The organism is Clostridium kluyveri DSM 555 (assembly GCF_000016505.1).
GTDB lineage: Bacteria > Bacillota > Clostridia > Clostridiales > Clostridiaceae > Clostridium_B > Clostridium_B kluyveri.
On record NC_009706.1, the window covers coordinates 1,383,921 to 1,499,263 of the forward strand.

The 115,343-nt window shown below is 31.1% G+C and carries 110 protein-coding genes (2 of these 110 cut by a window edge); 102 read left to right on the forward strand and 8 right to left on the reverse strand.

The features are described 5' to 3' along the window. The 33 genes from pnpS to CKL_RS20625 form a co-directional block, all read left to right on the forward strand. Nucleotides 1–1,407, forward strand: partial view of a two-component system histidine kinase PnpS gene (pnpS, locus tag CKL_RS06635; RefSeq protein WP_012101736.1) — the 3' portion only. It extends 321 nt beyond the left edge of the window; the window shows 1,407 of its 1,728 coding nt (coding positions 322–1,728); its start codon lies beyond the left edge, outside the window; the stop codon is at nt 1,405–1,407. Nucleotides 1,408–1,575: 168 nt separating this feature from the next. Next, complete coding sequence (locus CKL_RS06640) at nt 1,576–2,463, forward strand: phosphate ABC transporter substrate-binding protein (RefSeq protein ID WP_012101737.1); 888 nt, start codon at nt 1,576–1,578, stop codon at nt 2,461–2,463. Nucleotides 2,464–2,560: 97 nt separating this feature from the next. Beyond that, the gene (gene pstC, locus CKL_RS06645; protein ID WP_012101738.1) at nt 2,561–3,466 is read left to right on the forward strand and encodes a phosphate ABC transporter permease subunit PstC; all 906 of its coding nucleotides are present in this window, start codon (nt 2,561–2,563) and stop codon (nt 3,464–3,466) included. Further along, nucleotides 3,463–4,350: a phosphate ABC transporter permease PstA gene (gene pstA / locus CKL_RS06650; protein ID WP_012101739.1), complete on the forward strand. Its 888-nt coding sequence runs from the start codon at nt 3,463–3,465 to the stop codon at nt 4,348–4,350. The genes pstC and pstA overlap by 4 nt, the downstream gene beginning before the upstream one ends. A gap of 12 nt (nt 4,351–4,362) precedes the next feature. Next, entirely contained in the window at nt 4,363–5,112 is a 750-nt protein-coding gene (gene pstB, locus CKL_RS06655; protein WP_012101740.1) for a phosphate ABC transporter ATP-binding protein PstB, read from the forward strand. Between the two features lie 74 nt (nt 5,113–5,186). Next, complete coding sequence (gene phoU / locus CKL_RS06660; protein ID WP_012101741.1) at nt 5,187–5,843, forward strand: phosphate signaling complex protein PhoU; 657 nt, start codon at nt 5,187–5,189, stop codon at nt 5,841–5,843. Nucleotides 5,844–5,968: 125 nt separating this feature from the next. Beyond that, on the forward strand, nt 5,969–6,592 hold the full coding sequence (locus CKL_RS06665) for a DUF47 domain-containing protein (protein ID WP_012101742.1): 624 nt from the start codon (nt 5,969–5,971) through the stop codon (nt 6,590–6,592). Then, the gene (locus CKL_RS06670; protein WP_012101743.1) at nt 6,585–7,583 is read left to right on the forward strand and encodes an inorganic phosphate transporter; all 999 of its coding nucleotides are present in this window, start codon (nt 6,585–6,587) and stop codon (nt 7,581–7,583) included. The genes CKL_RS06665 and CKL_RS06670 overlap by 8 nt, the downstream gene beginning before the upstream one ends. Nucleotides 7,584–7,871: 288 nt before the next feature. Next, nucleotides 7,872–9,206, forward strand: a complete 1,335-nt coding sequence (locus tag CKL_RS06675; RefSeq protein WP_012101744.1) for a DUF512 domain-containing protein — start codon at nt 7,872–7,874, stop codon at nt 9,204–9,206. A gap of 3 nt (nt 9,207–9,209) precedes the next feature. Next, a complete protein-coding gene (gene der, locus CKL_RS06680) occupies nt 9,210–10,526 on the forward strand; it encodes a ribosome biogenesis GTPase Der (RefSeq protein WP_012101745.1) in 1,317 nt (438 codons plus the stop codon). A 3-nt stretch (nt 10,527–10,529) separates the two neighbouring features. Continuing rightward, nucleotides 10,530–11,528 (forward strand): NAD(P)H-dependent glycerol-3-phosphate dehydrogenase, encoded by a 999-nt coding sequence (locus CKL_RS06685; RefSeq protein ID WP_012101746.1) that lies wholly within the window; start codon nt 10,530–10,532, stop codon nt 11,526–11,528. Nucleotides 11,529–11,664: 136 nt separating this feature from the next. Then, nucleotides 11,665–13,899, forward strand: a complete 2,235-nt coding sequence (locus CKL_RS06690) for a glycosyltransferase family 39 protein (RefSeq protein ID WP_012101747.1) — start codon at nt 11,665–11,667, stop codon at nt 13,897–13,899. Nucleotides 13,900–14,094: 195 nt separating this feature from the next. After that, entirely contained in the window at nt 14,095–14,772 is a 678-nt protein-coding gene (locus CKL_RS06695) for a response regulator transcription factor (protein ID WP_012101748.1), read from the forward strand. Then, a complete protein-coding gene (locus CKL_RS06700) occupies nt 14,769–16,130 on the forward strand; it encodes a HAMP domain-containing sensor histidine kinase (RefSeq protein WP_012101749.1) in 1,362 nt (453 codons plus the stop codon). The genes CKL_RS06695 and CKL_RS06700 overlap by 4 nt, the downstream gene beginning before the upstream one ends. Nucleotides 16,131–16,241: 111 nt before the next feature. Then, the gene (locus CKL_RS06705; protein WP_012101750.1) at nt 16,242–17,216 is read left to right on the forward strand and encodes a glycosyltransferase family 2 protein; all 975 of its coding nucleotides are present in this window, start codon (nt 16,242–16,244) and stop codon (nt 17,214–17,216) included. Between the two features lie 123 nt (nt 17,217–17,339). Further along, nucleotides 17,340–18,818: a stage IV sporulation protein A gene (gene spoIVA, locus CKL_RS06710; RefSeq protein ID WP_012101751.1), complete on the forward strand. Its 1,479-nt coding sequence runs from the start codon at nt 17,340–17,342 to the stop codon at nt 18,816–18,818. A 348-nt stretch (nt 18,819–19,166) separates the two neighbouring features. Continuing rightward, nucleotides 19,167–20,045 carry a YicC/YloC family endoribonuclease gene (locus CKL_RS06715; protein WP_012101752.1) on the forward strand — a complete coding sequence of 293 codons (879 nt, stop codon included), beginning with the start codon at nt 19,167–19,169 and terminating at the stop codon, nt 20,043–20,045. A 15-nt stretch (nt 20,046–20,060) separates the two neighbouring features. Continuing rightward, nucleotides 20,061–20,339: an extracellular matrix/biofilm regulator RemA gene (gene remA / locus CKL_RS06720; protein ID WP_012101753.1), complete on the forward strand. Its 279-nt coding sequence runs from the start codon at nt 20,061–20,063 to the stop codon at nt 20,337–20,339. Then, nucleotides 20,336–21,001: a guanylate kinase gene (gmk, locus tag CKL_RS06725; RefSeq protein ID WP_012101754.1), complete on the forward strand. Its 666-nt coding sequence runs from the start codon at nt 20,336–20,338 to the stop codon at nt 20,999–21,001. The genes remA and gmk overlap by 4 nt, the downstream gene beginning before the upstream one ends. Next, the gene (gene rpoZ / locus CKL_RS06730) at nt 20,943–21,161 is read left to right on the forward strand and encodes a DNA-directed RNA polymerase subunit omega (protein ID WP_012101755.1); all 219 of its coding nucleotides are present in this window, start codon (nt 20,943–20,945) and stop codon (nt 21,159–21,161) included. Before gmk ends, rpoZ begins: the two co-directional genes overlap by 59 nt. Beyond that, the gene (gene coaBC / locus CKL_RS06735; RefSeq protein ID WP_012101756.1) at nt 21,158–22,351 is read left to right on the forward strand and encodes a bifunctional phosphopantothenoylcysteine decarboxylase/phosphopantothenate--cysteine ligase CoaBC; all 1,194 of its coding nucleotides are present in this window, start codon (nt 21,158–21,160) and stop codon (nt 22,349–22,351) included. Before rpoZ ends, coaBC begins: the two co-directional genes overlap by 4 nt. A 99-nt stretch (nt 22,352–22,450) precedes the next feature. Next, nucleotides 22,451–24,652, forward strand: coding sequence for a primosomal protein N' (gene priA / locus CKL_RS06740; RefSeq protein WP_012101757.1), 2,202 nt, complete (start codon nt 22,451–22,453; stop codon nt 24,650–24,652). A gap of 110 nt (nt 24,653–24,762) precedes the next feature. Then, complete coding sequence (gene def / locus CKL_RS06745) at nt 24,763–25,206, forward strand: peptide deformylase (RefSeq protein ID WP_012101758.1); 444 nt, start codon at nt 24,763–24,765, stop codon at nt 25,204–25,206. Between the two features lie 15 nt (nt 25,207–25,221). Further along, on the forward strand, nt 25,222–26,154 hold the full coding sequence (fmt, locus tag CKL_RS06750) for a methionyl-tRNA formyltransferase (protein ID WP_012101759.1): 933 nt from the start codon (nt 25,222–25,224) through the stop codon (nt 26,152–26,154). An 18-nt stretch (nt 26,155–26,172) separates the two neighbouring features. Next, nucleotides 26,173–26,853, forward strand: coding sequence for a zinc metallopeptidase (locus CKL_RS06755; RefSeq protein WP_012101760.1), 681 nt, complete (start codon nt 26,173–26,175; stop codon nt 26,851–26,853). A 71-nt stretch (nt 26,854–26,924) separates the two neighbouring features. After that, nucleotides 26,925–28,256, forward strand: a complete 1,332-nt coding sequence (gene rsmB, locus CKL_RS06760) for a 16S rRNA (cytosine(967)-C(5))-methyltransferase RsmB (protein ID WP_012101761.1) — start codon at nt 26,925–26,927, stop codon at nt 28,254–28,256. A 9-nt stretch (nt 28,257–28,265) separates the two neighbouring features. Next, entirely contained in the window at nt 28,266–29,345 is a 1,080-nt protein-coding gene (gene rlmN / locus CKL_RS06765) for a dual-specificity RNA methyltransferase RlmN (protein ID WP_012101762.1), read from the forward strand. Further along, a complete protein-coding gene (locus tag CKL_RS06770; RefSeq protein WP_012101763.1) occupies nt 29,317–30,057 on the forward strand; it encodes a Stp1/IreP family PP2C-type Ser/Thr phosphatase in 741 nt (246 codons plus the stop codon). Before rlmN ends, CKL_RS06770 begins: the two co-directional genes overlap by 29 nt. Further along, nucleotides 30,032–31,948: a Stk1 family PASTA domain-containing Ser/Thr kinase gene (pknB, locus tag CKL_RS06775; RefSeq protein ID WP_012101764.1), complete on the forward strand. Its 1,917-nt coding sequence runs from the start codon at nt 30,032–30,034 to the stop codon at nt 31,946–31,948. Before CKL_RS06770 ends, pknB begins: the two co-directional genes overlap by 26 nt. 28 nt (nt 31,949–31,976) lie before the next feature. Continuing rightward, entirely contained in the window at nt 31,977–32,840 is an 864-nt protein-coding gene (rsgA, locus tag CKL_RS06780; protein ID WP_012101765.1) for a ribosome small subunit-dependent GTPase A, read from the forward strand. Between the two features lie 38 nt (nt 32,841–32,878). After that, entirely contained in the window at nt 32,879–33,529 is a 651-nt protein-coding gene (gene rpe / locus CKL_RS06785; protein WP_012101766.1) for a ribulose-phosphate 3-epimerase, read from the forward strand. A gap of 1 nt (nt 33,530) precedes the next feature. Further along, nucleotides 33,531–34,166, forward strand: coding sequence for a thiamine diphosphokinase (locus CKL_RS06790; RefSeq protein WP_012101767.1), 636 nt, complete (start codon nt 33,531–33,533; stop codon nt 34,164–34,166). A gap of 97 nt (nt 34,167–34,263) precedes the next feature. Next, complete coding sequence (locus tag CKL_RS20625; RefSeq protein ID WP_012101768.1) at nt 34,264–34,419, forward strand: hypothetical protein; 156 nt, start codon at nt 34,264–34,266, stop codon at nt 34,417–34,419. A 138-nt stretch (nt 34,420–34,557) separates the two neighbouring features. Here CKL_RS20625 and rpmB read toward each other — a convergent pair whose 3' ends face one another. Further along, nucleotides 34,558–34,749 (reverse strand): 50S ribosomal protein L28, encoded by a 192-nt coding sequence (rpmB, locus tag CKL_RS06795; RefSeq protein WP_012101769.1) that lies wholly within the window; start codon nt 34,747–34,749, stop codon nt 34,558–34,560. Nucleotides 34,750–34,958: 209 nt separating this feature from the next. Between rpmB and CKL_RS06800 the strand changes: the two genes are divergently transcribed. The 7 genes from CKL_RS06800 to CKL_RS06830 all read left to right on the forward strand — a co-directional run bounded on the left by CKL_RS06800 (nt 34,959) and on the right by CKL_RS06830 (nt 41,962). Next, complete coding sequence (locus CKL_RS06800; RefSeq protein WP_012101770.1) at nt 34,959–35,906, forward strand: L-lactate dehydrogenase; 948 nt, start codon at nt 34,959–34,961, stop codon at nt 35,904–35,906. 144 nt (nt 35,907–36,050) lie between these two features. Beyond that, complete coding sequence (locus tag CKL_RS06805) at nt 36,051–36,401, forward strand: Asp23/Gls24 family envelope stress response protein (protein WP_012101771.1); 351 nt, start codon at nt 36,051–36,053, stop codon at nt 36,399–36,401. 17 nt (nt 36,402–36,418) lie between these two features. Continuing rightward, nucleotides 36,419–38,086: a DAK2 domain-containing protein gene (locus CKL_RS06810; RefSeq protein WP_012101772.1), complete on the forward strand. Its 1,668-nt coding sequence runs from the start codon at nt 36,419–36,421 to the stop codon at nt 38,084–38,086. A gap of 104 nt (nt 38,087–38,190) precedes the next feature. Continuing rightward, nucleotides 38,191–40,230: an ATP-dependent DNA helicase RecG gene (gene recG / locus CKL_RS06815; RefSeq protein ID WP_012101773.1), complete on the forward strand. Its 2,040-nt coding sequence runs from the start codon at nt 38,191–38,193 to the stop codon at nt 40,228–40,230. Between the two features lie 125 nt (nt 40,231–40,355). Further along, nucleotides 40,356–40,916, forward strand: a complete 561-nt coding sequence (gene rsmD, locus CKL_RS06820; RefSeq protein WP_012101774.1) for a 16S rRNA (guanine(966)-N(2))-methyltransferase RsmD — start codon at nt 40,356–40,358, stop codon at nt 40,914–40,916. A 5-nt stretch (nt 40,917–40,921) separates the two neighbouring features. Next, nucleotides 40,922–41,416, forward strand: coding sequence for a pantetheine-phosphate adenylyltransferase (gene coaD, locus CKL_RS06825; protein ID WP_012101775.1), 495 nt, complete (start codon nt 40,922–40,924; stop codon nt 41,414–41,416). Nucleotides 41,417–41,437: 21 nt separating this feature from the next. Beyond that, nucleotides 41,438–41,962, forward strand: coding sequence for a hypothetical protein (locus CKL_RS06830; RefSeq protein ID WP_012101776.1), 525 nt, complete (start codon nt 41,438–41,440; stop codon nt 41,960–41,962). Here the strand turns inward: CKL_RS06830 and ylbJ are convergent. Further along, on the reverse strand, nt 41,945–43,111 hold the full coding sequence (ylbJ, locus tag CKL_RS06835) for a sporulation integral membrane protein YlbJ (protein ID WP_012101777.1): 1,167 nt from the start codon (nt 43,109–43,111) through the stop codon (nt 41,945–41,947). The genes CKL_RS06830 and ylbJ overlap by 18 nt on opposite strands. A gap of 88 nt (nt 43,112–43,199) precedes the next feature. After that, on the reverse strand, nt 43,200–44,426 hold the full coding sequence (locus CKL_RS06840; RefSeq protein ID WP_012101778.1) for a nucleotidyltransferase: 1,227 nt from the start codon (nt 44,424–44,426) through the stop codon (nt 43,200–43,202). Between the two features lie 207 nt (nt 44,427–44,633). On the opposite strand from CKL_RS06840, the gene pta reads away from it, so the two are divergent. The 21 genes from pta (at nt 44,634) to CKL_RS06940 (ending at nt 63,378) form a co-directional block, all read left to right on the forward strand. Beyond that, a complete protein-coding gene (pta, locus tag CKL_RS06845) occupies nt 44,634–45,635 on the forward strand; it encodes a phosphate acetyltransferase (protein WP_012101779.1) in 1,002 nt (333 codons plus the stop codon). Between the two features lie 897 nt (nt 45,636–46,532). Next, nucleotides 46,533–47,750 carry an acetate kinase gene (locus CKL_RS06850; RefSeq protein WP_012101780.1) on the forward strand — a complete coding sequence of 406 codons (1,218 nt, stop codon included), beginning with the start codon at nt 46,533–46,535 and terminating at the stop codon, nt 47,748–47,750. Nucleotides 47,751–47,898: 148 nt separating this feature from the next. Further along, entirely contained in the window at nt 47,899–48,402 is a 504-nt protein-coding gene (locus CKL_RS06855) for a YceD family protein (protein WP_012101781.1), read from the forward strand. Between the two features lie 13 nt (nt 48,403–48,415). Further along, the gene (gene rpmF, locus CKL_RS06860) at nt 48,416–48,598 is read left to right on the forward strand and encodes a 50S ribosomal protein L32 (protein ID WP_012101782.1); all 183 of its coding nucleotides are present in this window, start codon (nt 48,416–48,418) and stop codon (nt 48,596–48,598) included. 216 nt (nt 48,599–48,814) lie between these two features. Continuing rightward, complete coding sequence (gene plsX / locus CKL_RS06865) at nt 48,815–49,819, forward strand: phosphate acyltransferase PlsX (protein ID WP_012101783.1); 1,005 nt, start codon at nt 48,815–48,817, stop codon at nt 49,817–49,819. A gap of 130 nt (nt 49,820–49,949) precedes the next feature. Then, nucleotides 49,950–50,183 (forward strand): acyl carrier protein, encoded by a 234-nt coding sequence (gene acpP, locus CKL_RS06870; RefSeq protein WP_012101784.1) that lies wholly within the window; start codon nt 49,950–49,952, stop codon nt 50,181–50,183. A gap of 168 nt (nt 50,184–50,351) precedes the next feature. Beyond that, the gene (gene rnc, locus CKL_RS06875; protein WP_012101785.1) at nt 50,352–51,086 is read left to right on the forward strand and encodes a ribonuclease III; all 735 of its coding nucleotides are present in this window, start codon (nt 50,352–50,354) and stop codon (nt 51,084–51,086) included. After that, a complete protein-coding gene (locus CKL_RS06880; RefSeq protein ID WP_012101786.1) occupies nt 51,076–52,149 on the forward strand; it encodes an elongator complex protein 3 in 1,074 nt (357 codons plus the stop codon). Before rnc ends, CKL_RS06880 begins: the two co-directional genes overlap by 11 nt. A gap of 15 nt (nt 52,150–52,164) precedes the next feature. Next, a complete protein-coding gene (locus CKL_RS20235) occupies nt 52,165–52,257 on the forward strand; it encodes a DUF4044 domain-containing protein (RefSeq protein WP_148204830.1) in 93 nt (30 codons plus the stop codon). Between the two features lie 21 nt (nt 52,258–52,278). Further along, nucleotides 52,279–55,830, forward strand: coding sequence for a chromosome segregation protein SMC (gene smc, locus CKL_RS06885; protein ID WP_012101787.1), 3,552 nt, complete (start codon nt 52,279–52,281; stop codon nt 55,828–55,830). A 23-nt stretch (nt 55,831–55,853) separates the two neighbouring features. Further along, nucleotides 55,854–56,765: a signal recognition particle-docking protein FtsY gene (ftsY, locus tag CKL_RS06890; RefSeq protein WP_012101788.1), complete on the forward strand. Its 912-nt coding sequence runs from the start codon at nt 55,854–55,856 to the stop codon at nt 56,763–56,765. Between the two features lie 93 nt (nt 56,766–56,858). Next, nucleotides 56,859–57,194, forward strand: a complete 336-nt coding sequence (locus tag CKL_RS06895) for a putative DNA-binding protein (protein ID WP_012101789.1) — start codon at nt 56,859–56,861, stop codon at nt 57,192–57,194. 16 nt (nt 57,195–57,210) lie between these two features. Beyond that, the gene (gene ffh / locus CKL_RS06900) at nt 57,211–58,560 is read left to right on the forward strand and encodes a signal recognition particle protein (protein ID WP_012101790.1); all 1,350 of its coding nucleotides are present in this window, start codon (nt 57,211–57,213) and stop codon (nt 58,558–58,560) included. 93 nt (nt 58,561–58,653) lie between these two features. Beyond that, complete coding sequence (rpsP, locus tag CKL_RS06905; protein WP_012101791.1) at nt 58,654–58,911, forward strand: 30S ribosomal protein S16; 258 nt, start codon at nt 58,654–58,656, stop codon at nt 58,909–58,911. Nucleotides 58,912–58,930: 19 nt separating this feature from the next. Then, nucleotides 58,931–59,158: a KH domain-containing protein gene (locus tag CKL_RS06910; protein WP_012101792.1), complete on the forward strand. Its 228-nt coding sequence runs from the start codon at nt 58,931–58,933 to the stop codon at nt 59,156–59,158. Between the two features lie 179 nt (nt 59,159–59,337). After that, the gene (gene rimM, locus CKL_RS06915; protein WP_012101793.1) at nt 59,338–59,826 is read left to right on the forward strand and encodes a ribosome maturation factor RimM; all 489 of its coding nucleotides are present in this window, start codon (nt 59,338–59,340) and stop codon (nt 59,824–59,826) included. Next, complete coding sequence (gene trmD / locus CKL_RS06920; protein ID WP_012101794.1) at nt 59,817–60,551, forward strand: tRNA (guanosine(37)-N1)-methyltransferase TrmD; 735 nt, start codon at nt 59,817–59,819, stop codon at nt 60,549–60,551. Before rimM ends, trmD begins: the two co-directional genes overlap by 10 nt. Before the next feature lie 161 nt (nt 60,552–60,712). Beyond that, on the forward strand, nt 60,713–61,060 hold the full coding sequence (gene rplS, locus CKL_RS06925) for a 50S ribosomal protein L19 (protein ID WP_012101795.1): 348 nt from the start codon (nt 60,713–60,715) through the stop codon (nt 61,058–61,060). 51 nt (nt 61,061–61,111) lie between these two features. Next, nucleotides 61,112–61,636, forward strand: coding sequence for a signal peptidase I (gene lepB / locus CKL_RS06930; protein WP_012101796.1), 525 nt, complete (start codon nt 61,112–61,114; stop codon nt 61,634–61,636). Nucleotides 61,637–61,649: 13 nt separating this feature from the next. Next, nucleotides 61,650–62,492: a ribosome biogenesis GTPase YlqF gene (ylqF, locus tag CKL_RS06935; protein WP_012101797.1), complete on the forward strand. Its 843-nt coding sequence runs from the start codon at nt 61,650–61,652 to the stop codon at nt 62,490–62,492. Between the two features lie 19 nt (nt 62,493–62,511). Next, nucleotides 62,512–63,378 (forward strand): ribonuclease HII, encoded by an 867-nt coding sequence (locus tag CKL_RS06940; RefSeq protein ID WP_012101798.1) that lies wholly within the window; start codon nt 62,512–62,514, stop codon nt 63,376–63,378. 16 nt (nt 63,379–63,394) lie between these two features. Here CKL_RS06940 and CKL_RS06945 read toward each other — a convergent pair whose 3' ends face one another. From CKL_RS06945 to CKL_RS06955, 3 genes are all read right to left on the reverse strand, one after another. After that, on the reverse strand, nt 63,395–63,763 hold the full coding sequence (locus CKL_RS06945; RefSeq protein ID WP_012101799.1) for a YraN family protein: 369 nt from the start codon (nt 63,761–63,763) through the stop codon (nt 63,395–63,397). Nucleotides 63,764–64,192: 429 nt separating this feature from the next. Then, the gene (locus CKL_RS06950) at nt 64,193–65,710 is read right to left on the reverse strand and encodes a YifB family Mg chelatase-like AAA ATPase (protein ID WP_012101800.1); all 1,518 of its coding nucleotides are present in this window, start codon (nt 65,708–65,710) and stop codon (nt 64,193–64,195) included. Nucleotides 65,711–65,779: 69 nt separating this feature from the next. Further along, entirely contained in the window at nt 65,780–66,598 is an 819-nt protein-coding gene (locus tag CKL_RS06955) for a TIM barrel protein (protein ID WP_012101801.1), read from the reverse strand. 157 nt (nt 66,599–66,755) lie between these two features. Between CKL_RS06955 and dprA the strand changes: the two genes are divergently transcribed. The 39 genes from dprA (at nt 66,756) to CKL_RS07150 (ending at nt 111,278) form a co-directional block, all read left to right on the forward strand. After that, the gene (gene dprA, locus CKL_RS06960; protein ID WP_012101803.1) at nt 66,756–67,856 is read left to right on the forward strand and encodes a DNA-processing protein DprA; all 1,101 of its coding nucleotides are present in this window, start codon (nt 66,756–66,758) and stop codon (nt 67,854–67,856) included. A gap of 266 nt (nt 67,857–68,122) precedes the next feature. Then, entirely contained in the window at nt 68,123–70,216 is a 2,094-nt protein-coding gene (gene topA, locus CKL_RS06965) for a type I DNA topoisomerase (protein WP_012101804.1), read from the forward strand. A gap of 327 nt (nt 70,217–70,543) precedes the next feature. Beyond that, nucleotides 70,544–71,320 (forward strand): GTP-sensing pleiotropic transcriptional regulator CodY, encoded by a 777-nt coding sequence (gene codY / locus CKL_RS06970; RefSeq protein WP_012101805.1) that lies wholly within the window; start codon nt 70,544–70,546, stop codon nt 71,318–71,320. 355 nt (nt 71,321–71,675) lie between these two features. Next, the gene (gene rpsB / locus CKL_RS06975) at nt 71,676–72,380 is read left to right on the forward strand and encodes a 30S ribosomal protein S2 (protein ID WP_012101806.1); all 705 of its coding nucleotides are present in this window, start codon (nt 71,676–71,678) and stop codon (nt 72,378–72,380) included. A 221-nt stretch (nt 72,381–72,601) separates the two neighbouring features. After that, a complete protein-coding gene (tsf, locus tag CKL_RS06980; protein WP_012101807.1) occupies nt 72,602–73,522 on the forward strand; it encodes a translation elongation factor Ts in 921 nt (306 codons plus the stop codon). 98 nt (nt 73,523–73,620) lie between these two features. Next, on the forward strand, nt 73,621–74,334 hold the full coding sequence (pyrH, locus tag CKL_RS06985; protein WP_012101808.1) for a UMP kinase: 714 nt from the start codon (nt 73,621–73,623) through the stop codon (nt 74,332–74,334). A 20-nt stretch (nt 74,335–74,354) separates the two neighbouring features. Further along, complete coding sequence (gene frr / locus CKL_RS06990; protein ID WP_012101809.1) at nt 74,355–74,912, forward strand: ribosome recycling factor; 558 nt, start codon at nt 74,355–74,357, stop codon at nt 74,910–74,912. 69 nt (nt 74,913–74,981) lie between these two features. Further along, the gene (locus CKL_RS06995) at nt 74,982–75,746 is read left to right on the forward strand and encodes an isoprenyl transferase (protein WP_012101810.1); all 765 of its coding nucleotides are present in this window, start codon (nt 74,982–74,984) and stop codon (nt 75,744–75,746) included. A gap of 215 nt (nt 75,747–75,961) precedes the next feature. Beyond that, nucleotides 75,962–76,768, forward strand: coding sequence for a phosphatidate cytidylyltransferase (locus CKL_RS07000; protein WP_012101811.1), 807 nt, complete (start codon nt 75,962–75,964; stop codon nt 76,766–76,768). Between the two features lie 221 nt (nt 76,769–76,989). Then, on the forward strand, nt 76,990–78,147 hold the full coding sequence (locus tag CKL_RS07005) for a 1-deoxy-D-xylulose-5-phosphate reductoisomerase (protein WP_012101812.1): 1,158 nt from the start codon (nt 76,990–76,992) through the stop codon (nt 78,145–78,147). A 27-nt stretch (nt 78,148–78,174) separates the two neighbouring features. Then, complete coding sequence (rseP, locus tag CKL_RS07010; RefSeq protein WP_012101813.1) at nt 78,175–79,185, forward strand: RIP metalloprotease RseP; 1,011 nt, start codon at nt 78,175–78,177, stop codon at nt 79,183–79,185. A gap of 39 nt (nt 79,186–79,224) precedes the next feature. Next, on the forward strand, nt 79,225–80,274 hold the full coding sequence (gene ispG, locus CKL_RS07015) for a flavodoxin-dependent (E)-4-hydroxy-3-methylbut-2-enyl-diphosphate synthase (protein ID WP_012101814.1): 1,050 nt from the start codon (nt 79,225–79,227) through the stop codon (nt 80,272–80,274). Between the two features lie 221 nt (nt 80,275–80,495). Further along, nucleotides 80,496–84,815 carry a PolC-type DNA polymerase III gene (locus tag CKL_RS07020; protein WP_012101815.1) on the forward strand — a complete coding sequence of 1,440 codons (4,320 nt, stop codon included), beginning with the start codon at nt 80,496–80,498 and terminating at the stop codon, nt 84,813–84,815. A 273-nt stretch (nt 84,816–85,088) separates the two neighbouring features. Next, the gene (gene rimP / locus CKL_RS07025; RefSeq protein ID WP_012101816.1) at nt 85,089–85,553 is read left to right on the forward strand and encodes a ribosome maturation factor RimP; all 465 of its coding nucleotides are present in this window, start codon (nt 85,089–85,091) and stop codon (nt 85,551–85,553) included. 18 nt (nt 85,554–85,571) lie between these two features. After that, a complete protein-coding gene (gene nusA, locus CKL_RS07030; protein ID WP_012101817.1) occupies nt 85,572–86,639 on the forward strand; it encodes a transcription termination factor NusA in 1,068 nt (355 codons plus the stop codon). Between the two features lie 12 nt (nt 86,640–86,651). Continuing rightward, nucleotides 86,652–86,921 (forward strand): RNase P modulator RnpM, encoded by a 270-nt coding sequence (gene rnpM / locus CKL_RS07035; RefSeq protein WP_012101818.1) that lies wholly within the window; start codon nt 86,652–86,654, stop codon nt 86,919–86,921. Then, the gene (locus CKL_RS07040) at nt 86,911–87,228 is read left to right on the forward strand and encodes a 50S ribosomal protein L7ae-like protein (protein ID WP_012101819.1); all 318 of its coding nucleotides are present in this window, start codon (nt 86,911–86,913) and stop codon (nt 87,226–87,228) included. Before rnpM ends, CKL_RS07040 begins: the two co-directional genes overlap by 11 nt. Before the next feature lie 17 nt (nt 87,229–87,245). Then, on the forward strand, nt 87,246–89,330 hold the full coding sequence (gene infB / locus CKL_RS07045) for a translation initiation factor IF-2 (protein WP_012101820.1): 2,085 nt from the start codon (nt 87,246–87,248) through the stop codon (nt 89,328–89,330). Nucleotides 89,331–89,348: 18 nt separating this feature from the next. Beyond that, a complete protein-coding gene (rbfA, locus tag CKL_RS07050) occupies nt 89,349–89,714 on the forward strand; it encodes a 30S ribosome-binding factor RbfA (protein ID WP_012101821.1) in 366 nt (121 codons plus the stop codon). Next, nucleotides 89,701–90,666: a DHH family phosphoesterase gene (locus CKL_RS07055; RefSeq protein WP_012101822.1), complete on the forward strand. Its 966-nt coding sequence runs from the start codon at nt 89,701–89,703 to the stop codon at nt 90,664–90,666. The genes rbfA and CKL_RS07055 overlap by 14 nt, the downstream gene beginning before the upstream one ends. Then, on the forward strand, nt 90,666–91,535 hold the full coding sequence (gene truB, locus CKL_RS07060; RefSeq protein ID WP_012101823.1) for a tRNA pseudouridine(55) synthase TruB: 870 nt from the start codon (nt 90,666–90,668) through the stop codon (nt 91,533–91,535). Before CKL_RS07055 ends, truB begins: the two co-directional genes overlap by 1 nt. Nucleotides 91,536–91,546: 11 nt before the next feature. Beyond that, nucleotides 91,547–92,485 carry a bifunctional riboflavin kinase/FAD synthetase gene (locus tag CKL_RS07065; protein ID WP_012101824.1) on the forward strand — a complete coding sequence of 313 codons (939 nt, stop codon included), beginning with the start codon at nt 91,547–91,549 and terminating at the stop codon, nt 92,483–92,485. A gap of 115 nt (nt 92,486–92,600) precedes the next feature. Continuing rightward, nucleotides 92,601–92,864 carry a 30S ribosomal protein S15 gene (rpsO, locus tag CKL_RS07070; protein WP_012101825.1) on the forward strand — a complete coding sequence of 88 codons (264 nt, stop codon included), beginning with the start codon at nt 92,601–92,603 and terminating at the stop codon, nt 92,862–92,864. A 70-nt stretch (nt 92,865–92,934) separates the two neighbouring features. After that, the gene (locus CKL_RS07075; protein ID WP_012101826.1) at nt 92,935–95,061 is read left to right on the forward strand and encodes a polyribonucleotide nucleotidyltransferase; all 2,127 of its coding nucleotides are present in this window, start codon (nt 92,935–92,937) and stop codon (nt 95,059–95,061) included. A 95-nt stretch (nt 95,062–95,156) separates the two neighbouring features. After that, nucleotides 95,157–96,455 carry a M16 family metallopeptidase gene (locus CKL_RS07080; protein ID WP_012101827.1) on the forward strand — a complete coding sequence of 433 codons (1,299 nt, stop codon included), beginning with the start codon at nt 95,157–95,159 and terminating at the stop codon, nt 96,453–96,455. A gap of 108 nt (nt 96,456–96,563) precedes the next feature. Beyond that, a complete protein-coding gene (locus tag CKL_RS07085; RefSeq protein ID WP_012101828.1) occupies nt 96,564–96,836 on the forward strand; it encodes a YlmC/YmxH family sporulation protein in 273 nt (90 codons plus the stop codon). A gap of 275 nt (nt 96,837–97,111) precedes the next feature. Further along, nucleotides 97,112–98,311 (forward strand): aspartate kinase, encoded by a 1,200-nt coding sequence (gene dapG, locus CKL_RS07090; RefSeq protein ID WP_012101829.1) that lies wholly within the window; start codon nt 97,112–97,114, stop codon nt 98,309–98,311. Between the two features lie 56 nt (nt 98,312–98,367). Continuing rightward, nucleotides 98,368–99,057, forward strand: a complete 690-nt coding sequence (locus CKL_RS07095; protein ID WP_012101830.1) for a ClpP family protease — start codon at nt 98,368–98,370, stop codon at nt 99,055–99,057. A gap of 167 nt (nt 99,058–99,224) precedes the next feature. Next, nucleotides 99,225–101,516: an FtsK/SpoIIIE family DNA translocase gene (locus CKL_RS07100; protein WP_012101831.1), complete on the forward strand. Its 2,292-nt coding sequence runs from the start codon at nt 99,225–99,227 to the stop codon at nt 101,514–101,516. Nucleotides 101,517–101,647: 131 nt separating this feature from the next. Beyond that, the gene (rimO, locus tag CKL_RS07105) at nt 101,648–102,988 is read left to right on the forward strand and encodes a 30S ribosomal protein S12 methylthiotransferase RimO (protein WP_012101832.1); all 1,341 of its coding nucleotides are present in this window, start codon (nt 101,648–101,650) and stop codon (nt 102,986–102,988) included. After that, nucleotides 102,972–103,559 (forward strand): CDP-diacylglycerol--glycerol-3-phosphate 3-phosphatidyltransferase, encoded by a 588-nt coding sequence (gene pgsA, locus CKL_RS07110; RefSeq protein WP_012101833.1) that lies wholly within the window; start codon nt 102,972–102,974, stop codon nt 103,557–103,559. Before rimO ends, pgsA begins: the two co-directional genes overlap by 17 nt. Nucleotides 103,560–103,737: 178 nt before the next feature. Then, nucleotides 103,738–104,784: a recombinase RecA gene (gene recA, locus CKL_RS07115; protein ID WP_049759159.1), complete on the forward strand. Its 1,047-nt coding sequence runs from the start codon at nt 103,738–103,740 to the stop codon at nt 104,782–104,784. A gap of 328 nt (nt 104,785–105,112) precedes the next feature. Next, nucleotides 105,113–106,657 (forward strand): ribonuclease Y, encoded by a 1,545-nt coding sequence (gene rny / locus CKL_RS07120; protein ID WP_012101835.1) that lies wholly within the window; start codon nt 105,113–105,115, stop codon nt 106,655–106,657. A 148-nt stretch (nt 106,658–106,805) separates the two neighbouring features. Continuing rightward, nucleotides 106,806–107,066 (forward strand): stage V sporulation protein SpoVS, encoded by a 261-nt coding sequence (gene spoVS, locus CKL_RS07125; protein ID WP_012101836.1) that lies wholly within the window; start codon nt 106,806–106,808, stop codon nt 107,064–107,066. Nucleotides 107,067–107,230: 164 nt separating this feature from the next. Beyond that, nucleotides 107,231–108,091, forward strand: coding sequence for a decaprenyl-phosphate phosphoribosyltransferase (locus CKL_RS07130; RefSeq protein WP_012101837.1), 861 nt, complete (start codon nt 107,231–107,233; stop codon nt 108,089–108,091). Between the two features lie 27 nt (nt 108,092–108,118). After that, on the forward strand, nt 108,119–109,393 hold the full coding sequence (locus tag CKL_RS07135; RefSeq protein ID WP_172634752.1) for a hypothetical protein: 1,275 nt from the start codon (nt 108,119–108,121) through the stop codon (nt 109,391–109,393). Between the two features lie 4 nt (nt 109,394–109,397). Continuing rightward, on the forward strand, nt 109,398–109,754 hold the full coding sequence (locus CKL_RS07140) for an SMR family transporter (RefSeq protein WP_012101839.1): 357 nt from the start codon (nt 109,398–109,400) through the stop codon (nt 109,752–109,754). Nucleotides 109,755–109,804: 50 nt separating this feature from the next. After that, on the forward strand, nt 109,805–110,998 hold the full coding sequence (locus tag CKL_RS07145; protein ID WP_012101841.1) for a pyridoxal phosphate-dependent aminotransferase: 1,194 nt from the start codon (nt 109,805–109,807) through the stop codon (nt 110,996–110,998). Between the two features lie 19 nt (nt 110,999–111,017). Continuing rightward, nucleotides 111,018–111,278 carry an HPr family phosphocarrier protein gene (locus tag CKL_RS07150; protein ID WP_012101844.1) on the forward strand — a complete coding sequence of 87 codons (261 nt, stop codon included), beginning with the start codon at nt 111,018–111,020 and terminating at the stop codon, nt 111,276–111,278. Nucleotides 111,279–111,347: 69 nt separating this feature from the next. On the opposite strand, the gene CKL_RS07155 is transcribed toward CKL_RS07150, so the two are convergent. Then, the gene (locus CKL_RS07155; protein WP_012101845.1) at nt 111,348–111,563 is read right to left on the reverse strand and encodes a DUF378 domain-containing protein; all 216 of its coding nucleotides are present in this window, start codon (nt 111,561–111,563) and stop codon (nt 111,348–111,350) included. 208 nt (nt 111,564–111,771) lie between these two features. Between CKL_RS07155 and purB the strand changes: the two genes are divergently transcribed. Both purB and CKL_RS07165 read left to right on the forward strand, forming a co-directional pair. Then, entirely contained in the window at nt 111,772–113,202 is a 1,431-nt protein-coding gene (gene purB, locus CKL_RS07160) for an adenylosuccinate lyase (RefSeq protein ID WP_012101846.1), read from the forward strand. A 112-nt stretch (nt 113,203–113,314) separates the two neighbouring features. Further along, nucleotides 113,315–114,397 carry a hypothetical protein gene (locus CKL_RS07165; protein ID WP_012101847.1) on the forward strand — a complete coding sequence of 361 codons (1,083 nt, stop codon included), beginning with the start codon at nt 113,315–113,317 and terminating at the stop codon, nt 114,395–114,397. 91 nt (nt 114,398–114,488) lie between these two features. Here the strand turns inward: CKL_RS07165 and gltX are convergent, their stop codons facing one another. Further along, nucleotides 114,489–115,343, reverse strand: the 3' portion of a protein-coding gene (gltX, locus tag CKL_RS07170) for a glutamate--tRNA ligase (RefSeq protein ID WP_012101848.1). 609 nt of this gene lie beyond the right edge of the window; only the last 855 of its 1,464 coding nucleotides appear in the window; its start codon lies beyond the right edge, outside the window — the gene reads right to left on this strand; its stop codon occupies nt 114,489–114,491.

Here is a 115,343-nt window from a genome sequence, read left to right on the forward strand (position 1 = left end):
AAGTATGGAACAGGATATGATATCAGAATAAGTGATACCACCCATAAAAAAACATTATATTTTGCTACTGTCTTTGAGAATGGATATGTAATACGAAGCTCATTAACTATGCAGACAATAAAAGGATTTGAGAATAATTATTTAAGATATTATATGTTTATAATGTCCTTTTCAATATTAATATCTTTAATCTTTGCTTCAAAACTTTCAAAATCAATAGTAAGACCTTTGAAAAAACTTCAATATACTACTTTTAGTATAGCTAGTGGCAACTTAAATAAAAGGGTTATAATTAATTCTAAAGATGAAATAGGAAGGCTTAGTAAAACTTTTAATCACATGGCGGATAAACTGGAAAATACCTTAAAGGACTCCATAGATAAAACAAATAAACTGGAAGCTATACTAAAAAGTATGGATAATGGAGTGATAGCAGTGGATACCAGTTATAAAATTATAATGATAAATCCCTATGCAAAAAAAATATTTGGAATTTCAAAAGATGTAATAGGGGAAAATTTAATGGACAGTATAAGAGATTTTGAATTGGAAGATATATTTAAAAGCGTAAAGAAGGAATATAAAGAGATTAGAATATTAAGACCTAAAGAAAGGGATTTAAGAATAAAGACAGATTATATTATAAATAGTAATGAAAAAATAGGTATAGTGGCGGTAGTTCAGGATATAACGGATATAAAAAGACTAGAAAATATGAGATCACAATTTGTAGCCAATGTTTCTCATGAACTAAAAACTCCCCTTACATCCATAAAGGGATTTGCAGAAACTCTAAAATATGTGGAAGATGTAGAAAATAGAAATAAATTTTTAAACATAATAGATGATGAAGCAGAGCGTCTTACACGGCTGATAAATGATATACTTACACTTTCTCATATAGAAAGTAATGAAATGGATAAAATAGAGTTTATAGATATAAATGGAATAATAGATGATGTATGTTATATGATGAAACCTTTTGCAGATAAAAAGCATATAAAAATCAAGAAAATAAGCTGTGAAATGCCTGATATATGGGGGGATGCAGACAGGTTTAAACAGATGGTTATAAACTTAGTGGACAATGCAATAAAATATACCAATAATGGAGGATGGGTTAAAGTTGGTACAGCATTTCAGGAGAATGACTGTTTAATATGGGTAGAAGATAATGGAGTAGGTATCTCTAAAGAGCATCAGGAAAGATTATTTGAGAGATTTTATAGAGTTGATAAAGCAAGATCCAGAAGTCAGGGAGGGACAGGGCTCGGCCTTGCTATAGTAAAACATATAACTTTAAAATTTAGTGGCACTATAGAATTAAACAGTGAGATTGGCAAGGGCAGTAAATTCACAGTTAGAATACCTATAGATATTAATAATAAGCATAGATATGATAATTGAATAATTATATAGATTAGGTTAACATCTGATATATTTAAAAATATTGGATGTTAATTTTAATTAACATAGCTATAATAAAGGATTAACTTTAGTGGAATATTATAAGTACTGTGGAAATTGAAGTTGTTTTTTTATATGAGGTTAAATCTTAAGGAGGTCTATATTATTATGAATATAAGAATACGAAGAGGTTTTTTAGCAACTATGGCTATTGTACTGACTATGGGAATATTCACAGGCTGTGGAGGAAATAATAGTACGGAAGAGGGAGATAAGAGCAGTAATCAGGAATTATCCGGTTCAATAACTTTGGCAGGTTCTACTGCGCTTCAGCCACTGGCAGAACAAATAGGTAAAACATTTTCAGAAAAAAATCCAAAGGTAACTGTTAATGTCCAGGGAGGAGGAAGCGGTACAGGATTAAATTTGGCACTGCAGGGTACGGCAAATATAGGAAATTCTGATGTAACTGCAGAATCCAAGCTGGATGCAGATCAAGCAAAGCAGCTGGTAGATCATAAAGTTTGTGCTATAGGCTTTGCAGTAGTAGTAAATCCTAATGTAGGAGTTGATTCTCTGACTAAAGAACAGATACAGAAGATATTTACAGGAGAAGTCACTAATTGGAAGGACTTAGGCGGAAGTGATATGAAAATAAATGTTATAAACAGGACTAAGTCATCAGGCACCAGAGCTACATTTAAAGATACTGTAATGGGTGGAAAAGAGGAAAAAGAAGGACTTGGAACAACACAAGACTCCAATGGAAATGTTGAAAATGCAATTAAGACCACAGAAGGATCTATAAGCTATTTAGCACTATCTTATTTAACAGATGCAGTTAAGGACAATGTTAAAGCTTTAAAAATAGAAGATGTTGAAGCTAGTTCAGAAAATATAATTTCAGGTAAATATCCATTTTGGTCTCATGAACATATGTATACAAAGAGAGAAGCTGAAGGTGTGACAAAAGCATATATAGATTATGTATTAAGTGATGAAAATAAAGAAACCATAAAGAAGCTTGGATATATCCCTATGAGTGATATGAAATAGAAATTATTTTTAGCTGGCTGTTTAAACAGCCAGTTATTTATAAAATAAAATTTTGAGGTCGGTAAATATGGAAAAAAAATCAGTTGGGTTATCAAAGATGACAAATATAGAAAAAAAGTCATTATGGTATAAACTAAAAACAGAATATATAGGCAGATTTTTTGCTACATTTTGTGGAGCTATGATTATAGTTCTTACTTTAAGTATAATATTTTTTATAACTTCAAAAGGTATGGCCACTTTTGTAAAAAGGGGATATCCTCTATGGGAATTTTTATTTAGTTCTAAATGGGCACCAGACGGCAATGCTCCAAAGCTTGGAGCACTTATATTTTTTGCAGGGTCTACCTTTGTTTCTTTAGGGGCGGTTATAATAAGTGCTCCCATAAGTATAGCCCTTGCTGTATTTATGCATTACATATCTCCTAGGATAGGTTCTAAAATATTGCAGCCTTCGCTGGAATTATTTGTAGGTATACCCTCTGTAGTATATGGATGGATAGGATTTAGCGTACTTATACCATTTTTAAAGAACAGTTTTCATGGAATTGGCTTTAGTTTAATAGCAGGTATATTGGTTCTAAGTATAATGATACTACCTACCATATCCAGTATATCTGCAGATGCAGTAAAAACTATTCCAAAAAGTTACATGGAGGCATCTTATGGATTAGGGGCAACCAGATGGCAGACCATAAGTAAAGTAATAGTTCCCTCTGCTAAAAATGGCATACTTACAGGAGTGGTATTAGGACTCGCTAGAGCTTTCGGAGAAGCTTTGGCAGTACAAATGGTAATAGGAAATACCATAAAATTTCCGAGTGGTCTTTTAAGTCCTACATCTACTATGACTAGTATTTTAACCATGGATATGGGAAATACAGTGTCTGGGACTGCATGGAATGATGCACTATGGTCTCTGGCATTGTTTCTTTTAATAATTTCTTTTGTATTTATTTTAATAATAAAGGCCATTGGAAAAAGGAGTGAGGTTAAAAGATGAATGCTAAAATGAGAGATAAGTTATGGACTGGAGTTTTTTATGGATTGACTGTTTTTATAGTACTCATTTTGGTACTTTTAATAGGATATATACTAGTTAAAGGCATGGGATTTTTAGAACCGTCTTTTTTATTTGGAGAAGCCAAATTTGGGGAATCAGGAGGTGGTATAGCCCCTCAGTTATTTAATTCTTTTTATATGTTAATAGTGGCACTGCTTATAAGTGTTCCTTTTGGCATAGGGGCGGGGATATATTTATCCCAATATGCAAAAGAAGGGATATTTTTAAATATAGTAAGATTATGTATAGAGACCATGGCATCATTACCTTCTATTGTAGTTGGATTGTTTGGCCTTTTAATATTTGTAAACATGACAAATTGGGGTTTTACTCTTTTATCAGGAGCCTTTGCCATATCTGTATTGAATTTACCTGCTTTAACCAGAGTAAGTGAAAATGCCATAACTGCAGCTGCTGCACCTGTAAGGGAAGCCAGTTTAGGTCTTGGAGCCACCAAATGGCAGACCATAAGCAAAGTGATTCTTCCATCGGCTATACCACAGATATCTACAGGCATAATACTTGCTGCAGGCAGAATATTTGGAGAAGCTGCGGCTCTTTTATACACGGCGGGTATGAGTGCACCTAAATTGAATTTTTCCTATATGAGTTTAATTGATAGGGGGTCTTCCTTTAGTATAATGAGACCTGCAGAAACTTTAGCGGTATATATATGGAAATTAAATTCTGAGGGAATGGTACCTGATGCGGCCCAGATAGCCAATAAGGCGTCTGCAGTTTTAGTAATTATGGTACTGCTTTTTAATCTTATAGCCAGGGTATTAGGTAGAAAAATATATGAATCATATACAGGTAAGAAATAAGGGGGAGAGTTGATGAATATAATACAGACAGAAGACCTTGATTTATATTATGGTTCCAATCAAGCTCTTAAAAAGATAAATCTAGGTGTGGAAAAAAATTCTGTTACAGCTTTAATAGGACCTTCAGGATGTGGAAAATCAACTTTTTTAAGAACTTTAAATAGGATGAATGATTTAATAGATTCGGTTAAAATTGAAGGGGAAGTATTTTTTGAAGGTAAAAATATATACAGAGATTATGACGTTATAGATTTAAGGAAAAGAGTTGGAATGGTATTTCAAAGTCCTAACCCATTTCCCATGTCTATATATGATAATGTAGCCTATGGGCCAAGAATACATGGTATGAAGAAAAAAAGCATATTAGACGAATTAGTAGAGAATAGCTTAAGAGATGCAGCCATTTGGGATGAGGTGAAAGATAGATTAGACAGAAATGCACTTGGCCTATCTGGAGGACAACAGCAAAGGTTGTGCATAGCAAGAACTCTTGCTGTACAGCCAGATGTACTTTTAATGGATGAACCTACTTCAGCACTGGATCCCATATCTACATTGAGAATAGAAGAACTTATGGATGTGTTAAAGAAGAAATATACCATAATAATAGTGACTCATAATATGCAGCAGGCAGGGAGAATATCCGATTATACTGCCTTTTTCTTAAATGGGGAAATTATTGAAGCCGAAAAAACAGAAGATATTTTTTATAAACCTAAAGATAAGAGAACAGAGGATTATATCACAGGAAGATTTGGCTAATTTTACTGAAAATACTTTTTAAATATTGTAATATATGTCATAATGTAATTAATAATTGAAAAGAGGTGGTTATTATGACCAGAAAGGCATTTGACTATGCATTGGAAGAAATGCATAATGATGTATTGAGAATGGGGAGTATGGTAGAAAAACAAATTCATCAGTGTATAGAGGCACTAGTTAAACAGGACGAGAATTTGGCAAAAGAGACCATAAAAAATGATGATTTAGTAGATGGTCTATATAGAGAGATAGAAGATAAATGTATAAAACTCACTGCAAAAGAACAGCCTCTGGCCATAGATCTAAGGACAATATTTACAACAGCTAGAATAATAACAGATCTTGAAAGGATGGCAGATCATGCCGTAGATATAGCCAAAATAACTATAAAGCTTAAAGGTGAAAAGTATGTAAAAAAGCTGATAGACATAGGTAAAATGTCTAAAATAGTTAATGATATGATAAAAAAGGCCCTGGATGCCTATGTAGATAGAGATGTTGATGAAACCTATGCTGCTTGTAAAATGGATGATGAAATAGATAGATTGTATAAGCATGTGTTTAAGGAATTAATAGAGATTATGAGTGAAGATCATGATAAAATAAACCAAGCTACTCAGCTTTTGTTCGTTTGTAAATATTTAGAGAGAATAGCGGATCATGTAACTAACATATGCGAGGGAACCATATATTTAGTTACAGGAGAGCAAAAAGATTTAAATGAATAGTTTATGTAGAGGTTAGGCTTTAAACTGAAGAGGGTTTAAAGTCTTTTTTTTATTTAATTTTTATTAAATTTATGGTATACTTTATAAGGTCGAAAATGTATACTTTCAATGCCAGGAGGGATATAATGTTTACTTTTACTCCAAAAGAGGACAAGTTTTATGAGTTCTTTGTGCAAACTGCAAATATTGCTTATAAAGCTTCAAAAATGTTATTAGATTTTTTGGACGATCTTGAAAATTCAGAAAAAAATTTAAAAAAATTAAAAGAGGTGGAACACCAAGGAGATAAAAAACAACATGAACTATTAGAACAGCTAAACAGCACATTTATTACTCCATTTGATAGAGAGGATATATATGTTATAGCAAAGGATACAGATGATATTATTGACCTTATAGAATCTACAGCTAGTAGATTTGTAATGTTCAATGTAAATGAATGTACTGATGAAGCCCGTAGTTTAAGTAAAATGATAGTTGATTGCTGCAAGGAACTGATTTCTATAATGGAAGAGTTAAAAAATATGAAAACAAGCAAACATCTAGCTAAGAGGATAATAGAAGTAAATAGAATAGAAGAACAAGGAGATATTCTTTCAAGAAAAGCTATTGGAGATATATTTAGGAAAGATATGAAAGTTATAGATGTTATAAAATGGAGAGAAATATATCAATATTTAGAAGATACACTGGATGCTTGTGAAGATTTAGCTAATGTTATCGAAGGGGTAGTAATGAAAAATGCTTAGCGGTACTTTAATTTTAACGGTAGTAATAGTAATAATTGCATTGGTATTTGATATAATAAATGGTTTCCATGATAGTGCGAATGCTATAGCTTGTTGTGTATCTACCAGGGTTCTGACACTTAAAGATGCGGTAGTAATGTCAGCTTTTTTTAATTTTATAGGAGCATTTATGAGTGTAAAGGTAGCACAAACAGTGGGAAAAGGTATAGTAAATCCCAATGATATTACTCAGAATGTAATTATAGCAGCACTTTTAGGGGCTATAATATGGAATTTAATAACCTGGTATTTTGGAATACCAAGCAGTTCTTCTCATGCATTAATAGGAGGGTTAGTCGGTTCTGCTATTGTATATAAAAGTTCTTTTCTCATAATCAATTGGGGAAGTCTTTTTTTTGAAGTTATACTTTGGCTTATACTATCACCTATAATGGGATTTATAATAGGATTTGTATTTATGACTATTATGAATATGATTTTAAAAAATACAAGACCCAGTACAGTAACCAAGATTTTTTCAAAAGCCCAGATATTTTCTGCTATGCTGATAGCTTTTAATCATGGAGGAAATGATGCGCAAAAGACCATGGGAATTATAACTATGACCCTGGTAAGTACAGGTTTTCTTCAGGTATTTGCTGTTCCGTTGTGGGTAAAAGTTTGCTGTGCACTGGCTATGGCTTTAGGTACAGGCCTTGGCGGAAAAAAGATAATAAAAACTATGGGATGTAAAATGGCTAAAATGGCACCTGTAAATGGCTTTTCAGCAGAAATGGGAGCCTCAGCAGTAATATTTACCGCCACTATGTTTAATGCACCAGTTAGTACAACTCATATAATAACTACAGCTATAATGGGAGTCGGTGCATCTAAGAGATTTTCGGCGGTAAGATGGGCTGTGGTAAAAGATATAGTTTTTGCATGGATAGTTACCATACCTGGCTGTGCACTTATTTCAGGGGTTTTAGTATTTTTAGTAGAATTAATTTAATTTTTAAAAATCTCTTCTATAAAATAATTTTTAGAGAGATTTTTTATTTTTTGGTGTATATGCCCAAAAACTTTAATAATTGACTAAATGGGTATATTAGAGTATATTCTAAGTGTGCAATCTGAACCTTATTAACAGTATTCTTAGTGTCTTTAGCACTTAGAATACGTTATCCTTTAGGGGAAGGACTTATCCGGGAATATAGCAATGCTTATCTCCCTTTGAAGAAGATGGGGGTATTAACTACTTTTAGCTTTTGAATAAAAATTTTAACTGGGAGTTGTATGCATGAAAAATAAAATTAAGGCAATTAAACCTGGAAGTATTGCCGAAGAAATGGAAATGGAAGTGGGAGATTATCTTATATCCATTAATAATACAAAAGTCAAAGATATTATAGATTATAAATTTCTTATAAGTGATGATTATGTAGAAGTGGAAATTCAAAAGAAAAGCGGAGAAATATGGACTTTAGAGATAGAAAAAGAATATGATGAAGATTTAGGGGTGGAATTTGAAGATGCAATTTTGGATAAACCTAAAAGTTGCCATAATAAGTGTATCTTTTGTTTTATAGATCAGATGCCAAAGGGAATGAGAAAAACTCTTTATTTTAAGGATGATGATTCAAGACTGGCATTCTTACAGGGCAATTTTGTTACTTTAACAAATATGCGCAAAGAGGATATAGATAGGATAATTAAATATAAAATAAGTCCTATAAATGTATCGGTACATACTACCAATCCCAAGTTAAGAGTAAAAATGATAAATAACAGATTTGCAGGAAATATCTATAAAGTACTGAAAAAGCTTACAAAAAATCATATAAAAATAAATTGTCAGATAGTATTGTGCCCTGGTATAAATGACGGCAGGGAACTTAAAAGAACTATAGAAGATCTTTATAAATTATATCCAGAAGTGGAAAATGTGGCAGTGGTACCTGTAGGAATTACAAAATATAGACAGGGACTTTTTAATTTAAAACAATATAATGAAAATTCTGCCAGAGAGCAGCTGGAAATTGCAGAAGAACTTCAGAAAAAATACATAAAAGAAATAGGAGTTCCCTTTGTAAGATTTTCAGATGAATTTTACATTATTTCAAATAAAGAAATCCCCTCCGCCAAATTTTATGAGAATTATAAGCAGTTGGAAGATGGAGTGGGAATGGTAAGGATTTTTAGAGACAATATAAAAAATGGACTCAAGGATTTAAATTTAAAGGCAAAGGGCTCATTTACCCTTATAACGGGGGATTTAGCATATGAGGAAATAAAAAATGCAGCTAAAAAAATAATGAAAACAAATCCTCATATAATAATCCATGTAAAAAAGATAATAAACAATTTCTTTGGTAACACTATAACTATAGCAGGACTTGTTACTTCAAAGGATATATTAGAACAATTAAAATGTGAAATTTTAGGCAATTATTTGATTATACCAGAATGTATGCTGCGAAAAGGATATGAACTTTCAGAGTCAAATAAAAGAGTATTTTTAGATGATGTAACTCTGGAAGAATTAGAAAATTCTTTAAATAGAAAAATACTGGTATGTGATTATACAGGAAAAGATTTAATACAGATCATAAATGAAAACAGTGAGGTGGAATGACTAATGGGAAAACCAATAGTGGCTATAGTAGGAAGGCCTAATGTAGGAAAGTCTACATTATTTAATAAGCTTGCAGGAAAAAGAATATCCATAGTAGAGGATACTCCGGGAGTTACCAGAGATAGGGTGTATGCTCAGGCGGAGTGGCTGAATTATAATTTTACCATAATTGATACGGGGGGAATCGAGCCTGAAAATAATGACGTAATAATTTCTAAAATGCGAAGGCAGGCACAGGTGGCTATAGAAACTGCAAATGTAATAATATTTATAGTAGATGGAAGAGAAGGGCTCACCGCAGCCGATAAAGAAGTGGCTCAAATGCTCAGAAAGAGTAAGAAGCCTATAGTGCTTGTGGTAAATAAAATAGATAATATGAAGCAGGAAAATTATATATACGAATTTTATAACTTGGGAATAGGAGAGCCCATATCCATTTCTGCATCTCAGGGATTAGGACTTGGAGATATGCTGGATAAGCTGGTGGAAAATTTTAAAAATGAAGGTAATGAAGATGAAGACAGCGAATATATAAAAATAGCATTTATAGGAAAACCTAATGTAGGAAAGTCTTCTCTTATAAATAAACTTTTAGGAGAAGAAAGGGTAATAGTGAGTGATATTCCAGGTACTACGAGAGATGCTATAGACAGTTATTTAGAAACAGATGAAGGAAAATTTTTATTAATAGATACTGCAGGAGTTAGAAGAAAAAGTAAGGTTAAAGAAGAAATAGAGAAATACAGTGTTATAAGGACATATACTGCGGTTGAGAGGGCAGATGTGTGCATATTGATGTTGGATGCCACCCATGATATAAGTGAACAGGATGAAAAAATAATAGGATATGCCCATGAATTAAATAAAGCTATAATGGTTGTAATTAATAAATGGGATTTGGTAGATAAAGATACAAAAACTGTAAATAAATACAAGACCAGCATAGGAAGTAGTCTCTCATTTATGTCATATGCACCTTATTTGTTTATTTCTGCTAAAACAGGTCAACGGGTAAATAGAATTTTTAAGATGGTAAGGGAATGCTATGATAATTATTGCAAACAGATAAAAACGGGAATTTTAAATGACATAATAGGTAAAATAGTAATGATGAAAGAGCCTCCTGTGGTAGGTAATAAAAGATTGAAGATCTACTATGTTACACAAATAGGTACAAAGCCGCCTACTTTTGTGTTTTTTGTAAATGATTCTAAGTGTATCCATTTTTCCTACAGAAGGTATATTGAAAATCAATTGAGGGACAGCTTTGATTTTACCGGAACCGGTATAAAATTAGAATTTAGGGAAAGGAAGGAATAACTTATGTGTTTATCTGTATCTTTTTTGGGTGGGGGAAGTTTTGGAACTGCCCTTTCAGTGATGCTTGGAAAAAAAGGCATAAAGGTAAATTTGTGGGATAGAAAATTGCACATAGTAGAAGATATAAATGTAAAAAGAGAAAATATACAGTATCTTCACGGCGTAGTAATTCCAGAAGGAGTGAAGGCTTCTAGTAATGCAGAAGAAGTTATAAAAGCGGGAAATGTTCTAGTTTTGTCAGTACCTTCTCAGGCTGTTAGGGAAGTTTGTAAAAATTTTAAAAAATTCATAAGAAAAGATCAAATAATTGTAAATATAGCAAAGGGAATAGAAGAGGAAAGTACAAAGAGACTTTCACAGGTCATTGAGGAAGAACTGCATGACAATAAAGTAGTAGTACTTTCAGGACCAAGTCATGCAGAAGAAGTGGCAAAGGATATACCAACTACAGTAGTGACATCTTCAAAATATATGGAATATGCAGAAAAAATTCAAGATTTATTTATGACAAAAAAATTTAGAGTTTATACAAATGAGGATATTGTGGGTGTAGAAATTGGGGGGGCAGTTAAAAATATAATTGCCCTGGCTGCCGGGATTTCTGATGGAATAGGATATGGAGACAACTCTAAAGCTGCACTTATGACAAGGGGTATTGCGGAAATAATGAGAGTTGGAGAAAAATTGGGGGGAAAAAGGGAAACCTTCACAGGGCTCACAGGTATAGGAGATCTTATAGTTACCTGTACGAGTATGCACAGTAGAAATAGAAGAGCAGGTATACTTATAGGGCAGGGAATGCCTGTAAAAGAAGCAGTGGAACAAATAGGCATGGTGGTAGAGGGTATAAAGGCATGTAATGCTTTTTATGGATTAAAAGAAAAATTACAAGTACAGATGCCTATAACAGATGCCCTTTATAAAATATTATTTCAGGAAAAAGATCCTAAATATATTGTATATGAATTAATGAGTAGAGATAAAAAAAGTGAAATATATTAATGTATAATCTCCTTAAATTATTTGCAATCACATAAATTTCACATAGATTTTTGATATTTACACAACAAACAAAGGTTATAATTTTTGCATAGTATAATCTTACATTGTGAATGTAGGTAAAAAGGGAGTGAATTTAATGAATAAAATAAAATTAGCAAATAAAATAAAATTTATAAAAGAAAATGTGGCACTAATATTAATTGTAGTACTCTCTTCTATATTAAATTTTGTGAATTTGAGTATAGAAGGTTATGGGAATTCTTATTATGCTGCAGCTGTAAAAAGTATGACTATGAGTTTTAAAAATTTCTTCTTTGTATCTTTTGATCCGGCAGGGTTTGTATCTATTGATAAACCACCTCTGGGTTTTTGGATTCAGGCTATATTTGCTAAAATATTTGGATTTAGCGGTGCTAGTATAATTTTGCCTCAGGCTCTGGCAGGAGTAATTTCCGTTATATTAATTTATTTTATTGTGAAGAGAGCCTTTGGCAGCATGGCAGGACTCATTTCTGCATTATGTCTTGCAGTAACCCCAGTATTTGTAGCTGCAAGCAGAAACAATACAATAGATAATGTGCTTGTGATGGTTTTATTATTTGCATGCCTTGCACTTTCCATAGCGGCGGAAAAGGAAAAATTTAAATACCTCATAATAAGTATGGCACTTGTAGGAGTAGGATTTAATGTAAAGATGCTTCAGGCCTATATGGTAGTTCCTGCATTATATATAACATACCTTCTTGCTACAAATGTTTCGGTTAAAAAGAGAATAATCCATCTTGTAGTAAGTACCTTTGTACTTGTGGCAGTATCATTGTCATGGGCATTAGTTGTGGACTCCATATCTGCTGCAAATAGACCTTATGTGGACAGCAGTACTAATAATACGGTTATGGAACTTATAGTAGGTCATAATGGAACGGAGAGATTATCCCTTAGTTCATCTAGTAAAGGTATGGGGGGAGGTGCACCAGGAGGAAAGGGACAAACTCCTCCGCAGTTTAAAGAAAACTCAAAAGCTGATGAAGGTAGATCATCGTATTCAAAAACATCCGATTATAATTCTACAGAGTTTTCAGGGCAATTCCCAGGGAATCCAGATGGTAATAGCAGCGGAAGTCCACCTAACTCTAATAATGGCAAAAATATGGAAGGTGGTGCAGGAGGACAAGGCCCTGGAGGTGGAAATACTCAAGGAGGAGTACAGTCCAGCACCTTTGGAGGTCAGGCTGCTCAGGGAATTATAAGACTATTTTCAAAAAATACACTTTCAGATCAGATATGCTGGTTTATACCTCTTGCCATATTTGGATTCATAGCTTCAGCCATTAAAGAAAAGTTGAGATTGAGATTAGATAATAATAGAAAACAAGGGTTAGCTTTATGGTTTATGTGGTTTTTACCTGTCTTTATATATTTCAGCTTCAATACAGGTACATTCCATTCCTATTATTTGACTATGCTTGCACCGCCAGTTGCGGCACTTGCAGGAATAGGAATTACTTCAATGTGGGAATTTTACAAAGAGAGAGGGTGGAAGAGCTGGCTTTTACCTGGGGCGTTATTAGTTAATGGAGGTATTCAATTATTGGTAGCCAGTTACTTTAACAGCTATTCAGGTATTGTTAAGGTATTGATGATATTAATAGCAGTTTTATGTATAATACCTTCAATAATATTGGGTGCACTAAATATTTTAAAAGGCAGAAAAACATATGAACAAAATAAAATACTCAGAATGAAAAAAATTCTGGTAGGAGTATCAATTATAGGACTTTTGATAACACCGCTTACAGGATCTTCACAGGTACTATTTAATAAGCTCAATGGTTCTTTTCCAGCAGCAGGATTGGAACTTCTATCTTCAAACCAACAATCAGGTCCTGGTCAGCAGGGAAACTCAGGCGGCAGTCCACAGGATAATATGAATAATAGCAATTCAAAACTTATAGAATTTTTGCTTGAAAATAAGACAAATGAAAAATATCTGCTTGTGGTTTCATCCTCTAATGAGGCTTCCGATATAATACTAAATACAGGAGAAGCTGTAATGTCTCTCGGAGGATTTATGGGAAACAATAAGGCAATTACCCTGAATGAGTTTAAAGAATTAGTAAAAAATGGAGAAGTTAGATATGTAATGGTAGGAGGTTCAGGCGGAGGCAATTCCAGTAGTGAAATTATGAACTGGGTTAAAGAGAATGGAAAAGTGGTTTCTTCAAGTGAATACAGTAATTCAAGTGAATCTACTACTGAGTCATCAAATAGTACACAAAATGACACAAGTTCAAAAAATCAACAGGGAATGGGAGGCAGAGATTCTCAAAAACAACTATATGATTTAAAAGAGTATAGAGATAGCTTGTAGGGAAAAGAATTTAAATCAAGTGATTCAGAGGTTCAAGGGAATGGGATTATGTATAATAATTTTCCCCTTGAATCTTTTTGTGTATTTTGTATTATTTGTTTAAAATACCCATACTTCATGGACAGCTTTTTAAAGATATGATAAAATAGGGACGTTAAAGTATTTCACTAGCTAATTTAAGTTGAGGTGGTAATATTGGCTAAAAGAATATATTTGGTAGAAGATGAACGAAATTTAAATGTTTTGCTTGAAAAGTATCTCAGAAATGAAGGGTATGATGTTACTACTTTTTTTGATGGCAGCTGTGCAAAGAAAAGAATAAAGGATATGCCGGATCTTTGGATACTGGATATAATGCTTCCAGATATAGATGGGTATGAACTAATTAAATATATAAAACAAAATAATAAAAATACTCCTGTTATATTTATGTCTGCCAGAAATGAAGAATTAGATAGGGTAGTGGGACTGGAGCTTGGTAGTGATGATTATTTATCCAAACCATTTTTGCCCAGGGAATTGGTTATAAGGACTAATAAGCTTATGGAAAGAATATATGGAAATGAACATAATACTAAAAATACAGATATAAATATTGGAGAATATTTAATTAGTAAAAATCAAAGGATGGTTTTTTTTAAGGGAGAAGAATTGCAGCTTACCAACAAGGAATTTGAATTGTTGAGTTATCTTACAGAAAACAAGAATAATTTAATATCAAGGGAACAAATTTTAATGAATGTATGGGGAAATGATTACTTTGGTTCAGACAGAGTAGTGGATGATACCATAAGAAGGCTGAGAAAAAAAGCAGATAAGTTAACCATAGAAACAGTATATGGCTATGGATATAAATTGGTTGTGAGAGTATGAAGAAACCTAAAATAAAGTCCTTAATGTTGAGAATATGGATGACATTTACAATTATGATTCTTATAATAATATGTTGTATTTCATTTTTATATATGTTTGTATTTAGGGCTTTTGATGAAAAAGCTAAAATTGAAGATTTAAAGGTAGCCCACAATATGTTATTAAAAAATGATAATTTTAATGAGCCCTTAAGATTTGATAAGCTGAGAAATTTGAGAGAAATACAAAATTTGGTTGTTACTATAGATAATAATGAAACCAAGGTAATGGATATAAATCAGCCTCCTAATCAACCTAGACCGGAGCAGAGTGATGAAAGAAATTGGATGATTAGCTTTACTAAATATGCAGAAAGCGGCCAAAAACAGTTTAAAGAATACTATGATAACAAGAAATTCTTTTTTATTATAAGTTCAATAAAAAATCAGCAGTCTGGAAAATCTTATCTTATTACCTATATGCCCTATTTTGCAGACAATAGTATATTATATAATGTGATTATTATAGGAATTATATTTATTATTATAGCCTTTTTTACTTCAAAACTTGTAGCTTCTTATATTTCAAGGCCACTTAAAGAACTAGAAAATTATACCAGAAGAATATCTAATAAACAATGGGGAGAACCCATTAAAGTTAAAAGTAATGATGAAATCGGGAGCTTGGCAGATTCTATGAATGTTATGCAAAAAAAATTAAAATATGCAGATGAGAATGAAAAGCTATTTCTCCAAAGCATATCCCATGATTTAAAAACACCGGTTATGGTTATTATGGGGCATGCCGAGGCGATTATAGATGGAATATATATAGATTCCGTGGAAAAAACTGCAGAGATAATAAGAGATGAAGCTTTAAACTTAGAAAAAAGAATTAAAGAAATACTATATTTTAATACTTTAGAATATATGTTGGAGAATAATGTGGAAAACGAAAGTGTTGATTTGGGGCAGGTTGTAAATAATATGATAGATAGATTTAATGTGCTTAAAAATGATATCCACTGGGAATTAGATATTCATAAAAGTCTGGTTTGGGGCGATATGGAAAAGATACAAGTTTCTATAGAAAATATATTAGACAATGCACTAAGGTATGCTAAAACTACCATAAAGATAAGTTTGAAGAATAAAAATGGCTTTTCCACACTTGAAATTTATAATGATGGAAATAGTATTAAGAATGAAGATATGGAGCGTATATTTGACAACATGTACAAAGATAAAACAGGTAATTTTGGAATGGGGCTTGCTATTTCAAAAAAAATAATAGATTTTTATGGTGGAGATATAAAAGCTGTAAATAGAGAAAAGGGCGTAAGTTTTATAATTAAGTACCCTATTAAAGGCAATCATTAATTAAATATGGTTGCTTTTTATGATCACATAAAATTCACACAACTATTACATATTGTAACTATAATTTTTATCTATAATCTTTATAAAGATGAAGTTAAGTGAGGTGTAAAGATGTTTAAAGATAAAGTTATCTATAGTGTTGTGGTACCTTTATATAATGAAGAGCTTGTAATATTTGAAAGTTATAAAAGACTTAAAGAAGTTATGGATTCTACAGGAGAAGAGTATGAAATCGTATTTGTAAATGATGGTAGTAAAGACGGTACAAAAACTAAAGTACAATTGATTTGTAAAAAGGATTTTAGAATAAAATTAGTTAATTTTTCAAGGAATTTTGGCCATCAGGCTGCAATAACCGCAGGAATGAATATAGCTATGGGAGAGGCTATTGTTGTAATTGATGCAGATCTGCAGGATCCACCGGAAGTTATTTTGAAGATGATAGAAAAATGGAAAGAGGGTTATGAAGTAGTTTATGGCAAGAGAGTTAAAAGAGAAGGGGAGACTTTCTTTAAAAAATTTACAGCCTCCATATATTATAAATTATTAAAATCTATGACTAGTGTGGATATACCTACGGATGTGGGAGATTTTAGACTTATTGATAGAAAAGTATGTGATGCATTGTCCTCGCTGCCAGAGAAAAATAGATATGTAAGGGGGCTGGTTAGCTGGGTAGGATTTAAACAGACCTATGTAGAGTTTATCAGGCAGAAAAGACTTGCAGGAGAAACAAAATACCCGTTAAGTAAAATGGTGAAGCTAGCTTTAGATGGCATAACTTCGCTATCTTACAGACCATTGTCTCTTATAAATTATGTGGGGGTTTTTCTATTAATAGCAAGCCTGCTTTCAGCAATCATTATAATTATTAAAAATATAGCTAATAGAGTTGATATTTTAAGTATGGGATTGGTACTCTCCATTAATTCATTTATGATAAGTCTACTCTTTATAAGTATGGGGATAATGGGACAGTACATTGGAAGAATATTTGATGAGGTAAAAGATAGACCAATATATATAGTGGATAATATTGTAAATTATGAAAAAATAGATTCGAATAATTTAAATATGAAAAGCTAGGGAGCTTGTTTTTCTCTAGCCTTTTATTTCAATTATCGATGCTTTCATAAAAGATCTAGTAATAAAATGTTACATATAAAAATATATATATACTGTTAATATTAGATTATTGGAGGGCATATTTTGGAAAATTTTGATATATACAAAGATATTGCTGAGAGAACTCAGGGGGATATATATGTAGGAGTAGTAGGGCCTGTTAGAACAGGAAAATCAACTTTTATAAAAAGATTCATGGAGATTATGGTATTGCCAAACATAAATAATGCCTATAAAAAGCAGCGGGCTAAAGATGAATTACCTCAAAGTTCTTCGGGAAAGTCTATCCATACTACAGAACCTAAATTTGTACCTAATGAAGCTATAGAGATAAATTTAGAGGGAGGTGCCAAATTTAAAATAAGAATGGTAGACTGTGTAGGATATATAGTTAAAAGTGCATCAGGATACATGGAAGGAGAAGAAGCGAAGATGGTGACTACTCCTTGGTATGATTATGAGATACCTTTTGAGGAAGCGGCGGAAATTGGGACAAAAAAGGTAATAAACGAGCATTCTACCATAGGACTTTTAATTACTACAGATGGCTCTATAACGGATATAAATAGGGAAGATTATGTGGAAGCAGAGGAAAGAGTAGTAAATGAATTGAAGTCCATAAATAAACCTTTTATAACGGTTCTAAATTCACAGCATCCTTATGACCCTGATACTGTAGCTTTAAAGAAAGAATTAGAAAACAAATATGATGTACCTGTGCAGACCATGGATGTATTAAATATGAAAGAAGAAGATGTAACAAGTGTATTCCAGAGAGTACTTAAAGAGTTCCCAGTTAAAGAAATAAATATTGATATGCCAGAATGGATAGAAAAAATGGATACTGTACATTGGCTAAAGGTAAACTTCATAAATTTGGTAAAAGAAATGTGCGATACTATATACAAAGTTAGAGATATAGATAGGTCACTTCAAGGAGTTCGTGACATAGAATTTATAGATGAACCTATAATAAAGGAAATTAATATGGGAGAAGGAACTGCAAGGATTAATTTAAAGCCTAAAAAAAGTCTTTATTATAGAGTACTTAGCGAAGTTTGTGAAGAAGAAATTCAAGGAGAAAGTGATTTAATTAGTATAGTTGAAAAGATGCATGAAGCTAAGGTTGAATATGATAAAATATCAGGAGCCTTGAAGGAAGTTAAAGAAACAGGATATGGTCTTGTGGCACCACAACTTTCTGAAATGAAGCTGGAAGAACCTGAAATAGTGAAGCAAGGAAATAGATTCGGAGTAAAATTAAAAGCCAGTGCCCCTTCCCTTCATTTTATAAGAGCAGATATTCAAACAGAGGTTTCTCCTATTATGGGTACAGAAAGGGAAAGCGAGGAGATGGTAAAGTCTCTGCTGGAGCAATTTGAAAGTGATCCTTCTAAAATATGGCAGAGTAATATGTTTGGAAAGTCCTTGGAAATTTTAGTAAAGGAAGGACTTCAAAATAAATTATATAAAATGCCGGAAGATATTCAAGTAAAAATACAAAAAACTCTCCAAAAAATTATAAATGAGGGTAATGGCGGCTTAATATGTATTATACTATAATTTTTTTAAAGTATTTACGATAACATATTCAAAAAATCAGTAGTTATATGTGTTCAATTGGGAACTTTAGATAGGTTTAAATTTAATTATCTGAAGTTCTAAATTTTTGATTTAAATGATATTTGTGTTCTAGCAGTCATCATGGAAAATAGAAATAAATTTTTAATTTATTCTTTTATTATGGGCATTTTATGTTATAATCGTTTTAAAGTTATAATTTATCTCATCTATACAGGAATTTAGAGGTTTTTAAATCTTCCACTATGAATTACCTTGAAATTATTATTAGTATTTATGTATAATTAATATGGATTCATAAGGTTATATATGTGGAAGGATGAAATTATAATGATTAGAAGTATGACTGGATTTGGAAGAGGTACTTTAGAAGATGAGAATCAAAGTTTTATAGTGGAAATGAAAAGTGTAAATCACAGATACTGTGATTTGAATGTTAAAATGCCTAAAAGTCTTATGCTTTTAGAAGATAAAATGAGAAAAGTCATATTACAAAGAATAAATAGGGGTAAGGTGGATATAATTGTAACTCAAAGGAGTTCCAGTAATTATGGTACAAAAGCCATATTGGATGAGGGTTTAGCGGACAGCTATGTGGAATGTTTTAATAGAATCAAGGAAAAATATGACATAAAAGAAAATATACCCCTAAGTCTTGTGGCTAAATTTCCAGAGGTGATAACATTAAAAAAGGAAGAAGAGGATGTGGAACATATCTGGAAGTATTTATCACAGGCTCTAAATGATGCACTTTCCATGCTTGTAGATATGAGAGAAAAAGAGGGAGAAAAGCTTGAAAAAGATTTATCTGAAAAATGTAATTACATTTTAAGTTTATTAATTGAAGTAGGAAATAATTCTCAAGAAGTGGTAAAAGATTATAGGAATAAACTTTCCCAAAGGCTAAGGAATTTATTAGAAGAATATCCGGTGGATGAAAGTAGAATTGAAATGGAAGTGGCCTTATTTGCAGATAAGTCTAGTATCGATGAAGAAATTGTAAGATTAAATAGTCATATAGTTCAATTTCAGAAGACTTTAACTGCAGATGAACCTGTAGGAAGGAAACTTGATTTTATATTACAGGAAATGAATAGGGAAGCAAATACTATTGCTTCAAAATCTACGAATTTAAATATAACTAAAAGCATATTAGAAATAAAAAACGAAATAGAAAAAATAAGAGAACAAATACAAAATGTGGAATGAACTAGGAGGAAATATATGGGTATAAAGTTAATAAATATAGGCTTTGGGAATATTGTCTCAGCTAATAGATTGATAGCTATAGTTAGTCCAGAATCTGCGCCTATAAAGAGAATAATTCAAGAGGCGCGAGATAGGGGCATGCTTATAGATGCTACTTATGGCAGAAGAACAAGAGCTGTTATAATAACAGATAGTGATCATGTAATACTATCAGCAGTTCAGCCTGAAACGGTAGCACATAGATTGTCCACTAAAGGTGAAGAAGATGAAATTAGTGAGGTTGAAGCACAATGAAAAAGGGGCTTTTAATTGTTATATCAGGGCCTTCTGGAACTGGCAAGGGGACAATATGCAAAGAATTAATCAGCAAAAATAATTTTTGGATGTCCATTTCAGCCACTACCAGATCCCCAAGAAAAGGGGAGGTGGATGGGATAAACTATTATTTTTTTACTGAAGAAATTTTTAAAGCCAAAGTGGAGAATAAAGATTTTTTAGAATATGCAAAAGTATATGGAAATTATTATGGAACTCCTAAATCTGAGGTTTTAAAGGCTATAGATGAAGGAAAAGATGTGGTGCTTGAAATAGATATTCAGGGGGCCTTAAAAGTAAAGGAAGCTTATCCTAAAGGAGTATTTATATTTATACTTCCACCTTCAATGGAAGAACTTAAAAATAGGATTATAAAAAGAGGCAGTGAAACGCCGGAGTCTCTTATGACCAGATTTAAATCAGCGTATAAGGAAATCAATTATGTATCAAAATACAATTATGCGGTTATAAACGATACTATTGAATGTGCAGTAAGAAATATAGAAAGCATAATTGCTGCTGAAAAGTGCAGAGTAGATAGAATTAAAGATGAAATATTAAGTTCCAAGGAGGGAGTTACTTATGAACAACTCGATGATAAATCCATCTATTGTGGATTTATTGAAAAAAGTGGAGAATAGATATACTCTAGTTACCATGACTGCTAAAAGGGCAAGACAATTAATTGAAGGTTCTGAAGCTCTAGTAGATATAGATTCAACTAAACCTGTAACCATAGCTATTAAAGAAATAAGTGATAGGGCAATTACTTATGAAACTGTAAAAGAAGGTATTAAATGATGAAAGGCGAGAAAAAAAACATAGTTATAGGTGTAACAGGTGGGATTGCAGTATATAAATCTCTGGATGTTATTAGCAAATTGAAGAAAAAGGATTTTCAGATAAAGGTAATAATGACAAAAGCTGCTGCAGAGTTTGTAACTCCCTTGAGTTTTCAAACTTTGAGTCAAAATATAGTAAATATTGATATGTTTTGTGAACCTGAAGCTTGGGATATTCAGCATATCTCTCTTGCTAAAGAAGCGGATTTGATGGCAATAATTCCAGCTACTGCAAATATAATAGGCAAAGTTTCAAATGGTATAGCAGATGATCTTTTGACTACAACTATTATGGCTACCAAAGCTCCTGTAGTTTTTGCTCCTGCAATGAATACCAATATGTATAATAATCCTATTGTACAGGACAATATAAACAGGCTTAGGAAATTAGGCTATGAATTTATAGAACCATCCACAGGAAAGCTTGCTTGCGGTGATGTGGGCACAGGCAAACTTGAAAATACAGATTCTATAGTACAAGTAATTGAAAGTATGCTCTATGATATAAAAGATCTAAAGGGAAAAAAGGTTGTGGTAACTGCAGGACCTACAAGAGAAGACCTAGATCCTGTAAGATATATAACTAATAAATCCTCTGGAAAAATGGGATATGCTGTAGCAGAGGAAGCCAGAGATAGAGGGGCAGAGGTAACTCTTATTTCAGGACCTACAAATATAAAAGTTCCTTTTGGAGTTAACTTTATAGGTGTAAGTACGAATGAAGAAATGTTAGATGCAGTGCTTAAGGATTTTGATAAACAGGATATAATAATAAAAGCTGCTGCGGTGTGTGATTATAAACCTAAAAGTTACTCGGATAAAAAGATAAAAAAGAATGAAAATGAATTTTTACTACCTTTAATTAAGGATATAGATATATTAAAAAGATTAGGCCAATTGAAAGATAAACAGATTTTGGTTGGATTTGCAGCTGAAAGCAATGATTTAATTGAAAATGCGGAGAAAAAATTAAAAGCTAAAAATTTAGATTATATAGTTGCCAATGACATAACAGGTTCTGATATTGGATTTTCTTCAGATGATAATAAAGTAACTATATTATTTAATAATGGAGATAAAGTCAGTTTAGATAAGATGAATAAAAGGCAAGTTGCCAGAAGAATATTTGATATAATAATGTCTAGATAATTTAATTTTTTAGGTATTTTAAAATATAAAGTTTATTGTTTGAGAGGGATTGGCATTTAACATACCTCTCTTATTTGATGTTTATTTAAGGGTGATTAAGTGTATATATATGCAGGTGTAATTGTAAATAACAATTTCATAAAATTAGATAAAATTTTTACCTATAAAGTACCAGAAAAATTAAAAAACAGAGTAGAGATAGGTTTTAGAATAAAGGTTCCTTTTGGTAAGGGAAATAAAAAATTGGATGGGTTTATAGTTAGACTCTATGATAAAGAGCAGGAACAAATAGAGATTAAAGAGATTATTGATATCTGTGATGATTTTTCACTTTTCACTAAAAAGGATCTAGAACTTATAGAAAATATGAGGGAAAAATATTTATGTACGTATCTTGAGTGTATAAAAGTATTTATACCACCAGGAATATTTAAAGGTATAAAAAATAAGAAGAAAACTTTAATTTTTATAGGGAGGAAACTAGAAGAAAAATTTAATAAAGAACCTTATAAGAGTATTTATGAATTAATAAAGAATAATAATGGTCTATATACTAAAAATTTTATAAGTAAAAATTACAATATATCAATGTCATCTCTAAATACTATGATAAAATATGGCTTTCTTTTATCAGATGAGAAAATTATAAATAGATATAATACAGTTCAATATGAAAATTATTCAAGGAAAAGACTAAATAAAGAACAACAAAATGCAGTAGATAAAATAATAAATTCCAATAAAAAGCTATTTTTAATTCATGGAGTTACAGGAAGTGGCAAAACTGAAATTTATATGCACATAGTTGAAAAAGCTTTGAAAGAGAATAAGGAATCCTTGGTATTGGTGCCTGAGATTGTACTCACCCCTCAAATGGTTGAAAGATTTAAAGGTAGATTCGGAAAAGATATTAGTGTGGTTCACAGCAAACTTTCAGAAGGTGAAAGATATGATGAATGGGTTAGAGTAAAACAGGGAAAGGTGAAGGTTGCCATAGGTGCAAGATCTGCAATTTTTCTTCCATTTAAGAATTTAGGCTTTATAATAATAGATGAGGAACATGAAGGAAGTTATAAATCAGACAGCAATCCCAAATATAATGTTAGAGAAATAGGGGAAATGAAGTGCAGTCAATATGATTGCAAAATGATACTAGGTTCAGCTACACCTTCCGTAGAAACTTATTATAGATGTAAAAGGGGAGAAATTGAACTTATAACTATAGAAAATAGAGTAAATGGAATAAAAATGCCTGAAGTGGAAATTGTGGATATGAGAGAGGAGCTTTTAAATAATAACAAGTCCATGTTTAGCAGAGCTTTGTATGAGGCTATTTGTGATAGACTAATAAAAAAGGAACAAATAATATTATTTTTAAATAGAAGAGGATATTCCACCTTTGTATCCTGTAGAAAATGTGGGTATGTTTTTAAATGTAATAATTGTGATATATCCTTTACCTATCACTATGATAAAAAAAAGCTCATGTGTCACTACTGTGGAAGTGTAACTGATATACCAAAGATGTGTCCTAAATGTTTTAGTAAATATGTAAAGTATTTTGGGCTTGGAACAGAGAAAGTAGAACAGGAAATAAAAAAATTGTTTCCAGAGGCTAATATACTTAGAATGGATTTTGATACCACAAGAAATAAAAATTCTTATGAGAATATTTATAACAGATTCAAAAATAAACAAGCAGATATATTAATAGGTACTCAAATGGTAGCCAAGGGTTTGGACTTTAAAGATGTGACTCTCGTAGGTGTTATAGCAGCAGATGTGTCCATTAATCTACCAGACTTTAGAGCAGCAGAAAGGACTTATGAGCTTATAACTCAAGTTTCAGGAAGAGCTGGAAGAGGAGAAAAGTCGGGAAAAGTAATTGTTCAAACTTATAATCCTGAAAATTACAGTATAAGATGTGCAGCTAGTAATGATTATAAGAGCTTTTATCAGGAAGAAATCAGCATAAGGCAAAATATGGAATACCCACCCTTTGTAGATTTGCTTCTTATAAATATGAGTAGTAAAAATGAGAATTTATTAATAAAAAATATACAAAATGTTGGCATATTTTTAAAAAATATGTGGGAAAAGAATGATAAAATTACACTACTAGGTCCTTGTCCCTGCCAAATATCAAAGATAAAGGAATTATACAGATGGCAGATAATATTAAAGGGACAAATAAGAAGAGATGATGCAAAAAATGTTAGAAAAACAGTTTATCATTTGTTGAAACATGTTTATAATGATATAAGAGTTAGTATAGATATGAATCCAAATAATATGTTGTAGGTATAGAGTTGTTAAATTTAGATGAATTTGTATAAAGAAGGGAGTTGAATAAACTGCACAATATTTGTAAAATTTTTAGATTTTGTAAATATTTTTATGCAGTAAAATATATGGCTTTGAGAAATGTTATAAAATATGGGGATGAGCTTCTCAGAAAAAAAAGCAGAAAAATAGATGTTATAAATGATAGAATACTTACACTGCTCGATGATATGGAAGAAACTTTGTATAAAGAATGTGGAGTAGGACTTGCAGCCCCACAGGTGGGGGTTTTGAAAAGAGCTGTAGTAATAGATATAGGTGAAGGTATATTTAAACTTATAAACCCTGAAATTATATATTCTGAAGGAAGTTATATAGATGTGGAGGGATGCTTGAGTATACCAGAAATCCAGGGAGAGGTAAAAAGGCCAAAGAAAGTAAAAGTAAAAGCTTTAAATGAAAAAGGAGAAGAAGTGATAATAGAAGGAGAAGATTTGCTAGCTAGGGCATTTTGTCATGAAATAGATCATTTAGATGGGATACTGTTTGTAGATAAAATGATAAAAAAATAGGGAGGAAATAAGTATATGGATATAGTTTTCATGGGCACTCCTGATTTTTCAGTACCCTCTTTAAGGAGATTAGTGGAAGAATTTCAGGTTAGAGCTGTAGTCACACAACCGGATAAACCAAAGGGTAGAGGCAGAAAAATGACCTTTTCCCCAGTTAAAGAAGAGGCTCTAAAATATAATATACCGGTGTATCAGCCCACAAAATTGAAAGATGATAGAGAGGTAATAGATGCCTTAAAAAAAATAAAACCAGAATTTATAGTTGTGATTGCCTATGGACAACTACTTACAAAAGAAATATTAGATATACCTAAAATAGGATGTATTAATTTACATGCATCCCTACTGCCTAAGTATAGAGGGGCAGCACCTATAAACTGGTGTATTATAGAGGGAGAAGAAAGAAGCGGGAATACTACTATGTTTATGGATACAGGATTGGATACAGGGGATGTTCTCCTGAGTAGTACTTTTGAAATTGAAGAAAATATGACTGCAGGCCAGCTTCACGATATACTGATGGAAAATGGGGCAGAACTTCTGGTAGACACATTGAAAGGATTAAAAGAAGGCACAGTTAAGAGAAAAAAGCAGGGAGAGTCTCCTACAGCATATGCAAAAATGCTTAGCAAAGATATGGCAAAAATAAATTGGAATTTGAGCAGTAAAAAAATAAAATGTTTTGTAAGAGGTTTAAATCCATGGCCTATTGCATATACTCCATATAAACAAAAAAATATGAAAGTATATGAAGTTGCAGTATTAGATGAAATATCAAAAAAAGAAGCTGGATATATATTAGATGTAGGTAAGGAAGGAATAAAAGTGGCCTGTGGAGAGGGAGTTATATTAATAAAAAAAATACAATTTCCCGGTGGAAAACCTATGGAAGTTAAGGAATATATAAAAGGTCATTCTATAGAAAAAGATATTGTACTAGAAAAATAATTATAGGAGGTGTAAGTTATGCTTTATTGGGATAGCAGTTTTATCATACTAATACCTGCACTTTTAGTAGCAGCTTGGGCTCAATATAGGGTATCCTCTACTTTTAACAAATATTCAAAATATAAAAGTCTTAATGGATATACAGGAGCACAAGTAGCTAGAATGTTATTAGATAGCAGTGGTCTTTATGATGTGCCTGTAGAGTTGATACAGGGAAAGCTAAGTGACCATTACGATCCAAGAAAGCGAGTTATGAGATTATCACAGGAAGTATATCATGGAAATTCTGTGGCATCAATAGGTGTGGCAGCTCATGAAACCGGCCATGCCATTCAACATAAAAATAGATATTTACCTCTTGTTATTAGAAATTCTATTGTACCGGCAGTTAATTTTGGTTCCAATGCTTCCTGGATATTACTTATAGCAGGATTTATTTTAGGAATTAGAAGTCTTGTTACAATAGGAATATTTTTATTTACATTAGTTGTTTTATTTCAGATAATAACCCTCCCAGTAGAATTGAATGCATCAAACAGAGCATTAAAGATATTGGAAGGAAAAGCTATACTTTATTCAGAGGAACTGAATGGGGCAAGATCTGTTTTAAGAGCTGCAGCTATGACATATGTAGCAGCAGTGTTAACTGCTGTAGCTAATTTACTTAGACTTATATATATAAGCAGAGATAGAAGTTGATAAAGATATCTTAAAGTTTTTGTGGAATTTATTTGATTAAATAAATATATATTTTTAAATAGAGGTAGAATATGAATAGTGCTAGAAGTGTAGCTGTGGAAGTTGTTAAAAAAGTACTTTATGATAATGCATATTCCAGTATAGTTTTAAATAAATATTTAAATAAATTTGATTTGAATAAAAAGGACAGGGCTTTAATTACAGAGTTGGTATATGGTACTTTAAAGTATAAATATACTATTGACTGTATATTAAAGAACTTTATAAAGAGCAATTTAGAGAAAATGAATAAAGATATATTAAATATGCTTAGGATTTCTATATGTCAGTTAAGATATCTGGATAAAATTCCTGAGTTTGCAGTGGTAAATGAAGCCGTAGAATTTTCGAAAAATATTTCTTTTAAGCTTTCTAAACTGGTAAATGGGGTACTTAGAAATTATTTGAGAAATAAGAGTAATTCATTTGGTGGAAATAAAGAGGATAAAATAGAGGGTATATGTTTTGAATATTCTTTTCCAAGATGGATGGCTGAACTTTTCATTAATCAGTATGGAGAGGATTTAGGAAAATTTATAATGGGTTCACTAAATGTTGTGCCAAAAGTTACAGTAAGGATAAATACTTTAAAGACTGACTATAAACATGCATGGAATGAATTGATTGTTAATGGATATGATGTAAAAAGGGGTAATGTATATAAGGAAGCTGTCATAATAAATAAAGGTAGTAATATAGAGTTAAATCCTCTTTTTGAAAAAGGGCATATTACAGTACAGGATGAAAGTGCAATGCTTGTATCTTATTTTATGGATGTTGAAGAAAATATGACAATTTTAGATTTGTGCAGTGCCCCGGGAGGAAAATCCTGTCACATAGGAGAGTTGATGAAAAACACGGGAAATGTACACTGCTATGATCTATATGAGAGCAAATTATCGCTTGTTAGGCATAATGCAGAAAGACTGGGTATTAAAAACATAACTTGCAAAAAGCTAGATGCTGCAAAGTATTTAGAAAAGCTTAAAGATACAGCGGATAGAGTTCTTATTGATGTTCCCTGTTCAGGGCTTGGAATAATAAGAAAAAAACCTGAAATTAAGTGGAATAAAAAAGAAGATTCATTGAAAGATTTAATAGAAATACAGAGAAAGATTATTTTAAATGCTGCAAGATATGTAAAGGTAGGCGGCAAACTTGTATATTCTACTTGCACTTTAAATAAGAAGGAAAATGAGGAGAATATAAACTGGTTTATTTCTCGAAATCCCCAGTATAAATTGGATAAATTATATTGTGGAGATTTTCATAATATAATTTATCATGAAGAGGGGTATATGACTATATTGCCTGATAACCATATGGATGGATTTTTTATTGCAAGATTGATAAAACAGAGGTAGGTGCAATATATGTATAACATTCTGAATTTTAATATAGAAGAATTAGAGAACTGGATGAAAGTAAATGATGAGAGTAAATTTAGAGCATCACAGATAATGGATTGGATATATAAAAAAAATCAATATGACTTTAATTATATGACTAATATTTCTAAAAATGTTATAGAAAAATTAAAAAAAAATTTTTATATTGGTATACCAGAATTAATAGAGAAGCAAAAATCAAAATCACAAGATACATTTAAATTTTTATATAAGTTTCAAGATAAAAATATTATAGAGACAGTAGTTATGAAGTATAGACATGGAAATTCAATATGTGTTTCTACTCAAGTAGGATGCAGGATGGGATGTAAATTTTGTGCGTCCACGGTAAATGGAATGGTAAGAAATTTAACCAGTGGAGAGATATTAGCACAAATCTTAAAATCCCAGACTGAAATAAATGAGAGAATTTCCAATATAGTTTTAATGGGCAGTGGAGAGCCGCTGGATAACTATGATAATGTTTTAAAATTTTTAAACATGGTAAATTCCAAATACAGTTTAAATATAGGACAGAGGCATATAACTCTTTCCACCTGTGGTATAGTACCCAAGATAATGGATTTAGCAAATGAAAATTTGCAGATAACACTTGCTATATCACTTCATTCCCCTGATAACTTTAGTAGAAGAGATATGATGCCTATTGCAAATAAATATTCCATAGAAGAAATAATATATGCCTGTAAATATTATATAAACAAAACAGGGAGAAGGGTTTCTTTTGAATATGCTCTGGTTAAAGGTGTAAATGACAGCCTGGAATTTGCTGAAAGATTAGTTCAATTATTAAAAGGACTGTTATGTCATGTTAACTTAATACCTGTAAATGAAGTTAAAGAAAATGATTTTAAAAAGTCTTCCGAAGATAATATAAAGAAGTTTTACAATAAATTAATTGAAAATAAAATAGAAACTACCATAAGGAGAGAGATGGGTTCAGACATAGATGCCGCTTGTGGACAATTAAGGAGAAGATATTTAGAATCAAAAAGTTATAGAAAGGGTGTAGAAAATGGTGGGGCTCTTGTCAGACGTGGGTAGAGTAAGAAAATTAAATGAAGATTTTGCAGATTTCTATAAGAATAAAGATTTAGGAGTATATGTAATAGCAGATGGAATGGGAGGTCATAATGCAGGAGAAGTGGCAAGTAAAATTGCGGTAGAAACAATTATCTCCTATATAAAGTCTAAAGAGGAGATACATAAGGAAGATGATTTGTTAAGAGCTATAAATCTAGCAAATGATAAAATTTATAAATTGTCTAGAACTAACAAAAAATTTGGTGGAATGGGGACAACTATCACAGCTTGCTTGGCTAAAAATGGTGAAATGGTAGTAGCTAATGTAGGTGACAGTGGATGTTATACGATAGGTTATAGTGGAATTACAAAAATAACTAAAGATCATTCCCTTGTACAACAGCTGGTAGATGAAGGTAGTATAACTGAAGAGGAAGCAGCTATACATCCCAATAAGAATATAATAACAAGGGCCATTGGAACTAATATATCTGTGGAAGTAGATACTTTTAAGGTGAATCTTCGTGAAGTAAGAAAAGTAATGCTGTGTACTGATGGGTTATCCAATGGGGTAAGCATGAATGAGATGTATGATATAATAGTAAAAAATGACAATAAAAATAGCTGTAGACAACTAATAGAGTTAAGTAATCTTAGAGGCGGGAGAGATAATATATCAGTTATTGTATTTGAAGGAGAGTGTAAAGATGATAGGGACTGTGCTGGGAAATAGATATGAACTATTGAAAAAAATAGGAGAAGGAGGCATGGCTGTTGTATATAAGGCTAAAGATAATCTTCTCAATAGAAATGTAGCAGTAAAAATTCTTAAGGAACAGTTTTCAACTGATGTAGAATTTGTGGAAAAATTTAAAAGAGAAGCTACAGCAGCTGCCAGTCTTTCAGATAATAATATAGTAAATATATACGATGTAGGCTCTCAAGGGGATATAAACTATATTGTTATGGAATGTGTTACGGGAAGAACTTTAAAGCAGATAATAAGAGAAGAAGGAAAAATACCTCAAGATAGGGCGGTGGAAATAGCTATTCAAATAACTAAAGCTTTAAAATGTGCCCATAAAAACAATATTATACATAGAGATATAAAGCCCCATAATATTCTTGTAACAGAAGATGGAATAGTAAAAGTAACTGATTTTGGAATTGCAAAAGCTTCAAATTCTGTTACAATAACTAATTCAAATAAAATAATGGGCTCTGCACATTATTTTTCTCCTGAGCAGGCAAAGGGAGGTTTCTTGGATTTTAGAACAGATATATATTCTCTTGGCATAGTTATGTATGAAATGGTTACAGGCCGAGTACCCTATGATGCAGAGAGTCCAGTATCTATAGCCTTAAAACACATACAGGAGCCTGTAGTTCCTCCTAATCAGTTAAATGAGAATATTCATGAAAGTTTAAATAAATTGATCTTGAAAGCTGTAGAGAAAGAGCCTATAAGAAGATATCAGACTATGGAAGATATGCTTTTGGATCTGCAGAAGATAGAAAATAATCAGAAATTGAGCTTATTAAATGATGATTTTAATAAGGATATGACTCGTATAATGGATCCCGTAGATATAGATGATGATTATAAAAATGAGGATGACTATTATAATGATGAAGAAGGATCAATAGATAGGTTCAAGAATAAAATAGCATTAGATCCCAAGAAAAAGAAAATTATACTTATGATAGCTTTATTTATGCTTGTAATAGTTATAGGTGGAGTTTCAGGATACTTTTATAATAAGATATCCAGCAGTTCAAGTGAAGTTACAGTACCAAATATAGTAGGTATGAAGCAGGATGAGGCTAAGAAAATTGTACAGAGTAAAAAGTTAACCTTTGTGGTAAGCGCAACTGAAAAAAGTGATAAAGCCCAAGGTACAGTAATTAGCTGTTTTCCTAAATCAGGAACAAAAGTAAAGGCAAATTCGGAGGTAAGGGTTGTTATAAGTGAAGGGCCTGCTACTTTAGTGGTTCCAAGTGTAATTGGATTAGATATTGATACAGCAAAGGATCTTATAACAAGCAGTGGACTTAGTGTGGGAAGTGTATCTTCTAAATATAGTAATACAGTAGCATGGAATCAAGTTATAAGTCAGGATCCTGAACCGGATTCCAAGGTGGAAAATAATACAAAGGTGAATATTGTAATAAGCAAAGGACCACAAGTTAAGTATGTAACAGTTCCAAGTGTTTATGGTAAAAGCATAGAAGATGCAGCATCTATAATGGCAAATGCAGGACTTAAAGTTGCAAGAAATCCTGTAGATACTTCAGATAAATCTCAAGATGGGATTGTAACTAGTCAAAGTGTAGGAGCATCGCAGCAAGTTAAAGAGGGTACTACGGTAACTTTAAATTATTATAAATATACTGAACCAAAAAATACTGAAGGCGAAGGTTCCAATGATGGTGAAGGCTCCAATAATGGCAGTGGCTCTAATAATGGCAGTGGTTCAAATAACGGAGATGGTTCAAATGATGGCAGTGGCTCAAATAATGGTGGAGGCTCAAATAACGGTGGAGGCTCAAATAACGGAGATGGTTCCAATAACGGTGGAGGTTCCAATAATGGCAGTGGCTCTGGCACACCACAAAAGGAATAGAATAATATATTAAATATTAGGAGGAATTATGCGGGGAACTATAATGAAAGGAATAGGAGGATTCTATTATGTAAACACTGATAGGGGCATAATTGAATGTAGGGCAAGGGGAAAATTCAGATATAATGGATTATTCCCTATGGTAGGAGATAAAGTAGAAATTAAACTGGAAAGGGATCAAGGAATTATTGATGAAATTTGTCCTAGAATAAGTCAGTTGAAAAGACCTGCTGTAGCCAATGTAACCCAGGCGCTGGTAGTATTTGCATTTAATCATCCAGAGATAAATGAGGATCTATTGAATAAATTTCTTATAAGCTGTGAATTCAATAATTTAAAACCTATAGTATGTTTTAATAAGTTGGATTTAGCTGATAAGGAAAAGAAATTGGACGTTATAGACATGATTAGAAACACAGGATATGAAGTAATATTTTTAAAGGCAAAAGAGGGATATGGAATTGATAAGGTAAGAGAAAAGTTAAAAGATAATATTACTGTTTTATGTGGACCCTCAGGAGTTGGAAAATCTACTATTTTAAATGCTATTTATGGAAAGGAACTTATGGAGACGGGGCAAATAAGTCATAAGCTAAATAGAGGAAAGCACACCACAAGGCATAGTGAGATAATAGAATTAGAAGATGGATTCATGGTGGATACACCAGGTTTTTCTTCACTAGATATAGGACATATAACTAAAGATAAACTTCAATATTGTTTCCCAGAATTTATAGAGTTTATAGGGATATGTAAATTTACAGGGTGCGTTCATCACAAAGAACCTGACTGTGCTGTTAAATCAGCTCTTTATGATGACAAAATAAATAAGAGAAGATATGATTTTTATGTTAAAACTTTGAATGAGATAAGTAGTAAAAAGAAATACTAGATTATTAAACATATTAGTATAAAAGGGAGAGGTTACCTATGATAAAAATAGCACCTTCAATATTATCTGCAGATTTTTCAAAATTAGGAGAAGAAATAAAATCCCTAGATAAATGTAAGGTGGATTTGGTACATATAGATGTAATGGATGGAAGTTTTGTACCAAATATAAGTTTTGGAATACCTATTATTAAGAGTATAAGACATCTTACCAAAATACCTTTTGATGTACATTTAATGATAGAAGAACCTGCAAGGTATGTAAAGGATTTTGTGGATGCAGGAGCAGATATTATAACGGTACATTTTGAAGCGGATAGACATTTAGACAGAACCGTAGATTATATAAAAAGCTTGGGAGTCAAAGCTTCCGTGGCATTGAATCCTGCTACTTTAGTGGACAATGTTAAGTATTTAATACCTAAATTGGATATGATACTTATTATGTCTGTAAATCCCGGTTTTGGGGGGCAAAAATATATAGAGTATTGTGACAGTAAAATTAAGTATGTTAAAGAACTGGCAGATAAGTATAATAAAGATTTAATGATAGAAGTAGATGGAGGCATTACCAAAGATAATATAGCTAGAGTGGTACGTAAGGGGGCCAATGTAATAGTTGCAGGTTCATCTGTATTTAGGGGAGAAACTATAGAAGATAATATAAGGATATTAAGAGAGGAATTTTAATATGAAAGTGCTTATAGTATCTGGAGGGACTGCACCCTCCAGAGAACTTATTCAGGAGCAAATTAAGGATAATCCACTGATAATTTGTGCAGATGGAGGAGGAAATTGTCTTTATAATTATAAAGTTATACCGGAATATCTTGTAGGAGATTTTGATTCTATAAAGGGAGAAGCATTGATGTTTTTTAAAAGCAATAATTGCAAAATAGAAAAATATCCTAGGGACAAAAATTTTACAGATACTGAAATTGCCTTAAATAAGGCCGTAGATTTAAGAGCAGATGAAATAATATTTACTGGGTGTACGGGAAATAGATTAGATCATGTTTTTGCTAATTTAGGACTTCTCTTAAAGTGTAATTATTTAAATATTAAAGGATACATAAAGGATGAAAATAACATCATTGAATTATTACAGGGTTCCAAGATAATAAAAGGACAAGAGGGGCAAATTTTTTCCCTTCATGCATATTGTGACTGTGTTAAAAATTTAAGCATAATAGGAGCAAGATATAAGCTGGATAATTATGATTTGTATATGGGAGATGGAAGGACAGTATCTAATGAATTTTTAGATAAGGATGTAAATATAGTATTTGATAATGGAAAATTACTTCTAATAAAGTCTAGAGATTAGTTTTAATTTAAATATAATAGCTTCTGTTTAAAAATATTGGTAACATATGAGGAGGAACAGCATATAATATTATAAAGCAATTTGTGGGGATAATAACATGAAGAAAAGAATTAAAAAGAAAGTGGGATTAGTAGCTGTATGTATAGGTGCTGGGTTTTTAATGACAGTTATTATCCCTATATGGGGCTGGATAATAGCTGCAGGAGCTGGATTAATTTATTGTGGATGGTACTTGATAGAATGTCATAAATAAGGAGGTAGTTTAATGAAAATTATTGCATTTAAGCTTCCCGGTGCTCTATCTGCAATTATAAAATTTTTTACTAAAAAAAAAAGTAATGTTAGGTAAAACAAAAATGCAATTGTTTATAACAACTGCATTTTTGTTTTTTTATATAGCACGCTGAACCTTTCCAGAACGAAGGCATCTTGCACAAACATGTATAGTTCTTGGTGTTCCCTTAACTATAGCTTTAATCTTTCTTATATTTGGAGACCAGGTTCTTTTAGATTGACGATGTGAATGGCTGTACTGTACACCAAATACAACGCCTTTTCCGCATATCTCGCATTTCTTGGACATTTGAAAACACCTCCTTAACAGTCTCTGAACTTAAACACAAATTATTTTACCACAGAATGTATAACATGTGCAAGCAAATATATAATTTTCTTCAATACAGGTATACTATTAAAAAGTAAAATTTTAATAGTCATACGTTAATAATTGTTATTATATGGTATATAATAACAATTATTAAGTAAATTAATGACTTGGAGGTGTAGTTTGTAATGAGAATAGGTAGTAATAAAATATCAATAGTTGGTGCTGGGTTTGTAGGTTCCAGCACAGCCTTTGCTATTATGATGTCTGGATTGGCATCTGAGATTGTAATTGTAGATATAAATAAAGCTAAAGCTGAAGGTGAAGTTATGGATTTAGTACAGGGCGAATCCTTTGTGGAGCCCTTATCTATAAAGGCCGGAGATTATAAAGACACTAAGGATTCTAATATAGTGATAATAACAGCGGGAGCCGCACAAAACCACGGACAAACTAGACTTGAACTAATTGATAAAAACTATATTATATTTAAGTCCATAATACCTGAGATTGTAAAATATAGTCCCAATTCTATACTTTTGATTGTATCGAACCCTGTAGATGTACTCGCCTATATGACGTATAAACTGTCAGGATTTCCTTCAGATAGAGTAATAGGCTCAGGAACGGTTCTGGATACCTCACGGTTAAAATATATAATAAGTAATGAGCTTCATGTGGATATTAGAGATGTCCATGGCTATGTAATGGGTGAACATGGAGATTCAGAAATAGCTGCATGGAGTTTAGCTTCAATTAATGGTATACCTTTAAAAGAGTATTACAAACTTAGCCATAAAGATTTTAGTAAAGAACATGAAGAAAAAATACTAAACTGTGTAAGGAATGCTGCCTATGAGGTAATAAATAGAAAAGGTTCTACTTATTATGCTATTGCACTTTCTATAAAGAGAATTGTAGAAGCTTTGTTTAAAAATGAAAACTCCATATTGACAACATCCACTCTATTAAATGGAGAATATGGAATTGAAGGAGTATTTATGGGAGTTCCATGTATTATTGGTTCTTCAGGAGTAAAGAGCATAATACAAGTTCCTTTAAATAAAAATGAATCTGAAGCTCTTGAAAATTCTGCAAGAGTATTAAAAAAGACCACAGCACATTTAAATATTTAATTGATCTCAGCCACTAATTAGAAGTATACTCTAATTAGTGGTTATTTTTCTAATATTTTACTTAAAACTATTGTAGGTTGAATAAATGCTTTGTTTAATATAAAATATGTTTATGGTATTATAGGAATGTAAGGAGGTTTTTGTATGATAGGTAGTATTGTTGGAGAAAATGGCTATATAGATTATTCTGAGGAAGTAGTTGCTAATATAGTTGGATTATCAACTATGGAATGCTATGGAGTAGTGGGTATGGCTTCCAAGAATGCAAAGGATGGTCTTTGGGAATTAATAAAGGGCGAAAATTTAAGCAGAGGAGTAAAAATTCGTTCTAAAAATAATGAATTAATGATAGAACTTTATATAATATTAGAATATGGAACAAAAATATCTGTAATTGCAAATAATATAATACAGAGGATAAAATATAATGTGGAAAACTACACAGGACTGAAGGTTTCAACCATTACTGTAAATGTTCAGGGTGTTAGAGTCTAGGGAGGTAATTCGTAAAAATGGAATACTTAAGTATAGATGGACAGCGTTTTTACAATATGATTGTAAATGCTAGTAACAAACTAGAAGAGCAGAAAGATTTTGTGAATTCCCTAAATGTATTTCCTGTACCGGATGGAGATACGGGAACTAATATGTCTTTGACCCTTAAAAGTGCGGTAGTAGAAATATCCAATGTAAAAGGTAAATCTATAGATAATGTATCTAAAGATTTAGCTAAAGGAGCCCTTATGGGTGCAAGAGGAAACTCAGGGGTAATACTTTCACAGATATTTAGAGGTATATCTAAGGGACTCCAGGGAAAAAACAAGGTGAATTCATCGGAATTTACACTAGCTTTAGAAGAAGGTGCAAAGGCTGCCTATAAGGCTGTTATGCGTCCAACAGAAGGTACCATACTGACTATTATAAAAGCTGCAGGAGAAGGTGCCGCAAAGTCTAAAAAGGAAAATATTACTGAACTTCTGCAGGAAGTATGTGATTATAGTAAAAGGATGTTGGATAAAACTCCTGACATGCTTCCTGTACTTAAAAAAGCAGGAGTAGTAGATGCAGGCGGCATGGGACTTTTAATTATATTTCAGGGAATGTATGAGGCATTAAAAGAAGGTATAGAAGAAGTATATTTAAAGAAAGCTGAAGATATAGTAACTAAATCTTCAGCTAAAAGTGTGGAATCAGAAGAAATAAAATATGGATATTGTACAGAATTTTTCATTCATCTTAAAAGCTCAGATATAAGTAGTTTTAAAGATAAGCTACAAGCTCTAGGAGATTCCATAGTAGTGGTAAAGGATGAAGACGTTCTAAAAGTTCATATTCATAGTAATGACCCAGGTGAAATATTGTCTGAGGCAATTAAACTTGGAGAGTTGTCAAAGATAAAAATTGATAATATGAGGCAGCAGCATAGAAGTATTTTAAATGCAGATGGTGGAAAAACTCCACTTGAGGATATAAATAATGATAGTGAAGGGGAAGGATATATTTCTCAAGAAAGTGTTCAGGATAAAGAATATGCTTTTATTACAGTAGCTGCAGGGAAAGGCATTAAAAGAATATTTCAGGATTTAGGGGTGGATTATGTAATAGAAGGCGGTCAGACTATGAATCCCAGTACAGAGGATATATTAAATTGTATAAACAAATTAAATGCAGAGAATATATTTGTACTGCCAAATAATAAGAATATAATTATGGCCGCCAATCAGGCTGCAGAACTTTCAGATAAAGTAGTAAAAGTAATACCTACTAAAACCATACCACAGGGTATAACTGCAATAACAGTTTTTAATCCTGGGGAGGGATTAGAAGAAAATATAAATACTATGGAAAAGGCTATAAGTACTGTAACCACAGGTTCTGTTACCTATGCAGTAAGAGATACTGAAATAGATGGAAAAGACGTAAAAACAGGAGACATACTAGGGATTATAGAAGGTAAAATAGAGAAAGTTGGGAAAGATATATTTGAAGTATGTGATAAAATTATAAGTTACATGGTAAAAGAACACAGTGAACTTATAAGTATATATTATGGTAAGGATTGCAATGAAGATGAAGTGAACTCTTTTTTAGAGAAGCTTGAAGATAAATATGATGATATAGATATACAGTGTTATAGTGGAGAGCAGCCCTTATATTATTTTATAGTTTCTGTTGAATAAAAAAAGCCAGCTAGGGCTTTTTTTATTCCTGCGAATTATTTTAGACTTTTAGTTGAAAAAGAAAAGAATTTTATTATAGAATATATTAAGGGTAGGTGATATATATGAATGTATATGATGATATTAAATCTATAAAAGGAGTGGGGGCTGTGACTGCTGGAACCCTAAATAGTTGTTGTATATTCAATATATTGGACCTGCTTTTATATTTTCCCAGGGATTATGAAATTATCTCTAACTGCAGCGATTTAAATAAAGTTGGAACTGGAAAGGTTATAATGGATTGTAGAGTAAAATCTATAGGAAAAGATATAAGAACTAAGAGTAAAAAGATACTTTCTACGGTTGTATTTGAAAATGAGAGTGGAACTTTTCAAGGTAAATGGTTCAATCAGCCTTACATGAAAAACAAATTTAAGATAAATAAGGTTTATAGGATAATGGGGAAGATTGAAAGATTTAATGGAAGTATTTCTATTATGAATCCTACTTTGGTTAGTAATGAGGTAAATAGTAAAAAAGAGGATAAGATAATACCGATTTATCCCTTGAAATCCGGTATTACAAATAATATTCTTATAAAACTTATATCTAAAGTGATTCATGAGGTGGATATAGAAGAAAATTTGCCTACTTGGATAATTAAAAAATATAAATTTTGCAGTTTGAATAAAGCTATAAAGGCAATACATAAACCAGGCAGTATAGAAGAATTGGAGGAAGCAAAGAGAAGACTTAAATTTCAAGAATTGTTTTCCTACTCTTTGAAAATTCTAATGTTAAAAAATTATCATAGTAGAAATAAAAAAGGTATAGCTTTTAAAATAGCCTCAGAATTAAAAGAATTAAAAAAAAGAATACCTTATGAGCTTACTAAATCTCAGAATAAGGTTATAAGAGAAATATTACTAGATGAAAAAATGGAGTCACCTATGAATCGATTGTTACAGGGAGATGTGGGCAGTGGAAAAACCATAGTGGCTATCATAGCTATTTTCAATGTAGTAAAAAATGGGTATCAGGCAGTTTTTATGGCTCCTACAGAAATACTTGCAAAGCAGCATTATGAAGAATGTAAAAAGTTTTTACAAGATACAGGAGTAAATATACAGTTACTTTGCGGCAGTGTTACTGAAAGAAATAAAAAAATATTAAAAGAAGATTTAAAATATGGGAAGATAGATATTATAATAGGAACTCATGCTCTCATAGAAGATGATGTGGAGTTTAAAAATATAGGAATGGTAGTTACAGATGAACAACATAGATTTGGAGTGGCTCAAAGGAGCAAACTCATAAATAAAGGTAAATATGTAGATACTTTAGTTATGACAGCAACACCTATTCCAAGAACTTTAAGTTTATGTCTACATGGAGATCTAAACATATCTATTATAGATGAACTTCCTCCTGGAAGAAAAAAAATACATACTTATTATACAGATAAAAAGTCAAAGGACAGGGTTTATAAATTTGCAGTGGAAGAGATAAAAAAAGGCAGGCAAGTATATGTAGTGTGTCCTTTAGTAGAACAAAATGATAATCTACATTTAAGTTCTGTAAAAGAAATTTATGATAAATTGAAAGAAAAATATTTCAAAGACTTAGAGATAGGTGTATTATATGGCAAGATGTCATCTAGTTCAAAAGAAGAAACTATGAATAAATTTAAAAATGGGGAAATAAAAGCCATTATATCTACAACAGTTATAGAAGTGGGCGTTAATGTACCAAATGCTGCAGTTATGATAATAGAAAATGCAGAGAGGTTTGGACTGGCACAGCTTCATCAGCTGAGGGGAAGAGTTGGGAGAGGAGAATATAAATCCTATTGTATTTTAATTGCAGATATTAAGAATGACTTCGTAAGGAGAAGAATGGAAATAATGAAAAGCAGCAATGATGGATTTTTTATTGCAGAGGAAGATTTAAAAATAAGAGGTTCAGGAGAGATCTTTGGATTCAAACAGCATGGGGAAAATGAATTGATTTTTTCAAATTTATCAGAAGATATACATATATTTAAGTTAGCTAATCTAGAAGCAAAAAGGTTCTTAGAAAGCAAAGGAAGTAAAGATGAAAAGATCACAAAAGAGCTTATGGATAAACTACAAAAGACTTTTAAAATTATAAGTTTTAATTAGTTTAATAATTTAATATAAGAGAGTGTGTAACAACTATTGAAATGGTTTTGAATAATGGAAACATATATGTTAAAATATTATAGAAAAATATAGCATATGAAATATAGAAGGTAGGGAAGAGGATTATGAGAGTGATTGGAGGTCTTGCAAGAGGAAGAAAATTAATGTCCCCTAAGGGATATAATACTACAAGACCTACTTTAGACAGGGTAAAGGAAGCTATGTTTAACATAATACAAAATAGAATCTATGGTTCTTGTGTGTTAGATATATTTGCAGGTACGGGAAGTCTGGGGCTTGAAGCTGCAAGTAGAGGGGCTAAAAAATGCCTATTGGTTGATAAGGATAAGGATACATTTTCTTTTTTAAAACAGAATGTAGAAAATTTGGGTTTTAGTGAAATCTGTGAAACCATAAATAGGGATTCTTATGAATTTCTTAGACAAATTGAAAGAAAAACAGAAATATTCGATATAATATTTGTTGATCCGCCATATAAAAAAAATATGATTCCACCGATTATAGAGATAGTAGGAAGTAAAAAATTGTTGTGTGAAGATGGGATTATAGTTACCAAGATTGATACTGGTGAGGAGATATATGAAGGGATTAACAATATAATTTTAACAGATCATAGAAGATACGGAAATACTACAGTGTGTTTTTATAAATACAAGGAGGACTAATTATTATGAGTAGGGCAATATATCCTGGAAGTTTTGATCCTATAACCAATGGACATTTAGATATAATAGATAGGGCATCTAAAGTATTTGACGAATTAATAGTAGGGGTACTGGTAAATCCAGACAAAAAGGGATTATTTACTGTTGAAGAAAGAGTGGAATTGATAGAAAGAGTAGTAAAGGATATACCAAATGTAAAGGTTGAAAGTTTTAGTGGACTTTTGATAGACTTCATGAAGAAGAAACAAAGTCAAGTTATAGTAAAAGGACTGAGAGCCGTATCGGATTTTGAATATGAATGTCAGATGTCTCTTATGAATAAAAAACTTGATCCCAATATAGATACGGTTTTTATGATGGCTAGTGCTATGAATTCGTTTTTAAGTTCATCTTCTGTAAAACAAGTAGCCATGTTTGGGGGATGTATTGAAGGATTGGTTCCTGAAGAAGTAATTATTGACATTATTAAAAAATTTGATAAAGCTTATAAAAATTGTTGATATACCTTAGGGGGAAAGAGTATGGATGTCATCAAACTACTGGAATATCTTCAAGAGATTGTAGATACTTCTGCCAAAGTTCCTTTAAGTAAAAAAGTTATGGTGAATAAAAGTGAAGTGCTGGAAATATTAGATAGAGTGATTAACTGCCTTCCGAGTGAATTAAAAAAAGCACAGTGGATAATAGAGGAAAAGGAAAGAATCTTAACTGAAGCTGTGCAAGAAGCAGATGATATAAAAAAGCAAAATTTAAGTTTGTTGAGACGTCAGATAGAAAATCATGATATTACAAAAGAGGCTAATATAAGAGCTGAAGAGATTATTTCATCTGCACAAAAAAATGCCAGAGCAATAAGAATAGGTGCAAGGGATTATGCAGATGAAATGCTAAGTCAATTGGATAGTGAAATATCACGTAAGGGCAGTGAAATGGTGACAGGTTTAAAGTTAGAACTTCAAGAATTTTTAGATAGTCTAGAAAGTAGTATAAATTTAAATACTGAATCTATAAAAGATAATATAAAACAGTTAAGAGATATGAAATAACTGTTTTAACTTAAATAACAACCAGGGTACTATAAGTAAAATTAATGTAAGTATAAATACATTACTTAAATTTCCAGTAATTTTATAATTAGGTAAAAAAGTTTGTGTAGATAACTTGTGAAAAGATAAATTATAAAGCAAGAAACTTATTATAGAGCATATAGTTCCCTGAAGTACTTTTCCAATTACATATTTTTTCATGGATATTTTAAATTTATAAGTAAAGGAGTAAACCTGAAATATAATACAAATACCACTAAAGGTAAATAAAAAACCTATAATTATAAGTTTTAAAGTAATGGAAGCAGCAGAAGATGATATAAGGTTACACCCATTTGTCATTTCTATTACTCCAAGTAAAGTACCTTCTACTATGTCTTTGGGAATCCCTATTATATTTGAAATTCTATACACTAGGGAATGAAATAAGAGATTGTGTTTTAAAATATTATCAATTACAGAAAACATAATTATAAATCCACCTATGGATATACAAGTTGTCAGAGAATTTTCTATGCTTTTTTTGATAGATGTTCCCATATTTTCATGAACATAGTTATGGGTTTTATTTGAGTCGTAATTTTTATAAGATTTTCCCGCAGGTAGTAAAAGTCCCATGACAATACAGGACAAAAAGTTGGATAATAGCAATATGTAGCCTATAAAGGAATTTTTAAGCATGGATATTCCTACAGAACCCACTATAAATATAGGACTTGCATTAGAGGCTATGTTTAAAAGTCTTTCGCAGGTAAAAGAATCTATTATGTTTTTTTCATATAGTTCACAGGCGTATTTAGCACCTAGAGGATAACCGCAGAGCGTACTTATTATTACTACAAAGCTGCAACTTACAGGAAGTTTAAGTGGCTTGCACAAGATTTTCCCTATTAATTTGGAATATATATTTATTCCATCGTAACATAGGATTATATTACACACAACTAAAAATGAAAACAGGGATGGAAATACCTTGTAAAAAAACAAGGAACTTCCCATGATTACTCCATCTATACATAGCTTTGGGGCCGTTATAATTTGTACTATTAAAATTGAGCAAATTATAGTTACAATTAAATTTGTGTTCTTAAATAAAATATATAAAAGAATTATTATTGCACATATTAAAAAATAAAGTAAAAATTCCAAAGTCAATCGCCTACTTTCTAAATACAAAAACTTTAATAAATATAACATATGATTTAGTAAAGTATATTTATTAAGCAGGCTACTTATTCTAAATTTTATCTATTATAAGTGGACTTGAAATATAATCTTGATTGAAGGCTATATTTTTATTTAAAAGACTATAGCCTTTCGTAGCCATAAGATCTAACTTTAACATATCATTTGCATTTTTAGGGAGTTTTGTATATACAGGTATGGAGGAATTTTGTTTTATTTTTTTTAATATTTCCATACCTTTATTGTTAAATCCTAAAACTCTTGCATAAGGGCATCTATTTTTTCTTAAAACTTTTGTATCTAAATTTTCAAATCCCAAAAAAAACTGACATAGAATTCTGCTTATACGGCTGTAAGCATATCGTTTGGTTTTAGCATAATTTATAATTTGGTCATAGGAAGAAGCATTTTTTAAAGCACTTTCTATTCTATTTTCAAGTCCCTCAGATACATCAGGTAAATATTTTATATTTTTTCCATAAAATAAATTTTTATATTTTAAATAAGGTAATAGAGAATCTTCAAAAGTAAATCTATAATTGGAGTGACTTAAATCCTTTAAAATACATAGTATATTATAGGGCAAAGCTTTTTCTAGTTCCTGTAGAGAATTATTTTCTTTTAAAAAATTGCGAATGGAAGTAGCACTTGAAAAGCGGTTGTTTATATATGTACTGTTATATGAATTTCCGATTCTTTTTATGGAAACAGGATTAATAGTACTTTTAAGTCTTGCCAGGCTCTTACAGTATTCTATTGCCAGTATATTGTTAGGTAAATGAAGCATTTCTGTTATACTGTTATTTTTAAGAGAATATCTATGGCAAAGAAATTCTTTTAAAGCATTCCCACGGGCAGAAGCATAGGACATACCCTGATGTAGTCTTTCTTTTAGAGTCAACTTCAATTCTTCTGGTTCTTCATATAGAATTTTGCCCATAAGAGTGAGCAATTTAATATCTTCACACTCACTGCCAAAGCATAAGTTTTTCACTACTCCTAAGTTTTCCAAGAGACTTACAGCCCCGTAGGCAAAAAATTCTGCAGAGGATAAACTATATAAAGCTGGAAGTTCTAGTACTAAATCAACTCCGTTTAAAAGAGCCATTTTAGTTTTGTTCCATTTATCCACTATAGAGGGAGCCCCTCTTTGTACAAAATTTCCGCTTATTACAGCAATGATGCCTTCACAGTTTGTTAGGGATCTTGTTTTTTTAATATGATATTTATGACCATTGTGAAAAGGATTATATTCCACTATTATACCGGTTATTTTCATATGCTAAAGTTCCTTTCTTTGGTATTTACACTAATATTATATCAATAAGATTTTGTTTATTATAAATATTTTATATAAAATGTTAAAAAAATAATTATAAAATATTAAAATTAGATAATTTTCCATTGAAAAATATAGGTAAAAAGGATTATAGTATAAGTGTATGATTTTAATTATACAATTTTAAATTTGAAAGGAGAATAAAATATGAAATTAATGGAAAATATTTTTGGTTTAGCCAAAGCAGATAAGAAAAAAATTGTTTTGGCAGAAGGAGAAGAAGAAAGGAACATTAGAGCTTCCGAAGAAATAATAAGGGATGGTATTGCAGATATAATTTTAGTAGGAAGTGAAAGTGTAATAAAAGAGAATGCAGCTAAATTTGGGGTTAACTTAGCTGGAGTGGAAATAGTAGATCCTGAAACTTCAAGTAAAACTGCAGGCTATGCCAATGCTTTTTATGAAATTAGAAAGAATAAAGGAGTTACACTGGAAAAAGCAGATAAAATAGTTAGAGATCCTATATATTTTGCAACAATGATGGTGAAACTTGGAGATGCAGATGGTTTAGTTTCAGGTGCAATACATACAACGGGAGATCTTTTGAGACCAGGACTTCAAATAGTGAAGACAGTTCCAGGTGCTTCTGTGGTTTCCAGTGTATTTTTAATGAGTGTACCAGATTGTGAATATGGAGAAGATGGATTCTTGTTATTTGCTGATTGTGCTGTAAATGTATGTCCTACTGCTGAAGAATTATCTTCAATTGCAATAACTACAGCAGAAACTGCAAAAAATTTGTGTAAAATAGAACCAAGAGTTGCCATGCTTTCATTTTCTACTATGGGAAGTGCTAGTCATGAATTGGTAGATAAAGTTACAAAAGCAACAAAACTTGCTAAAGAAGCTAGACCTGATTTGGATATAGATGGAGAACTTCAATTGGATGCTTCCCTAGTAAAAAAAGTTGCAGACTTAAAAGCTCCGGGCAGTAAAGTGGCAGGAAAAGCCAATGTACTTATATTCCCTGATATACAAGCAGGAAATATAGGATATAAGTTAGTTCAAAGATTTGCAAAAGCTGAGGCTATAGGACCTATATGTCAGGGATTTGCAAAGCCTATAAATGATTTATCAAGAGGCTGCAGCGTTGATGATATAGTAAAGGTAGTGGCTGTAACTGCAGTTCAAGCACAGGCACAGGGTTAGAATTTATATATAGAATTATATAGAAGATTAATTATTTAAAGAAGAATAAGCTGTCACTTTGTGGTATAATAAAATTCAACAAAGGATAGCTTATATAAAAAATGATGAAAGCAAGACAGGGTTATATGAAAAATTAAAGTACATATTTTATGAAAATTAAAATGCAGAGTATTTAGAGTCAAAAACTTTTAAATAGTTTGCGTTTATATATTGTATAGATTCTATAAATTTTGTTACAATATTAGATAATGAAAATAGATTTTATATGCTAAAGTTATATAAATAATAAATAGTTGTATAATTTATCATTTATGGTTAAAATAATATTAGTATATATTTTACATATTGGCACTTGGTGTTTTTGAATCAGTTGTGATTTTTGTGTGCTGGGAATAAATCAATTGTTTTACTAAACTTTTGATATAGGTATCGCTTTCACTTTACTTAAATTTTTATAAGTAAGTAATGCTTTAACAATCTTACCATTGATAATTTTGGTAAATTTAAAAAACACAGGAAAAGCTTAAGATTTATATATATACGTAAGTTAATAATTTTATAATAATAAATGTTATAGACTCTATGTTTAAATAAAGTGAACTAAGAATATTATGAGTTTCTTTAATAGGTAAAACTTTGCTCTAGTATTAGTGTATGATTAATAAATAAATATTATTAATGATATTTATCAACATGAGAAGTGTTTGTTTAATTATGTTTTATAAAAGTTTATGTATGGTATAAAATTTTGAATAAACTTGAGTTTTTAAACAAGCATTATTTAAAGTATTTTTAATGAAATTTAAAGGGATGTGAGAACAAGGTTTTTTAATAATTATAAACTTAGAGGAATTATAACAAGATATAAAGATTAATTTTATTGGGAGGAAAATGTATATGAAAATATTGGAAGTAAATTGTGGAAGCTCATCTTTAAAATATCAATTAATAGATATGGAAGATGAAAAAGTTTTGGCAAAGGGCCTTGTGGAAAGGATAGGGATAGATGGTTCCATTTTAACTCATAAAGTTAATGGTGAAAAACATGTGGTAAGTGAACCTATAAAAGATCATAGGGTAGCTGTAAAATTGGTATTAGAGGCTCTTGTAGATAAACAACATGGTGTAATAAAGGATATGTCTGAAATATCTGCTGTAGGACATAGAGTTGTTCATGGAGGCGAACAATATTCAGATGCAGTTATTATAGATGATAAAGTTATGGAATCTTTAAAGGACTGCAGTAAATTGGCACCACTGCATAATCCACCTAATATAATAGGAATAAATGCTTGTAAGGCAATAATGCCTAATACTCCTATGGTAGCAGTATTTGATACGGCTTTCCATCATACTATGCCAAAATATGCATATATTTATCCACTACCTTATGAACTATATGAAAGATATGGAATTAGAAAATATGGATTTCATGGAACTTCCCACAGATTTGTATCAGAAGAAGCAGCTAGGCTTATGGGAAAAGACATATCAGAGTTAAAGATAATAACATGTCACTTAGGAAATGGAGCTAGTATTTGTGCTGTGGATAGAGGAAAGTCAATAGATACAAATATGGGATTTACTCCACTTGCAGGTTTAGCTATGGGAACTAGATGCGGTGACATAGATCCAGCTATAATACCATTTCTAACAAATGAAATAGGCATGTCTATAGATGAAATAAGCAATATAATGAACAATAAATCTGGTATACTTGGGATGTCAGGAATAAGCAGTGATTTTAGAGATGTAGAGGAAATTGCAAGTTTCAAGCATGATAGAAGAGCACAGCTTGCATTAGATGTATTTTATTATAGGGTAAAATCTTTTATAGGTTCTTATGTAGCCGTTTTAGATGGAGTAGATGCTATAGTGTTTACAGCAGGTGTAGGAGAAAATTCATCTATTGGTAGAGCTGAAATATGTTCAGGACTTACTTATCTTGGAATTACTATAGATGAAGAGAAGAATAATATAAGAGGAAAGGCTACAGAAATAACTACTGCAAATTCAAAAACAAAGGTATTCGTAATTCCTACTAATGAAGAGCTTGTTATAGCTAGAGATACAAAATTTTTAGTTCAAAAGAAAATTTCACATAAATCCAAATAATAAATATAATAAGTTTTTAAGGCCATTTAAAGATAATAACAGAGTAAATTTTAGTTTATTCTGTTATTATCCATATTAGAATAATAACTTGACTTTTTAAGGTTACCTTTATATAATAGGTTGTGGCTAATGTATAGAGGTGAGTATTGTGGAGCTAAATATATCAGAATTGTTAAAAGAAAAAAAAGCTGAAAGAAAACTCGATCTTATAATACAAGAAGATGGGCTTTATGATGGTATGGAATATATTAAATTATTACGCCCCATAAGTTTTGTTGGGATTTTAAGTAAGTTAGAAAATGATTTTACATTAAAGGGAAAAGTTCAAGGAGTATTAGAGCTTATTTGTTCCAGATGTATTGAAAAATTTCCCTATGAATTGGATATTACCATTGTTGAAAAGTTTACAAATGTTTACAAAGAAGATGAAGATGATGAAACCATATTTATAGAGGATAATGTTATAGATATTTCCCAAGTAGTACAAAATAACATTATATTAACCTTGCCCATAAAAAGACTTTGCAAACAGAATTGTAAAGGGTTATGTCAGCAGTGCGGCACTAATTTAAATAAGTTCAAATGCCAGTGTAAAAACCATGATATTGATCTAAGATTAGCAAAGCTAAAGGATATGTTCTTCACTGATTAAGGAGGTGTTTACTGTGGGAAATCCAGCCAGAAAATTCTCAAGAGCAAGAAGAGACTCAAGAAGAGCACAAACTTTTAAGTTAAGTGCGCCACAATTAGTTGAGTGTCCTCAGTGTCATGAAATGAAACTTGCCCATAGAGTGTGCAAGATTTGCGGATATTATAAAGGTAAAGAAGTTGTTTTAACTGAAAATTAGTAAAACTGCTAATAAATCTTACATAAGAATCCCATCCTGTTGTTTTATTTTATTTATAATTTACTGTGATAAAACAATTTGATGGGCTTTTTATGGTTTAATATGTTTCAAGTAGAGATATCTTATGGTATAATGTTAATATTTAATTTTAGTTCCAATAATATGTGAAAATTAAAATGTGTATACCACTAACATTTAAGGATGTGAAATAAGATTATGATAATTGCTGTGGATGGCATGGGAGGAGACTTTGCACCTTATGCAGTAGTAGAAGGTATAATTGAGGCAGTTAAGGAACAGGATATAAATATAATTATAACGGGAAAAAAGGAACTTATTGAAGCAGAATTAAAAAAATATGAATATGAAAGAGAAAAAATACGTATTTTAGATACTAGAGAAGTTATAACCACTTCTGAATCTCCAGTAATGGCATTAAGGAGAAAAAAAGATTCAAGTTTAGTTAAGGCTCTTCAACTTGTAAAGGAAGGAAAGGCAGATGCGGCTATATCCGCGGGAAGTACCGGGGCTCTTATGTCTGGTGCAACCTTGATTGTGGGAAGAATTAAAGGGATAGAAAGAGTGGCACTTGCACCTATGATACCAGGTAAAAATGGAGCTTTTATGATTATAGATGCAGGGGCTAATGTGGATTGTAAACCCCATTATCTTTTACAGTTTTCACTTATGGGAAAAATATATTTTGAAAATGTACTTAAAATAAAAGAACCTTCCATAGGCCTTGTAAATATAGGAACAGAAGAAGAAAAAGGCAATGAATTGACTAAAAATACCTATAAGCTTTTAAAAGATATGGATTTCAATTTTGTGGGCAATGTAGAACCTAGAGAGGCTACAAATGGAGATGTAAACATATTGGTTTGTGATGGATTTGTAGGGAATACAATTTTAAAAACATATGAAGGAGTATCTTTAAATTTAATTCATATGATAAAAGAGGAAATTATGAAATCAACCACAAGTAAGCTAGCGGGTGTTTTTTTAAAGCCTGTTTTTAAAAAGATAAAGAGCAGGTTAGACTATTCAGAATATGGAGGCTCTGCTTTTTTAGGCTGCAAGGGAATATGTGTAAAAGCACATGGGAGTTCTAATGGAAAGGCTTTTAAAAATGCAATAAAACAGGCAGTAATATGTTATGATAATAAAGTTATAGATAAAATAAAGTTTGAAATAGAAAAAATATATAATAGAGAAGAATAGTGTTATAGTAAAAATAATTATAAATATATGGAAATAAAATAATTGGTCATTTATTTAGTAATAGTTGTTGTTGACGGTATGTAAGTTATATAATATTATTTATGTATAAAAATTTTTTGGAGGTAAAATTATGATTTTTGAAAAGATACAGAAAATAATATCCGAACAGTTGGGTATAGATTCAGAGGAAATAAATTTGGAATCATCTTTTATTGACGATTTAGGTGCAGATTCACTTGATATAGTTGAATTAATAATGGCTGTAGAAACAGAGTTTGATCTAGAAATACCTGATGAAGAAGCGGAAAAGGTGAAAATAGTAGGAGATGTAGTTGATTACATAAAAGCTCATACTGAGGAATAGCATCAAAAGATAGAGTCCCGTTTCATACGGGACTTTAAATTTAAATTTTTCTGTAGGATCAAGTATAATTTGTTAAAGTAAAAGTAAATTTATTCTTGAATTTGTTCATTAATCTGTTATTTGGATTTTCAACAAACTGAAGAATATATTTCAAGGGAGAAATATAAAATGGAAAAGGTAAATTTTTTTGAAGAAGTGGAAAAGACATTGAACATATCCTTTAATGATAAGGAATTAATAGATACGGCATTAACGCATAGTTCCTATGCCAATGGAAAAAAAGGAGTAAAATTCAATGAGAGGATGGAGTTTTTAGGAGATTCTGTATTGCAGCTTTGTATATCTGAATATTTATTTTTAATATATAAAAGTAAATCAGAAGGAGAACTTACTAAAAAGAGGTCATTGATAGTTTGTGAAAATTCTCTATATGAGGTAGCTAAAAAATGGAATATCGGTAAATATATAAAAATGAGTAAAGGAGAGGAAATTACTGGAGGCAGGGAGAGAACCTCAATACTTGCAAATTGTGTTGAAGCTATTATTGCAGCTATTTATATAGATTCTGGATATAAAAAAACAAAACAATTCATAATAGATAATTTTAAAGATATTATAGAAAAAGCCATAAAGAATCAAATAGTATTGGATTATAAGACCAATCTTCAGGAAATTGTACAGCAAGATGGAGATATACACATAGAATATATGCTTATAAAGTATGAAGGCCCTCCTCATAGACGGAAATTTTATACCAAAGTTTGTGTAGCTAATAATGTGATGGGAAGTGGCGTAGGGTATACTAAAAAAGAATCTGAACAAAATGCAGCCCAAGATGCTTTAAAAAAATTAAAGAGTGAGGACAAATGGAATAAAGAGGGGATAGATACAAATGAAAAATAAACATTATATAATACCCATATTTGTTCCCCATGAGGGATGCCCTCATAGTTGCATTTTTTGTGATCAAAGGATAATTACTGGAAATGAACAAAAGGTGGATGTTAATTTTGTGAGGAGAACTATAGAGGACTATTTGAAAACCATAAAAAGAAGTACTTCTAAAGTGGAAGTATCTTTTTTTGGAGGGACTTTTACGGCCATACCCATAGATAAACAGAGGGAATTATTAGGAGCAGCTAAAGAATATAAGGATGAAGGGTATATAGATTATATTCGTCTATCCACAAGGCCGGATTATATTGATAATTATATACTTGATAACCTAAGGGAGTATTCTGTGGATATAATAGAACTTGGTATACAGTCACTAGATAGTGATGTACTTCTTAAATCGGAAAGAGGACATTCTAGTGAAGATGTAAAATATGCATCTTATCTTGTGAAAAAATATGGATTTGTACTTGGTCATCAAATTATGGTGGGATTACCCTGTGATACTTTTGAAAAGGATATGGAAACAGTAAGGAATTCAATAGGTATGAAGCCAGATATATACAGAATATATCCCGCTTTGGTGATAAAAGGAACTGCTATGGAGAATATGTATAAAAAGAAACAATATAGACCCTATAGACTCTCTGAAGCGGTGGATATATGCAAAACTTTATATTGTATTTTAAGAGCTAATAAAATAAAGGTAATAAGGATAGGGCTTCAACCTACAGAAAATATAAATCTAGGCAAGGATGTGATAGCAGGTCCTTTTCATCCTGCCTTTAGAGAACTGGTGGAAGGTAGAATTTATAATCACATTGTAGAAGAAAATATACCTGTACCTTATAAAGGAGAAATAACTATTGAAATAAATAACAGAGACCTTTCCAAACTCTATGCAAATAAAAAGGAATATTTTAAGCATATGAAGAAAAAATTTATTCATTGTTCTATAAAAGTTGTACAAGATTCCTCCGTGGGCAGAGAGGCCTTAAATATATTTGGGGGGAATTTCAATAAACATATAGAGCTGAATGATTATATAATAAATAATTATAAAAATTTTTAGAAGGAGATAAGTATCATGAAGAAGAATACTAGGGATAAAATGTTGAAAGTAATAATAGTTTTGGTGGTATTTATGTTTGTAATTGGATTACTTCCAATGCTTTTTTAACAGATAAGGAGTGACTTGTCTATGTTCTTGAAAACTATTGAGATAAAAGGATTTAAGTCTTTTGCTGATAAAACGGAGTTAATATTTACAGGAGGAATCACATCTATAGTGGGGCCAAATGGAAGTGGAAAGAGCAATATTTCAGATGCGGTTAGATGGGTACTTGGAGAACAGAGTGTAAAAACTTTAAGGGGAGGCAAGATGGAAGATGTTATCTTTGCAGGTACGCAATTTAGAAAACCATTAGGTTTATGCCAGGTCTCTCTTACCCTAGACAATGAAGATAAAAAACTTTCTCTTGAGTATTCTAATATAACTGTTTCAAGGAGACTTTATAGGTCTGGAGAAAGTGAGTATTATATAAATAATGTTCAGTGCAGGCTGCGAGATATCCATGAACTTTTCATGGATACAGGTATAGGAAGAGAAGGATACTCTATAATAGGTCAGGGCAGAATAGATGCCTTGTTAAGTGGAAAACAGGAAGATAGAAGACTTCTTTTAGAAGAAGCTGCAGGTATTGTAAAATTTAGATGGAGAAGATCAGAGGCAGAGAAAAAGCTGGAGAATACAGAAGTAAATTTAATAAGAATAGAAGATATTCTACACACCTATGAGGAAAGATTAAAGCCTCTTGAACTAGAAAATAAAAAAGCTGACGAATTTTTAAGGCTATCTGAGGAGTTAAAGGATAAGGAAAAAACAGTACTTATATATTCTCTGAAAAAAATACAGCATAAAATAGATAAACTAGAAAGTTCTATGGAACGCATAACAAGTAGTAATAGAGAGTCACATTTAGAGCTTACAAAGTTGAGAGAGGATGTAAATGGATATAATATAAGAATGGAAAATATTATGGATGAAAGCACCAGATGTGAAAAGGATTATTATGATAAAAGAGAATTAATTAATCAGGGAGAGAATAAAATAAAACTTTTAAAACAAAAAATAGAGGACTTAGAAGATAACATAAAAAGAAATTATTTGGAGTTAAAACAGATAGAAAATGATAAAATTAAAAAATCAGAGGGAATAACTCTGCAGAATCAAAATCTTTTAGAATTAAAAAATCGGGAAAAAGAAGTTAATATAGGTATATTGGACTATGAGAATAATATAAAAAAAATTGAAAAAGATATTTATAGCAGGGAAAATATATGTAAAAAGTTAAAAGAGGATAAAATACAGTATTTCAGCAATATTTCAAAGCTTAGGAATCACATTATTTCAATTAAAAAAGATGGAGAAAATATTGTAGAAAAAATTGATAAATTAAAAAGTTCTTATGAAAGTTACAGTAAAGCTATTATAATAAGTTCTGAGAAAAAAAATAAGTTACTTGGTGAAATTTCTAATATAAAAAAGAATATATCGGTTTACCAAAATAAGATTGATGAAAATAACAGTGGGATTTTAGAATTAACTAATGTATTGAACCTTAAAGAGAATAGTCTGCAGAAACTAAATGCCCTATATAATACATTGGAAGCAAATTATAAAATGCTTGTAAATTTTCATAAACACTACGAAGGGTATAATAGAACTGTAAAAGCACTTATGGAAAATATAAAAAACCATAAGTTAGATGTGCCTGCACAGAGTTGTTTTTTAGTGGGAGAAATAATAAGTTTGCAGAAAAAATTTGAAACTTGTATAGAAATTTCCTTGGGGAATAGTATATCCAGTGTAATAACTAATAATGAAATTATAGCTAAAATTATTATAAAATATCTTAAAGATAATAAGATGGGTAGAGCTACTTTTTTGCCTATTTCTATAATTAAAGGGAGAAAAATTTCAAATTTACATAAATTTGAGGATATAAAAGGTTTTATTGGAGTTGCCAGTGAATTGGTAAGTTATAGTAAGGAGTTTAAGGATGTTTTAGATTATATATTGGGAAGAACAATAATCTGTGAAAATATAGATAATGCTTTTGAAATAGCTAAGCTAGCAGAATATAGCTTTAAAATAGTTACTTTATCTGGTGATGTGGTAAATTCGGGAGGGGCAATTACTGGAGGAAGTCTTCAAAAGAGAAGCAGTAATATAATAGGCAGAAAAAGAGAAATAGAAGAAACTTTAGTTAAAATAGAAAATACAAAAGAAACTCTGCAGGTTCTAAATGGAGATATAAGAAGGATTAAGTCTGACAAGGAAAAACTCCATTGCCAAAATGAAGATTTCAAGGAGAAAATACATTTAGACAATATAGAACTTACTAAATTACATCAGCAAAATGATACTATAGAGAGAGAAACTAAAAAATTAATAGAAAGTAGAGAAACAGCCAATAGAGAAATAAAATTGCTTTATAAAAATAAAGAAGTTAACTTAAATGAATTACAGGAAGAAGAGAAAAAATTAAAAGAGTATTCTAAGGAAGAAATTAAAAATGATGATTATATTTTAAAAATGGAAGAGGAATTGAAAGAAGGTAGAAATCGTATTACAGATTTGAAAGAAGGCCTTACCAGTTTAAAAGTAAAAAGAGCTCAGATTAGTGAAAATATTTTAAGTAGTGAAAGGGAATTATCAAGATTGGATCAGGAAATAAAATCCATGGATATTAAAAATAGATCTATAGTTGAGGAAATCAAGCTTTCTGAAAAAATTATACATAAGAATGAGCTTAATATGTATTCAAATGAAAAAGAAGTAAAAGATTTAAAGCAATATATGGAAAAGCTGCAGGAAAGTATAGAAAAAAGCCATGTAAAAACTATTGAACTAAAACAAAAAATAAATGTTAGTAACGAGAAAGTAGATAATTTAACACTTATAATAAATAAAAAAGAAACATCTTTTCATAAAATACAGCTTGAACTTACAAAATTGAATTCTCAAAAAGACAATATATATTCAAGATTAAAAGAAGATATGAATATTACCTGTGATGGGGATATAGAGTACGATGTCCAAATAGAAAACCTAGAAGAATATAAAAGCAAAATAGTACATTTAAAAAGTAGTATTTCTAAGCTTGGAGTTGTGAATCTAGGGGCAATAGAAGAATATAAAAATTTACAGAAGAAAATAACTTTCTTAAGTTCTCAAAAAGAAGACTTGATAAAATCAAAACAGGAATTAAAAAAAGTAATAGATGCAATGACAGAAAAAATGAAAGGCGTATTTAAAGAAAATTTTGTTAAGTTAAAGAAAAATTTTAATGATACCTTTAGAGAATTATTCAAAGGAGGAAGTGCCGATTTGGTACTTACTAAGGGAGATGAGCTTACTGGAAACATAGATATAACAGTACAACCTCCAGGTAAAAAACTTCAAAATATAAATCTTATGTCTGGAGGGGAAAAGGGATTATCCGCCATAGCTCTTCTATTTGCTATGCTGAAGATTAAGCCTACTCCTTTTTGTATATTGGATGAAATAGAGGCATCATTAGATGATGCCAATGTATTACGGTATGCAGAATTTCTTAGGAAGTTTTCAAGGGATACCCAATTTATTGTAATAACTCATAGGAAAGGAACTATGGAGGTAAGTGATGTTTTATATGGGGTTACTATGGAAGAAAAAGGAGTTTCAAAAATAATTTCTCTAAAATTATAATATGAGGAGAGGACAGATATATTATGTTTAAAGGATTTTTTGATAAATTAAAAAATGGACTTGAAAAAACTAAAAATAATTTCACAGAAAAGATAACGGATCTTTTAAGTAAGGCAGTTAATATTGACGAAGAACTTTATGAGGAATTAGAAGAGATACTTATAACCTGTGACATAGGAGTAGAAACTACACTGTATATTATAGAAAATTTAAAGAAAAAGATAAAAGAGGAAAAAATAAAAGATCCTTCCCTTTTAAGTAATTCTTTAAAAGAGGTGATACTGGATATACTGGGGGACGAAGAAAACAGCATAGAACCTAGTAATACTCCGGAAATAATTCTTGTAATAGGAGTAAATGGCGTGGGAAAGACTACTTCTATAGGAAAGATATGCTGTAGGCTAAAAGATGAAGGATATAAGGTGGTTATGGCTGCAGCAGATACTTTCAGGGCAGCAGCCATAGAACAGCTGGAAATATGGAGTGAGAGGGCGGGAGTGGATATAATAAAACATCAGCCAGGATCAGACCCTGCTGCAGTTATTTTTGATGCCATTCAAGCATCAAAAGCAAGAAAGGCGGATGTTCTAGTTTGTGATACTGCAGGTAGATTACATAACAAAAAAAATTTAATGGAGGAACTTGCAAAAATAAATAGGGTAATAGATAGAGAGCATAAAGAGGCATATAGGCAAACTTTTCTTGTATTAGATGCCACAACAGGGCAAAATGCCCTGCAGCAGGCTAAACAATTTATGGAGGTTTGTCCTATAGATGGCATAGTACTTACTAAATTAGATGGGACTGCTAAAGGAGGTATAGTGATATCCATAAAGCATACGTTAAATATACCGGTAAAGTTAATAGGAGTGGGAGAAGGTATATATGATTTACAGGAATTTAAAAGCAGGGAATTTATAGAGGCATTATTTTAGGTGTTAAGTAAAAATACTTGACATCATTTCAAAATTTTGATATTATAGGACTCGTCAAGAAATTTTAAAGTATTTTTAAATTGAGAGGGTATTATGGAAGAGAGAATACGGCTTTCCATATTACTTGATATATATGGAGAGCTCTTAACGGAAAAACAGAGAAATGTTTTGGATCTTTATTATAATCAGGATCTGTCTCTGGCAGAAATAGCTGAACATACTAGTACCAGTAGGCAGGCAGTGTATGATATTATAAAAAGATGCCATATGCTTTTAGTACATTATGAAGATAAATTAAATTTGATGGAAGAGAAAAAAAATATAGAAGAGAATAAAAAAGGCATTATTGACTTTATAGACTCACTGTACTCTGATAAAAATGCTGAAGTATTAGATAAAATAAAAAACTATATAATGAATAATATTTGAGTTTAGGAGGATTAGCATGGCTTTTGAAGGATTAGCGTCTAAGCTTCAGGAAACTTTAAAAAAGCTTAGAGGTAAAGGCAAACTTTCTGAAAAAGATATAAAAGATGCTATGAGGGAAGTAAAACTAGCACTTTTAGAGGCGGATGTTAATTATAAAGTAGTAAGAAATTTTGTTAAAAGTGTTAGTGAAAAATGTTTAGGAGAAGAAGTGCTAAAGAGTCTTACTCCTGCACAGCAGGTTATAAAAATAGTAAATGAAGAACTTACCTCTCTAATGGGTAACAGCGAAAGTTCTATTGAATATTCTCCTGATGGATTAACTATTATAATGCTAGTGGGACTCCAAGGATCAGGAAAAACCACTATGTGTGGAAAATTGGCACTACAGCTTAGAAAGAAGAATAAGAAACCTCTTTTGGTAGCCTGTGATATATATAGGCCTGCAGCAATAAAACAGCTGCAGATAGTTGGAAAACAAATTGACATACCTGTATTTTCCATGGGTGATAAAGTAGAGGCTGTAGACATATGTAAAGGTGCAGTGACTTATGCTAAAGATAATAAGTTAAATGTAATCATAATAGATACTGCAGGTAGACTTCAAATAGATGAAGAATTGATGGATGAACTGAAACAGATAAAAGAAAATATAAATCCACAGGAAATACTTTTGGTAGTGGATTCTATGACTGGTCAGGATGCTGTTAATGTGGCATCTAGTTTTAATGAACAGCTTAATATAAATGGGGTTGTACTTACAAAGTTAGATGGGGATACAAGAGGAGGGGCAGCTCTCTCCATAAGAGCTATTACAGGCAAACCTATAAAATTTGTAGGTATGGGAGAGAAAATGAATGATCTTGAAGTATTCTATCCAGATAGAATGGCTTCTAGAATACTAGGTATGGGAGATGTACTTTCACTTATAGAAAAAGCACAACAGTCAATTGATGAGGAAGAGGCCAAGAAGTTAGGAGACAGGATGCTGAATAAGGAGTTTAATTTTGAAGACTTTTTAGCTCTGATGGCTCAAACTAAAAAATTAGGGCCTATAAGTAAACTTATAGAAATGGTTCCAGGAGTAAATATGAAAGAATTAAAAGGAGTAGATCTTTCCCGAGGAGAAAAAGAGATGGTAAAGATTGAAGCCATAATTAATTCTATGACATTAAAAGAGAGAAGGAAACCTTCCATTGTAAGTGGCTCTTCTTCACGAAAGAAAAGAATAGCCGCGGGCTCTGGTACTAACATACAGACAGTAAATAAACTTCTTAAAGATTTTGAAAAGATCAAAAAAACAATGAAACAATTTAATGGTATGAAAAAAGGTTTTAAAAAGGGAACATTTGGTAAATTTCCTTTTTAAAATATAATAAAGGTTTAGAGGAAGAATATTTCATTCTTGATAAACTTCGTCTGAACCTAACAATTGCTTGATACTACTAAGGAGGTGATATTAATGGCAGTAAAAATAAGATTAAGGAGAATGGGTGCTAAGAAAGCTCCGTTTTATAGAATTGTTGTAGCGGATTCAAGATCCCCAAGGGATGGAAGGTTTGTAGAAGAGATAGGATATTATAATCCTGTAACTGAGCCTACTATCATCAAATTTGATGAAGAAAAAGCTGTAAAATGGATAAAAAATGGTGCTCAACCAACAGACATTGTAAAAAAGCTTTTTGATAAGGCAGGTCTAAAGGATAAACTTGGTAAGTAATTAACTGGGGGTGTATTAAATGAAAGAATTAGTGGAAATTATTGCTAAATCACTAGTGGATAACCCAGATATGGTTCAAGTAAATGAAATTTCAGGTGAGCAATCTATAATTCTTGAATTAAAAGTTGCACCAGAGGATATGGGAAAAGTAATAGGAAAGCAGGGAAGAATAGCTAAGGCTATAAGAACTGTAGTAAAAGCTGCGGCTATAAAAGAGAATAAAAGAGTGGTTGTAGAGATAATATAAGAGTTAGATTATCTAACTCTTATATTATCTAAACTGTATTTCTTTTGTAGTTTAAACTATGAGGGATAAAGGGAGAGTATCCTCCCTGTTAAGGTTAAAATTTAAATATCAAACCTATCATGAAGCCACTACTGCTTGTGCTGGTGGCAATTCACAAATAAAACAGGATGGTATTTTCTATGAAAGATTTTATAACGGTAGGACAAATAATAAATACTCATGGACTAAAAGGAGAACTGAAGGTATATCCTTTAACCGATGATATTAATAGATTTAAGGAACTAAAATCTGTATATGTAGAAGGTATATTGAAAAATATAACTGGATGTAAGCTGCAGTCTAAAAAGGTTATTCTTAAAATAGAAGGTATAGATTCTATAGAAAAAGCTCTGGAGTATAAAGGCAAATATTTAGAAGTATCCAGAGAAAATGCAGTTAAACTAGAAGAAGGAAGATATTTTATTGTTGATATAGTAGGATGTAGAGTAATAGATGAAGAAGGAGTTTTTTATGGAAAAATATCAGAGGTAATACATACACATCGTAATGATGTTTATTGGATAAAAGGGGATAATGAACTTTTAATTCCAGCCATAGAGAACGTAGTTTTAAAAGTAGATGTAGAAAAACAGGAAATAATTATAAAGCCGGTGGAAACATGGATGTAAAAATAGATATATTAACCCTTTTTCCAGAAATGTTTCATGTATTTAATTATAGTATAATCGGAAGGGCTATTGAAAAAAATATTTTAAGTATAAATACTTTTAATATAAGGAATTTTACCGAGAATAAACATAGAAAAGTAGATGATTATCCCTATGGGGGTGGTTCTGGAATGATAATGACTGCCCAGCCTATTGTGGATTGTATAAATAGTGTAAAAACTCAAAATAAGGGTAATGTAGTGTATTTAGGGCCTAGAGGTAAAATTTTTGACCAGTCTATGGCAAAAAAACTTTCAAGCGAAAAAGAACTAATATTTTTATGCGGACATTATGAAGGGATAGATGAAAGAGTTTATAGATATATAGACTTAGAAATATCTATTGGAGATTTTATAGTGACTGGTGGTGAAATGGCTTGTATTCCTATTGTGGATAGTATATGTAGAATGATACCTGGTGTACTTTCAAGTACTGAAAGTTATACTGAAGAATCTTTTTATAATGGTGTACTTGAATATCCACAATATACAAGACCAGAATTTTTCAGGGGAGATAGGGTGCCTGAAGTTCTCATATCTGGTCATCATGAAAATATAAGGAAATGGAGAAGGGCAAAGTCATTTATATTAACTAAAAATAAACGCCCGGATTTGTTTGAAAGGATAGAGCTATCTAAAGAAGATAGGGAACTAATAAAATTATATGAAAATGGATATACTGATTAAATAGTTCCTATTATAATTTAAGTTATAATCATAGATTTAAATTATGTATTGAAAAAAAAATATGGTTGTGATAAAATTTTTTTTGTGTCATACGGGCGTTCCTCTGTCTATGAATATTACAAGATAAGAACGTTTAATAATTGTTTAGGAGGTTATGCACAATGTTAGATATAATAAAGCAAATAGAATCACAATATATAAGAACTGATCTGCCTAATTTTAACATAGGGGATACAGTGAAGGTTCATGTAAGAATTAAAGAAGGAAATAGACAGAGAGTACAGGTTTTTGAAGGCATAGTTTTGAAAAGACAAAATGGTGGTGTGAGGGAAACTTTCACAGTTAGAAGAGTTGCTTATGGTGTAGGTGTTGAAAGAACATTTCCTGTTAACGCTCCTATAATAGAAAAAATACAAGTAGTAAGAAGAGGTAAAGTAAGAAGAGCCAAATTATATTATTTAAGAGATAGAGTAGGTAAAGCGGCTAAGGTAAAAGAAATATTAAAATAAGAGAGGGGCTTTATAAAGTCCCTCTTTTGTATGTTAAGGTGGTGTAGAAGTGTGTTGAAGGAATTAATAGAACTTGGGAAATCTGTAGTGATAGCTATTATAGCTGCATTTTTAATTATAACTTTTGTATTTGAAACGGTAAGTGTAGATGGGCATTCTATGGATCCTACTTTAAACAATAAGGATCGTTTAATTGTGGAAAAAGTAAGTTATTATTTTAGAGCACCAAAGACTGGGGATATAGTGGTAATAAAATACCCTGCGAATCCTAAAGAAAAATTTATTAAAAGAGTAATTGGGGTGGGTGGAGACAGGATAAAAATTGAAAATGGAAATCTTTATGTAAATGATGTACTTAAGAAGGAATCTTATATATTAGAGCCTATGTTAGGTGATTTTGATGAGGTTACAGTACCTGAAAACACTGTATTTGTAATGGGGGATAATAGAAATAATAGCAGAGACAGTAGATTTTCCGATGTGGGATTTGTAGATTATAAAATGGTAGTGGGAAGGGCGGCCCTTAGAATATATCCTTTTAATAGGATGGGGAGCTTAAGTTCAGTTGTAAATTGAGGAGAAGAAATATATGGCTATAAATTGGTTTCCTGGACATATGGCTAGGACTAAAAGAGAAATAAAGGAGAACTTAAAATTAGTAGATGTTGTCGTAGAAATAAGGGATGCCAGGATAATAAAAGCTAGTAAAAATCCTGATATAGAGAGTATCTGTGGCAGCAAGCCTAGAATAATATTGTTAAATAAAAGTGATTTAAGTGAAGAAAGTATAACCAAGCAGTGGATAAGTTACCTTTTAGAAGATAATGTGAGGGTTTTAGCAGTAAATTGTAATACAGGTCAGGGCCTTAAGAGCATAAGGCCTATGTTAAATGAATTATTAGAAGAAAAGCATAATAGAATGAAAAAAAAAGGTGTTGCCAAAATAGTTGATAGGGCTATGGTAGTAGGGATACCAAATGTAGGGAAATCCTCCTTTATCAATAAAATGGCAAAAAGTAGTATAGCTAAAATAGGAGATAGGCCTGGAGTCACAAAAAGTAAACAGTGGATTAAAACTAAATTAGGAATAGAACTTATGGACACACCGGGTATATTATGGCCCAAATTAGAAAGTGAGGAAACACAATTAAATTTGGCTTTTACCGGTGCCATAAAGGATGAAATTATGGATATAGAAAATCTGGCATTAATGCTTCTTAAAGTATTATGCAGGGATTATCCTGATAGAGTAATAAATAGATATAAATTAGATGAGTTAAGTGAAGAGCCATTGGAGAATATGAATAATATAGCAAAAAAAAGAGGGGCTATATTATCTGGAAAAGAAATAAACTATAATAGAGTGTCTATTATGCTTTTAGATGAATTCAGAGGAGGAAAATTAGGGCCTATTTCTTTAGAAAGACCATAGTTATTGAGGAGTAATGGTAATGTATAAAAGTAGTGAAAATATAAATAGGTTTACTGAAGAAATAGAAAATACATTCTGGGATGATTTAGAAAAATTTAATTTTGAAAAGATAAAAAGAGAAGTTGCTAATTTAAAAAAAGAGTATTTTAGCTTTGAAGATTACAATATATTTATAAAGATTTTAAAAAGACTAAAGGCGGATAAGAGAAAAAATGTCAATGGATTATATTTGAATTTTTATAAATTTCTTTTGAATCAAAAAAAAGAAATTGAAAGAGTAAGACAAATGTACAATTTTGATAAATATTTTGGGAATTATATATATGTAGCTGGAACAGATGAAGTAGGAAGAGGACCTTTAGCAGGTCCCATAGTTGCAGCTGCAGTTATACTTAATTTGAATTATGTGGAAGATAAAAAGTTAATTTTAGGTGTAAAAGATTCTAAAAAACTTACTCAAAAGGCTAGATATGAACTATCACAGACTATAAAGGAAAAGGCTTTAAGCTATAGTATTGCAGTTATAAATAACAAAGAAATAGATAAGAGGGGAATTTCCTGGTGTAATAATGAAGTTTTAAGAAAAGCTGTACTGGGTTTGAAATTACCTGTAGAGTTGGTTTTATCTGATGGGTATGCTGTTAAGAATTTACCAGTTCGTAATGAATTTGTAATAAAAGGGGATTCAAAAAGTGTAAGTATAGCATCAGCTTCTATTATAGCTAAAGTCTATAGGGATGAACTCATGAGAGAGTATTCAAAGGTTTATACTGAATATAATTTTCAGAGTAATTCAGGTTATGGAACCAAGGAACATATTGGTGCCATAAAGAAGTACGGCACCTGTAAAATACATAGATTGAGTTTTTTAAGAAATATAGTATAAGATAAAACATATAAAGTTATATTTGAAAAGCATCTTTAATAAGTTTTATAGATGGAACATCATTATAAGTATTAAATATAATTTCTATTACGTCAAATCTGAAATTAAATTTAAATAATTTCTTTCTCAGCATATATATATTAGCTGCTTTGTAGATTTTAAGGCGTTTAGGATAATTTACAGATTCACAGGGGTTTCCATATAATTTTCCATAGCGAGACTTAACTTCTATAAAGCAAATATAATCACCATCTTTTCCTATAATGTCTATTTCACCTACTTTACATCGGAAGTTTCTTTCAAGTACAGTATATCCTATTTGATTTAAATAATTTTTAGCAATATCTTCGCCCAGGGAACCTATATCCTTGTTAAAAGAATGCATAAATTTTCCCCTTTCATTTCCAACCTTTTTTATTATTATATCATTTGTAATAAAAATTTGCATTATTCCCCTATTATTTTTTATTCGGTAAACTTCTAAATCATTTGATTCTAATTGCACTAGAATTTAAATTATGTATTAGATTAGGTATGTATATATTTATGCAAATTAATAAGAAAAATATAGAAATTACGCTTCCAATGCTTATAATATCCATGTTATTAGTTCTTATTCCAATTAGAAACAATACAATTCCGAATATTAACCCTAGGATTACAAATGTAAAATACATAAAACCACCCTATTTCTATAAAATTTGTATTAAATAACTTTTATTACATATATTATACAGTTATTGTTATTATACAGTTATTGTAAAATAAAATAAAGATTTTTTCAGAAATTTCTATAAGCTTTAGTGGATTTTACTTATAAAAAATCATTATTTATAAATTTTCTATAGTATAGGGCTTCTTTTATATGAATTTCCTTTATTTGTTCACAATCATTTAAATCAGCTATGGTTCTAGATATTTTTAGTATTTTACTATAAGCTCTAGTGGTTAAATTATATTTGATATAAATTTTTTTTATCAACTCTATGGATTTTTTATTAAGTTTACAGTATTTTCTTATAAGTGAGATGTTCATATCTGAATTATAGTATATATTTTCTTTTTTAAATCTTTCTTTTTGGATATCTCGGGCATTTTCTACCCTTTTTTTTATATTTATGGAACTTTCTCCTTTAGAATAATTTTCAATATACTTAAAATCAATGGGATTTACATATGTAAATAGATCTATTCTATCTAAAAAAGGTCTAGATAATTTTGATATGTATCTTTTTTTCTCATGTTCAGTACAAGTACAAGGCCTATTGGAAGAAAAATTTCCGCAGGGACATAGATTAGTGGCTAAAATAGTTATGAAATTGCATGGAAAAGTAACGGTACCAGAAGATCTGCTTATGGTTATTTTCTTATCTTCTAAGGGCTGTCTTAAAGCTTCCAATACATTTTTTTTAAATTCTAATATTTCATCTAAAAACAGTATTCCATTGTGGGCTAGAGATATTTCACCAGGCATTAGATTTTTTCCTCCTCCTACTAGAGAAACAGGAGTGCTTGTGTGATGAGGACTCCTAAAGGGAGGAGTTTTAAGCAACCCTTCTTTTTGTGGTAAATTTCCACTTACACTATATATTTTAGTAACTTCTAAGGCCTCCTTATAGCTTAGATCAGGTAATATGGAAGGCATTCTTTTAGCCAGCATGGTCTTTCCTGATCCAGGAGCACCTGAGATAAGTATATTGTGATTTCCAGCAGCGGCAATTTCCATAGCCCGTTTACAACTTTCCTGTCCTAATACATCTGAGAAATCAGGTAAAAATTGTTTTTTAGAATGTATTTTTTTATAGTTATAGGGAAGCAGCTCTCTGTTTTCTATAAAATAGACTACTTCCTTTAGATTTCTAAAGGCATAACAATTACTCCCTTTTATTGAAGAACATTCTTCTGCATTATTTATAGGAACTATAAAATTTATTATATTATTTTTTATACCTTCCATTGTTATTGGAAGTACCCCTCTTATCTTATTCAAGTCTCCGCATAGGGAGAGCTCCCCCATTATTAAAAATTTTTGTGAATCATGAAAATCTATTTGATTTGTGGCAATTAATATTCCAAGGGCTATAGGTAAATCAAATAGAGAACCTACTTTTTTTATGTCTGCAGGAGCTAGATTAACTGTTATCTTTTTTACAGGAAATTCAAATCCAGAATTTATAATAGAGGTCCTTACCCTTTCTTTGGATTCTTTTACTGAAGTATCTGCAAGACCCACTATATTAAAAGATGGAAATCCCCTTTTTACATCTACTTCAACTGATATAATATTTCCCTCTATACCTAAAAAAGAAGCTGTATTTATTTTAATAGCCATTTTATGTTATCACCTCTGGCTAATTCTTGACAATAACTTACCATTTTAATCTTCTAGATATAAAAAATATTATAATTTTTCATATGTGTTTTTTAGCATCAAAGCGTCCTTTTCAAGCATAGGGCTTTCACAGATTATACATCCTTTTGCTTCGAATTTTTTTAGACTTCTTAAACATTCTACATAATTGAAATCACTTTCAAGAAATGGTAGATGATTCCTCTCCCCTTTTTCACTATAACGAATACCAGATATATGTATATGCATATCATTTAAAGCTTCCTGTCCAAGTTTTTCTTCTACATATTGGAGAATCTGTTTAAAATCATCATAATTTTTTAATGCACCATTATATCTAGCATGAATATGGGCAAAATCTATGCAAAGTTTACAGGAAGGTACTTCTAGGCATAGAAAAACTAATTCTTCTAAACTTCCAAATTGGCTGCCTTTACCGGTGGTTTCCAGACGATAGTCTACATTTTCATGGGGAAGTTTAAGTAAATTTTCTTTTATGGTATCATAAGTATCTTCTTTAGAATCTTTTAAATAAAATCCAGGGTGAAATACCAAGCTTCTTCCTTGAATTTTAGATAGTGCAGAAGCACCTTTTATAATTCTTTCTAGCGATTTCAGCTGTTTTTTTTCCTCATCCGCATTTAAATTTATGAAATATGACCCGTGAGCTGAGAGATAAAAATTATGCTCTATTTTTTTATTTAATATGGAATCTTTATTTTTATCCGTTACATTTATAGAACGAACAAAAGGCAGTTCCATGGCATCAAGGCCCAAGGAAGCCAGATAATCTATGGCAGAGGAATAATTGAACTTAGTGTTACCATCTCCAAGAGGAAGTCCTGATATTCCAAATAATAATTTATTCATATTTAATCTCCTCAATAAAATTTGTTATTTAATAGTTAATATAACATATAAAAACTTCCTGTGTAAACTTAAGCTGATATTTTATTATTTAAGAATAAAATATTTGAATTGTGAGCATAATTTTTACATAATTATACATGGAGGATGTGAATAATATATGAATATATATGATCTGTGGTTTGCTTCTGTGCGGATGTCTAATAAAATAAAAATCAATATTATAAATAGGTTTTCTAATATACAGGAAATATATGAGAAAAATATTTATGATAATAATTATATATATTCTGTTAAGAAAAATGACAAAATATATATGGAATTAAAAAAAGCATGGAATACGGAAAAATTACAAAATCTAATGGAATATTGTCTTAAGGAAGGTATTAAAACTGTAAATTTTTATGAAGAAGATTACCCAGAAAGGTTAAAAAATTATGATGATTCTCCACCAGTTTTATTTTATAAAGGGAATATTAAGAATTTAAATAACAATTTAAATGTTGCATTGGTGGGTGCTAGGGATTGTAGTTTTTATGGAGAGAATATAACCTCATTAATAAGCAAAGAAGTCTCTATAAATAATATCAATGTAATAAGTGGTATGGCAAGAGGAATTGACAGCTGTGCTCATAGAACTTCCATAGAAAGTGGAGGATATACCTGTGGAGTACTTGGATCAGGAGTAGATGTAATATATCCTTCGAAAAATAAAAAATTATATGAAGATATTTTACAGAAGGGTTGTGTATTGTCTGAATTTATCCCTAAAACAAGACCCTATGCTTATAATTTTCCTTTAAGAAATAGAATTATAAGTGGGCTTAGTGATGTTATAATCATTGTGGAGGCAGGAGACAAAAGCGGAGCTTTAATAACGGCCGGCTGTGCATTAGAACAGGGTAAGGATGTGATGGCGGTACCGGGTTCTGTATTTTCCTCTAAAAGTAGGGGAACAAATAAGCTTATAAGAGATGGAGCTCATGTGTTTACATGTCTGCAGGATTTATTTCAATTATTATCGCTGTCTTATATGAATAAAAATTATAAAAAAGAGGATATATTAAATGATAAAGAGGAAAAAATACTTAAAATTATAGGACAAATTCCTAGGAATATAGATGAAATATGTAGGATTACTAATATTGACATAAAACAATTATATGAGTTATTATTTGAATTGCAGTTAAAAAATAAAATAATATGTCTTTCTGGTAACTATTATGTAAAAATTGAAAGTAGTAAAAGTATTATGGATTAAGGTATATTTATTTAAATGAAGAATAATATTTAGTTAATTAAAGAGACTATAAAGTGATTCAGAGGTTTAGGTGGAGTTTGCTCATTAAGAAATGCTTTTTTCCATCTGGCCCTTAGAAACACTTATCTAAAGGCATAGCAGTGCCCATTCCACATTTTGAGGAAACTGGGGGTGTTAGTTAATTGCAGCCTTAGGATAAATATTAATGGGTAAAATAAGGGGGTGCAGTACTCTGGATTAGATTTTTACGATAACCAGAGCATAAAATGGGACAAAAATTAGTTATAGTTGAATCACCGGCAAAAGCTAAGACCATAGGAAAATATTTAGGCAAGAATTATGTAGTAGAAGCTTCAATGGGCCATGTTAGAGATCTTCCCAAGAGTCAATTGGGAGTTGATATAGATAATGAGTATAATCCTAAATATATAACTATAAGAGGAAAAGGAGAAATATTAGATAAACTCAGAAAACAGGCAAAAAAGAGTGAAAAAATATATTTAGCTACAGACCCAGATAGAGAGGGAGAGGCTATTTCATGGCACTTATCTCATGTTCTGAAGTTAGATGAGAATGAAAAGTGTAGAATAGAATTTCATGAGATTACTAAAAATGCTGTAAAAAATTCTATAAAATCTGCAAGAGAAATAAATATAAATTTGGTTAATGCTCAACAGGCTAGAAGAATATTGGATAGATTAGTGGGATATAAAATAAGTCCAATACTCTGGAGAAAAGTTAAATGGGGATTAAGTGCAGGTAGAGTACAATCTGTAGCACTTAAGTTGATATGTGAGAGAGAAAAGAAGATACTAAGTTTTGCACCTGAAGAATATTGGACTATAGAATGTATGCTTCATAAGAAGGACGAAAGCAAATGTTTTAATGTAAGACTTACTACTTTAAATAAAAAAAAGATTGAAATTTCTAATAAAGATGAAGTGGATAAGATCATTAAGGAGCTGGAAAGTGGGGACTTCATTGTAAAATCCATTAAAAATACTTCTAAAAATAAAAATCCTCTTCCTCCATTTATTACAAGTACTCTTCAGCAAGATGCATATAAAAAATTGAATTTTTCCACAAAGAGAACTATGTCCATAGCACAACAGCTTTATGAAGGAGTGGACATAAAAGGCCATGGAACTATAGGGCTTATAACTTATATGAGAACTGATTCTGTAAGAATTTCTAAAGAAGCCCAACAAGTCTGTAGAGATTTTATAGTAAATCAGTTTGGAAAGGAATATGTTGAATCCAAGCCTAGGAATTTTAAAAGTAAAAAAAATATACAGGATGCTCATGAGGCCATAAGACCTACTAATATAGAGATAACACCAGATAAAGCCAAGGCAGATTTAAAACCAGATCAGTATAAGGTATATAAATTGATATGGGACAGATTTGTGGCCAGCCAAATGGCTTCTGCAAAAATTGATGTTACATCTATAGATATAGTTAATAATAATTATGGATTAAGAGTTGGAGGTTCTAAGATAAGTTTTTACGGGTTTATGAAAGTATATCAGTATGTAACAGAGGAAGAAAAATTAGATATAGTCCTACCAAAATTAGAAGAAGGAGAACTTCTATTAAAAAAATCCATAGATGGAAAACAACATTTTACACAGCCGCCGGCTAGATTTTCAGAAGCATCCTTGGTAAAAACTCTTGAAGAAAATGGTATAGGTAGACCTAGCACCTATGCTCCTATTTTATCTACTCTTCTAGATAGAAAATATATACAAAGGGAAAAGAAGACTCTGATTCCAACAGAACTTGGAGATATAGTAAATAATATAGTTAGTGAATATTTTAAACAGGTAGTAGATGTGGAATTTACTGCTGAAATAGAATCTAAACTAGATAATATTGAAGAAGGAAAGGATAACTGGACTAAAGTAGTAGGGAAATTTTATGAACCTTTAAAAAAAGCTATTGAGATAGCAGAAAAAGAAGTTGCAAGAATTACCATAGAAGATAAAGTTACGGATATAAAGTGTGACAAATGTGGAAGAAATATGGTTATAAAGCATGGGAGATTTGGAGATTTCCTAGCATGTCCAGGTTATCCGGAGTGTAAAAATACAAAACCTATAGTAGAAGAACTGGATGTTAAGTGTCCTAAATGTGGAGAGAAGATTTTAGTAAAGAAAAGCAGAAAAGGTAGAAAATTTTATGGATGTAGTTCTTATCCGGATTGTGATTTTGTAAGTTGGCTGGAACCCACAAATGAGCAGTGTCCTTTGTGTCACAGTTATATGGTTAAGAAATATAGTAAAGCAAAAGGAAATTATTTAGAGTGTTCTAATTCAGAATGTAAACACAAAGATTACAAAGAATTAGAAGATAATAAATAATATATTTTATAAAAAAGTGTTCCTTATAAAAATTATGTAAAAACCTTGGTGAATGTTTAAATAATTTTCCAGGGTTTTTAAACTTCTAACCGGTATATGTCAATAAATCATAGTTGAATTATAATAATTATTATGTTATCATAATTAATGGATAAAATATAATTCTAAATATTTTAAAAAGTCAAAATTATTAGCACTATGGTTTAAAAAATTCTTTTTATCAGTATTAACAAAATATACATTTTTTAAATATTTTTAAGTAAGGTTTTAATTGATTAATCATTTAGGTATATTAAATAAATTCTAGTGGCAATAAGGAGGATATAAATGTCAACATTATTAGATAAAACAAGAAAACTCAATAAGATATTACAAAAATCAGGGGTAGAACCGGTAGTTTTTGACGATATATGTAAAATATTGAGTGAAGTTTTAGGCTGTAATGTCTATGTTATAAGCAGGAAAGGAAAAGTATTAGGGTATAATTTTCCAGATGGTTTTGAATGTAGTACAGTAAAGAATAAGATAATAAGTGAAATGAGATTTCCAGAACAGTACAATAATAAATTGTTAAATGCTCATGAAACCCTTCCGAACTTATCAAATCATGGAATTTGTGTTTTTGAAGATGGAACTCCTTGTGATTTGGAGGATAAGGTTACAACTATAGTTCCTATAATAGGGAATAGGGAAAGATTAGGTACTCTATTACTTGCTAGTTTCGGAGAAAAGTTTACAGATGAAGATTTAGTTCTGGGAGAGTATAGTGCGACCATAGTAGGTCTTGAAATATTAAAGTCTAAAAATGATGAGATTGAAGAAGAAGCTAGAAAAAAAGCTGTAGTCCAACTGGCAATTGGAACATTATCTTATTCTGAGTTAGAAGCTGTAGAACATATATTTAATGAGTTAGATGGAAAAGAAGGATTGCTTGTAGCATCTAAAATAGCAGATAAGGTTGGAATAACCAGATCTGTAATAGTTAATGCACTTAGAAAGTTTGAGAGTGCAGGGGTAATAGAATCTAGATCCCTTGGAATGAAGGGAACTCATATCAAAATATTAAATGATAAATTGTTAGATGAATTGAAAAAGATCAAGTGATTCAGGGGTCTGGGGAAAGTTTGCCTATGAGAAATGTTGCTCTCTGAATCTTATTAACAGTATTCTTAGTATCTTTAGCACTTAGAATACTATCTTTAGGGGAAGAAATTATCCAGGCGTATAGACCTGCTTATGTTCCACTTTAAACAATATGGAAGTATCGGTTAATTGCCGTATTCGGATAAAATAATTTTATCGTGGTTAAATATTGTAATTTTTATTGAATAGATGTATACCATGTGGTATACTACATAAGGTATTAAAATACACACATTATCCAATTTATAAGTAGGTGCCCTGTGGGTTGATTTATAAATATGAAGATAATGGAGGAAAAACCTAGGAGGGAAATATAATGTCAATTATTTCAATGAAACAATTATTAGAATCTGGTGTTCATTTTGGTCATCAGACTAGAAGATGGAATCCTAAAATGGCTTCATACATTTTTACTGAAAGAAATGGAATCTATATAATAGATTTACAAAAGACAGTAAGAAAAATTGAAGAAGCTTATGAATTTGTGAAGAAAATTGCATCTGAGGGAAAGGACATATTATTTATAGGTACCAAGAAGCAGGCACAGGAAGCTATTAAAGAAGAGGCTAAGAGAAGCAATATGCATTATGTGAATAATAGATGGCTTGGAGGTATGCTTACCAATTTCTTAACTATAAGGAATAGAATCGGGAAGTTAGAAGAATTAGAAAAAATGGAAGAAGATGGAACGTTTGAAGTTCTTTCAAAAAAAGAAGTTATAAAGTTAAGAAATGAAAAACAAAAGTTGGAAAGAAATTTAGGTGGAATCAAGGCTATGAATGCAGAAAATGTAGGTGCATTATTCGTAGTTGATCCAAGAAAGGAAAAAAATGCTATTTCAGAAGCTAAAATTTTGGGCATTCCAGTAGTTGCTATAGTAGATACAAACTGTGATCCGGATGAAGTTGATTATGTTATACCTGGCAATGATGATGCAATAAGGGCAGTAAAATTAATTACATCTAAAGTGGCAGATGCAGTAATTGAAGGAAGACAAGGTGAACAATTAGCTGAGGAGTAGTTTAACTTATAGAAGCATTATATATTAGGGTCAAATACAAGTTAGGAGAGGAGTTGAAAAGCCGTTGTTGGTAATTTTTATAATTGCCAGGTAGGGTGTTATGCATCCGAATTTAAGCCCTGGGAGTACGGGACCAATAGAAAGCACAGCTTTAAAATACTATGAACAGGGAAGTAAATGTAAGATTTTTAAAAGTCTTACATTACATGACGGATATATTTATGATAACTGCACAGATGGTAAAGGAACTTAGAGAAAGAACTGGAGCAGGGATGATGGACTGCAAGAAAGCTTTAAATGAAGCAGGCGGAGATTCAGAGAAGGCTATTGAAATATTAAGAGAAAAAGGATTGGCAGCTGCAGCTAAAAAATCTGGCAGAATAGCTTCTGAGGGATTAGTTAAGACGTATATTTCAGAAGATGGGAAGGTTGCTTCCATAGTAGAAGTAAATTGTGAAACAGATTTTGTAGCGGTAAATGCAGATTTCGTAAATTTTGTAGATAATTTAGCAAAACAGATTTCTTTATCTGAGTCTACTACAGTAGAGGAATTAAGTGAGGAAAAGTATATATCAGATGATAGTAAAACTGTAAGCGAAACATTAGTAAATTTAATTTCAAAACTTGGAGAAAATATGGCAATAAGAAGATTTGAGAGATTGGCTGTTTCAAAGGGTTTAATTGAAAGTTATATACATGGCGGCGGAAGAATAGGAGTTCTTGTTAAACTTGAATGTGAAAAAGAAAGTGAAATTTTAAAAGAAGTTGCAAAAGATGTAGCTATGCAGGTTGCTGCAACTAATCCGCTGTTTTTAAGTAAGGATACAGTAGACAGTGCTACTTTGGATAAAGAAAAAGAAATATTTAAAGTTCAAGCATTAAATGAAGGTAAGCCTGAAAAAATTGCTGAAAAAATAGTTATTGGTAGAGTTCAAAAATATTATAAAGAGAATTGTTTAATTGAACAACTATGGGTAAAAGACTCTGATTTAACTATTGACAAATATTTAAAGAGCAAGTCAAAAGAAGTGGGAGCACCTATAAAAATATCTAATTTCATAAGATTTGAAAAAGGTGAAGGTATAGAGAAAAAAGAGGAAGATTTTGCTGAAGAGGTTAGAAAGCAGATAGAGGGTAAATAGTAACTTAAAAGAGGACACTGCGTGTTCTCTTTTTTGGGGTGCTAAAAAATATTTTTTTATTGTGGTTTCACTTTACTATAGTTTGGAGGTATAATATAATGTGTAATCCTATATACAAGAGAGTAATGCTGAAACTTTCAGGAGAAGCTCTTTCAGGGGATGTTGGATATGGAATAGATTTCGATATAACAAAAAGTATAGCCACTGAAATAAAGAAGTTGATATCAATGGGAGTGTCAGTAGGAATTGTAGTTGGTGGAGGAAATATATGGAGAGGAAGAAGCGGCAAGGGAATGGATAGGACCACAGCAGATTATATGGGAATGCTTGCTACATGTATAAATGCTTTGGCACTTCAGGATTCACTTGAAGATCTGGGAATAAACACAAGAGTACAGACGGCCATTGAAATGAAAGAAGTGGCAGAACCCTTTATAAGAAGAAGAGCTATGAGACATCTGGAAAAGAACAGGGTAGTAATATTTGCAGCAGGTACAGGAAACCCTTATTTTTCCACGGATACCACTGCATCTCTCAGGGCAGCGGAAATAGAAGCAGAAATTATATTGCTTGCCAAAAAAGTAGATGGTGTTTACGATAAGGACCCTTATAAATATAGTGATGCTAAAAAATTTGACAAATTAACTTATATTGAAGTACTTGAAAAGGGACTTCAGGTTATGGATTCTACAGCTACATCGCTTTGTATGGATAACGACATACCTATTTTAGTGTTTGGGCTTGATAAACCGGAGAACATAAGTAAAATTGTTCTTGGGGAAAAAATTGGTACACTTGTTTGTAAAGAATAGAAATAAGGAGGTATTTTTTTATGATTAAGGATATTTTAAATAAGGCAGATGAAAAGATGAATAAGACTGTAGATGTTTTAGTAAAAGAACTAGCTTCTATGAAAGCAGGAAGAGCTAATCCTGCCATATTAGATAAAATAGAAGTGGAGTATTATGGTGCAATGACACCTATAAGTCAATTAGCAGGCATATCTATTCCTGAGGCTAGAATACTTGCCATACAACCATGGGATAAAAGTGCACTGAAATCTATAGAAAAAGCAATATTGAAATCTGACCTTGGTATAAATCCATCAAATGATGGAGAGATAATAAGACTTATAATACCTGAGCTTACAGAGGAAACGAGAAAAAATATAGTTAAGAACATAAAAAAAACCGGCGAAGATTCAAAAGTGGCTATAAGGGGAATAAGAAGAGAATGTAACGATAAATTTAAAGCTTTAAAAAAGAAAAATGATATTTCCGAGGACGAAATTAAAAAAGGTGAGGAACAAATACAGAAAAAAACTGACATTTTTATAAAGAATATAGATGCAATACTTGAAAAGAAAGAAAAGGAGATTATGTCATTATAATTAGATTTTAAAACCTGCCAATTTGCAGGTTTTTATTAAATATAAATTTTAATGAATGGAGATATATTCATGTTAAAGTTCTTTAATTCTCATAAGAGTAAAAAAAATGAAGATGAAAAGGTACATATTGATTTAAATAATATTCCATCACATATAGCTATTATAATGGATGGAAATGGAAGATGGGCCAAGAAAAGAAATCTTCCAAGAGTTATGGGACATAAAGCAGGAGTGGAGGCCATAAGGGAGATTGTAAAAGAATGTAGTAATCTAAAAGTTAAGTATTTAACTCTATATGCTTTTTCCACAGAAAATTGGAAAAGACCTAAAGAAGAAGTTAGTTCCCTTATGAATCTCTTAGTGGAATATTTAAGAAGAGAATTTAAAGAGTTAAATGACAATAATGTTGTAATAAATTATATAGGTAATATACATAAGTTACCTTCTTTGTGTGAAAAAGAGTTGATTACATCTAATAAAAATACAAAAAACAATACAGGATTAAATTTAAATCTGGCACTAAACTATGGCGGAAGAGATGAAATAGTTAGAGCATTTAAACTTATGTATGAGGATATAAAGTCAGGAAAAATCAGTAAAGATAATATAACTGAAGATACTTTATCTGGGTATTTGTATACAAAAAATATGCCCGATCCTGATTTGATAATAAGACCCAGCGGAGAACAACGTTTAAGTAATTTTCTTTTATGGCAGTGTGCATATTCTGAATTTTGGTATTCTGATATAAATTGGCCGGACTTTAAAGTTTGGCACCTTCATAAAGCCATTTTGGATTATCAAAATAGGGATAGAAGATTTGGAACTGTATAATAGTAAAATATATTTATCCAAAGGCTAAAGTTAGCTGACACTCCCAACTTTTTAGAAGTGAAGGATGAATACTGCCATGCCCCTGGATAAGTTGTTCTGGAGTTCAGATGAAGAAAAGTATTTCTTTTATAAGCAAACTTCATCTGAACCTCTGAATCACTTGATAGTTTTTTGACTGTTGATATTTTTATATACCTTATTATGGAGGTGGAGTAGTGAATAATAGATATTTGGGAGCTGTTACATTAATACCTTTTGTTCTTATATTATTTTTAGGTGGTATTTATTTAAAATATGGTATTATGATAATTTCTCTTGTAGGAATGTATGAATTTTACAAAGTAACAAAAACTAAGCATTTAAATCCAATAAATATAGTAGGATATCTACTATGTATAATTTATTATATAAGTTTAAAGACAGAAGTGAATTATAAATTTTTATTTTTTACTATTATAGTGTCTATTTTTATGCTCTTATGTATTCTGGTTGTAGATATAGAATATAATTTTTTGGATATAGTTGTCACTTTATTTGGATTTTTATATATAGCCTTATTTTTCAGTATGATAACTTTGGTAAATAAGGGGTTATATGGGAATTATATGGTATGGCTTATAGTTATATCTGCATGGTGCTGTGATACTTGTGCTTATTATACAGGCAAGTTTTTTGGAAAAAAAAAGCTCTGTCCTAAGGTAAGTCCTAAAAAAACTGTGGAAGGGGCTATTGGAGGAGTTATTGGAAGTGCCATAGCATGTAGTTTATTTGGGAGCTTTGCCATTATAATGGGAATACCTATGCCTCTATATCACTATATAATATTAGGTATATTAAGTGGTGTATTTTGTCAATTCGGAGACTTGGCTGCTTCTTCCATAAAAAGGTATACAAAGGTGAAAGATTATGGTAATTTAATACCGGGGCATGGGGGTATTTTAGACAGATTTGACAGCATACTTTTTTCCGGAGTTGTAGTATACTATTACCTAGTGTTTGTTGCAGCTATTTATGTATATTAAAATTTGTTATTTAGGGAGATTTTCCATATAGATGGAAGATCTCCATTTTTGTCTTTAAATTATTATGCTTGTAAACCCACATTATTTTAAAAATATAATAAAATATTGTAAATTATATGTAAATGATAAGGTTATTTATTTTATAACATAAATATGGTATAGTTAATCATATTAAAATTATGTTTGGTTTGTAGTTGTATTTAGAATAAGGAGTTGTTACAATGAAAAAAATTTCTATACTGGGTGTTACCGGCTCTATAGGCACTCAGGCTTTAGACATATTGAGAAAGGATGAGGAGAACTTTAAACTTGTAGCAGTATCTTCACATAGTAGTGTAAACAAACTTTTAGATATAGTAGATGAATTTAATCCTTCCTATGCGGTATTAACTGAAAGAAATGCTTACTTAAAATTTAAGGATCATTGTAGTAATAAAAATTTAGATACCAAAATATTATTTGGAATAGATGGGTTAAATACCATAGTCGCTTTGCCAGATATTGACATGGTACTTACTTCTGTAGTTGGAATGGTGGGACTGGTTCCTACCATAAAGGCCATAGAATCAGGTAAAGATATAGCATTAGCTAATAAGGAAACACTGGTAGTGGGAGGAGAGTTAGTTACGAAATTAGCAAAAAAAAATAAAGTAAAGATATTTCCTGTGGATTCTGAGCATAGTGCTATTTTTCAATGTATTAAGGGGAATAATTTTCAGGATATAGAGAAGCTGTATCTTACTGCTTCCGGGGGACCCTTTAGAGGTAGGACTAGAGAACAACTTTTTAATGTTACTGTAAAAGAAGCATTAAATCATCCCAGTTGGAGAATGGGTAAAAAACTTACTATAGATTCTGCTACTCTTATGAATAAAGGATTGGAAGTTATAGAGGCGCATTTTCTTTTTGATATGCCTTATGAAAAAATAAAAGTAGTAATTCATCCTGAAAGTATAGTTCACTCTATGGTAGAATATAATGATGGAAGTATTATGGCACAACTTTCCAGTACAGATATGAGACTTCCAATACAGTATGCATTAAATTATGCTAAAAGAAGAGAAGCTTTAGTAAATAGGCTTGATTTTTATAATATGAAAAATTTAAGTTTTGAAAAACCTGATATAGATACCTTTAAGCCACTTAAATTAGCCTATGATGCAGGAAAAATTGGAGGTACAATGCCAGCTATATTAAATTGTGCCAATGAAGCAGCTGTGGAACTGTTTCTTTTTAATAAGATTAAGTTTTTAGATATAAGTTATATATTGGAGGAGTGTATGAATAAATTTACCTGTTCTAATACATACACTATAGAAGATTTACTCCATATAGAAATAAAAGTGAAGAAATATGTAAAAGATAAATTTAGTAAATAGAAGAAATATGATTAGGAGGAATATCACTTGTATATAATATTAGCTATAATAGCCTTTGGCGTGTTAATTATAATTCATGAACTAGGACATTTTATATTAGCAAAATTAAATGGTGTAAAGGTAGAGGAGTTTTCCATAGGTATGGGACCTAAGCTTTTTGGAATAAAGGGAAAAGAAACTGAGTATCTTATAAAACTTCTTCCTATTGGAGGTTATGTTAAAATGCTTGGTGATGAAGGAAAAAGTGATGATCCAAGGGCCTTTAATAATAAAAGTGCTGTTAGAAAACTTAGTATTGTAGCAGCAGGACCTATAATGAACTTTATATTGGGGATAATATTATTTTCTATTATAGCTTCTGCTAGAGGATATCTCTCTCCTGTAGTAAGTAAAACCATCTCTAATGGGCCGGCAGCTATGGCAGGAATTAAGTCTGGAGATAAAATAACTAAAGTCAATGATTCAAAAATATCCACCTGGGAGGATTTTGTTACAGAAATATATACCACTGCAGGAAATCCAATTAATATAAGTTATGAACGTAAAGGAATAACAAATCAAGTAAATGTAACTCCCATAAAGGATGAAAAAGAAAATAGATATATTGTGGGAATTGAAGGTACTCAGGTAACTAATCCTACTCTGGCCCAATCCATGTCTTATGGAGTTATAGAAACTAAGTCACTTATAAAACAGACATTTAGTTTTTTTAAAACATTGTTTAAAGGAAAAGCATCCATGAATGATGTAGGGGGACCTTTGACCATAATAAAAATTTCTGGTGCAGCAGCAAAGGCAGGTATATTGAGTCTATTGGCCTTTTCAGCCTACATAAGTATACAACTTGCCATATTTAATATAATACCATTTCCAGCTTTGGATGGAGGGTATATATTGCTATTTTTATTTGAAATAGTAACAGGCAGGAAAGTAGATGATAACAAGGTAGGTATAATAAACTATGTGGGTTTTGCTATACTTATGGCTCTGATGGTATTAGTCACTGTAAAAGATATATTTTATCCTATAAAATTTTAGTTTTTATCCAAACTTTAATATTTTAAAGAAGGTGAAAAGGTGAAAAGGGCAAATACTAGAGAAATAAGAGTAGGAAAAGTGGCTATAGGAGGTAATGCTCCTATAGCCGTGCAATCTATGACTAATACGGATACAAAAAATACAAAGGCTACCATAGAACAAATACATAAGCTCGAGAAGGCAGGATGTGATATAGTAAGATGTGCAGTACCGGATATGGAAGCATGTGATGCTTTAAAAACTATTTTAAAAGAAGTGTCTATACCACTAGTGGCAGATATACATTTTGATTATAAACTGGCTCTTAAGTCCATAGAAAATGGAGTGTCAGCTCTCAGAATAAATCCGGGAAACATTGGGAATATAGATAAAGTAAAGATGGTGGTAAAATCAGCAGAAGAGAGAAATGTTCCAATTAGAATAGGGGTTAATTCAGGTTCCTTAAAAAAAGATATTTTAAATAAATATGGCAGGGTATGTGCTGAAGCACTGGTGGAAAGTGCTCTAGAGCATGTTAACATATTAGAGGATATGGGATTTTATAATATAGTTATATCTATAAAATCTTCAAATGTAAACGACATGGTACAAAGTTACAGGCAAATATCTAAAGTAGTAGGTTGTCCACTTCATCTTGGAGTAACAGAAGCAGGAACTTTGTGGAGGGGTACTATAAAATCCAGTATAGGCATAGGAACTCTTTTGATGGAGGGAATAGGAGATACTATAAGAGTTTCTCTTACGGGAAATCCTGTAGAAGAAGTTAGAGTGGGCAGAGAAATATTAAAAGCATGCGGACATTTGAAAGAGGGAATAGAATTTATATCCTGTCCTACCTGTGGGAGAACAAAAATTGATTTGATTAAGATAGCTGAAGAAGTAGAGAAAAAACTTTCTAATGTAGATAAAAACATAAAAGTAGCTGTTATGGGATGTGTGGTAAACGGACCAGGAGAAGCAAAGGAAGCAGATATTGGCATAGCAGGAGGCATGGGAGAAGGACTTATATTTAAAAAAGGAAAAATATTGAGAAAGGTGAAAGAGGAGAATTTAGTGGATGCACTTATAGAAGAAGTGAAAAATATTTGATTTTTTAAATATGTATTGTTTAAAAATTCGCTCTCATATACCATCTTTTGGAGTTATCCGAAGGCTACCATCGCTAACCCCCATCTTCTTCAAAAGTGGAGGATAAGAGCGTGGCTAACGCCTCTGGATAAGTTCTTCTAGGGCTCAGATGGAGAAAGTATTCCTTATAAGCAAACTCCACCTGAACCTCTGAATCACTTGATAGGTTAAGGAGGTAAAGAATGGGTGTGGATATTGTAAAGATGCTGCAAGAGGATTTGGATTTAGACAGTAATACCATGACAGAAAGTATAAAACTTTTAAAAATACAGTATCTTAAAAAGAGTAATAAATTAAAAGTAGTATTGAAGTCACAAGAAAGCTTGGATTCTCGTATACAAAGTAAAATACGGGATATAATTAATAAAAAATTGGGAGGCTTTTGCAGTATAGAACTTATATGGTATAAGGATATATCTAATGTGTGCTTAAAAGATATAAGTGAGGTTCACTGGATTGAACTTACAGGCATAATGGCTTCATATATTCCTGTATGCAGAGAATTTTTAGAAAAGTGTTCTAAGAAAGTAGAAGGAGACTTGCTTAAAATTTCTACCGGAAATGAATTTATATGTAATTTACTTAAAAATAAAAATATAGAAAAACTTATGTGTAGAACTATAAGGGATTTATTTGGAGTTGAATGTTCTGTAGTTGTAAACTATGATAAGGCGCTGAACATTAAAGATTATCTGGAGAAAAGTGAAAGAGAAGAAAAAAAATATATAGAAAATATTTTTAAATATAGGGATGAAAAGTTTAGAAAATCCAGTGGTATATCTTCTGCAGCAAAAAAAATTGAAGAACATAAGGTAGATAGAAAAGAAAATTGTTCTGAAAGAAACCCTGTAATTATAGGAAAAGCCATAAGCGGAGTTCCTGTGGAAATTGTAAGTATAACTGATATATCTAAGACAGTTATAATAAAAGGAGACATATTTAAAAAAGAAATTATAGAAACTAAGACGGGAAGAAAAATAATTACTTTTTATATAACTGACTATACAAGTTCTATTACAGTTAAGTTTTTTCCAAGACCTAAAGATGTAGATAGAATAATAGAGGAAATAAAAGAAGGACTCTATTGTATGGTAAAAGGGGAAGCTATAAATGATATTTATGCAAGAGAATTAGTTATAATGGCTAAGGATATAGTAAAAATTCATAAAGAAGAAAAAATAGATACTGCAGAAGAAAAAAGAGTGGAACTTCATCTGCATACTCAAATGAGTGCTATGGATGCAGTTAGTTCTGCATCAGATCTTATTAAAAGAGCGGCTTTGTGGGGACATAAGGCTATTGCAATAACTGATCACGGTGTAGTTCAGGCATTCCCGGAAGCTATGGAAGCGGCTAAAAAGAACAACATTAAAGTTATATATGGTATAGAAGCATATATGGTGGATGATGGTATTCCTATTGCTATAAATGGAGATGAAAAAACATTAGATGATACTTTTGTAATTTTTGATATTGAAACTACAGGTTTCTCTATGACAAATGATAATATAATAGAAATAGGTGCCATTAAAATAAAAGAAGGAAAAGTAGTAGGTAAATTTAGTGAGTTTGTAAATCCAGAAAGGCCAATACCACTAACTATTACACAACTTACCGGTATCACAGATGAAATGGTACAAAATTGTGAAAGTATAAAGTATATTCTGCCTAAATTTATGGAATTTATAGACAATTCTGTAGTGGTAGCTCATAATGCTAATTTTGATGTGGGATTTATAAAAAAGAACTGCATGGAGTTAAATTTAAAATTTAAAAATCCAGTTATGGATACCATACCTCTCTGTAAATTTTTATTTCCAGAGCTTAAAAGGTTTAAATTAAATGTAGTTGCAAAACATTTAGATATATCTTTAGAAAATCATCATAGAGCTGTAGATGATGCGGGAGCTACTTGTGAAATACTTTTAAGATGTTTTAAAATGCTCAAAGAAAAGAATATTTTGAGCCTTGGAGATTTAAATAAAGAATTTTTGAGTAATATAGATGTTAAAAAACAGCCTATGTACCACCTTATAATATTGGTTAAAAATCAGATAGGACTTAAAAATTTATATAAGATGGTATCCAAGTCTAATTTAAATTATTTTTTTAAAAAACCCCGAATGCCTAAAAGCATTATTATAAAACATAGAGAGGGTCTTATAATAGGGGGAGCCTGTGAAGCAGGTCAAGTGTATAGAGAGGTTCTTGGAGGCAAAAGTGACAGTGAGTTAAAGGACATACTGGACTTTTACGATTATTTGGAAATACAACCTGTAGAAAATAATTTATTTATGGTAAGAAATGGCCTGGTAAAAGATATAGAACAATTAAAAGACATAAATAGAAGGATATGTGACCTTGGCGTTATTAATAATATCCCTGTAATAGCTACAGGAGATGTACACTTTATGGATCCTAAAGATGAAATATTTAGACGTATAATAATGGCAGGCCAGGGATACTCAGATGCAGATAATCAGCCCCCTCTCTATTTTAGAACCACAGAGGAGATGCTTTTCGAATTTGAATATTTAGGTGAAAAAAAAGCAAGAGAAGTTGTGATTGAAAATACTAATAAGATTGCAGATATGATAGAAGAGGTAAAACCTATACCTGATGAAACTTTTCCTCCGAAAATAGAAGGAGCAGAAGAAGAAATTAAAAATATGACTCTTAAAAAAGTGCATTCTATATATGGGGATAATCTGCCAGAGATTGTACAGGAGAGATTGGATAAAGAGTTGAATTCCATAATAAACAATGGATATGCTGTACTCTATCTTATTGCACAGAAATTAGTGGAAAAATCTTACAATGACGGATACCTGGTAGGTTCCAGAGGTTCTGTGGGATCTTCTTTTGTGGCAACTATGTCTAACATTACAGAAGTTAACGGACTTCCACCTCATTATGTGTGTCCAAATTGTAAATACAGTGAGTTTTTTACAGATGGTTCCATAGGATCTGGAGCAGATCTGCCCGATAAAAGTTGTCCTGATTGTGGTGAAAAACTTATGAAGGACGGTCATGATATACCTTTTGAAACTTTTTTGGGATTTGCAGGGGATAAAGAACCAGATATAGATTTGAACTTTTCAGGTGAATATCAACCTGTAGTACATAAGTATACGGAAGTTTTATTTGGAAAAGATCACGTATTTAGAGCAGGAACTATAGGTACTATAGCAGAAAAAACCGCTTATGGGTATGTTAAAAAGTACATAGCAGAGAAGAATATGGTACTGCCTCAGGCTGAAATAGAGAGACTTACAAAAGGGTGTACTGGAATAAAGAGAACTACAGGACAACATCCCGGAGGAGTCATGGTAGTTCCAGATGACAATGATATACACAATTTCACACCGGTACAGCATCCTGCAGATGATAACAGCACGGAAATAATAACTACCCATTTTGATTATCATTCTATAAGTGGAAGGTTGTTGAAGCTTGATATACTGGGTCATGATGATCCCACTGTACTTAGAATGCTTCAGGATCTAACAGGACTTGATCCTAAAACTATACCTCTTGGAGAGCCAAAGGTTATGAGTTTATTTACTTCTCCAGAGGCTCTTGGAGTTAGTGAAAAGGAAATTGACTGCTCTGTGGGGACTTATGGACTTCCGGAATTTGGAACAAAGTTTGTAAGACAGATGCTAATGGATACCCATCCAAAAACTTTTGCAGATTTAGTGAGAATTTCAGGATTATCTCATGGTACGGATGTTTGGCTTAACAATGCTCAGTATTATATAAAGGAAGGTTATACCACATTGCAGGATTGTATAGCCTGCAGAGATGACATAATGATATATTTGATTCAAAAAGGTCTTCCTCCAAAAACATCTTTTACCATAATGGAAATGGTAAGAAAAGGGAAAGGACTTAAAGAAGAACATGAAGCTATAATGAGAGAACATACTGTGCCTAATTGGTATATTGAATCCTGTAAAAAAATAAAATACATGTTTCCAAAAGGTCATGCGGTAGCCTATGTAATGATGGCAGTTAGAATAGCATATTTTAAAGTATACTATCCAAAGGCATATTATGCTGCATATTTTACTGTAAGGGCAAATGAGTTTGATGCAGATATAGTAGTTCAAGGGGAAGGCGCCATAAAGAAAAAAATGGATGAGCTCTATTCCCAGGGCAATAATTTAACGCAAAAGGATAAAGGTCTTCTCACTATATTGGAACTGTGTTATGAGATGAATAAAAGGGGAATAAAATTTTTAAAGGTAGACTTGTATAAATCTCATGCTATAAAATTTCTAATAGAAGAAAGTGGAATAAGAGTTCCAATGAATTCCCTGGCAGGGCTTGGGGAAAATGCAGCTAAAAACATAGTAAAAGCCAGAGAGGAAGGAGAATTTATATCTAAAGAGGATTTAAGAATAAGGGCCAAAGTTTCTAAAACAGTAATAGATACTTTAAATAACCATGGATGTTTGGGTAATCTTCCAGAAACCAACCAATTATCTTTATTTATGTAAAATTGATATACCCCTTATATGTTAAGATATATAATAGATAAATACATAAATAATCAGTGATTTAAAGTTCTGTATAATTTTTCTTGAAATACAATGTAGGGTGTGTTAAAATAAAAGTGGTAAATCTACAGCAATTTATTTGGTATGTAGGAGTGGGTTTGAGCCCGCTCTTTCTATTTGTCAAAAACGCAGCGAAAGTTGCGTTTTTAAATTATTAATGACTGTTAGCATTTCTTAAAAGAGTGTATAACATTATAGGTAAGGAGGTTTGAAATGAGTAACCATATGTTGGTAGAAAGAGTATTAAAACTTATAAAGCCCATAGTTGATAATTTGAATTTTGAACTATATCATTTAGAATTTAAAAGAGAAGGAAATAATAATTATTTAAGAATATTTATAGATAAAGAAGAAGGAAATATATCCCTTGAAGATTGTGAAGCTGTAAGCAGGGCAGTCAGTGATATATTAGATAGGGAAGATCCTATAAGAGATCCTTATTATTTAGAGGTTTCATCTCCAGGTATAGAGAGAACACTTTATACCCATGAACATCTTAAAAGATATATTGGATTTAATGTGATAGTTAATATACAGGGACTTTTAAAGGGAAAGAAAAAGTATCAGGGAAAACTTTTGTCCTTTGATGAAAGTGTACTAAGGGTTAGTTGTGAAGGAGAAGAGATTGTTATTCCAAAAAGTAAAATTTCAACTGTAAATTTAAAAGATGATCTTTAAGAGGAGGTATATTTTGAAATGAATCAGGAATTTATAGAAGCCTTAAAAGAAATAGTTAAAGAAAAGGGTATAAGTGAAGATTTATTATTTACAACTATAGAAGATGCATTAGTTGCTGCCTATAAAAAAAATTATATAGGACATGGAATAAGCAATCAAAATGTTAAGGTTACTATGAATAGGGAAAATGGAGAAATTCATGTTTATTCACAGAAAAGCATAGTAGATAATGTAGTAGATGATGTAAGTGAAATAAGTTTAGAAGATGCAAAAGAAATAGATTCGAATTATGATATGGGAGATATAGTAAATATAGAGGTAACTCCCAGAAAGTTTGGGAGAGTAGCTGCTCAGGCTGCAAAGCAGGTAGTTATACAGAGGATAAAAGAAGAAGAGAGAAGAATTATATATAATGATTTTGTTGAAAAAGAGGATGATATAATAACAGGTACTGTAATTAGAAAAGATAAAAATAATATATTGGTGAACCTAGGAAAAACTGAGGCGATTCTTGGACCTAACGAACAAATACCTGGAGAAAAATATAATTTCAATGATAAACTGAAACTATATATTGTAGAAGTTAAAAATACTACTAAGGGAGCTCAAATTGTAATATCCAGAACTCATCCAGGTCTTATAAAGAGATTATTTGAACTTGAGGTACCAGAAGTATTTGATGGAACAGTTGATATAAAGTCAATAGCAAGAGAAGCAGGTTCTAGAACAAAAATTGCAGTACATTCAAATGACGAAAATGTAGATCCTATGGGAGCTTGTGTTGGACCTAAAGGTGTAAGGGTTCAAAATATAGTAAATGAGTTAAAAAGTGAAAAAATAGATATAATAAAATGGAGTAAACTTCCGGAAGAATATATAGCCAACGCCCTTAGTCCTGCTAAGGTCTTAGATGTTACTTTGGATGAAGAGATTAAATTTGCTCAAATTGTAGTAGATGACAGCCAGTTGTCACTGGCCATAGGTAAAGAGGGGCAAAATGTAAGATTAGCAGCGAAACTTACAGGTTGGAAAATAGACATAAAAAGTAAATCGCAAAGTGATGTAGAAGATGAAAAAATTGATTAAGGTGGTGTTTGTATGAAAAAAAAGAAGATACCGCAGAGAATGTGCACGGGATGTATGGAAATGAAACCCAAAAAAGAACTTATAAGAATAGTAAAAAATAAAGAAGGAGAAGTTTTTGTAGATCCTACAGGTAAGAAGAATGGTAGAGGAGCTTATATATGCAGAGATAGTGAGTGTCTTGAAAAAGCTTTTAAGAATAAAAGAATTCAAAAGAATCTTGAAATACAAATTGATGAAGCATTATATGATAGTTTAAAGGAACAAATAGAAAATGAAAAATAAATTTTTGGGTTTTATAGGGTTAATAAAACGTGCAGGAAAGCTTTTAGAAGGATATAATATATGTGAAGAAAAAATAAAAAAAAATAAAGTCTATTTTATTGTAATGTGTCATGATATTTCTGAAAATACATGGAATAAATTTTTAAATTACAGTAATAAATATAAGATACCAATCGCAAAGCTGTCATATAGTAAAGAAGAACTTGGAAATGCAATAGGAACAAAGGAGATAAAGGTTGTAGGAGTTGCAGATAAAAACATGGGAAAAAAATTATATGATTTATGGCAAAAAGAGGAAAAACTTTAGTTTCGGGGGTGAATAGTTTGTCGAAAATAAGAATTTATGAATTAGCTAAAGAATTAAATATATCAAGTAAAAAATTGATTACACTGCTTTTAGAGGAGTTTGGAGTAGAAGTAAAAAATCATATGAGTGTAATAGAGGAAGAAGATGCGGATTTAATCAAGGAGTTTATTGAAGAAAATGAAGATAAAGAGGAATATTTAGAAGATAAATATAAAAATTTACCAGAAGAAAAATCCGAAAAATTTAAAAAGAATGCCGGAAATACGGTTAAAATTGCAGATAAAAATAAAAGTAAGCAAGATAAAGCTGTAAAAGATTTGAACGAACAAGTTTCCAAAGAAAATCATAAAGTGGAAATAGAAGATACCATAACAGTAAAAGAATTTTCTGAAAAAATAGGTAAACCTATTACAGAAGTTATAAAACAACTTATATTTATGGGAGTAATGGCAGCCATAAATCAGGAGATAGATTTTAGTACTGCAGAAAAATTAGGAGAAAAATTTGATATTACCGTATTAAAGAAGAAGGAAGACATTGACAAGGGTGTAGCAGAACAAGATGAAGATGAGGATGAAGATACTAATGTAGAAAAAAGGCCTCCTGTTGTAACTGTTATGGGACACGTAGATCATGGGAAAACATCCCTTTTAGATGCTATAAGGAAATCTAAGGTAACTGCTACAGAAGCAGGAGGAATAACACAGCATATAGGGGCCTATACCGTTACTATAAATGGGGAAAAAATAACTTTCTTAGATACTCCAGGGCATGAGGCTTTCACTGCTATGCGAGCTAGGGGAGCTCAAATAACTGATATAGTTATTCTGGTTGTAGCTGCAGATGATGGAATAATGCCGCAAACTGCTGAGGCAATAAATCACTGTAAGGCAGCAAATGTTCCTATAGTTGTAGCTATAAATAAAATAGATAGGCCTGGTGCTAATGTAGATAAAGTAAAACAGGAGCTTACAGAGTATCAACTTGTGCCGGAAGATTGGGGAGGAGATACCATATGCATTCCTGTATCTGCACATACTAAAGAAGGAATTGATACACTGCTGGAGATGGTTCTTTTAACAGCAGAGATGCAGGAACTGAAGGCAAACTCAAATAGAAATGGTAAAGGTACCGTGGTAGAAGCTAAATTGGATAAGGGTAGAGGAGCAGTTGCAACACTTCTTATTCAAAATGGAACACTTAGTGTTGGAGATTCCATAATAGTTGGAAGTACTTATGGAAGAATTAGAGCCATGTTTGATGATAAAGGGAATAAGATTAAATCAGCAGGACCTTCCATACCTGTAGAAATACTTGGATTATCTGAAGTACCTGCAGCAGGAGATAGATTTCATCAAGTTAAGGATGAGAAAACTGCAAGGGATATAGCAGAAAAGAGAAAACAAAAAATAAGGGAAGAGTATCTGCAGTCCACTCATAAAGTTTCACTGGAAGACTTATATAATCAGATAAAAGAGGGAAAAGTAAAAGAACTGAATATAATAGTAAAAGCAGATGTTCAGGGCTCTATAGAGGCATTAAAACAATCTCTTCAAAAGCTTTCCAATGAAGAAGTAAAAGTCAGAGTAATACATGGTGCAGTAGGTGCTATAACAGAAACAGATGTAACCTTGGCATCGGCTTCAAATGCTATAATAATAGGATTTAATGTAAGACCTGATAGTAATGCACAGGCGGCTGCAGAAAAAGAATCTGTAGATGTAAAGACTTATAGGGTTATATATAATGCCATAGAGGATATAAAGGCTGCTATGGTAGGAATGCTTGAGCCGGATTACAAAGAAGTTATACTTGGAAAAGCAGAAATAAGGCAGATTTACAAAATATCCAATATAGGTACTATTGCAGGATGCTATGTACAAGAAGGCAAAATGGTTAGGAATTGCAAAGTTAGAATAATAAGAGATGGAATAGTTATATTTGAATCTGAACTTGCATCTTTAAAGAGATTTAAGGATGACGTAAAAGAAGCAGCAGAAGGATATGAATGTGGACTTTCAATTGAGAAATTTAACGATATAAAAGAGGGCGATATTGTAGAAGCTTATGATATAGAAGAGATTAAGAAAAAAGAGTTATAAATGGAGAGGTGATAATTTATGACTAATTACAGAAGCGGAAGAATAAATGAGGAAATGAAGAGGGAGATAAGTAATATAATTAGAAATGACATGAAAGACCCAAGACTTAGTGCCATGGTAAGTGTTACAAAAGTGGATGTAACAAAAGATCAAAAATATGCAAAAGTATTTGTAAGTATTTATGGAGAAGATAAATCTAAAGATGATACATTTCAGGTGCTTAAAAGTTCAGAAAGCTTTATAAGGAGGGAAGTAGGGCATAGAGTAAAACTTAGAAATACCCCGGAAATAATTATAGAAATGGATAATACCATAGAGTATGGCATGCATATAAATGAACTTCTCCACAAAATAAAGGAGAATGAAAAACATGATAATGAATGATATAATAAATAAAATAAAGCACTGCAATAAGATTGCAATAACTTTTCATTCTTCTCCAGATGGAGATGCCATTGGAAGTTCACTTGCATTATTTCAGGGTTTAAAAAAATTCGGAAAAGAAGTTGAAATACTTTCCAAAGAAGAAATGCTGGAGGATTTTAAATTTTTATGCGGCAGTGAAAATGTAGACCACAATAAATTTAAGGTAAGTAAGGATACTGAATGTGTAATAGTGTTAGATTGTGGAGACGTAAAGAGAATAAATGCAGAGTTAAACTTTGAAAACAGAAGCTATACCATAATAAATATAGATCACCATTTATCAAATGAACTCTATGGAGATTTGAATTACGTTGACACAAATGCAGCAGCAGTATCGGAGATAATATATCAGATGATTAAACTAATGGGAATCGATATGGATAGGGATATAGCAGAGTGCCTTTATACGTCTATAATTACAGACAGCGGTTCTTTTAAATATCCTTCCACCACTTCTGTAACCCATACTATAGCAGGAGATTTAATTAACGCGGGTATAGATTTTAGTGAAATACACAGGGTAATTTTTGAAAACAAGAAATTTCAAAGAATCAAGTTATATGGAAAATCTATAGAATCTATGAATTTAGCAGCGGGAGATAAGATCTGTACTATAGAAATCACAAAGGATATGCTCTCTAGTGTAGGTATAATAAAGGATACAGATACTTCAGATATTATTAATATAGGGATGAAAATAGACACCGTGGAAGTAGGAATTTTATTAAAAGAAGTGGAACAGGGAGTGAAGGTAAGTCTTAGGTCTAAATCCAAAGTGGATGTAAGAAAAATAGCAGAAACTTTTGGTGGAGGAGGACACTTGCGGGCCAGTGGATTTGTCATTTTAGATAAATCTATTGAAGAGGTAAAACATATAGTACTAGTGGAAGTTGAAAAAGAGTTATTATGATGGATGGAATTTTAAATATAAATAAACCTGAAGGCATGACCTCTTTTGATGTGGTTAGAAAAGTGAGGTTTATGTTGAAAAATGAAAAGGTAGGTCATACAGGCACCCTTGACCCAATGGCATCGGGAGTACTTCCTATTTGTGTTGGCAGGGCTACAAAATTTGCAGATTATATGGTTGAAAGTAAAAAAATATATTTGGCAGAATTAAGGCTTGGAATCACTACGGAAACTTATGATAGAGAAGGAAGTGTGGTAAATACTAGAGGTGTTTACCTAAAAAAGAAAGATATAATAGAGGAAATTTTAAGTTTTCAAGGGGAAATAGAACAAGTGCCGCCTATGTATTCGGCATTGAAAGTAAATGGCAGGAGACTTTATGAACTGGCCAGAAAAGGCATAGAAATAGAGAGAAAGAAAAGAAAAATAACCATATATTCTATAGATATTGTAAATATAGAATTACCCTATGTATCATTTAAAGTAACCTGTTCAAAGGGTACTTATATTAGGAGTTTGTGTAATGATATTGGAAACAATCTAAATTGCGGAGGTACTATGTGGAATTTAAAGAGATTGTCTACAGGCAATTTTAATATTGCAGATTCCATTGCTCTTGAATATTTAGATAGTGAAAATATATTAAAATACATTATACCCATAGACAAGGCCCTTTATGGATATCCTGAAGTTTTGGTAGAAGATGAGTATGTAAAAAAGATATTAAATGGAATAAGTATAAAAGATGAAAGTTTTTTAAGTAAAACAATAAAAGATAAACTATATAGAGTTTATATAGAAGGTAATAAATTTATAGGTATTGGAATGAATAAAGATTTTCAATTTAAAATGGTAAAATTGTTTGTTTGAGGTAATTAGATATGATAGTTATAGAAGATAATTTTGAAAAGCATTTTATGAAAAGTACATATATTGCTTTAGGGAGTTTTGACGGACTGCATTTGGGGCATATGAGTTTGGTAAACAAAACTATTAAACTTGCCAAAAATAATGGTGCAAAAAGTATGGTGTTTACTTTTAAGAATCATCCTCTTAGTACTATAAACCCAGATCTGGCACCTAAAATTTTAATGGATACTGAGTGCAAGGTAAATGTATTAAGAAATGCTGGATTGGATATAATAAATATGGCAAACTTCAATAGAGAATTTATGAAAATCCACCCCGAAGACTTTGTAATTCACCTTTTAAATAATTATAGGGCTAAGGGAATTATAGTGGGATTTAATTATAGATTTGGATATAAAAATCTTGGGGATGTAAGTTTACTTAAAAAAATGAGCAAAAATTATAAATTTTCTCTAAGTATAATAGATTCTGTGAAATATAAAGGGCAAGTAGTCAGCAGTTCAATAATAAGAACACTTATATCAGACGAAGGGGATATGAAAAAAGTAAATAAACTTTTAACACGTCCTTTTGCAATACAGGGGAAGGTAATACATGGGAAACATCTCGGGAGAAAACTGGGTTTTCCTACAATAAATTTAAATTATGATAAAAAATTTGTAATACCAAAAGGTGGAGTTTATTATACCATAGTACAATTGGATAATGGTATATTTAAAGGTATAACAAATGTAGGGTACAATCCTACTACCTGTGATAATAAGCTGAGTATTGAAACTCATATATTGAATTTCAATGAGGATGCATATGGAAAAAATGCAAAAGTACATTTTATAGAGAGAATTAGAGATGAATTGAAGTTTAATAGTTTATCTGAATTAGCTAATCAGCTAAAAAAAGACAAATTATATGCAAGTAAGAAAAAATTACAAATTAATTTTAAAAATTAATTTACAATAGTAAGTTTATTTGTTATAATTACAGGCGTGATCCTTATGCTAAGAATATCGATTTGCCGACGGCATTCTTGGGATAAAGGGGAATAACAATTGGAGGTGTAACATAATGGAAAAGGCAGTTAAACAAGAAATAATGGAAAAGTATGCAAGACATGAAGGAGATACAGGTTCTCCAGAAGTTCAAATAGCACTGCTTACTACAAGAATTAATCACTTGAATGAGCATTTGAAGATTCATAAAAAAGATCACCATTCAAGAAGAGGACTTTTAATGATGGTTGGTAAGAGAAGAGGACTTCTTAACTATTTAATTAAGCAAGACATTGAAAGATATCGTGCTATTATTAAGGCACTAAATTTGAGAAAATAATTTTTGGAGCGGCTTTTACCGCTCCATTGTTTTAAGGAATTGTAATTTATTGAGAGGAGGGAAATTTTTAATGAATGAAGTTATTCAAACTACTGTAGCAGGAAGAACTTTGAAAGTTGACTGTGAGAAGGTAGGTATGTTGTCTAATTGTGGTATGCTCATAAGCTATGGTGATACAGTGGTTTTAATCAATGCAAATGCTTCAGATAAGCCAAGAGAAGGAATAGATTTTTTTCCTTTAAGTATAGAATATGAAGAAAGGTTATATTCTGTTGGAAAGATTCCAGGAGGATTTATAAAAAGGGAAGGTAAGCCCTCAGAGAAGGCAATATTAAATGCAAGGGCAATAGACAGACCTCTTAGACCGTTATTCCCAAAAGGATATAGAAATGATGTTCAGGTAGTGTGTACAGTATTATCTGTAGATCAGGATAATTTACCCAATATAGTGGCTATGAATGGAGCATCTTTAGCACTTTGTATATCAAGTATTCCTTTTATAACTCCTGTAGGCTCTGTAGCTGTGGGGTTAGTGGATGGGAATTTTATAATAAATCCTAATTTGGAGGATAGAGAAAAAAGTACTTTGAATCTTACTGTATGTGCTACTAAAGAGAGGGTCATGATGGTAGAAGCTGGAGCATGTGAAGTGCCAGAGGATATTATGTATGACGCCATAATTTTTGGTTTTGAGGAATGCAAGAAAATAGCCTTATTTCAAGAAGAGGTTATGAAAAAATATGGTAAGAAAAAAGATGAACCTGATTTATATAAGGTAAATGAAGATTTAGAAGAAGAGGTAAGAGGATTTGCTTTTGATATGATAAAAGATGCTATGTATATAGTAGATAGGGATGAGAGAAATAAGGTTTTAAAAGATATTGATGAAAAATTAGAAGAGCAGTTTTCTGAAGATTATGCAGATAATAAAAGTGACATAGCTGATGTAGTGTATAGAGTAAAAAAGGAAATAGTTAGAGGTATGCTGCTTAAAGAACATAGAAGAGTAGATGGAAGGGAATTTGATGAGGTACGTCCTATAAGCTGTGAAGTAGGATTTCTTCCGAGGGCACATGGCACAGGGTTGTTTACTAGAGGATTGACTCAGGTGATGACTGTTGTTACATTGGGATCTTTAGGTGACGTACAAATACTTGATGGAGTGGGTCTTGAGGATTCTAAAAGATATATGCATCATTATAATTTTCCATCTTACAGCACCGGGGAAGTTAGACCTCTAAGAGGACCTGGAAGAAGAGAAATAGGCCATGGCGCATTGGCTGAGAAAGCACTGGAACCACTTATACCAATGGAAGAACAATTTCCTTATACCATAAGACTTGTATCAGAAGTTCTAAGTTCCAATGGTTCTACATCTCAAGCTAGTATATGTGGAAGTACACTGGCACTTTTAGATGCAGGTGTTCCTATAAAAAGACCTGCGGCTGGAATAGCTATGGGACTTGTAACCAGTGAAGACTTATCTCAGGAAGAAATATTAACGGATATACAGGGATTGGAAGACTTTTTCGGTGATATGGATTTTAAAGTTGGAGGAACGGAAAAAGGTATCACGGCTATTCAGTTTGATACTAAAATTCACGGGTTATCCAATAAGTGTATAAAAGAAACTCTTGAAAAAGCAAGAACAGCTAGATTATATATACTTGAGAAGATGAAACAATGTATTCCAGAGCATAGGGCAGAAGTATCAAAATATGCACCAAAGACCTATATAATGTCTATACCTCCTGATAAAATAAGAGATGTAATAGGATCCGGAGGAAAAGTTATCAATAAAATAATAGCAGAAACTGGAGTTAAAATAGATATAAAAGAAGATGGAAAAATATTTGTTATGTCGGAAGATAGTGAAGGTGCTAAAAAAGCATTGAAAATAATAGATGATCTTACTAGGGAGATACTGGTGGGGGAAATATATTTGGGCAAGGTTACTAAAATAACTAACTTTGGAGCTTTTGTGGAAATACACAAGGGAAAAGAAGGACTAGTCCATATATCAAAGTTAGATTTTACAAGAGTTAATAAAGTAGAAGATATAGTTTCTGTAGGAGATGAAATATTAGTTAAAGTAATTGAAATAGATAATCAGGGAAGAATAAATCTTTCCAGAAAAGATGCTATAAAGGATTCAGAAAAGAAAGAACAAAATGAGAAGGATGTACAAAAAAAGTAGCAAAATAGAAGGGCTTAGGTGCCTTTTTATTTTTTAAATTAAACTATTTTTATAATTTTCAAGTTACTAATGTGGAAAAGGGGTGACTATTTCTATTGTATAATGTATTTAAACTGGATAATGGTCTTAGAATAGTTGTAGAGGATATAGATTATGTAAATTCTGTGAGTGTGGGATTGTGGGTAAAAAATGGATCAAGAAATGAAAATGATAAAAATAATGGGATATCTCATTTTATTGAACATATGTTTTTTAAAGGAACCACTAATAGAACTGCCCTTGAAATAGCAGAGTGTATAGAAGATGTAGGAGGACAAATAAACGCATTTACTGGCAAGGAAGCTACATGTTTTTATGTAAAGGTGTTAAATTCACATTTGGACTTGGCTATAGATGTCATATCGGATATGTTATTTAATAGTAGATTTTTGCCAGAAGATATAGAAAAGGAAAAAGGAGTTATAATTGAGGAGATAAATATGAGTGAAGACTCTCCAGAAGATGTACTCTCTGATCTTCACAGCAAGGCTATGTGGGGAAAAGATTCTATATCCTTTCCTATATTAGGAAGCATAGATACTGTAAAATCCTTTACACGAGAACATTTGATAGAGTACATATCCTCTTATTATATACCAGAAAACTCTGTGATTTCCATAGCAGGTAATGTAGAGCTAAGTAAAGTTGAAAAATTAATAGAAAAATATTTTGGTACATGGGCTATATTGAATAAAAAAGTAACTCATTATTCTAAACCAGAGTTTTTAAATAATCATTTTTTCAAAAAAAAGAATATAGAACAGCTGCATCTTAGTTTAGGTATACCAGGAGTGGAAAATGGCAGTGATGATCTTTATACTCTCTTAATTTTAAACAACATGTATGGAGGGATGGCTTCTTCTATATTATTTCAGAAAATAAGAGAGGAAAGAGGTCTTTGTTATTCAATATATTCTTATATAACCTCTTTTAATAATGTAGGGGCAGTGACTGTTTATGTGGGATTGAATGCCAAATATGCTTATGATGTAATAGCAAGAATAAAAGATGAAATGATAAAATTTTCAACCTCAATTATAACAAAGGATAAATTAAAAAAATTAAAAGAACAGTTAAAAGGGAATTATATATTGGGACTTGAAAGTATAAGCAGCAGAATGTTCAATAATGGAAAATCTCTTTTGCTTTTAAATAGATTAAATATACCGGAAAATATTATAGCCAAGATAAATGAGATAGATGAGGAGAGCATTGAAAGAATAATGAAAAATACATTTTATAAAGGTATAGCAAATTCATCTTTTGTAGGAAAAGAAATAGATATGCCTGTTATAGAAAATTTATTAGAAAAGGATAGTATTTCCTTTGAAAAATCAAAGAAGAATTTAATTTAGAATCACTGATTCATATATTTTAAATTGCTATTATACCTAAACCCTGTAATAAGTATATTATATTACTCATAATATAATATAACAGATAAAACATAGGGGGATATAAGTATGGATGAAAATATAAAATTTTACAGTGATATGGAAAGATATGAAATTATAAATGTAAATGACGGCAATAAATTTAATTTTTTAGGTAATAACGACATAATAGTGGATTCAGAAGGGATTTTAAAAATGCTTATTTTAAATGATGGCAAGTCAAGATTTAGTATTTTTGGAAAAAGTGAATTTATAGAAGTACCCTGGGAATATGTAAAGAAAATAGGTACTAAAACCATTATAATAGATGTAGATGAAAAATCCCTTAAAAAAGTACGTTAATAGTATACACTAATTAACATATTATCCGCTATTAGCATATTATATATTAGTAAGCTGCAATTTAACACATATTTTTAGAAATGTATATTAAGTATATATTTATCTAAGAGTTGGAATTAGCTAATACCCCGGGAGTATTTAAAGTGGGAATATACACTTATATGCGCATGGGTAAGTTCTTCTAAGGTTCACATAGAGAAAAAGTATTTATCATGAGCAAACTCTATCTGAACCTAAGAATTACTTTATAATAAGTTGTGTAATGGAGGATTAATATGAAAATAGTGATTCAAAAATTTGGAGGTACTTCTGTTTCTACTCATGAGAGAAGAGAACAGGTAGTAAATAAAATATTAAAAGCAAAAGATAAAGGATTCTGTCCGGTTGTGGTAGTATCTGCCATGGGTAGAAAAGGCCAACCCTATGCTACAGATACACTACTTTCATTAATAAAAGAAGATTTTAAAATTAAAAATCCTTTAGGAGTAGATTTACTTATAAGCTGTGGTGAAATCATAAGTACAGTGGTTTTAGCAGATGAACTTTTAAGTCAAGGTGTAAAAGCAGTGCCTTTAACTGGGGGACAAGCAGGTATAATTACTGATGATACTTACAATAATGCTTCCATTTTAAAAGTAAAAAAAGAAAGATTGTTAAATTTAATTAATGAAGGTAAAATTCCTATAGTTGCAGGATTTCAAGGAGAAAGTGAAAGTGGACATATAACTACTTTAGGAAGAGGTGGAAGTGATGTTACTGCATCAATTTTAGGGGTTGCCCTGGATTCTGAATCCATAGAAATATATACAGATGTAGATGGAATAATGACAGCAGATCCAGGAATAGTATCAGAAGCATTTTTAATTGAACAAATAAGCTATAATGAGGTGTTTCAATTTGCAGATCAAGGAGCAAAAGTAATACATCCAAGGGCGGTAAAAATAGCCATGAGTGGTAATGTACCTCTTGTTGTAAAGAATACTTTAAATGATTGCAAGGGTACAATAATAACCAATTCTGTTATAGGAGAGTCGGATAAGGTAATAAGTGGCATAACTTCTATGGATAATAGAATTCAAGTTACGGTAAATTATAATGAAAATAATAAAATATATAATACCTTACTAGAGGAAATGGCCAATAATTCAATAAGTATAGATTTAATAAATGTATTTCCGAGTAAGCAGATTTTTACCATAGATAATAAAGATATAGGTAATTTTAAGATAGTAGCTGGGAATTTAGCTCTTGTATATTCTCTAATAGAAAACTGCAGTAAAATAGCTCTTATAGGAAGCGGTATGAGAGGTATACCAGGAGTTATGGCCAGAATATTAAAGGTGTTGTATGAAGAGGGTATAGAAGTGCTTCAGACAGCTGATTCACACACTACCATATGGTGTCTTGTTAAAAGCAGTGAAACAAAAAGAGCCATAAATGCACTTCATAAAGAATTCTTATTGGATGTAAAGTAAATGTATATCAATCTTCCAAAATGCATAAGATAAATTTATTTAAGGAGGAGATTGAAATGCCGCAAAGAATGAATAAGGAAATGACAGAAAATAGTACCGATAAAAAATTAGATAATATAAAAGAATTTGGTATGTCCAGTATAGCAGATGGAAACAATAAAATTCAAATACTTCCTATAATAGGGCAAATAGAAGGACATGTAACCCTTCCGCCTGAAACCAAGGCAACTAAATATGAACATGTAATACCTAATTTAATTCTTATGGAAAATGATCCTAGGGTTGAAGGGGTGTTGGTAGTCTTAAATACTGTAGGAGGAGATGTGGAAGCAGGACTTGCTATAGCAGAAATGATAAGGAGTTTAAGCAAACCTACAGTATCTCTAGTTATAGGGGGAGGTCACTCTATTGGGGTTCCTCTTGCTACTGCTTCTGATTATTCTTTTATATCTCCCACAGCTACAATGATTGTCCATCCAATAAGGATGAATGGACTGATCATTGGGGTACCTCAAACCTTTCAATATTTTAATAAAATGCAGGAGAGGATAAATGAATTTATAGTTAGAACATCCAGGATAACCAGAGAAAAATTAAGTGATCTAATGCTCCAATCAGATGATCTATTAAATGACATGGGGACTATATTGATTGGAAAACAAGCTGTAGAACAGGGATTAATAGATAAGGTAGGAGGAATAAGTGACGCTATTAAAAAGCTAGATACCATGTTAGAAAAAAAGTAGAGTACTTAAGATCACCATAGGGGAAATCCTATGGTAATTTAATTGTATAAAAGCAATAATTGAAACACAAATTATCTTTTAAGAAATATTAAAGGAAAAACAAAAACAGTGTAGAATATTTTTTATATTAGGATATACTTAATAATATACTGGAGGTGATGGCACATATGTCTAGAATTAGACAAAAAAAAAAGTACTCGTTAGATGAAGATATAAAAGGTATATTGTTAACTACATTGGGAATACTTATGATAATAAGTGTATTTGCTCCTTCTTCTTCGGGCATAGTTGGAAAGCTTATGAAGAAAATTTTAATAATAATATTTGGAGTAGGGGCTTTTATATTTCCTATGTTGATAATATTTATTGGAAGTTGTCTTATTATAAAAAGGAACAAAATAACTTTTAATAATAAATTTTATGGCATTTTACTTTTTATGGTTAATACTCTGTTAGTCATACATATGGTAGTATTGTCTGATTATAACATGGAATATAATCTATTCCTAGCTATAAGGACATTATATAATTCTGATAATGTATTTCATGGTGGTATAATAGGAATTTTAATAGATATACCTTTATTTAGATTGTTTGGAACGGTTGGTTGTTATGTTATTTTTCTGGCCATTTACATAATATCTTTTATAATGATGAGTAAATTTACTATTTATGATATATTGAATAAGCTTAGAAGAGTATTGGCTCAAAAAAATAAAGCAGAAAATACTAAAATAGAAGAAAAAGTTCTGGATGAAAACAATGATGACAATAATCGAGTTAAAAATAAAGATTTTATTAAAGGATTAAATAAAATTAGAATATTGGATTTTATGAAATATGGAAGTATGGATAAAAAAGATGGATTAGATCACAAAGAGAAAAATAAGGTAAAAAATGATGAATATTTAGAATGTCCTGTAGAATCTGAAGAAGATACCTCTTATGAGAAAAAGTTTAATCCTGCAAATATGGAGCCTATAAGTACAGAGTTTGAAGAAAAAGTAATACAAAGTGGAGAAAATGCAGTTTTTCTATATAATTTCCCGCCTTTGAATTTATTAAATCAAAATGTACAGGTAAAATTGAATAAGCAGGATAAAAAAGAGTTGATAAATAGTGCTAGTAAATTGGAAGAGACCCTTGCAAGTTTTGGAGTAGATGTAAAAATACTTCAAGTTAGCAGAGGACCTTCTGTAACTAGATTTGAACTTCAACCGGGTTCCGGAATTAAAGTGAGTAAAATTGTAAATTTATCTGATGATATTGCTCTAGGTCTTGCTGCTTCTGCAGTTAGAATAGAAGCTCCAATACCGGGGAAATCTGTTATTGGAATAGAAGTTCCAAATAGGGAACTTACATCTGTTTACTTAAGAGAAGTGGTTGAGTCGGAAGAATTTGTAAATTCCCATCATAAATTGGCCTATTGCTTGGGAAAAGACATAGGGGGAAACTGTGTGGTATCTGATCTTACAAAAATGCCTCATATGCTTATAGCAGGTGCCACAGGTTCTGGTAAAAGCGTATGCATAAATAGTCTTATAGTGAGTTTGCTTTATAAATATTCTCCAGGAGATGTTAAACTTTTAATGATAGATCCCAAGGTAGTTGAACTTAGTGTGTATAATGGTATACCCCATTTATTGATACCTGTAGTTACAGATCCTAAAAAGGCAGCTGGTGCTCTAAATTGGGCAGTGCAGGAAATGAACAGAAGATATAAATTATTTGCAAATAATGGTGTTAGAAATATAGAAGGATATAATGATTTATTTGACAAGGGCGTAACAGAAGGAAAAATTCCTTTTGTGGTTATAATAATAGATGAACTTTCAGATTTAATGATGGTTTGTCCAAATGAGGTTGAAGATTATATAGGACGTCTTGCACAAATGGCTAGAGCTGCAGGAATGCATCTGGTTATAGCAACTCAAAGACCCTCTGTGGACGTAATCACAGGAGTGATTAAGGCCAATATACCATCGAGAATATCTTTTGCAGTGTCCAGCCAAATCGATTCTAGAACCATATTAGACAGCAGTGGGGCAGAACGATTGCTTGGAAAGGGGGATATGTTATTTTATCCTGCTGGTATTTCAAAGCCTGTTAGAATACAAGGAGCTTTTATATCGGAAACAGAAGTTGAAAAAATAGTACATTATATAAAGAATAATGGAGGGGAATCTAAATATGAAGATAAGATAATAGAACAAATAGATCAAGGTATACCTACTTCTAATGCTGGTAATGACTATGACGAATTTTTAGATAAAGCTGTTGAAATTGTATTAAATGAGGGACAAGTATCTACATCCTTGCTTCAAAGACGATTGAGAATAGGATATAATAGGGCAGCTAGAATAATAGAAGAAATGGAAAATAGAAAAATAATATCAAAAAAAGATGGTGGTAAACCAAGACAAATTTTAATTCATGGAAAAGATGATATACCTACCTAGCTCTTCTTAGATTTAGTGGGTTTTCTAAGCAATTGTGCACAAAATTAAATGTTGAAAATTTTTTATGTAAGTTGTATATTATATGAAGTGTTTATATGTTATTTAAAAATAACTAAATGGGAGGAGACTTAGTGGATAAATTAAAAGTTGGACTAATAAGTTTAGGCTGTGATAAAAACAGAGTGGATTCTGAGATAATACTAGGCAATGTAAAGTCCGCCTATGAAATAGTTACAGATCCTAAGTTGGCAGATTTTATAATTATAAACACCTGTGGTTTTATAGAATCGGCAAAGCAGGAGTCTATAGATACTATACTTGAAATGTCACAGTATAAGGGAAAATATAATTGCAGGGGTATTGTAGTAACAGGATGTCTTGCACAGAGATACGGCATAGAACTTATGGAACTGTTACCTGAAATAGATATAATGCTTGGAGTAAATGATTATGATAAGCTGGTAGAAAATATAAATAACTTTATAAGTGATAAACAAAATAAAATTCATAATTGTGGATATAGTGATCTTAACATAAATGAAGGTAAAAGAATACTTACAACCAAGTCTCATACGGCCTATTTAAGAATTGCAGAAGGATGTGATAATTACTGTACTTATTGTATAATCCCTAAAATAAGGGGAAAGTACAGAAGTAGAAGTATTGAAAATATATTACAAGAGTGTAATGAATTATCACTTAGGGGAGTTAAAGAAGTAATACTTATTGCACAGGATACTACAAGATATGGAATAGATTTGTATAATAAAAAAATGCTTCCTGAACTTATGAGAAGTATATCGAAAATTGAAGGAATAGAGTGGATTAGGCTGCTTTATTGTTACCCTGAAGAAATAACGGAAGATATTATAGATGAAATAGCCCTAAATGATAAAGTATGTAATTATATAGATATTCCCCTGCAGCACATAAGTGATAATATATTAAAACTTATGGGCAGACGCGGCAGGAAAAAAGATATATTAAGAAATATAAATGAACTTAGGAAAAAAATAAATGATATCTCAATTAGAACTACTATAATAGTTGGGTTTCCAGGAGAAAGCGAAGAAGATTTTAAAGAATTAAAGAATTTTATAGAAAATATTAAGTTTGATAATCTGGGAGTATTTAAATATTCCAGGGAAGAAGGAACTAGAGCGTATAAGATGAAAGATCAAGTTTCAGAAGAATTAAAGACCGCAAGAGAAGGGGAGCTTATGATGCTCCAGAAACATATTATATATTCCATGCAAAAATACAAGATTGGAAATAAGTATAAAGTACTTGTGGAGGGAAAAAAAGAAGGTGTATGGTATGGAAGAAACTATGCAATGGCTCCAGACATAGATGGAGTTATATACATAAAAAGTAAAAAGGAACTAAAAGTAGGTACTATGATTGATGTGAAAATTACAAATAGTGTTGAATATGATTTGGTGGGAGTTGTATATGATGAATCTGGCAAATAAACTTACAATAATTAGAATTTTATTAATTCCGTTCTTTTTGATTTTTATAACTTTAGAGGATGTACCTTATGGAAAATTTATTGCAATAGTTATTTTTATACTGGCATCTATAACAGATAAATTAGATGGGTACATAGCTAGAAGTAGAAATCAAATAACTCGCTTTGGTAAGTTTATGGATCCACTAGCAGATAAACTTTTGGTTACTGCAGCGCTTATATCATTGGTAGAATATCATATAATACCTACCTGGGTTGCCATGATAATAATAGCTAGAGAATTTGCAGTAACGGGTCTTAGGGCAGTGGCTGCTTCAGATGGTATAGTGATAGCGGCAAGTCCCTGGGGAAAAGTTAAAACTGTAACTCAAATAGTTGCAATAATACTTGCTTTGGTAAATTTAAATTATAATCATGTATCTTTAGGATTTGTAAAAACTGTTATAAGTCATCCACATAAAATGTTAAATTGGATTACAGGTATTGCTATGTTCTTGGCTATAGCGGCTACTTTAATTTCTGGGCTAGATTATTTTGTGAAAAATAAAGGTGTATTAAATCCAAATAAATAGTATGTAGCGTTGATTAAAAAATACCTATAGGTTTATAATTAAAATATAACTTGGATGAAATTATTGACTGTACGAATAATATGGTATATAATTTATATAGAACATATGTTCTTATAAGAAGGGAAGTGTTCTTTTGGCAAATTTAAATAATGAAAAACTACAAGCTATAGAGTCTGCTATGTTACAGATAGAAAAACAGTTTGGAAAAGGTGCAATAATGAAACTGGGAGAAAACAGCATTTTAAATGTGGATGTTGTTTCAACAGGGTGCCTTGATTTAGATATAGCCCTTGGCATAGGTGGAGTACCACGAGGAAGAGTAATAGAAATATTTGGGCCGGAATCTTCAGGTAAAACCACAGTGGCACTTCATATAATTGCAGAAGCTCAGAAAACTGGTGGAGCAGCAGCTTTTATAGATGCAGAACATGCACTTGATCCTTCCTATGCAAAAAATTTAGGAGTGGATATAGAAAACTTAATAGTATCTCAGCCAGATACTGGAGAACAGGCACTGGAAATAGCAGAAGCATTGGTTAGATCTAATGCCATAGATGTATTGGTAGTGGATTCAGTAGCTGCATTAGTACCAAAGGCAGAAATAGAAGGAGAAATGGGAGATTCTCATGTGGGATTACAGGCTAGGCTTATGTCTCAGGCGCTTAGAAAGCTTACATCATCTATAAACAAATCAAAATGTGTTACTATATTTATAAATCAATTGAGGGAAAAAGTGGGAATTATGTTTGGAAATCCTGAAGTTACTCCTGGAGGAAGAGCATTAAAGTTTTATTCTTCTGTGAGAATGGACGTGAGAAGAATAGATTCTATAAAACAGGGAGATACCATGGTAGGAAATAGAACAAAAGTAAAGGTTATTAAAAATAAGGTGGCACCTCCTTTTAAACAGGCTGAATTTGACATAATGTATAATCAAGGTATATCAAGAGAAGGAAATGTACTGGATGTAGGAGTTAGGGAAGATTTTGTTCAAAAAAGTGGAGCTTGGTTTTCATATAAGGAAATAAGGCTTGGACAAGGTAGAGAAAATGCAAAACAGTTTTTAAGAGAAAATACAGATATTTTATTTGAGATTGAAAATAAAATAAGGGAAAAATATAATCTTCCTATAGATAAAAGCAATTTGTCAAGTGACAAAAATCAAAATGAAAAAAGTACCAAAGAGGATAATAAAAAGCAAGACAGTAAGAATTTATCAAAGTAGGATGCCTTAAAAGTAATATTTACAATGGTGCAAATAATGATTAGATACGATAATTGAGACTTGAATTCAATCTGGCTTTTTGTTTTACCTGTGGCATGTTTTAAGAGTATAATTTTTAAAATAGAAACAGGAAAAATAATAGGCAATTATTAGTATACTGAATAAAATCATATAACTTGACAATAATTCAAATATAATATAAAATTAATACAAATTCTGGTTTATCATGTATTTAGGAATTACCAATTGAATAATATGACACCTTTTCTATGCTTGCATATTTAACAGAAATATAGATTTACATAATAAGAGCAAAGGAGGTGTTCATGTGAATTACATGATAATATATGAAATTATTGCTGGTATACTAATAGTTGTTGCTATATTAATTCATTTTAATATAATGAAAAATAAAGTAGCTGCTATAAAATCACAGACTATTTATGAGTCTAATAGATTAAAGGAAGAGGCAAAAAAAGAAGCTCAATCCCAAAAAAAAGAAGCTATACTGGAGGCTAAAGAGGAAGTTCATAAATTAAGAAATGATTTGGAAAGAGAATCTAGAGATAGAAGAATGGAAATTCAAAGGCTAGAAAAAAGAGTATTGCAAAGAGAAGAATTATTAGATAAGAAGAATGATGTCCTTGAAAAGAGAGAAAGTAGCCTGGATAAAAAACAACAGGAAATTGATAAAGTGCAGGCAAAAGTAGAAGAATTATACCAGAAGCAGAGAGAAGAACTTGAAAGGTTATCAGGTTTGAGTTCTGAAGAGGCTAAGGATATCTTGTTAGAAGAGGTTAATAAAGAAATAAAACATGAATCTGCTATGATGATTAAAGAAGTTGAAACAAAGGCTAAAGAAGAAGCGGATAAAAGGGCAAGGGAAATTATAACTTCCGCTATTCAAAGATGTGCAGCAGATCATGTGGCAGAAACTACAGTACATGTTGTAACGCTTCCTAATGATGAAATGAAGGGAAGGATAATAGGTAGAGAAGGTAGAAATATAAGAACCCTTGAAACTTTAACAGGTGTAGATTTAATAATAGATGATACACCTGAAGCTGTGATATTGTCGGGTTTTGATCCTATAAGAAGAGAAGTTGCTAGAATAGCATTGGAAAAACTTATAATTGATGGAAGAATACATCCGGCAAGAATTGAAGAAATGGTTGAAAAAGCTGAAAAGGAATTGGAAAATGATATTAAGGAAGAAGGGGAACAAGCAACTTTTGAAACTGGTGTACATGGTCTTCATATAGAATTAATAAAATTGCTAGGAAGGTTGAAATATAGAACTAGTTATGGTCAGAATGTTTTGAAACACTCGGTGGAAGTTGCATATCTAGCTGGACTTATGGCATCAGAGATTGGAATAGACCCAACTATAGCAAAAAGAGCAGGATTACTTCATGATATAGGCAAAGCAGTGGATCACGAAGTTGAAGGACCACATGCTGTTATAGGGGCAGAAATTGCTAAAAAATACAGAGAATCACCTGTAGTTGTAAATGCCATTGGAGCTCACCATGGAGACTTGGAATTCCAATCCTTAGAAGATGTACTTGTTCAGGCAGCAGATGCTATTTCAGCAGCAAGGCCTGGAGCTAGAAGGGAAACATTAGAAGCATATATTAAGCGTTTGGAAAAATTAGAAAAAATAGCAAATACATGTGAAGGCGTAGAAAAGTCATATGCCATTCAAGCGGGAAGAGAACTTAGAATTATGGTTAAACCAGAAGATATTGATGATGCAGGAGCCCTTGAAATGGCAAGGAACATAGTAAAGAAAATTGAGGAAGAACTAGAGTATCCTGGCCAGATTAAGGTAAATGTTATTAGAGAAACTCGTGCAATTGAATATGCAAAATAATTTAAGTAATAAGTAAATTAATATAACATAGAAAAGTATTCCTTTTAGATTTTGCCTTTACAAAACCTAAAAGGAATTTTTGATTTTATGTAGAATAATATATAGTAGTATCAAATAAAGTTAATATAATATTTATAGGAGGTTTATTATGGAGGTATTAAAGGTTTCAGCAAAATCAAGTCCAAATTCAGTTGCAGGAGCGTTAGCAGGAGTTTTAAGAGAGAGAGGAGCAGCGGAGATACAAGCTATAGGGGCAGGAGCGTTAAATCAAGCTATTAAGGCTGTAGCGATTGCTAGGGGGTTTGTAGCACCTAGTGGAATCGATTTAATATGTATACCGGCGTTTACGGACATTGAAATAGATGGGGAAGAAAGAACGGCTATTAAATTAATAGTACAACCAAGATAGTAATAATTAATTATTAATGTTTGTTAAGGGACTTGAAGGGTATCTCAAGTCCTTTTATGAGGTACTAATTTGCAAAGTTATGTTGACTATATCATATACTGTGATAAAATGTAAAAAGATGTTTAGTTAAGTAGCAATATGATAAGTATAGTGGAGGGAATTTTATGGCAGCAGTAATTGAATTAATGAGACCTAAACAGTGGATTAAGAATTTTTTTATATTTGCAGCAATCATATTCTCGGGAAATTTTTTAAAATTAGAATTATTAAAGAATAATTTGTTTACATATGTTCTATTTTGTGTAGGGTCTTCTGTAGTTTATATATTAAATGATATAGTGGATATTGAAAAAGATAGATGCCATCCTGATAAAAAGAATAGACCTCTTCCAAGTGGTCGTGTGTCTAAAAATACAGCTTTTATTTTAGCTAGCATATTATTTGTTCTAGTATTATGTTTTTCATATATTTTATTAGATATAAAAGTTGTATTTATAATATTATTATATATTATAGTAAATGTATGCTATACTTTTAAACTTAAAAATGTAGTTATAATAGATGTTATGACTATTGCTCTTGGATTCGTGCTTAGAGTTGAAAGTGGAAGTATCGCTACAGGAGCAGAGGTATCACCTTGGCTGTTTTTATGTACAGTGCTTTTATCTTTATTTTTGGCTCTTAACAAGAGAAAAAGTGAACTTACGGTTTTAAAAGATAGAAGTAGTTCTTCAAGAATGATACTGGCAAAGTACTCTGTTGAGAATATTAATAAAATGCTTACTATAGTAAATCCATCTATATTGATGGCCTACTGTTTATATACCTTTGGCTCCATACAAAGTGATACAATGATATTTACAATACCTTTTGTTTTATATGGTATATTTAGATATGAATATTTAATGGACAGAAAAAATATAGGGGGTAAACCAGAAGACGTATTTGAAAAAGATATACCTTTTTTAATTAATATATTATTGTGGATTGGAGCTGTTATAATTATAATATACTTAAAACTATAGAAAGGACATAATTTAAATATGGAAATTATGAGTTTTTGGCATAAAAGTAATGACAAACAAAAATATGGGATGACTGAAAATAATACTTACTATAATATAATTATAGCTATAGGAATTATTTTATCAATACTATGGATAACTTTTATAGATGCGAAGCCATTTTCGGATTTTGACTATTACTATACTTTGGCTGTAAATATAGCTAATGGAGGAGCCTTTGGAAATACTTATACCTCTGTAGGATATTCTATAGTGCTGGGAGGAATATTTAAACTTTTTGGAGCGAGTATATTTAAAGCAAAGGTATTCAATCTATGTATAACTTTTATAAATTATATATGTTTTAAAGCTATTTTATCTAAGATAAGCTTAAAAGAGAGAGACAGGAAAATCATATTCACAATATTTGTATTGTTTCCAAATAATATATTTTATAATAATATTTTGGGCACAGAAGTACTTTTTACATCTGTACTTCTCATAATTACATATCTTTATTTTAGTGATATTAGGTATAAGTATTTTTTCATAGGAATACTTACTGGACTAAATACAATTGTGAAGCCATTTTTTATAATAGTTTTTTTTGCTTTATTTTTAGTTGATATTGTAAAACATAAAAATTTTTTTAAAGCTGTATTAAATTCCATTACCGTACTTATAGTATCTATTATTGTAATTTCACCCTGGGTATATAGAAATACAAAATTAATGGGCCAATTCACCTATGTATCCAATAATGGAGGAATAGTGCTTTACATAAATAATAATTCTCAAAATCATTCGGGAAGATGGATGGCAGCTTCTAAAGTTGAGAATTCTATTGTAAATACTGAAGAATATAAAAAAGCCAATAAGACAGAACAAAATAAAATGTTAAGTGATGCAGCAAAAAAATGGATAAGAAATCATCCTGTGCAATTTATAGAACTAGGATTTAAAAGACTTTATAATACATATTTTTGGGGTGATGATGTTTTATATAGTACCTATAATAGTGGTGTAAGTGCCTATTATAATAAAGTTTTATTTGCAGTTACAAATATCATAAAAATAATTGTGTTTCTGCCAGCTATTTTATATATTTTAATATATTTTTTTAAAACACTTATTTATATATTTCAAGGAAAATCTCAAGCACTTGATAAATTTACTGTATATTTAATTGTAATATTTTTTATGTTTACTTCTATATATTTTATAACAGAAGGTCAAGGAAGATATTCTTTTCCAGAGATATTTATAATGGTATGTTGTTTCTACTTTTTTTTGAAGAATTTATTTCAGAGAGTCAGAGGATAGACCTATGATTCCATTAATACTTATATCAGTTTTTTTAGGTGCAATGGGGCAGGTACTTGTAAAATATGGTGCGGTAAATTTAGAATTGAATTTTACTATAAAATATTTGCTCCCCAGTATTTTCAATATATTAAAAAACATGCCTGTAATGCTTGGAATTATATCCTACGGATTAAGTTTTTTGATTTGGATAAAGGTTTTAAGTAAAGTAGAATTAAGCTATGCTTATCCAATGGTGAGTTTGGGATATGTGATAACTATGATGTTTTCCTATTTTGTATTTAAGGAAAATATATCTCTTATAAGGATATTAGGAGTAGTTTTTATAATACTAGGAGTAGTATTGGTTTCGAGAAGTTAGAAATGAAAATAATACATGATTTAAATTTAAATTGTAATGGAGGAATAAAAATGATACTTTCAGAAAAGGCTGAAAAAATTCAGCCATCTATAACTTTGGCCATAACTGCTAAGGCAAAAAAAATGAAATCAGAGGGAATTGATGTAATAGGATTTGGGGCTGGAGAACCGGATTTTAATACTCCAGAAAATATTCAACAGGCTGCTGTAAGTGCTATGAAGGAGGGATATACAAAATATACTCCTGCATCTGGTATTGCAGAACTTAAAAAAGCCATTATGAAGAAATTTAAAAAAGATAATGACCTTAAGTATGATGAAAATCAAATTATAATATCTACAGGAGCAAAACAGTGTCTTACAAATGTATTTGCGGCAACTTTGAATTCTGGAGATGAAGTTATTATAGCTGTACCCTACTGGGTAAGTTATCCAGAACTTGTGAAACTTTCAGATGGCATACCAGTATTTATAGATACTAAAAAAGAAAATGACTTTAAATATACTGTAGAAGATTTAAAGGCAGCATATAGTGAAAAAACTAAAATGATTATAATAAATAATCCTAATAATCCTACAGGTACTATTTATTCAAAGGAGGAACTTGAAAAAATTGCAGATTTTGCAAGGGAAAAAGATATTCTTATTCTATCAGATGAAATATATGAAAAGCTTATATACGATGAAATGAAGCATGTTAGCATAGCTGGCCTGTCTGAAGATGCCTATAAGAGAACCATTGTTATAAATGGAGTTTCCAAGACTTATGCTATGACTGGATGGAGAATAGGATATGCTGCAGCAGATAAGGATATAATTAAACTTATGTCAAATATCCAAAGTCATACTACTGGCAATCCTAATTCTATAGCTCAATACGCTTCTGTAGCAGCAATAGATGGAGAAGAGTCTCAGATAGAGGAAATGGTTAGGGAATTTAAAAGAAGAAGAGATTACATGGTAGATAAAATAAGTAAAATACCAGGTGTTTCATATCTAAATCCTAAAGGAGCTTTTTATGTAATGTTAAACATATCAGAAACTTTTGGAAAGAATATAGATGGAGTTACCATAGATGATTCATTGAGTTTTTCAGAACAGCTTCTGGAAAAAGAAAAAGTTGCAGTAGTACCTGGACTGGGCTTTGGAATAGATGGATACGTAAGATTATCTTATGCTACATCTATGGAAAATATAAAAGAAGGACTGGATAGAATAGAAAGATTTATATTAAATTTAAAATAAAAAAGTAGAGGTGAATTATGTGGTTTCTAGAGAAGTTATAGTTAAAAGTCCCACAGGCTTACATGCAAGGCCCGCAACTCTTTTAGTTAAAAAAGCCTCTTCATTTAAATCAGAATTATATATAGAATTTAAAGAGAAAAGAGCTAATATAAAGAGTTTGATTGGAGTACTATCATTGGGTGTACCTAAAGGGGCCAATGTAAAAATTACTGCATGTGGTGATGATGAATCTTTAGCAGTAGAAGAAGTAGTCAGATTAATAAAATCCCTGGAGGAATAAAATAATTTAGCTATAGTGAAGTTTAGAAATAGAAGATCTTATTTTTAAGGTCTTCTATTTTAATTTATATTATTTACAGCTATTTTTGGTTTTAAAAAATAATATAATCATATTTAATCCTGCTACTCCTATAAGTATGTACAGTATTCTTCCTATTAAATTTACAGGTTCTCCAAATATGATTCCTATTATGTTAAAATTAAATAGACCTATAAGTCCCCAATTTAGTGCACCTAAAACCATTAGGATTAAAGAAACTTTATCTATGATACTAAATTTATACATATCTTTTATTTATTGAGAGAGACTTGTTGTCTCATTTTCAATAAAAACTCACCTACCTTTGTAAAATAATCATTAATTAAAGTATATTAATAATCTTGCAGAGTAGAACTTAAGTTTTATAATTTATATGTATAAAATGCACAATGATTTGATTATTGTGTTATAATGTGAATGGAAAATTTAATTACATATATGGAGGAATTCTTACATGAGAGATACATATAATACACCTTTAAATAGCAGATATGCATCTAAAGAAATGAGTTACATATTTTCAGATGAAGTAAAGTTTAGGACATGGAGAAAACTCTGGGTAGTTCTTGCAGAGTGTGAAAAAGAGTTGGGACTTAATATAACCTCTGAACAAATAGATGAGTTAAAAGCTAATATGGAAAATATAAATTATGAAGATGCTAAAAAAAGAGAAAAAGAAGTGCGTCATGATGTTATGAGTCATGTGTATGCTTACGGGCTGCAGTGTCCTAAAGCGAAGGGAATAATACATCTGGGCGCAACAAGCTGTTATGTAGGAGATAATACGGACTTAATAATTATGAGGAAAGGTCTTTACATATTAAAAAGAAAAATTTTAAATGTGATAAATTATCTTACAGAGTTTGCCTTGAAATATAGAGATTTACCTACCCTTGGATTTACCCACCTACAGCCAGCACAGCTTACTACAGTGGGAAAAAGGGCAACACTTTGGATACAGGATTTATATTTGGATATTGAAAATATTGATTTTGTAATAGATAAAATGAGATTTAGAGGAGTAAAAGGTACTACTGGAACCCAAGCTAGTTTTATGGAATTGTTCAATGAAGATGAAGAAAAAGTAAAAAAACTAGATAAGATGGTAACTGAAAGAATGGATTTTAAAGAAGAATTTATGGTTACAGGTCAAACATATACTAGAAAATTGGATTCCATAATATTAAATACTCTTTCTGAGATTTCTCAAAGTGCCTATAAGTTTAGTAATGATCTAAGATTATTGCAAAATATGAAGGAGATGGAGGAACCTTTTGAAAAAAATCAAATAGGCTCTTCTGCTATGGCTTATAAGAGAAATCCTATGAGATGTGAGAGAATAGGGGCTCTTGCAAGGTATGTAATAATAAATACTTTAAATCCAGCTATTACAGCTGCTACACAATGGTTTGAAAGAACTTTAGATGATTCTGCCAATAAAAGAATAGCTATACCAGAAGCCTTTTTAGCCTTAGATGGTATATTAAATCTATATATGAATGTATCTGAGAATATGGTGGTGTATCCAAAAGTGATTGAATCTCATGTAGCTAAGGAGCTTCCTTTTATGTGTACGGAAAATATAATAATGGAAGCAGTTAAAAGAGGAGGAGACAGGCAAGAACTTCATGAAAGAATTAGAGTCCATTCTATGGAAGCGGCTAAAATGGTAAAAGAATATGGAATGGAAAATGATCTTTTAGAGAGAGTTGTAAAAGATTCTTTCTTTAAAATGACTAAAGAAGAGATACTATCCCTTGTTGATGCTAAAAAATTTATAGGAAGAGCACCAGGGCAAGTAATAGACTTTATAGAATACAAGATAAAGCCTCTTTTAGAAAAGAACAAAGAATTTTTAGGAGAAGAAGCCGAAATAAATGTTTAAATCATATTTAAATGGCTATTTTGAGTAAATGATTTAAAAGCTGTTGGTAACTATAAAATAAAGCCTTCATATTCTGATAGTATAATGCATTTAGAATTATGGAGGTATTATAATGAAAAGAAGAGGAAATAATATAGATGATTTAATGCAGCTAGCTTTATATATGATACCTAAATATATGAAAAGAATTGATAGGTACAATAGAAGACATTATAAGGACTTGGGGCGTGATAAAGAGTATTATGAAGAGCAGCATATGGACAATAAAGAACTTATTGAGTTTATAGAAAAAAATATTCTTAAAGAAGAAGGTATTTTAACGAGGAAAAAAGATAGGGATAAACCTAAAAAATTAGAAAATGAAAAGGCAGAGAATCTGTTAGAGAGCAGTATAGTTAAAAAAGTAAAAGACAAAGCGGAAAAAAAGCTTGATGACTTTGACAAAAAAGAGTCTGATTCTATAGATATTGATAAGGAGAAGGAAGTACAGGATAAAAAAATATCTAAGGATGGGAATAAAAAAGAAGGAGAAAATAAGGGGCAAATTCCTAAGGTAAATGAAAAGGGTAATAATGATGAAAAACAGGAACCTGATGAAAATAAAGTTTCTGATGAAAGTAAAGTTCCTGATGAGGAAGAGAAAAAACAGATAATAAAATCAGATGGAATTGTTAAAAAAAGATACAGTATATTATCTAGCAGTAAGCATTGTATTACGTGCAATAGGGGTATATCAAATTTAATGAATAAATTAATTGGGGAAAAATTAGATGTATGTGTTAAGGATGATAAAATGAGTATACTTAATGAAGTAAATTTGATACATTCAGATGAAGTGCTAATTAAACTTACCAATAAATTAGAAGAAAAAATTATAATACCTATGAAAAATGTAGTTGGGATACAATCAAACAAACTTTCTTCTTTGGATAAATCTTTAAAGGAAGTGCCAAAGGGCTATTATTGTACATTTGAAAAAAGTATGGAAGAGTATTTTAATTCTCTTATTGGCAAAAAGGTAATAATACAAACCTCAGGACAGGGGAAATTTGCATATATATATAATAAAACTATTACTGAAGTGGGATTAGGGTTCATAGTGATAGATAATGATATGATGGTGACATTTTCAAGTATAGTACTTATAAGGGAACTGAAAGATACTCAGAGCAGGGAATTATCGGGTGATTCCTAGATTCAAGGTTGGGTAAGTTCTTCCTATATTCAGTATATGAATTTAGGAAGAACTTAATAATTAAAAAATTATTTTTAATTAAAATGAAATTTTAATTATCCCCACTTTCAAGCTTTAATTTTTTAATTCCATATTCTATTCTTTTTAAAGATTCATCTTTTCCTATAATATCTGCAATTTCAAAAGCACCCCCTGGGGTGGATTTTTTACCTGATAGGGCAATTCTTACAGGCCACAGTACTATTCCATTTTTAACCTGAAGTTCTGATATTAAATCCATACAGCATTTTTCTATATTTTCCAAAGTCCATGGAGAAAGTTCTTTAAACTTCGGGAGAATTTTTTCAAGAGTGAAAAGTGAATTTTCAAGGTTTGTTTTCATCTTTTTGTGTATATATATTTCTGTGGAGTATTCTGGCAGTTCGTTGAAGAAATCTAACATGTCAGGTATTTCACTTAATATTTCAACTCTTATTTTAAGTAATTCACTTATCTTTAAAAAATCCAAATTCTTTGAAATTACTTTTTTATAATATGGAAGAGCCATCTTATTGAATTCTTCTAGTGGTAATTTCTTCATATATTCTCCATTCATCCATTTAAGTTTTACATTATCAAAGATAGCTGGAGATTTGTTTATATTTTTATAGTTAAACAGCTCTACCAGTTCATCTAGGTCAAATATTTCCTTTTCATTTCCAGGATTCCATCCCAGGAGAGCTATATAATTAAGTACAGCCTCCTTTAAATATCCCTTTTCTATTAAATCCTGAAAAGAGGCATCTCCATTTCTTTTGCTGAGTTTTTGATGGGCATCTTTCATTATTGGAGGACAATGGATGTATATAGGAACTTCCCAGCCAAAGGCATCATAGAGTCTGTTATATTTTGGAGCAGAAGATAAATACTCGCTGCCCCTGACCACATGTGTAATTCCCATAAGGTG

Coding starts and splice junctions, on each gene's coding strand:
- CKL_RS07020 (WP_012101815.1), top strand. CDS start 80,496: ATGGGTGTGGATATTGTAAAGATGCTGCAAGAGGATTTGGATTTAGAC.
- CKL_RS06700 (WP_012101749.1), top strand. CDS start 14,769: ATGAAGAAACCTAAAATAAAGTCCTTAATGTTGAGAATATGGATGACA.
- rpsO (WP_012101825.1), top strand. CDS start 92,601: ATGGAAAAGGCAGTTAAACAAGAAATAATGGAAAAGTATGCAAGACAT.
- CKL_RS20235 (WP_148204830.1), top strand. CDS start 52,165: ATGAAGAAGAATACTAGGGATAAAATGTTGAAAGTAATAATAGTTTTG.
- plsX (WP_012101783.1), top strand. CDS start 48,815: ATGATAATTGCTGTGGATGGCATGGGAGGAGACTTTGCACCTTATGCA.
- ffh (WP_012101790.1), top strand. CDS start 57,211: ATGGCTTTTGAAGGATTAGCGTCTAAGCTTCAGGAAACTTTAAAAAAG.
- pstC (WP_012101738.1), top strand. CDS start 2,561: ATGACAAATATAGAAAAAAAGTCATTATGGTATAAACTAAAAACAGAA.
- fmt (WP_012101759.1), top strand. CDS start 25,222: ATGGATATAGTTTTCATGGGCACTCCTGATTTTTCAGTACCCTCTTTA.
- pgsA (WP_012101833.1), top strand. CDS start 102,972: ATGAATCTGGCAAATAAACTTACAATAATTAGAATTTTATTAATTCCG.
- recG (WP_012101773.1), top strand. CDS start 38,191: ATGAATGTATATGATGATATTAAATCTATAAAAGGAGTGGGGGCTGTG.
- spoVS (WP_012101836.1), top strand. CDS start 106,806: ATGGAGGTATTAAAGGTTTCAGCAAAATCAAGTCCAAATTCAGTTGCA.
- CKL_RS06895 (WP_012101789.1), top strand. CDS start 56,859: ATGGAAGAGAGAATACGGCTTTCCATATTACTTGATATATATGGAGAG.
- rimM (WP_012101793.1), top strand. CDS start 59,338: ATGAAAGATTTTATAACGGTAGGACAAATAATAAATACTCATGGACTA.
- rsgA (WP_012101765.1), top strand. CDS start 31,977: ATGCGGGGAACTATAATGAAAGGAATAGGAGGATTCTATTATGTAAAC.
- pstB (WP_012101740.1), top strand. CDS start 4,363: ATGAATATAATACAGACAGAAGACCTTGATTTATATTATGGTTCCAAT.
- CKL_RS06940 (WP_012101798.1), top strand. CDS start 62,512: ATGTATAAAAGTAGTGAAAATATAAATAGGTTTACTGAAGAAATAGAA.
- CKL_RS06840 (WP_012101778.1), bottom strand. CDS start 44,426: ATGAAAATAACCGGTATAATAGTGGAATATAATCCTTTTCACAATGGT.
- rpsP (WP_012101791.1), top strand. CDS start 58,654: ATGGCAGTAAAAATAAGATTAAGGAGAATGGGTGCTAAGAAAGCTCCG.
- CKL_RS06945 (WP_012101799.1), bottom strand. CDS start 63,763: ATGCATTCTTTTAACAAGGATATAGGTTCCCTGGGCGAAGATATTGCT.
- CKL_RS06665 (WP_012101742.1), top strand. CDS start 5,969: ATGTTTACTTTTACTCCAAAAGAGGACAAGTTTTATGAGTTCTTTGTG.
- remA (WP_012101753.1), top strand. CDS start 20,061: ATGGGTATAAAGTTAATAAATATAGGCTTTGGGAATATTGTCTCAGCT.
- ylqF (WP_012101797.1), top strand. CDS start 61,650: ATGGCTATAAATTGGTTTCCTGGACATATGGCTAGGACTAAAAGAGAA.
- CKL_RS07005 (WP_012101812.1), top strand. CDS start 76,990: ATGAAAAAAATTTCTATACTGGGTGTTACCGGCTCTATAGGCACTCAG.
- nusA (WP_012101817.1), top strand. CDS start 85,572: ATGAATCAGGAATTTATAGAAGCCTTAAAAGAAATAGTTAAAGAAAAG.
- rlmN (WP_012101762.1), top strand. CDS start 28,266: ATGTATAACATTCTGAATTTTAATATAGAAGAATTAGAGAACTGGATG.
- dapG (WP_012101829.1), top strand. CDS start 97,112: ATGAAAATAGTGATTCAAAAATTTGGAGGTACTTCTGTTTCTACTCAT.
- rsmB (WP_012101761.1), top strand. CDS start 26,925: ATGAATAGTGCTAGAAGTGTAGCTGTGGAAGTTGTTAAAAAAGTACTT.
- rpmB (WP_012101769.1), bottom strand. CDS start 34,749: ATGTCCAAGAAATGCGAGATATGCGGAAAAGGCGTTGTATTTGGTGTA.
- ftsY (WP_012101788.1), top strand. CDS start 55,854: ATGTTTAAAGGATTTTTTGATAAATTAAAAAATGGACTTGAAAAAACT.
- coaBC (WP_012101756.1), top strand. CDS start 21,158: ATGATGAAAGGCGAGAAAAAAAACATAGTTATAGGTGTAACAGGTGGG.
- rsmD (WP_012101774.1), top strand. CDS start 40,356: ATGAGAGTGATTGGAGGTCTTGCAAGAGGAAGAAAATTAATGTCCCCT.
- acpP (WP_012101784.1), top strand. CDS start 49,950: ATGATTTTTGAAAAGATACAGAAAATAATATCCGAACAGTTGGGTATA.
- rpsB (WP_012101806.1), top strand. CDS start 71,676: ATGTCAATTATTTCAATGAAACAATTATTAGAATCTGGTGTTCATTTT.
- codY (WP_012101805.1), top strand. CDS start 70,544: ATGTCAACATTATTAGATAAAACAAGAAAACTCAATAAGATATTACAA.
- CKL_RS06690 (WP_012101747.1), top strand. CDS start 11,665: ATGAATAAAATAAAATTAGCAAATAAAATAAAATTTATAAAAGAAAAT.
- CKL_RS07055 (WP_012101822.1), top strand. CDS start 89,701: ATGATAATGAATGATATAATAAATAAAATAAAGCACTGCAATAAGATT.
- rpe (WP_012101766.1), top strand. CDS start 32,879: ATGATAAAAATAGCACCTTCAATATTATCTGCAGATTTTTCAAAATTA.
- CKL_RS06705 (WP_012101750.1), top strand. CDS start 16,242: ATGTTTAAAGATAAAGTTATCTATAGTGTTGTGGTACCTTTATATAAT.
- pyrH (WP_012101808.1), top strand. CDS start 73,621: ATGTGTAATCCTATATACAAGAGAGTAATGCTGAAACTTTCAGGAGAA.
- CKL_RS06810 (WP_012101772.1), top strand. CDS start 36,419: ATGGAATACTTAAGTATAGATGGACAGCGTTTTTACAATATGATTGTA.
- CKL_RS07065 (WP_012101824.1), top strand. CDS start 91,547: ATGATAGTTATAGAAGATAATTTTGAAAAGCATTTTATGAAAAGTACA.
- rbfA (WP_012101821.1), top strand. CDS start 89,349: ATGACTAATTACAGAAGCGGAAGAATAAATGAGGAAATGAAGAGGGAG.
- CKL_RS06685 (WP_012101746.1), top strand. CDS start 10,530: ATGTGTTTATCTGTATCTTTTTTGGGTGGGGGAAGTTTTGGAACTGCC.
- recA (WP_049759159.1), top strand. CDS start 103,738: ATGTTACAGATAGAAAAACAGTTTGGAAAAGGTGCAATAATGAAACTG.
- CKL_RS07095 (WP_012101830.1), top strand. CDS start 98,368: ATGCCGCAAAGAATGAATAAGGAAATGACAGAAAATAGTACCGATAAA.
- CKL_RS06770 (WP_012101763.1), top strand. CDS start 29,317: ATGGTGGGGCTCTTGTCAGACGTGGGTAGAGTAAGAAAATTAAATGAA.
- rimP (WP_012101816.1), top strand. CDS start 85,089: ATGAGTAACCATATGTTGGTAGAAAGAGTATTAAAACTTATAAAGCCC.
- gmk (WP_012101754.1), top strand. CDS start 20,336: ATGAAAAAGGGGCTTTTAATTGTTATATCAGGGCCTTCTGGAACTGGC.
- trmD (WP_012101794.1), top strand. CDS start 59,817: ATGGATGTAAAAATAGATATATTAACCCTTTTTCCAGAAATGTTTCAT.
- CKL_RS07135 (WP_172634752.1), top strand. CDS start 108,119: ATGAGTTTTTGGCATAAAAGTAATGACAAACAAAAATATGGGATGACT.
- CKL_RS06910 (WP_012101792.1), top strand. CDS start 58,931: ATGAAAGAATTAGTGGAAATTATTGCTAAATCACTAGTGGATAACCCA.
- rnpM (WP_012101818.1), top strand. CDS start 86,652: ATGAAAAAAAAGAAGATACCGCAGAGAATGTGCACGGGATGTATGGAA.
- CKL_RS06675 (WP_012101744.1), top strand. CDS start 7,872: ATGAAAAATAAAATTAAGGCAATTAAACCTGGAAGTATTGCCGAAGAA.
- rnc (WP_012101785.1), top strand. CDS start 50,352: ATGGAAAAGGTAAATTTTTTTGAAGAAGTGGAAAAGACATTGAACATA.
- CKL_RS07100 (WP_012101831.1), top strand. CDS start 99,225: ATGTCTAGAATTAGACAAAAAAAAAAGTACTCGTTAGATGAAGATATA.
- truB (WP_012101823.1), top strand. CDS start 90,666: ATGGATGGAATTTTAAATATAAATAAACCTGAAGGCATGACCTCTTTT.
- CKL_RS07145 (WP_012101841.1), top strand. CDS start 109,805: ATGATACTTTCAGAAAAGGCTGAAAAAATTCAGCCATCTATAACTTTG.
- CKL_RS06805 (WP_012101771.1), top strand. CDS start 36,051: ATGATAGGTAGTATTGTTGGAGAAAATGGCTATATAGATTATTCTGAG.
- CKL_RS06880 (WP_012101786.1), top strand. CDS start 51,076: ATGAAAAATAAACATTATATAATACCCATATTTGTTCCCCATGAGGGA.
- CKL_RS06755 (WP_012101760.1), top strand. CDS start 26,173: ATGCTTTATTGGGATAGCAGTTTTATCATACTAATACCTGCACTTTTA.
- dprA (WP_012101803.1), top strand. CDS start 66,756: ATGAATATATATGATCTGTGGTTTGCTTCTGTGCGGATGTCTAATAAA.
- CKL_RS07085 (WP_012101828.1), top strand. CDS start 96,564: ATGGATGAAAATATAAAATTTTACAGTGATATGGAAAGATATGAAATT.
- smc (WP_012101787.1), top strand. CDS start 52,279: ATGTTCTTGAAAACTATTGAGATAAAAGGATTTAAGTCTTTTGCTGAT.
- rplS (WP_012101795.1), top strand. CDS start 60,713: ATGTTAGATATAATAAAGCAAATAGAATCACAATATATAAGAACTGAT.
- CKL_RS07140 (WP_012101839.1), top strand. CDS start 109,398: ATGATTCCATTAATACTTATATCAGTTTTTTTAGGTGCAATGGGGCAG.
- CKL_RS06790 (WP_012101767.1), top strand. CDS start 33,531: ATGAAAGTGCTTATAGTATCTGGAGGGACTGCACCCTCCAGAGAACTT.
- CKL_RS07130 (WP_012101837.1), top strand. CDS start 107,231: ATGGCAGCAGTAATTGAATTAATGAGACCTAAACAGTGGATTAAGAAT.
- CKL_RS06850 (WP_012101780.1), top strand. CDS start 46,533: ATGAAAATATTGGAAGTAAATTGTGGAAGCTCATCTTTAAAATATCAA.
- CKL_RS06955 (WP_012101801.1), bottom strand. CDS start 66,598: ATGAATAAATTATTATTTGGAATATCAGGACTTCCTCTTGGAGATGGT.
- CKL_RS07040 (WP_012101819.1), top strand. CDS start 86,911: ATGAAAAATAAATTTTTGGGTTTTATAGGGTTAATAAAACGTGCAGGA.
- CKL_RS06995 (WP_012101810.1), top strand. CDS start 74,982: ATGTTAAAGTTCTTTAATTCTCATAAGAGTAAAAAAAATGAAGATGAA.
- coaD (WP_012101775.1), top strand. CDS start 40,922: ATGAGTAGGGCAATATATCCTGGAAGTTTTGATCCTATAACCAATGGA.
- CKL_RS06640 (WP_012101737.1), top strand. CDS start 1,576: ATGAATATAAGAATACGAAGAGGTTTTTTAGCAACTATGGCTATTGTA.
- tsf (WP_012101807.1), top strand. CDS start 72,602: ATGATAACTGCACAGATGGTAAAGGAACTTAGAGAAAGAACTGGAGCA.
- CKL_RS07075 (WP_012101826.1), top strand. CDS start 92,935: ATGAATGAAGTTATTCAAACTACTGTAGCAGGAAGAACTTTGAAAGTT.
- pta (WP_012101779.1), top strand. CDS start 44,634: ATGAAATTAATGGAAAATATTTTTGGTTTAGCCAAAGCAGATAAGAAA.
- pstA (WP_012101739.1), top strand. CDS start 3,463: ATGAATGCTAAAATGAGAGATAAGTTATGGACTGGAGTTTTTTATGGA.
- rpoZ (WP_012101755.1), top strand. CDS start 20,943: ATGAACAACTCGATGATAAATCCATCTATTGTGGATTTATTGAAAAAA.
- CKL_RS06800 (WP_012101770.1), top strand. CDS start 34,959: ATGAGAATAGGTAGTAATAAAATATCAATAGTTGGTGCTGGGTTTGTA.
- frr (WP_012101809.1), top strand. CDS start 74,355: ATGATTAAGGATATTTTAAATAAGGCAGATGAAAAGATGAATAAGACT.
- CKL_RS06830 (WP_012101776.1), top strand. CDS start 41,438: ATGGATGTCATCAAACTACTGGAATATCTTCAAGAGATTGTAGATACT.
- CKL_RS20625 (WP_012101768.1), top strand. CDS start 34,264: ATGAAGAAAAGAATTAAAAAGAAAGTGGGATTAGTAGCTGTATGTATA.
- CKL_RS06670 (WP_012101743.1), top strand. CDS start 6,585: ATGCTTAGCGGTACTTTAATTTTAACGGTAGTAATAGTAATAATTGCA.
- CKL_RS07165 (WP_012101847.1), top strand. CDS start 113,315: ATGAAAAGAAGAGGAAATAATATAGATGATTTAATGCAGCTAGCTTTA.
- pknB (WP_012101764.1), top strand. CDS start 30,032: ATGATAGGGACTGTGCTGGGAAATAGATATGAACTATTGAAAAAAATA.
- der (WP_012101745.1), top strand. CDS start 9,210: ATGGGAAAACCAATAGTGGCTATAGTAGGAAGGCCTAATGTAGGAAAG.
- topA (WP_012101804.1), top strand. CDS start 68,123: ATGGGACAAAAATTAGTTATAGTTGAATCACCGGCAAAAGCTAAGACC.
- CKL_RS07155 (WP_012101845.1), bottom strand. CDS start 111,563: ATGTATAAATTTAGTATCATAGATAAAGTTTCTTTAATCCTAATGGTT.
- phoU (WP_012101741.1), top strand. CDS start 5,187: ATGACCAGAAAGGCATTTGACTATGCATTGGAAGAAATGCATAATGAT.
- CKL_RS06950 (WP_012101800.1), bottom strand. CDS start 65,710: ATGGCTATTAAAATAAATACAGCTTCTTTTTTAGGTATAGAGGGAAAT.
- def (WP_012101758.1), top strand. CDS start 24,763: ATGGCTTTGAGAAATGTTATAAAATATGGGGATGAGCTTCTCAGAAAA.
- purB (WP_012101846.1), top strand. CDS start 111,772: ATGAGAGATACATATAATACACCTTTAAATAGCAGATATGCATCTAAA.
- CKL_RS06715 (WP_012101752.1), top strand. CDS start 19,167: ATGATTAGAAGTATGACTGGATTTGGAAGAGGTACTTTAGAAGATGAG.